This window comes from Allorhodopirellula heiligendammensis (assembly GCF_007860105.1).
GTDB classification, from domain to species: Bacteria; Planctomycetota; Planctomycetia; order Pirellulales; family Pirellulaceae; genus Rhodopirellula; species Rhodopirellula heiligendammensis.
The window spans coordinates 461372-576714 of sequence record NZ_SJPU01000003.1; the positions used below are offsets into that span (position 1 = coordinate 461372).

Annotated in this window: 83 protein-coding genes (2 of these 83 running past the window's edge); 44 read left to right on the top strand and 39 right to left on the bottom strand. The window is 56.7% G+C overall.

Annotated features, from left to right (window positions below; genetic code table 11):
• Positions 1–2650, top strand: partial view of a trypsin-like peptidase domain-containing protein gene (locus Poly21_RS21730; protein WP_146409148.1) — the 3' portion only. 473 nt of this gene lie to the left of the window's left edge; 2650 of the gene's 3123 nt are visible here — the last part of the coding sequence; its start codon lies off the left edge, out of view; it ends in the stop codon at positions 2648–2650.
• Between the two features lie 10 nt (positions 2651–2660).
• Positions 2661–4139 carry an alpha/beta hydrolase family protein gene (locus Poly21_RS21735; RefSeq protein WP_302120094.1) on the top strand — a complete coding sequence of 493 codons (1479 nt, stop codon included), beginning with the start codon at positions 2661–2663 and terminating at the stop codon, positions 4137–4139.
• Positions 4140–4551: 412 nt separating this feature from the next.
• Here Poly21_RS21735 and Poly21_RS21740 read toward each other — a convergent pair whose 3' ends face one another.
• From Poly21_RS21740 to Poly21_RS21750, 3 genes are all read right to left on the bottom strand, one after another.
• Complete coding sequence (locus tag Poly21_RS21740; protein ID WP_146409150.1) at positions 4552–5148, bottom strand: hypothetical protein; 597 nt, start codon at positions 5146–5148, stop codon at positions 4552–4554.
• Positions 5149–5150: 2 nt separating this feature from the next.
• Positions 5151–6755 carry a glycine--tRNA ligase gene (locus Poly21_RS21745; protein WP_146409487.1) on the bottom strand — a complete coding sequence of 535 codons (1605 nt, stop codon included), beginning with the start codon at positions 6753–6755 and terminating at the stop codon, positions 5151–5153.
• 239 nt (positions 6756–6994) lie between these two features.
• On the bottom strand, positions 6995–7912 hold the full coding sequence (locus Poly21_RS21750) for a tetratricopeptide repeat protein (protein WP_302120095.1): 918 nt from the start codon (positions 7910–7912) through the stop codon (positions 6995–6997).
• 125 nt (positions 7913–8037) lie between these two features.
• Here Poly21_RS21750 and Poly21_RS27825 point away from each other — a divergent pair, with 125 nt between their 5' ends.
• Complete coding sequence (locus tag Poly21_RS27825) at positions 8038–8277, top strand: hypothetical protein (RefSeq protein WP_302120096.1); 240 nt, start codon at positions 8038–8040, stop codon at positions 8275–8277.
• On the opposite strand, the gene gdhA is transcribed toward Poly21_RS27825, so the two are convergent.
• A complete protein-coding gene (gdhA, locus tag Poly21_RS21755) occupies positions 8274–9614 on the bottom strand; it encodes an NADP-specific glutamate dehydrogenase (protein ID WP_146409151.1) in 1341 nt (446 codons plus the stop codon). The genes Poly21_RS27825 and gdhA overlap by 4 nt on opposite strands.
• 406 nt (positions 9615–10020) lie before the next feature.
• Here gdhA and Poly21_RS21760 point away from each other — a divergent pair, with 406 nt between their 5' ends.
• The 5 genes from Poly21_RS21760 (at position 10021) to Poly21_RS21780 (ending at position 16989) form a co-directional block, all read left to right on the top strand.
• Positions 10021–10203, top strand: a complete 183-nt coding sequence (locus Poly21_RS21760) for a hypothetical protein (RefSeq protein ID WP_146409152.1) — start codon at positions 10021–10023, stop codon at positions 10201–10203.
• A 316-nt stretch (positions 10204–10519) separates the two neighbouring features.
• Positions 10520–11647, top strand: coding sequence for a UDP-3-O-(3-hydroxymyristoyl)glucosamine N-acyltransferase (lpxD, locus tag Poly21_RS21765; protein ID WP_146409153.1), 1128 nt, complete (start codon positions 10520–10522; stop codon positions 11645–11647).
• Positions 11648–11708: 61 nt separating this feature from the next.
• Positions 11709–12626, top strand: coding sequence for an LpxI family protein (locus Poly21_RS21770; RefSeq protein WP_302120346.1), 918 nt, complete (start codon positions 11709–11711; stop codon positions 12624–12626).
• 210 nt (positions 12627–12836) lie between these two features.
• Positions 12837–15659 (top strand): DUF1549 and DUF1553 domain-containing protein, encoded by a 2823-nt coding sequence (locus Poly21_RS21775; RefSeq protein ID WP_146409154.1) that lies wholly within the window; start codon positions 12837–12839, stop codon positions 15657–15659.
• Positions 15660–15669: 10 nt separating this feature from the next.
• Entirely contained in the window at positions 15670–16989 is a 1320-nt protein-coding gene (locus Poly21_RS21780; RefSeq protein ID WP_146409155.1) for a DUF1501 domain-containing protein, read from the top strand.
• Between the two features lie 86 nt (positions 16990–17075).
• Here Poly21_RS21780 and Poly21_RS21785 read toward each other — a convergent pair whose 3' ends face one another.
• Positions 17076–19031 carry a WD40/YVTN/BNR-like repeat-containing protein gene (locus Poly21_RS21785; protein ID WP_302120098.1) on the bottom strand — a complete coding sequence of 652 codons (1956 nt, stop codon included), beginning with the start codon at positions 19029–19031 and terminating at the stop codon, positions 17076–17078.
• Positions 19032–19564: 533 nt separating this feature from the next.
• Between Poly21_RS21785 and Poly21_RS21790 the strand changes: the two genes are divergently transcribed.
• Together Poly21_RS21790 and Poly21_RS21795 are read left to right on the top strand one after the other, a co-directional pair.
• Complete coding sequence (locus Poly21_RS21790; protein ID WP_146409157.1) at positions 19565–21754, top strand: FdhF/YdeP family oxidoreductase; 2190 nt, start codon at positions 19565–19567, stop codon at positions 21752–21754.
• A complete protein-coding gene (locus tag Poly21_RS21795) occupies positions 21754–23019 on the top strand; it encodes an adenosylmethionine--8-amino-7-oxononanoate transaminase (protein WP_146409158.1) in 1266 nt (421 codons plus the stop codon). The genes Poly21_RS21790 and Poly21_RS21795 overlap by 1 nt, the downstream gene beginning before the upstream one ends.
• Before the next feature lie 201 nt (positions 23020–23220).
• Here Poly21_RS21795 and Poly21_RS21800 read toward each other — a convergent pair whose 3' ends face one another.
• The 6 genes from Poly21_RS21800 to yidD all read right to left on the bottom strand — a co-directional run bounded on the left by Poly21_RS21800 (position 23221) and on the right by yidD (position 30531).
• Positions 23221–25380 (bottom strand): hypothetical protein, encoded by a 2160-nt coding sequence (locus Poly21_RS21800; protein WP_146409159.1) that lies wholly within the window; start codon positions 25378–25380, stop codon positions 23221–23223.
• Complete coding sequence (locus tag Poly21_RS21805) at positions 25377–26651, bottom strand: M16 family metallopeptidase (RefSeq protein WP_146409160.1); 1275 nt, start codon at positions 26649–26651, stop codon at positions 25377–25379. The genes Poly21_RS21800 and Poly21_RS21805 overlap by 4 nt, the downstream gene beginning before the upstream one ends.
• Entirely contained in the window at positions 26644–27966 is a 1323-nt protein-coding gene (locus Poly21_RS21810; protein ID WP_146409161.1) for a M16 family metallopeptidase, read from the bottom strand. Before Poly21_RS21810 ends, Poly21_RS21805 begins: the two co-directional genes overlap by 8 nt.
• 190 nt (positions 27967–28156) lie before the next feature.
• A complete protein-coding gene (miaB, locus tag Poly21_RS21815; protein ID WP_146409162.1) occupies positions 28157–29566 on the bottom strand; it encodes a tRNA (N6-isopentenyl adenosine(37)-C2)-methylthiotransferase MiaB in 1410 nt (469 codons plus the stop codon).
• 131 nt (positions 29567–29697) lie between these two features.
• The gene (locus Poly21_RS21820) at positions 29698–30201 is read right to left on the bottom strand and encodes a putative molybdenum carrier protein (protein WP_146409163.1); all 504 of its coding nucleotides are present in this window, start codon (positions 30199–30201) and stop codon (positions 29698–29700) included.
• A 51-nt stretch (positions 30202–30252) separates the two neighbouring features.
• On the bottom strand, positions 30253–30531 hold the full coding sequence (gene yidD / locus Poly21_RS21825; RefSeq protein WP_146409164.1) for a membrane protein insertion efficiency factor YidD: 279 nt from the start codon (positions 30529–30531) through the stop codon (positions 30253–30255).
• 14 nt (positions 30532–30545) lie between these two features.
• On the opposite strand from yidD, the gene Poly21_RS21830 reads away from it, so the two are divergent.
• The 3 genes from Poly21_RS21830 to Poly21_RS27830 all read left to right on the top strand — a co-directional run bounded on the left by Poly21_RS21830 (position 30546) and on the right by Poly21_RS27830 (position 33495).
• Positions 30546–31136 carry a gamma carbonic anhydrase family protein gene (locus tag Poly21_RS21830; protein WP_146409165.1) on the top strand — a complete coding sequence of 197 codons (591 nt, stop codon included), beginning with the start codon at positions 30546–30548 and terminating at the stop codon, positions 31134–31136.
• A gap of 75 nt (positions 31137–31211) precedes the next feature.
• Positions 31212–33158: a sulfatase-like hydrolase/transferase gene (locus Poly21_RS21835; protein WP_146409166.1), complete on the top strand. Its 1947-nt coding sequence runs from the start codon at positions 31212–31214 to the stop codon at positions 33156–33158.
• A 181-nt stretch (positions 33159–33339) separates the two neighbouring features.
• Positions 33340–33495, top strand: a complete 156-nt coding sequence (locus Poly21_RS27830) for a hypothetical protein (protein WP_302120106.1) — start codon at positions 33340–33342, stop codon at positions 33493–33495.
• Here Poly21_RS27830 and Poly21_RS21840 read toward each other — a convergent pair.
• Both Poly21_RS21840 and Poly21_RS21845 read right to left on the bottom strand, forming a co-directional pair.
• Entirely contained in the window at positions 33492–34058 is a 567-nt protein-coding gene (locus tag Poly21_RS21840; RefSeq protein ID WP_302120107.1) for a hypothetical protein, read from the bottom strand. The two genes, Poly21_RS27830 and Poly21_RS21840, sit on opposite strands and share 4 nt — an antisense overlap.
• Before the next feature lie 347 nt (positions 34059–34405).
• A complete protein-coding gene (locus Poly21_RS21845) occupies positions 34406–34879 on the bottom strand; it encodes a hypothetical protein (RefSeq protein WP_146409168.1) in 474 nt (157 codons plus the stop codon).
• Between the two features lie 32 nt (positions 34880–34911).
• Here Poly21_RS21845 and Poly21_RS21850 point away from each other — a divergent pair, with 32 nt between their 5' ends.
• Together Poly21_RS21850 and Poly21_RS21855 are read left to right on the top strand one after the other, a co-directional pair.
• Positions 34912–37461, top strand: coding sequence for a right-handed parallel beta-helix repeat-containing protein (locus Poly21_RS21850; RefSeq protein ID WP_146409169.1), 2550 nt, complete (start codon positions 34912–34914; stop codon positions 37459–37461).
• A gap of 186 nt (positions 37462–37647) precedes the next feature.
• Positions 37648–39054: a TlpA family protein disulfide reductase gene (locus tag Poly21_RS21855; RefSeq protein WP_146409170.1), complete on the top strand. Its 1407-nt coding sequence runs from the start codon at positions 37648–37650 to the stop codon at positions 39052–39054.
• A gap of 120 nt (positions 39055–39174) precedes the next feature.
• On the opposite strand, the gene Poly21_RS21860 is transcribed toward Poly21_RS21855, so the two are convergent.
• Positions 39175–40068 carry a hypothetical protein gene (locus tag Poly21_RS21860; RefSeq protein WP_146409171.1) on the bottom strand — a complete coding sequence of 298 codons (894 nt, stop codon included), beginning with the start codon at positions 40066–40068 and terminating at the stop codon, positions 39175–39177.
• Positions 40069–40153: 85 nt separating this feature from the next.
• On the opposite strand from Poly21_RS21860, the gene Poly21_RS21865 reads away from it, so the two are divergent.
• Genes Poly21_RS21865 through queC form a run of 3 tightly spaced genes read left to right on the top strand, consistent with a single transcriptional unit; the run spans position 40154 to position 42160 of the window.
• On the top strand, positions 40154–40390 hold the full coding sequence (locus Poly21_RS21865; RefSeq protein ID WP_146409172.1) for a hypothetical protein: 237 nt from the start codon (positions 40154–40156) through the stop codon (positions 40388–40390).
• Positions 40391–40443: 53 nt separating this feature from the next.
• Complete coding sequence (locus Poly21_RS21870; RefSeq protein WP_146409173.1) at positions 40444–41415, top strand: 3'-5' exoribonuclease YhaM family protein; 972 nt, start codon at positions 40444–40446, stop codon at positions 41413–41415.
• Positions 41405–42160 carry a 7-cyano-7-deazaguanine synthase QueC gene (queC, locus tag Poly21_RS21875; RefSeq protein ID WP_146409174.1) on the top strand — a complete coding sequence of 252 codons (756 nt, stop codon included), beginning with the start codon at positions 41405–41407 and terminating at the stop codon, positions 42158–42160. The genes Poly21_RS21870 and queC overlap by 11 nt, the downstream gene beginning before the upstream one ends.
• A 238-nt stretch (positions 42161–42398) precedes the next feature.
• On the opposite strand, the gene Poly21_RS21880 is transcribed toward queC, so the two are convergent.
• Both Poly21_RS21880 and Poly21_RS21885 read right to left on the bottom strand, forming a co-directional pair.
• Positions 42399–45425 (bottom strand): PVC-type heme-binding CxxCH protein, encoded by a 3027-nt coding sequence (locus Poly21_RS21880; protein ID WP_146409175.1) that lies wholly within the window; start codon positions 45423–45425, stop codon positions 42399–42401.
• Complete coding sequence (locus Poly21_RS21885; RefSeq protein WP_302120114.1) at positions 45422–46906, bottom strand: hypothetical protein; 1485 nt, start codon at positions 46904–46906, stop codon at positions 45422–45424. The genes Poly21_RS21880 and Poly21_RS21885 overlap by 4 nt, the downstream gene beginning before the upstream one ends.
• Before the next feature lie 310 nt (positions 46907–47216).
• Here Poly21_RS21885 and Poly21_RS21890 point away from each other — a divergent pair, with 310 nt between their 5' ends.
• The 4 genes from Poly21_RS21890 (at position 47217) to Poly21_RS21905 (ending at position 52087) form a co-directional block, all read left to right on the top strand.
• Positions 47217–48401 (top strand): esterase-like activity of phytase family protein, encoded by a 1185-nt coding sequence (locus Poly21_RS21890; protein WP_302120116.1) that lies wholly within the window; start codon positions 47217–47219, stop codon positions 48399–48401.
• Between the two features lie 159 nt (positions 48402–48560).
• Complete coding sequence (locus tag Poly21_RS21895) at positions 48561–48959, top strand: GntR family transcriptional regulator (protein ID WP_146409177.1); 399 nt, start codon at positions 48561–48563, stop codon at positions 48957–48959.
• A 4-nt stretch (positions 48960–48963) separates the two neighbouring features.
• Positions 48964–49836: an ABC transporter ATP-binding protein gene (locus Poly21_RS21900; RefSeq protein ID WP_146409178.1), complete on the top strand. Its 873-nt coding sequence runs from the start codon at positions 48964–48966 to the stop codon at positions 49834–49836.
• Positions 49826–52087 carry a leucine-rich repeat domain-containing protein gene (locus Poly21_RS21905; protein WP_146409179.1) on the top strand — a complete coding sequence of 754 codons (2262 nt, stop codon included), beginning with the start codon at positions 49826–49828 and terminating at the stop codon, positions 52085–52087. Before Poly21_RS21900 ends, Poly21_RS21905 begins: the two co-directional genes overlap by 11 nt.
• An 82-nt stretch (positions 52088–52169) precedes the next feature.
• On the opposite strand, the gene holA is transcribed toward Poly21_RS21905, so the two are convergent.
• The 4 genes from holA to pilM form a co-directional block, all read right to left on the bottom strand.
• Positions 52170–53219, bottom strand: a complete 1050-nt coding sequence (holA, locus tag Poly21_RS21910; protein ID WP_146409180.1) for a DNA polymerase III subunit delta — start codon at positions 53217–53219, stop codon at positions 52170–52172.
• Positions 53220–53224: 5 nt separating this feature from the next.
• Positions 53225–55303 (bottom strand): hypothetical protein, encoded by a 2079-nt coding sequence (locus Poly21_RS21915; protein WP_146409181.1) that lies wholly within the window; start codon positions 55301–55303, stop codon positions 53225–53227.
• 75 nt (positions 55304–55378) lie between these two features.
• A complete protein-coding gene (locus tag Poly21_RS21920) occupies positions 55379–57136 on the bottom strand; it encodes a hypothetical protein (protein ID WP_146409182.1) in 1758 nt (585 codons plus the stop codon).
• Positions 57137–57198: 62 nt separating this feature from the next.
• Positions 57199–59409 carry a type IV pilus assembly protein PilM gene (gene pilM / locus Poly21_RS21925; protein WP_146409183.1) on the bottom strand — a complete coding sequence of 737 codons (2211 nt, stop codon included), beginning with the start codon at positions 59407–59409 and terminating at the stop codon, positions 57199–57201.
• Between the two features lie 152 nt (positions 59410–59561).
• Between pilM and Poly21_RS21930 the strand changes: the two genes are divergently transcribed.
• Genes Poly21_RS21930 through Poly21_RS21940 form a run of 3 tightly spaced genes read left to right on the top strand, consistent with a single transcriptional unit; the run spans position 59562 to position 65274 of the window.
• Complete coding sequence (locus Poly21_RS21930) at positions 59562–62933, top strand: hypothetical protein (RefSeq protein ID WP_146409184.1); 3372 nt, start codon at positions 59562–59564, stop codon at positions 62931–62933.
• Positions 62930–64423 carry a serine/threonine protein kinase gene (locus tag Poly21_RS21935; RefSeq protein ID WP_146409185.1) on the top strand — a complete coding sequence of 498 codons (1494 nt, stop codon included), beginning with the start codon at positions 62930–62932 and terminating at the stop codon, positions 64421–64423. Before Poly21_RS21930 ends, Poly21_RS21935 begins: the two co-directional genes overlap by 4 nt.
• A 23-nt stretch (positions 64424–64446) precedes the next feature.
• Positions 64447–65274, top strand: a complete 828-nt coding sequence (locus Poly21_RS21940; RefSeq protein WP_302120122.1) for an SGNH/GDSL hydrolase family protein — start codon at positions 64447–64449, stop codon at positions 65272–65274.
• Between the two features lie 154 nt (positions 65275–65428).
• Here Poly21_RS21940 and Poly21_RS21945 read toward each other — a convergent pair whose 3' ends face one another.
• From Poly21_RS21945 to Poly21_RS21960, 4 genes are all read right to left on the bottom strand, one after another.
• Positions 65429–68566 carry an efflux RND transporter permease subunit gene (locus Poly21_RS21945; protein WP_146409186.1) on the bottom strand — a complete coding sequence of 1046 codons (3138 nt, stop codon included), beginning with the start codon at positions 68564–68566 and terminating at the stop codon, positions 65429–65431.
• Between the two features lie 2 nt (positions 68567–68568).
• Positions 68569–69984, bottom strand: a complete 1416-nt coding sequence (locus Poly21_RS21950; RefSeq protein ID WP_302120124.1) for an efflux RND transporter periplasmic adaptor subunit — start codon at positions 69982–69984, stop codon at positions 68569–68571.
• A 264-nt stretch (positions 69985–70248) separates the two neighbouring features.
• The gene (locus tag Poly21_RS21955; protein ID WP_146409188.1) at positions 70249–70719 is read right to left on the bottom strand and encodes a hypothetical protein; all 471 of its coding nucleotides are present in this window, start codon (positions 70717–70719) and stop codon (positions 70249–70251) included.
• Between the two features lie 106 nt (positions 70720–70825).
• Positions 70826–72976, bottom strand: coding sequence for a heavy metal translocating P-type ATPase (locus Poly21_RS21960; protein WP_302120125.1), 2151 nt, complete (start codon positions 72974–72976; stop codon positions 70826–70828).
• Between the two features lie 351 nt (positions 72977–73327).
• Here Poly21_RS21960 and Poly21_RS21965 point away from each other — a divergent pair, with 351 nt between their 5' ends.
• From Poly21_RS21965 to Poly21_RS22000, 8 genes are all read left to right on the top strand, one after another.
• Complete coding sequence (locus tag Poly21_RS21965; RefSeq protein WP_146409190.1) at positions 73328–74992, top strand: TolC family protein; 1665 nt, start codon at positions 73328–73330, stop codon at positions 74990–74992.
• 237 nt (positions 74993–75229) lie between these two features.
• Positions 75230–76402: a tyrosine-type recombinase/integrase gene (locus Poly21_RS21970; protein WP_146409191.1), complete on the top strand. Its 1173-nt coding sequence runs from the start codon at positions 75230–75232 to the stop codon at positions 76400–76402.
• The gene (locus tag Poly21_RS21975) at positions 76399–77088 is read left to right on the top strand and encodes a type IA DNA topoisomerase (protein ID WP_146409192.1); all 690 of its coding nucleotides are present in this window, start codon (positions 76399–76401) and stop codon (positions 77086–77088) included. The genes Poly21_RS21970 and Poly21_RS21975 overlap by 4 nt, the downstream gene beginning before the upstream one ends.
• A 96-nt stretch (positions 77089–77184) precedes the next feature.
• Positions 77185–77457, top strand: coding sequence for a helix-turn-helix domain-containing protein (locus Poly21_RS21980; RefSeq protein ID WP_146409193.1), 273 nt, complete (start codon positions 77185–77187; stop codon positions 77455–77457).
• Positions 77454–79136 carry a DNA primase family protein gene (locus tag Poly21_RS21985; RefSeq protein WP_146409194.1) on the top strand — a complete coding sequence of 561 codons (1683 nt, stop codon included), beginning with the start codon at positions 77454–77456 and terminating at the stop codon, positions 79134–79136. The genes Poly21_RS21980 and Poly21_RS21985 overlap by 4 nt, the downstream gene beginning before the upstream one ends.
• Positions 79133–79375 carry a hypothetical protein gene (locus tag Poly21_RS21990; RefSeq protein ID WP_146409195.1) on the top strand — a complete coding sequence of 81 codons (243 nt, stop codon included), beginning with the start codon at positions 79133–79135 and terminating at the stop codon, positions 79373–79375. The genes Poly21_RS21985 and Poly21_RS21990 overlap by 4 nt, the downstream gene beginning before the upstream one ends.
• Before the next feature lie 249 nt (positions 79376–79624).
• The gene (locus tag Poly21_RS21995; protein ID WP_146409196.1) at positions 79625–80176 is read left to right on the top strand and encodes a c-type cytochrome; all 552 of its coding nucleotides are present in this window, start codon (positions 79625–79627) and stop codon (positions 80174–80176) included.
• A gap of 252 nt (positions 80177–80428) precedes the next feature.
• Positions 80429–82597: a protein-disulfide isomerase gene (locus tag Poly21_RS22000; protein WP_146409197.1), complete on the top strand. Its 2169-nt coding sequence runs from the start codon at positions 80429–80431 to the stop codon at positions 82595–82597.
• A gap of 210 nt (positions 82598–82807) precedes the next feature.
• Here Poly21_RS22000 and lptE read toward each other — a convergent pair whose 3' ends face one another.
• From lptE to Poly21_RS22020, 4 genes are all read right to left on the bottom strand, one after another.
• The gene (lptE, locus tag Poly21_RS22005) at positions 82808–83341 is read right to left on the bottom strand and encodes an LPS assembly lipoprotein LptE (protein ID WP_146409198.1); all 534 of its coding nucleotides are present in this window, start codon (positions 83339–83341) and stop codon (positions 82808–82810) included.
• A gap of 5 nt (positions 83342–83346) precedes the next feature.
• Positions 83347–84579 (bottom strand): tetratricopeptide repeat protein, encoded by a 1233-nt coding sequence (locus tag Poly21_RS22010; RefSeq protein WP_302120130.1) that lies wholly within the window; start codon positions 84577–84579, stop codon positions 83347–83349.
• Between the two features lie 133 nt (positions 84580–84712).
• Complete coding sequence (recO, locus tag Poly21_RS22015) at positions 84713–85555, bottom strand: DNA repair protein RecO (protein WP_146409200.1); 843 nt, start codon at positions 85553–85555, stop codon at positions 84713–84715.
• Positions 85552–85908: a hypothetical protein gene (locus tag Poly21_RS22020; protein WP_146409201.1), complete on the bottom strand. Its 357-nt coding sequence runs from the start codon at positions 85906–85908 to the stop codon at positions 85552–85554. Before Poly21_RS22020 ends, recO begins: the two co-directional genes overlap by 4 nt.
• 182 nt (positions 85909–86090) lie before the next feature.
• Between Poly21_RS22020 and Poly21_RS22025 the strand changes: the two genes are divergently transcribed.
• The 7 genes from Poly21_RS22025 (at position 86091) to Poly21_RS22055 (ending at position 96518) form a co-directional block, all read left to right on the top strand.
• A complete protein-coding gene (locus Poly21_RS22025; RefSeq protein ID WP_146409202.1) occupies positions 86091–88982 on the top strand; it encodes a COG1361 family protein in 2892 nt (963 codons plus the stop codon).
• A gap of 345 nt (positions 88983–89327) precedes the next feature.
• The gene (locus tag Poly21_RS22030) at positions 89328–90761 is read left to right on the top strand and encodes a sulfatase family protein (protein WP_146409203.1); all 1434 of its coding nucleotides are present in this window, start codon (positions 89328–89330) and stop codon (positions 90759–90761) included.
• Positions 90762–90831: 70 nt separating this feature from the next.
• Positions 90832–92358, top strand: coding sequence for a DUF58 domain-containing protein (locus tag Poly21_RS22035; protein ID WP_146409204.1), 1527 nt, complete (start codon positions 90832–90834; stop codon positions 92356–92358).
• 237 nt (positions 92359–92595) lie between these two features.
• Entirely contained in the window at positions 92596–94215 is a 1620-nt protein-coding gene (gene cysS, locus Poly21_RS22040) for a cysteine--tRNA ligase (protein WP_146409492.1), read from the top strand.
• A complete protein-coding gene (ruvC, locus tag Poly21_RS22045) occupies positions 94197–94724 on the top strand; it encodes a crossover junction endodeoxyribonuclease RuvC (RefSeq protein ID WP_302120134.1) in 528 nt (175 codons plus the stop codon). The genes cysS and ruvC overlap by 19 nt, the downstream gene beginning before the upstream one ends.
• Positions 94725–94759: 35 nt before the next feature.
• Positions 94760–95605 (top strand): N-formylglutamate amidohydrolase, encoded by an 846-nt coding sequence (locus tag Poly21_RS22050; RefSeq protein WP_146409205.1) that lies wholly within the window; start codon positions 94760–94762, stop codon positions 95603–95605.
• Complete coding sequence (locus Poly21_RS22055) at positions 95595–96518, top strand: rhamnogalacturonan acetylesterase (protein ID WP_302120137.1); 924 nt, start codon at positions 95595–95597, stop codon at positions 96516–96518. The genes Poly21_RS22050 and Poly21_RS22055 overlap by 11 nt, the downstream gene beginning before the upstream one ends.
• An 86-nt stretch (positions 96519–96604) precedes the next feature.
• On the opposite strand, the gene Poly21_RS22060 is transcribed toward Poly21_RS22055, so the two are convergent.
• The 4 genes from Poly21_RS22060 to Poly21_RS22075 are packed head-to-tail and all read right to left on the bottom strand — an operon-like array spanning position 96605 to position 100176.
• Positions 96605–97684: a TIGR00266 family protein gene (locus Poly21_RS22060; protein ID WP_146409206.1), complete on the bottom strand. Its 1080-nt coding sequence runs from the start codon at positions 97682–97684 to the stop codon at positions 96605–96607.
• Between the two features lie 6 nt (positions 97685–97690).
• Entirely contained in the window at positions 97691–98374 is a 684-nt protein-coding gene (locus tag Poly21_RS22065; protein WP_146409207.1) for a TIGR00266 family protein, read from the bottom strand.
• A gap of 6 nt (positions 98375–98380) precedes the next feature.
• Complete coding sequence (locus Poly21_RS22070; RefSeq protein WP_302120138.1) at positions 98381–99040, bottom strand: TIGR00266 family protein; 660 nt, start codon at positions 99038–99040, stop codon at positions 98381–98383.
• Complete coding sequence (locus Poly21_RS22075) at positions 99037–100176, bottom strand: M48 family metallopeptidase (protein WP_146409208.1); 1140 nt, start codon at positions 100174–100176, stop codon at positions 99037–99039. Before Poly21_RS22075 ends, Poly21_RS22070 begins: the two co-directional genes overlap by 4 nt.
• A 154-nt stretch (positions 100177–100330) precedes the next feature.
• Here Poly21_RS22075 and Poly21_RS22080 point away from each other — a divergent pair, with 154 nt between their 5' ends.
• Together Poly21_RS22080 and Poly21_RS22085 are read left to right on the top strand one after the other, a co-directional pair.
• A complete protein-coding gene (locus tag Poly21_RS22080) occupies positions 100331–100696 on the top strand; it encodes an HPF/RaiA family ribosome-associated protein (RefSeq protein WP_146409209.1) in 366 nt (121 codons plus the stop codon).
• 166 nt (positions 100697–100862) lie between these two features.
• Complete coding sequence (locus Poly21_RS22085; RefSeq protein ID WP_146409210.1) at positions 100863–102119, top strand: DUF4013 domain-containing protein; 1257 nt, start codon at positions 100863–100865, stop codon at positions 102117–102119.
• An 18-nt stretch (positions 102120–102137) separates the two neighbouring features.
• Here Poly21_RS22085 and Poly21_RS22090 read toward each other — a convergent pair whose 3' ends face one another.
• Together Poly21_RS22090 and Poly21_RS22095 are read right to left on the bottom strand one after the other, a co-directional pair.
• Positions 102138–103574: an AMP-binding protein gene (locus Poly21_RS22090; RefSeq protein WP_146409211.1), complete on the bottom strand. Its 1437-nt coding sequence runs from the start codon at positions 103572–103574 to the stop codon at positions 102138–102140.
• Positions 103571–104359: a TrmH family RNA methyltransferase gene (locus tag Poly21_RS22095; RefSeq protein WP_146409212.1), complete on the bottom strand. Its 789-nt coding sequence runs from the start codon at positions 104357–104359 to the stop codon at positions 103571–103573. The genes Poly21_RS22090 and Poly21_RS22095 overlap by 4 nt, the downstream gene beginning before the upstream one ends.
• 226 nt (positions 104360–104585) lie before the next feature.
• Here Poly21_RS22095 and Poly21_RS22100 point away from each other — a divergent pair, with 226 nt between their 5' ends.
• Together Poly21_RS22100 and Poly21_RS22105 are read left to right on the top strand one after the other, a co-directional pair.
• A complete protein-coding gene (locus Poly21_RS22100) occupies positions 104586–105665 on the top strand; it encodes a hypothetical protein (protein WP_302120143.1) in 1080 nt (359 codons plus the stop codon).
• Between the two features lie 163 nt (positions 105666–105828).
• On the top strand, positions 105829–107988 hold the full coding sequence (locus Poly21_RS22105; protein ID WP_146409214.1) for a TolC family protein: 2160 nt from the start codon (positions 105829–105831) through the stop codon (positions 107986–107988).
• Between the two features lie 78 nt (positions 107989–108066).
• Here Poly21_RS22105 and glgX read toward each other — a convergent pair whose 3' ends face one another.
• The 5 genes from glgX to Poly21_RS22130 all read right to left on the bottom strand — a co-directional run.
• Positions 108067–110178, bottom strand: coding sequence for a glycogen debranching protein GlgX (gene glgX / locus Poly21_RS22110; protein WP_146409215.1), 2112 nt, complete (start codon positions 110176–110178; stop codon positions 108067–108069).
• 48 nt (positions 110179–110226) lie between these two features.
• Positions 110227–112485 (bottom strand): transporter substrate-binding protein, encoded by a 2259-nt coding sequence (locus Poly21_RS22115; RefSeq protein ID WP_302120146.1) that lies wholly within the window; start codon positions 112483–112485, stop codon positions 110227–110229.
• 356 nt (positions 112486–112841) lie between these two features.
• Positions 112842–112991 carry a phosphoketolase family protein gene (locus tag Poly21_RS27835; protein WP_302120147.1) on the bottom strand — a complete coding sequence of 50 codons (150 nt, stop codon included), beginning with the start codon at positions 112989–112991 and terminating at the stop codon, positions 112842–112844.
• Between the two features lie 50 nt (positions 112992–113041).
• The gene (locus Poly21_RS27840) at positions 113042–113683 is read right to left on the bottom strand and encodes a hypothetical protein (protein WP_302120148.1); all 642 of its coding nucleotides are present in this window, start codon (positions 113681–113683) and stop codon (positions 113042–113044) included.
• A gap of 211 nt (positions 113684–113894) precedes the next feature.
• Positions 113895–115343, bottom strand: the 3' portion of a protein-coding gene (locus Poly21_RS22130; RefSeq protein ID WP_146409217.1) for a HEAT repeat domain-containing protein. The gene runs 222 nt beyond the window's last position; the window shows 1449 of its 1671 coding nt (coding positions 223–1671); the start codon falls outside the window, past its right edge; its stop codon occupies positions 113895–113897.

A 115343-nucleotide genomic window follows, 5' to 3' on the forward strand; every position in this document is an offset into this window, starting at 1 on the left:
CGATCCAGTTCGCTTAGCGTACCAGTGGTCAGCAACGGAATCGTCTGTCTACGAGTTTTCTGGAAGCGCCGAAATTGGCTCGCGCACCGTTTCATTGAGCGGACGCAATACCTTGCAGCCGACCGGCCGAAAGCCTACTGAGTCTAGGTCGCCCACGCCTGCAAAAGAGGGAACGGGCAGCGGATTCCTCGTGACCGCGGATGGTATCGTAGTTACTTGCGCCCATGTAATTGACGGTGCCACCTCGATCAAGGTCGTCCAGGACCGCAAGTCGTATGAGGCGGAGGTCGTGGCAATTGACGACGACCTCGATTTGGCGGTGTTGAAGATCCAAGGGCCATCATTCCCCTTCCTCAAGATAGGAGATTCGGATCGAGTGCGTTTAGCCGACGAAGTCCGCGCCGTCGGATTCCCACTCTCCGATGTGCTCGGTGAGTCGGTAAAGGTCACCCGAGGTGAGGTCTCCGGCAGAGGCGGCCCTCACGGGAGTTCGGGATTGCAGATCGATGCGAGCATTAATCCCGGCAACAGCGGCGGCCCCGTGATCGACCGATCCGGTCATGTCATCGGAGTTGCCAATGCTCTCTTAGCAGGGCTCGGTATCTCGGAGGTGGGCTTTGCGATTCCGGCCAAGGAGGTGGCGAGCCTTGCCCACCGCCATCAACTGCCTGTCACATTTGACGATGTCTCCGATGTTTTGCCACCACCTGATCTAGTTGCCAAGGTGAGCCCCGCCGTTGTACTCCTGAAGGTCACGCACGGGCCTGGAGGTATTGGCAGCAAGCCCGCCCGCGAAATCAAGATTACGAACTTCTGGACGGAATCGACTCGAGAGCAGAACTCTGGCGCGTTCGGACGGATGGCGCATTTCCAACCGCCCCAGCATGCCAATTTCTCCGGTGCAGCGTTCTTTGACGCGTTGGGGCAAGTATCCCAACTGAGCGATCAATCAGCCTTGCCTTATCTCCTCGGCAACGCCGCCGCGATCGGAGTGGAGCGTTTGCCCGACCAGGCTCCAGGCCGAATCAACGAGCAACGAGTGATCACGATCGAGATCAACCCCACCGAAGATCGCTCGTCTCGCTTCGGTCCTTATGCGGGCATGCCCAATCGAGTCCGACCGCCCTGGATGCGATCCTCACCTCCAAGGGGAACGCCCGGGGACGTCTACACGGGAACAGAGTCGAGTTCGGTGAGTGTGGGAGCACAATATGGTGACATCGTCGATGTCACGAAAAACTACGAACTGCGAGTTCCAAGTAAGTCCGGTGAAGGGCCGGACATGATCAAGGTAGTTGGCCAAGGAACGGGCCACTTCAACCTGAGCACAGGCCAAATGAAGGATTTCCAATACCACGCCGAGATCGTCATTTCGGAAGGAAACATCACGCTGAGAATTCCGACCGAATTGAGGTACTCGTTGGTCAGCAAAGCGAAGCTCGCCGAGGAACGGGCCAAGGCGAAAGCAGCACGAATTCGATCTGATGCCGCTCGACTCGCCGAACGGGAAAAGCGAGCAGACCTTCCCGGTTCAGCTGAATTCCATGCCCATCAATCGATCGACGCGTCGTTGCCGCGAAACCAAAACAGTGCCCTCGAACTCAGCATCAATACGCTCGGGGTATCCTCGAATCTCGACCAGCTCGCGGTGAGCGATGGCAACACCAGTTCTCATCGTTCCGACCCAAGCATCAAACTGGTGAAGGTCGATGTCACGCCCACCAACGATGCGGGCTCGATTCGACAGTTTCGGTCCGGATCGTGGGGTTACAAGGGCCTCGCATTCACACCTGATGGTTCAGAACTGGTTACGTTCGGCAATCAAAATGTGAGCGTCTTGAACGTCCAGACGGGCCAGTCGGAGATGTTTACTCTTGAGGACAACGAAGCTCGGTTCCGCACCTGCGTGGCGGTATCACCCGACGGCAGTCGCATCGCAGGCGGCACTCAGGGAGGGTATGTGCTGATATGGAAACGGATGCCAGGAAAGCCGCTCGTTCCCGAGCACCGATTTAAAATTGACAAGCGGGAAGTGAAGGCGATCGCGATCTCGTCCGACAACACGCATGTCCTGACCGCGCATGCGGGCGGTGACGCCTATCTGTGGGAACTCGCGAGTGGCGAGATCCTGGGCTGTTACCGCGGTTTCAAGTTCAGCTCAACAGCGGCGGTTCGCTTCACCAGTGATGATGAGCAAGCGTTGATCTGCGATACACGGCATGCCGTGCTGGTGGATGTTCAAACGCTCAAACCGTTGCAGAAAATGGAATTAACGCGCGGCAGTGGACAGAGCGTTGCCATCTCCTTGGATGGCAAACGGATCAGCGCAGGGGAGATCTACAAAATGGAATCTTGGGATCCGATCACCGGACAGAAGTTGCCACTCTGCGAAGGGACACAGATTCAGTGGTCCGCCGCGTTCTCGCCTAATGGAAAACACTTGCTCACCGGCAGTTCGGGCAAGCTGACACTGTGGGATGTTGATACCGGACTTAAGCTAAAGGAGCTGACGATGAGTGATTCAGGATACGTCAAGTACGTCGCCTTCTCGCCTGACGGCAGGCATTGTGCTGCCGTAGGCGCGCCCATTGGCAGTTTAGTCGAAGTATTTCAACTACCATCCAATGACGGGCACCATGAAACCTACTAGGGAATCGCAAATGAGCGACAAGATCATGGTGCAGTGCAGTCATTGCGACAAGCGACTGCGGGCGACGCCGGCCGCGCAGGCCCGACGTGCACGATGTCCCGCATGCCAGACCGTCCTTACGATTCCAGCAACAACCGATACACCCCTATCGATCAATCGCGAGTCTGCGCCGACCCATCCTCAAGGATCTGAGTCGAATCCTCAATCGTCTGGCCAAACCAGTCGCATGCCGAGGCCTGTGGTTGCCGCAACCGAACAGGAACCAGTCCCGGCAGTGCCACCGGCTTCGGATCCACTCGATTTTGATCATTTCTCAGATAATCCGTATCTACATTCTGCTCCTATCCGAACCATTCCTCCAACTTCTAATCGCCTAGCAACAGCCTCATCGGAGACCAACAAGAATTTGGTTCCCGCTTGGCTGATGGTTGGATTGGCGGGAGGCGGTATCGCCGCCGCGGCATTGTTCGTCGGCGGTGCGGTCGCGTTGTGGAGCGTACTCTCGATCACGACGAGCGTCGCTGCTCCGTCGGAGACCCTCGCAGCGCCCTCGGGCTCCTCGGGAGTGGCGTCCCCCACGACACCTCAGCATGCCCTGCCACCCGCCCGCGCTATCGATCCTGCCAAACTTGGTTACGTCGACCTACCTCCGCTAGGAGCTGAAGAAGAAACGTTTCCTTCGGGAGTGACGAGCTATTTCGTACGTCTCTCAGGGTCGGCAGATAAACCGGCAGGGCGGATGCAAATGCGGATCTACCTACCGCCCGGCGAGCACGGGATGGGGGCTCTGCCATGCGTGCTAGTCGCACCTGCGGGAACGCCGCTGCTGCACGGGGTCGATCTCGATCAAAACACGGACTACCACGATGAAACGCTTCCGTATGCCGAGGCCGGCATGGTCGTCATTGCGTACTCGCTCGACGGTCCAGTCTCTGAGGCAGCGCAGCAGAATGAGCAGATCTTAATGGGAGAGCTTGCCACTCAATTCCCACGTTTCCGCGACGCCGGAGGCGGCGTTGCCAACGGCCGGATGGCAGTGCAATACGCACTGCAGCAATTACCAATGGTGGATTCAGAACGAATCAATTGTGCCGGCCACAGTTCCGCGGCGACAGTGGCACTCTTGCTGGCCGCAGCAGAGCCCAAAATCAATCGCGTGGCCGCCTTTGCAGCCGCCTACGACCTTGAATCCCGCATGGCTGACGTGGTCTCCAATCCCAGCATTCAGCAACTGCTGCCCGGCGTTGGAGCGTTCGTGATGAAGACGTCACCGATCAACGTCACTCACTCCATCGAATGCCCCGTTCTCGTATTTCACGCTCGCGACGACACCAATGTTCCCATCGGCGACGCCGAGAAATTCATCGCGAAACTGCGTCGCTCCAATAAGGAGGTGGACCCCATCATTGTCACCAGCGGGGGGCACTATCAATCAATGATCGATCAAGGAATTCCTGCTGCGATAAAGTTCTTCAGCTCGTCGGACTAAAATATCGAAATGAATCGATGAAAGTGTTTTGAATCACTGCCTAGTGAATGCGATGAACTATACAAATTGCGGAACGTTTTCACTGCAGCTCCGAGATCGCAAATTCGACCGCCCTCTCGGCGTCGTTGGGCTTGGATAGGATTCCTGGGGACCTGTTTCCCGATCGCTATCCTCGGAATCGCCGGCCTGTATTCAGATGCGTGCTATGCCGCCACACTACCTCCGAATAATCCACGATGCGGAAACGCAGCGATGGGCGCTATCCTTCTAATCGTTCCGATCGCCCCCGCGGTGGGCTGTGTGGGCGCTGGTTGTGGGTACGTTTCAGCGATCTTATACAGTGCCCGGACAAGTTTCACTGCGTGATGTCGTTCGCCGCAGAAATGTGATGAAGGCAGGACGGGAGCGGGCGTTACTTGACCTTGCATGCGCCGGCGACGGCACAGGTCGCACAGCCAGTCGCTGTTCCACAGCCGCCTCCGGCATCGGTGCCGCATCCGGGACCGCAGCCTTCAGTCATCAATTCGCTTAGGCGAATCGATTGGACTTGAGACTCATATTCAGCCACGATGGTGTTGGTCAACTCGCGGCCGAGCGCATCGACGGGCCCGATGAAATGCAGCACCAATGTATTGCCATCGAAGAGTTGATCGACGTCTAAGAGCATTGCCGCGGAGTCACTCGCGGCCAATACGTCTTGGCAACGGCGAACGGCATCACATTTGTACCGCTGTAACCGCTCGACGAGTAACCGGTCATCTGCGGTCAGTCCGCGGATGATCGTCAGTGACGATGAATTGTGGACGTGTGCCTCGTGGTGACAGGTGACATCTCCGATTGTGGCACGAGCGGCCGCGAACTTGGATTCGCCTAGCACCTCACCGAGTTCGACGCCGCGAGGTGTTTGCACGAGCACCTCGCTGCCGCGTCCGAGTTTCATCTCAGGCAGCAGCGGATTGGCAAGAAACACGTCACCGGCGAACCCGATTCGAACGAGGTAGGCGGTCACGGTTAGGCCAGGATACGCTGGCGAATTTCAGCGACGCAATCATCGATCTTCACCCGCGTTTGTTCGAGCGAGTCGCGATCCCGAATCGTGACGGTTCGATCGGTCAAGGAATCGCCATCGACCGTGATGCAGTACGGCGTGCCCGCTTCATCCTGACGACGATATCGCCGGCCGACAGCGCCCTTGGCGTCGTAGAATACATTGAAATGCTGCTTCAGCCCCGCGTAGATTTCTTGAGCGATCTCCGGCATCCCATCCTTTTTGACCAAGGGGAACACAGCGGCTTTGATCGGCGCTAGTCGGGGGTGCAGCTTCATCACTGTACGGCCCTGCATCTTGCCATTTTCATCGGGTGCCTGGTCTTCGGTGTAGCCTTCGCACAAGAATGCGAGGGCCGCGCGATCGGCGCCGGCGGATGGTTCGACCACGTGCGGGATAAATTTCTCGTTAGAGATGTCGTCCCGGTAGGTTAGGTCCTTGCCACTGCCGCGATACTTTGGCTTGCCATCCTCGCCGAGCTGCAGGGTCATGGGGTTGGTCGCGGGGTCGAGCTTGCCTTCCATATGGCTGCGCAGATCAAAATCGCCGCGGTGGGCGATACCTTCAAGTTCGCCGTACTCGCCCTCGGGCAGGAACGGGAAGGCGTACTCAATGTCCGCGGTCCCGACGCTGTAGTGGGCGAGTTCGGATTGCTCGTGCTCTCGCATGATCAGCGACTCGCTCGACAGCCCCATCGCGGTATACCAAGCCATGCGGCGATCGCGCCAGTACCGATACCAATCGTGAGATTGATCGGGATGACAGAAAAACTCGATCTCCATCTGTTCAAACTCACGCGATCGGAACGTGAAGTTACGAGGTGTGATTTCATTGCGGAAACTTTTGCCGACCTGGCCGATTCCAAAAGGCACACGCACACGTGAGCTGTCCAGGACATTTTTGAAATTAACGAAGATGCCCTGGGCAGTTTCTGGGCGCAGAAACGTGGTGTCATCAGCACCGCCGAGTGCCCCCAGCGTGGTCTTGAACATCAGGTTAAACTCGCGCGGCTCGGTGAGCGTGCCGAGCGACTTGGCATCCGGCCCCAGTACATCGTCGTGAGAATCGAGCTTATCGAGCGTGATTGATTCGGACTCGATAGTTAATTCGCCAGCGTTCTTGGGGCGAAGTTTGAAAAACTTGAGCGCTCGGCGCTGAATTTCCTCGTGCTCATGCTCGATTTCTGCAAGTGTGGTGATGAAGACTTTTTGTCCGTTGTACTCAACGAATCGGCCACGAACTTGGTCGTGCCGATAGCGTTTCTTGGATTCGCGGCAATCGACCATGTAGTCATGGAACAAATCATAATGTCCGCTGCATTTCCACACTTGAGGGTGCATGAGGATCGTGCAATCCAGGCCGACCATTTCAAATGACGACGGGGCGCCCGCAGGGGCAGTCAATTCGTTGTGGCCGGTGATCATGTCCTGCCACCAGGCGTTCTTTAGATTCCGCTTCAGTTCGACACCCAACGGCCCGTAGTCCCAAAGCCCCTGCACTCCGCCGTAGATTTCACTGGATTGAAACAGAAAACCGCGTCGTTTGCACAACGACACGAGCGCGTCCATGGACTTCATGTGATTTTGGGGAGCGGGAGGAGCAAAGTAGATTGGAAAGCGGGGTATTGTCGACGAATTGCCACTTTACGCAAGCATCGGTGCGTCCATCCTTGCCATTCGCGTTACGAAAGTTGCCTCGCACGGTGTTTTCGCAAAGGCCAGCCTAGCAAGTGCCCTCCGCGAGTCGAGCCCGTCATCGGGTCAGCAAGGCGGCTCGACAGACAATTCGTGGTTGCTGGGGTGGATACTTAGTAGCGAGTCGAGCCAAACGCGGGGGTGGCCATTTGAGTCCCGCCCGAATTGAGCTGGGCATCTCGGGCGGAATTGATTTGGCGACTCAGCGCGGCAATGCGCTCGGTGGCCATCGCTGAATTGGGCCCCAAGGCTCCACCACCGACCTGCAACGCTTGCTGATAGTTCTGCAACGCCTGGACGGGGTCGCCGCTCTGTTCTCGGAGGCGTGCCAACGCCAACCACGCGCGGGGGTTGTTGGCATCGGTTTGCACGGCGTCTTCCAGATACTTCAATGCCACTTGTGGTTCGCCATGTTCCTCATACAGGCGAGCCAGTTCGATCCGCGGTTCAGCAAGTGTGGGGTTTTGGGCCGCCCAGTTCTTCATTAACGCAAACGCACGATCAGGACGCCCTGAGTCAACCAACAGCACTGCCAGACCGCGATGAGCGTCGACATGATTGGGATCGTGATCGAGGGTTTGATTGTAGAGCGATTCACTTTGCCGGATCAGATTCGGGTCTTGGCGTTGGTTCCCCAACCGGTGGGTAGTCGCGGCCAGGTTGTAGTAGCCGTCGGGATCCGCTGGATTCGAAGCGATGGCTTTACGAAATTGTTCCATCGCACCGGTGTATTGGCCTTGGTTGTACATGGCCGCCCCCTGCGTGTTCTGGCTGCCCGAAGCCCAGTGGCAGCCCGTGAGTGTTGTCAGGATGATGCCGACGATCATCGAACTGATCAGGCAGGCCCACGTCATCCACGGTCGCCTCGCACCGATCGAGTGGGGGTAGTCGGACGCGGGCGAGACATGGAGGTCCGACGTGATGTCGAGGTCACCGTCGCTACCGACGAGACGCAATCGCGGTGACTCAGGTACGAGATCAGTTGTGGCGGGCGGAACGATTGCCGTTTGGCGTAAAGCGGGACTGGGCATCGGCTCTTTCGCAAATAAATAAGTAAACGCGTCTTGTTCGTTGTTAGCGTTTTGGAGCGATTGACCGCAAGACGAACCTAAACGACGTTATGTAGCGATTCTTGCCTTGACCCTGAGGCGACTGAATGACATCAGGGGGACCGCCGATGTTCGTCGAGACCGTCCATCAGGGCTGTGGATCCTCACCGTCGCCGAGCACGCCTCGTGCGCAAAAGAACGAGATCACGCAAGACATCCAGCAGGTGCCCGCGACCAGAAGTTCCCCAAGATGGCAGACGCGGATGGCAGGCGCGGATGAGGCGCTCTCGAGCGAGTCTTTGGGGGCTGCGGGGCTGGTGGCTACGGAGGCCGCATCCGCTGACTAAATCAACCCCAGTGACTGCATCGCATCGGCCACGTTCATGAAACCTTCAATATTCGCGCCCAGCGCGTAGTTACCGGGTACGCCAAACTCATCGGCCGTTGCCAGACACCGTCCATGAATGTCCTTCATGATGGTCGCCAGTCGGCGATCGGTGAACTCAAAGGACCACGCATCACGCGAGGCGTTCTGTTGCATCTCCAGCGCGCTCGTCGCGACGCCGCCCGCGTTGGCGGCTTTGCCGGGGGCATACGCCACACCTGCGGCGACGAGTTTGGCGATGCCTTCCGGTGTCGTCGGCATATTCGCTCCTTCGGCCACAACCTTGCATTGGTTGCGGATCAGTGCGTCCGCATCGCGACCGGTCAGTTCGTTCTGGGTGGCACACGGCAACGCCACATCACACTCGATTTCCCACAAATTGCCGCCGCGTTGGTACTGAGCGTGCTTCCGGGTTTGGCAGTACTTCTCGATCGAGCCTCGCTCAACCTCCTTTATTTTCTTGATCGCCTTCAGATCAATTCCCTCCGCGTCGTAAATGACGCCTTTCGAGTCCGAGCACGCCACGACTCGACCGCCCAGTTGAGCAACCTTTTCGATAGCGTAGATCGCGACGTTGCCCGCGCCGGAGACCACGCACGTCTTGCCTTCCAAGGTTTCGTTCTTGGCTGCGAGCATTTCCTGAACGAAATATCCGAGGCCGTAACCGGTCGCCTCGGTGCGGACGAGTGCTCCCCCGTAACTGAGTCCCTTGCCCGTCAGGACGCTTGACTCGTAGCGATTACGGATGCGTTTGTACTGTCCGAACAGATATCCGATCTCTCGTTTGCCAACGCCGATATCGCCAGCGGGAACATCGGTGTATTCACCAATGTGCCGTGATAATTCGGTCATGAAGCTTTGACAAAACCGCATGACTTCGTCGTCGCTGCGACCCTTCGGATCAAAATCGCTGCCGCCCTTGGCACCGCCAATGGGCATCCCGGTCAATGCGTTTTTAAAAATCTGCTCAAACCCGAGGAACTTGATAATGGACAAGTTCACCGAGGGATGGAATCGCAGCCCACCCTTGTAGGGCCCCAATGCGCTGTTGAATTGAACACGAAATCCACGATTGATATGCACTTCTCCGCGATCATCTTGCCACGGGACCCGGAAAATGATTTGGCGCTCGGGTTCACAGATACGCTCGATGATCTTCTGCTCGGCGAACTTGGGAAACTTGGCAAGGACGGGCCCCAAGGAATCGAGGACTTCCTTGACAGCCTGAATGAACTCCGATTCACCGAGGTTCCGCTGTTGGATATTCCAAAAAACGGAGGAGAGTTTTTCATCCATCATGACCTACTTTTCAGCACCGGAGATTTGAACAATGTTGCACGGGAGGTGTGTCGGGAAGTCGGCCCCACAGTGGGAGCGGACAGACGAATTCAGCAATCGGTTTCCAATCCATTTCAAATGGCTGGGCGGCGTTTTATAGCAGCGTTTAGGAAGCTAGCAATCGCGATGGCAAGCCCTCATGACGTGCCATACCGACCCCTTCGACGGCTCGCCTAATCTCAGCGACAATCTCAGTTGACGCGTTGTCGCCAATGGTTGTCGCGCGATCGTCACAGGGCAGGGGACGATTTCGTCAAAACACGGGAGTCGGAACGGAAGGTGATAAAATTGCCGACGTAGGCACGGATGTTGCGGGATACCAATCTAGCTTCCGCAAAAAAATCACCTTGTTTTCAGGAATTTCGTCGTGTCGACTGACGTCAAGTACGTAAACGTTACGATTCAAACCAATCACGGTCTCGTGTTCACCGTCTTCATCCCAGCGAACTCGCATGCGGCCGAAGAACGGACGTCGCAGCCAGTGGTCGCGCAGGCCACCGGCAATGGGTGGGGAGCGGTCTCAAATCAAAGCATCGCGTTCGCCAAGTAGTCGGCCCCAGCTTGGGAGGATCTGCTGTCAAATTTTGGGCTGGAATGGACGATCGCCGGACCCTGAATCGAAGAGCTCGTCGTCGAGTAGTTTTGGGCACTGAGATCGGCTTTTGAGCGTCTGGCGTGGGTGATCGCGAACGATCTGATCGCAGTCGCCACGTTCGGATGGCTCGGACGAATCTATTCTCGGTGTTGAGACGTCCCGTCCCCGCTTGGCAGAAATCGTGGAATCGCTGTTGCTTCAGCTTGGCCTGAATTGGTAGACGACGAGGGTGAAATTTTCCCCTGAAATCGTATGACAGGACACGCGATCCATGACCACGATGATCGATCGACACTACTCGGCAGCGTCCGATCCGTTGTCGCTAAACCAAATAGTTGAGCTGACCGGAGGGCATCTGCTGCCGCTGATCGGCACCGGACAATCGCCTGAACGGCTGTCCCTTGGTGGCGCTGCACCGCCAGCCGAAGCAGCAGCCAACGAGGTGACAATGGTTGACCGCTGCCAGCACGCGGGAGCCATCCGCGGCTGCCATGCGGCGGTGGTGATCACACCGGCGCCCCTCTCCGCAGAGGATCTTCATGGCGACGGGCCCGCTTGGCAGATCGTCGTTGCAGAACCGCACGCCGCGTTCACTCAGATCATTCGTCACTTCCGACCACCAGTCGACCAAGACGTGCCGGGAGCGGGGATCGACTCAACCGCCCTGATTCATCCGACAGCGCAGATCAGTGGCGCCGCGTCGATCGGTGCCGGTGTGGTGATTGAGGCGAATTGCAAAATTCATGCGGGGGTCAGCATCGCGGCAGGGTGCGTGATCGGCCCGGACTGCGTGTTGTATCCGAACGTCACGCTCTATTCTTATTGTCGACTCGGCGCTCGTGTGGTGATTCACGCTGGGGCGACCCTTGGCGCCCATGGTTTCGGTTACCGGAATGTCGATGGAAGACACATCCCAACGGCGCAGCTCGGCTATGTGCAAATTGACGATGATGTCGAGATTGGCGCCTCCGCTACAATCGATCGAGGAACCTACGGAGCGACCAGAATCGGTGAGGGCACGAAGATCGACAATCAAGTCATGATCGGACACAACTGTCGGATTGGAAAGCACAATTTGCTATGCAGCCAAGTTGGAATCGCCGGCAGTTGCACGACCGGCGACTACGTGGTGTTGGCTGGCCAAGTTGGCCTCAAGGATCATATTGAGTTGGGTGACGGCGTCATCGTGGGCGCCCAAGCGGGCGTGATGGATAGCTTGGAGAGCGGCGTTCATATTGGCTCGCCGGCTACACCGCAGCACGACCAAATGCGAGTCTTCGCAGTGCAGCGTAAGTTGCCCGACATGCGGCGTGATATCAAAGTTTTGCAGCGCGAGGTGAAGTCACTGTTGCAGGATCGTGATCAGGATTCGAGCGACTCGGCATCCAAAGCGGCTTGATCTCGTGTCTACGTTGCTCACTCCCGCGCACCACTCGGCAGCTATCCAAACGTCACTTCAAATCAATTGTCAGGACCGGGTCCGCCATGATATTGATGTGACGCTCGCACCCGGTGAGCCGGTTGGACTCGTCGCGGGATGGGGCCAATTTCCGATCTCCGTCGCCACGCGATTGCGTGAGGATGGACATCCCGTTGTCTGTGTCGCGATCACTGGGCATGCAGGTCCCGAGATTGAAGCGGCATGCGATCGCGTCCTGTGGTCAGGAGTCGGTCGTTTTGGCAAGCATCTGCGATACTTTAAGAAGCAACATGTCACCAAGGTGACCATGGCCGGGAAGCTGTTCAAATCCGATCTGCTGTACAGTGGATCGGTTTGGTTGCGACATTTTCCCGATTTAGTATGCATGCGGACATTCGGTCCACTGCTGCTGGGACGTGGACGCGATGCCCGCGATGATCGCTTGTTGACTGCCGTGATCGATACCTATCATCGCCACCAGCTCGAAATCTGTTCGGCTACTCGCCTTGCTCCGGAGTTACTCGTGAAGGCAGGACTACTGACGCGCAAAAAACTATCTGGTAGCTCGCAACGTGACGCCGAGCTGGGATGGTCGATCGCCAAAACCATGGGCGGACTCGATATTGGCCAGGCGGTTACTGTTAAAGACGCTACCGTGATCGCGGTCGAGGCGATTGAGGGCACCGATGCGTGTATCCGCCGCAGTGGCGAGCTGTGTCGACGGGGCGGCTGGACGCTGGTCAAGGTGAGCAAGCCCAACCAAGACATGCGGTTCGATGTGCCCACGATCGGTACTCAGACGGTGCAGAATGTCGCCGATGCCGGCGGCGTGGCGATTGCCGTTGAGGCTGACCGCACCATTCTATTGGATCGCGAGGCGACCATCGAACTTGCCGACCGATTGGGCATCGCGATCTTAGCGATGGCCCCACCAGCGTCTGACGGTCCGCAGCGCTAATTCGTGTACGGGAGGATTCGCGACAATTTCGCGAAACTCGGGAGCCGGGGTGGCGTTCAATGACCATCGCCAGTCAGCGATAACGAGCCGTTGTATTCCGTTCTTGCAGAACTTACGCTGCGAATTCACTCGTTTGTTGGCTAGACGGGGGCCTTTCGTGGTATAATTCCGCCGTCTCGTTCCTGCCCTTTGGAATTTGTGAGTCGTACGATGAAGTCTGCGCAACGATCTGTGCCGTGGATCGTCTTTCCAATTATGTTGGCAATTGGCGTTAGCTTTTGCCTGCCACTCGAGGCCGAACCCGTCTGGGTGCATTCGACGACCGCGCCGTCGGACGTGATGGAACCCTTGCCTCAACGATTTGCGGAGGCGGGCACGAGTGAGGTTCCTGACTTCCAAAAGCATGTCATGCCATTATTGGGCCGTTTGGGTTGCAACGGGCGGGCATGCCATGGCTCGTTTCAAGGGCAGGGCGGCTTCCAGCTGTCGCTTTTCGGGTATGACTTCCAAGCGGATCATGCTGCTCTCCTCGCTGAGAGTGCGGGACGCGTGGATCCCGACGACGTCGACGAAAGTTTGATTCTGGCCAAGCCGACCGACGCCGATATGCATGAGGGCGGCAAGCGGTTTGAGAAAGCGAGTTGGCAGTATCGAGTTCTCAGTCGCTGGATTGAAGCGGGTGCTGAGTCGGCGAATAGCAATTTGCAGGTACTCGACCATTTGGAAGTCTTGCCCACCGAAGTGCACTTTGACAATGCCGAACAAGACATGCAATTGACGGCGATCGCGCATTGGGCGGACGGGACTCGCGAAGACGTGACGGCCCTCTGCCGATTCTCGACGAACGATGACGCCGTAGCTGCAATTGATGAAAACGGACATGTGCGTAGCGGTCTGCAAGGCGACACTCACGTGGTTGTCGCTTATGACCGAGCTGTCGTGCCGGTTTCTGTGATTCGGCCCGTGCAAGTCGAGTCGTCGATCGCTACGCCTCCCCTTTCCGATCATGCCGTCGACCGCCTGGTTGCGGCCAAGCACTCCAAACTGGGGATCGTACCATCACCTTTGTGCACCGATGCGGAGTTCATTCGCAGGGTAAGTTTGGACATGACGGGAACGCTGCCTGCGGCGGAGGAAGTCCGTCGGTTCCTGGCAGACGACGACACTGATAAACGTCAACGGCTCATCGAGGAACTTCTAGAGGCTCCAGGTTATGCGGCGTGGTGGGCGACGCGGCTCTCAGACTGGACGGGCAATAGTGAAGAGCAACTTAATAACGTGCTGCCCGTACGCGGTGCCGCCTCCCGGTTGTGGTACGAATGGTTGCGGGTGCGGCTGGATGACAACATTCCCTATGATGAAATCGTCGCAGGCATCGTGACCGCAGAGAGTCGGCAAGATGGAGAATCCTATTTAGAGTACTGTCAATCGTTGACTGCGGCATGTCAGCCGGGCAATGAAGGACAGTATGCTGCGCGTGATGGCATGCCTTTATTCTGGGCTCGCCGCAACCTGCAACAGCCAGAGGAGCGGGCGATCGGATTCGCGTACGCCTTCATGGGCATTCGCATCGAGTGCGCACAGTGCCACAAGCACCCCTTTGATCAATGGTCGAAAGATGACTTTGATCAATTTGCGAAACTGTTTAGCAACCTCAACGCGCGGCCAAATACTGTGGCCAAAGATGCGGTGAAAACTCGCAAGGAATTGCTCGAAGAGTTGACCGGTGGCAAGGACATTAACAACGGTGATCTACGCAAACTTATTTATAAACGGGCCTCCGATGGCGATGTCGTGCCGTTTCCGGAATTGGTCTACAACCAACCACGCAACCAAACGCGGCGCGTTGCCGGTGCACAAAAACGCAAGAATAAGAATCAACGCGTCCCGGTGGCGGCGATCGAACAGGGGTTTGCACTCGGTGAATCCTCCGGCATTCGAATTGATCAAGATCCTCGTGACGCGTTGATGCAATGGTTGCGGGCACCAGAGAATCCGTATTTTGCACGCGCGATTGTGAACCGTGTCTGGGCAAATTACTTCGGCATCGGTCTGATCAACCCCACCGACGATATGAACCTGGCCAATCCCGCCAGCAATGAGCCATTGCTGGACTATCTGGCAGCGGGATTGCGTGAGCATGAATATGATTTGCATTGGTTGCATCGCGAAATCACCACCAGTGATGCTTATCAGCGCAGCACGCAGACCAACGCGAGCAACACGCAGGACCGGACAAATTTTAGCCGCCACGTTCCCCGGCGACTGCCAGCCGAAGTGATTCGGGATGCGGTGCTGCTGGCAACTCAGTCGACTGCAGAAACGACGAAGATGCGAGCTCAAATGACCGACATGGCGATCGCCGCGGACATTCCCCAACGACGCAATCAACGAGACTTCGCGCTACAGGTGTTCGGACAATCACAGCGAGAGAGCAATTGCGACTGCGACCGCAGTGATTCGCCGAGCTTGCTGCAATCGATTTACTTGCGCAATGACATTCAAATGTATCAGCAACTCGCGTCCAAAGATGGCTGGGTCGCGCAGGCCTGTGAGAGCCTCGGCGAGGCGGGGCCCCATGAACGAACGAACCCCGCTGCAGATCAGATCACTCGTAAAGCAGATCTGATCCGACGGCAGACGATCGCCAGAATCGAGCGTTTTCAGTCGCTCGATGCCAGCAAGCGGGCACGGCAGCGTGAGAAAACTCTCGCCGCCTACCGCATGGTTCGCAAACGTTTCGCAGAGTATGGATTTGCCACTCCGACATTCGCCGATCTGCTCGCCGACCCCACCGCGTGGCAGCTGACCCGGATTGGGATGGAAACGCCATCAAGCGTTCAGAAGCACGGAAACGATACGCTTGCACTCGTCGTCGATGAAGCATATTTGCGGACACTCTCCCGGCTTCCGGACACCGAGGAGGCGGAGATTGCGAAGACGTACATTGAGGAATCCGAGACAGTTGCCGAGGGTTTGTCGTCAATCGTCTGGGCATTGGTTAATACGAAAGAATTCATTATCACCCATTAAGTGGACTATCATGCGATTACACAAAACCTGTGACGGTGCTACCCGTCGTGATCTGCTTCGAATGGGCGTCCTGGGTACTGGCGCTGTTGGGATCGGTGGTCTGACGCTGCCTCATTGGCTCCAGATGGCTGGTGCCGGGGAACTCCGCGAGCAACGTGCCAGCCGGGCGATCTTTATCGAACTGGTGGGTGGCCCCTCGCACATGGATACATTCGATCTGAAACCGGATGCACCCGATGCGGTACGAGGACCTTTCGCCCCTATCCGCACGAACGTTCCGGGCGTCCAGATCTCTGAGCACTTGCCGCAACTCGCTAAAGTCGCGGACAAGTACGCAATTCTACGAGGCGTCTCGCATACTCTCGCCGCTCATCAACTCGGGCGGGAGTACGTTAACACGGGCAGTCGTCCGATTCCCTCACTGCAGTATCCGAGTTTCGGGTCGGTGGTGTCTGCCGAACGTGCGGGCGATCTCAATATCCCCAATCACGTTGCTGTTCCACAGGCCGGCCATGGCCCCGGGTTTCTTGGCCTCGAGAACGCAGCCTTGGAGACCAAAGCGACGCCGAGGTTCGATCAGCCGTTCTCGGTACGCGGTATCTCACTACCCGGCAATCTATCGGTCGACGAAATATCCCGTCGGCAAAGTCTGCTGAAACGCCTCGATCGGCGCTTCGCCGATTTGGAATCGGACGATCAATTGCTGCAGGGCATGACGCGATTTGGTGAGCAGGCGTACGCCATGATCACTTCTCCGCGCGCCCGAAAGGCGTTCGACATCGCTCAAGAACCGGATAGTTTCCGCCAGCAGTTCGGCGAGGACGGTTTTGGACAGAGTTGTTTGCTCAGCCTTCGCTTAGTCGAATCTGGAGTCAATTTTGTTTCATTGCAACTCGGCGGTTGGGACACGCATCAAGACAACTTTACGAAGCTCAAGACAGATTTATTACCCCGACTCGACATGGGCCTCAGTGGGCTGCTGTTAGGATTGGAACAACGGGGCTTGCTGGATTCTACCGCCGTGATGGTGACCGGCGAGTTTGGCCGGACTCCCAAAATCAATACCCGCAGCGCTGAAGGCGGCCGCGACCATTATCCTCGCTGCATGTTCATGTTGATGGCTGGCGGCGGTGTACGAGGTGGACAAGTCATCGGTGACAGCGACGACACCGCTGCCGCACCACGACACGAGGCGATCTCGCCGGACGATGTCGCCGCGAGTTTCTATCACAACCTGGGCATCGACCCCGCCAAAGAGTACGACTCCGGTACCGGCCGTCCCATCACGCTGGTCCGAAACGGCAAAGTCATCGACGCACTCTTTTCATAGCAAGACGAGCCGCCCCAATTCATTGAGCGATCGTCAACCCATGGGTGCTGCATGGCAGTAACAGTCGATTAAGGACGGTAGAGCGTCTAAGGACGGTAGAGCGTCTCGGTTTTCGCTTGGTTGCCGAACATATGATAGATAACGCTTCCTGGCTTCCCGCCGTAGGTAAACCCACGTGCCGTGTAGCTTGGTGCATCGACGTGAAAGTCGTGCCAAGTTTGACCCGCGTCGGTACTACGCAGGATGCCTCTGCCACCATGCAGTGTGCTCATTAGCATGATGTTCGGCTTTACGGGGTCAATGTAGAGCGGACCGCTATCGAGCGCGGCCAGTTCGTTCCAGCTTTGCCCAGCATCGGTGCTCTTAAGAAGTCGGGCGGGTCGGGTGCCTTTGTAGCTCCAGTAGTTCGTGTGCTGGCCATCAGATATGAAGAGCGTGTTTTCTTCATGAGGATGATGCACCAAACCGTCTACACCATCGGAGGCATGAGCGATCTCCCACGATTCACCTCGGTCGTGGCTTGCATAAAGACCGCTTCGTTTGAGGCACTGTACGTAGACGTGTTGCCCACTCGGGCTCGTGGTTAGATGAAGGGCATTATTGGTTTTCAGTGTATGTTTCCAGTTCACACCACCATCGGTACTTTTGAAGACACCAAGCTGATAGTTGCTCAAGTACATGGTGCTGGAGTTGACGGGATCAAAGCATAGGTCACTCATCTCGCTGTCATCGAGCCATTTGCCCCACTCACCACCAAATTCTTGCTTCAAATCGAGTACGAGTGCCCAGCTTTCGCCTCCATCCTCGCTCCGGTGCAGACGTGGGTGGCGCGTGCCTCCGTGACCGTGAATGACGGCGAACCACGTTTCAGGCTTGGATGGATGTGCTTTGACAATGCTGCCGTCATGGTTCCGCCAGTCATCGTTCCACCATTCGGATTGGATACGCATCGGCTTCCATGTTGCCCCACCATCACTGGTCTTGAAGACTCCTTGATCGAGCGCGGCCACCATCGCTTGTTGTGGATCGTGCGGACTGATCGCTGGTCCTTGAAAGTAACACAGCACCTGCAGTCCTGTTGTACAGCCGGTCCAACTCACCCCCTCATCTGTGCTCCGGCACATCAGCGAACTATCGCACTTGAGCCATGTCTTTCCATCGCATGTGACCGTCATCGCACTGCATTTTCCTGCGGGCGAAGTGTAACGATTCATGCCTGGGTACGAGCCGCGATCCCAATTTTTTTCGATCGAGTGTCGCGTCCAACTTTCACCCCAATTGGAACTCACGCTCAGCTCACCCATTGCCCACAGCATGACCTTGCCTTGGCCGGTGACCGCGAGGCCGCCCGCGAACCGCTGACCCGGCTTCCAACTGTGAGGTGATTTCTTGACAATCTCAAACGTCGCGGCATCATCGCTGCTGCGGTGCAAATTCCCGTTCGAGTCGAACGCAAACAGAACGCTGTCGCCCGAAGGTGCTGTTGACGTTGCCTCTCGCAATGATGTCCGAGCACTAAGAATGATGCTGTTCTTGAGAACCAAGTTCCATGTCATACCGCCGTCCCGGGATACAGCAAGCCCTTTCGACGGGCGGCAGGCAACACATAGCGTTCCATCATTCAGTGTGATTGGAAACGCAGGCGTGGCGGACGAATTCTTCGCAATCGGTGGCGATGTCAGCTCTTCCCAGGATGCACCATGATCACGCGATACACGCAGGACGTTCGCCGAATCCAACGCGTACACCGTGCCATCGGGAGCCACGTCGATGGCGTGTCCGATACCAGGCGTTTGATCATCTCCTACCGACGGTGGCCGCCCGAAGGCAGACGACCATTTGGCGCCGCCATCGTGACTGACCCAAATCATGCCACACGTTCCCCAGTACATATGTTGCGTGTCGTGGGGGTCAATCGCAAACTGCCTGTTGTGTGAAACGATTTGTTTCCTCGCCATCACACCCCGTTCGACATCAGCCGACATCTTTCTCCAGGTGATCCCTGCATCCTGCGAGCGGAACAAGCCTGACAAATCGGTCATCGCCCAGACTTCTTGAGGATTTGTCGGATGCGCGACGACATCTTCGATCCAGCCCCCACCTCCAGGACCAAATGGCGCCCACACTGAGTCCGCGAGAGCGCTCGTTGAGCCGCCAGCGCGGGATGAGACTGCGCTCATCATCAAGACGACAAACGCAAAGAGAGTTGTTTTAGCGATGACGAAGTCCAATTTGCGTAGGCGGTGTGAATGGATAATCAGGCTGTTGCTGTCAAAGTGTAGTGGTCTCGAAAACGAGCAGCAACGTCGCACCGATTTCCCGGTTGATGGCGCTTGCGGGGTGGCAGTCGAAGGCAAATGGATACAGCGAGAGGCATTTGCTCGAGTGCGGACGCGGCACGATTTTTCGCGTCGCAAATACTAGGCCGTCGCGATGGTCGCACCCTGACGAGGGTTTGTCCTCCAGCCGGTCTCTTGAACATGCGAAAGTCGATTGACGGGTTCTGCGATTCTGAGCCAAATCAGTTACACTCTGAGCATCACGATTCATCGAGTACATTCGGGCACGCGTAATTATGAGAGTTCGCAGCGGCGGCGGTTTCCGGGCCATTGGCTATTCGTTTAAGAAGGCCCGAGAAGCGGGTGGCTATTGGAAGTTTTTCAAGGCCATGCGATCTCGCAACACGTGCAAAACCTGCGCCTTGGGAATGGGGGGGCAACAGGGCGGTATGGTCAACGAGGCGGGCTCGTTTCCAGAAGTCTGCAAGAAGAGCATGCAAGCGATGGCGTCGGACATGCAGTCTGGCATCGAACCCACGTTTTGGAAAAACAACTCGCTCGCAGAGTTGCAGAAGCTGTCTCCTCGTCAACTCGAGTATCTCGGTCGGCTGCTCCATCCGGTGCGGTACCGCGCAGGCACGACTCACTTCGAAACGATCACGTGGGAAGAAGCCTACTCGAGCATTGTCACGAAACTAGCGTCCCTTTCGCCTGATGAAACGTTCTGGTATTTCAGTGGCCGGAGTAGCAACGAGGCTGGGTTTCTGCTGCAGCTGATCGCTCGCCTGTATGGTACCAACAACGTCAACAATTGCAGTTATTACTGTCACCAAGCTAGTGGTGTGGGACTGCAGACGAGCGTCGGTAGCGGCACGGCAACCATTGATTTGAAAGATCTCGAGCAAGCTGATCTGGTGTTCTTGATCGGTGGCAACCCCGCGAGCAATCATCCCCGATTGATGACCAGCTTGATGCACGTACGAGGCCATGGCGGTAACGTCATCGTGATCAATCCCGTCCGCGAGACGGGGTTGGTTAAATTTCGTATCCCGTCTTCGCCACTCTCGTTGCTGACGGGCTCCAAGATCGCGTCGCACTATACGATGCCGCATATCGGTGGCGATTTAGCGTTGCTGTGGGGGATCGCCAAGGCGCTTCGCAGTCGCGACCAGATCAAACTCGATTTTCTGAAGAAACACTGTCGCGGAGATGATGCGTTTCTCGCGCGGGTGGACTCCCTGAGCTGGGAGGAGATCGAAAGTAAATCCGGGGTCGAGCAAAGCGAAATCGAGACGATCGCCGAGATGTACGCGGCGAGCGAGCGAACCGTGTTCGCATGGACCATGGGGATCACACACCATGCCCACGGTGTCGATAATGTGCAGGCCATCGCCAACCTTGCGATGTGCCGCGGGATGGTCGGGCGTCCCGGGGCAGGTTTGATGCCGATTCGTGGCCATTCCAACGTGCAGGGGATCGGCAGCGTCGGCGTCACCCCTCGACTTAAACAACAGATCTTCGACGCTCTGCAATCGAAGTATCAGGTCAAGTTGCCGGTAACTCCTGGGCTCGACACACTCGGCTGCATGGAAGCAGCGGCTGAGGGGAGGGTCAAGGCAGGGTTCTGTTTAGGAGGCAATCTATTCGGTTCGAATCCCGATGCGACTTTCGCCGCTCGAGCAATGTCAACGCTCGACCTGAACGTGATGCTCAGTACGACAATGAACACCGGCCATGTCCATGGTCTTGCTAAAGAAACGATTATTTTGCCAGTGCTGCCGCGGGATGAGGAGCCGGAATCGACGACACAGGAATCCATGTTCAATTTTGTGCGTCTGAGTGACGGCGGCCCCCGTCGCTTGCCTGGCCCCCGCAGCGAAGTGGATGTCATTTCGACGCTCGGCAAGCGATTGTTAGGTGACGCCGCAGGTATCAATTGGGATCACATGCAGCACACCGAAACGATTCGTCAATGGATTGGTGACGTTATTCCGGGTTACAAAGAGATTCAAGCGATCGGAACTACCAAGAAGGAATTTCACATTGGTGGACGCATCTTTCACGAGCCGACGTTTGGTACCCACGATGGCCGAGCCGTCATGCACTGTCATCAGTTGCCTTCGCTGAAAGGCACCTGTGAAGGTCAGTTGAGGTTGATGACTGTCCGCAGTGAAGGACAGTTCAATACCGTTGTTTACGAAGAGGAGGATCTGTACCGTAATCAGGATCGCCGTGATATCATTCTGATGCATCCCGACGATCTCAAGCGTCTGGGGCTTCAACACAATGAACGGGTTCGTGTTGAGAACGAGACGGGGCAAATGGATTCAATTTTGGCGCGGGGCTACGAGGACATTCGTCCTGGCAATGCATTGATGTATTATCCCGAAAGCAATGTTTTGGTATCGCGTTACGCCGACCCTCATAGCAAGACGCCTGCATTTAAAGGCGTGGTGGTGAGCGTCAAGTCGATGCAGCCGGCGTGATGTCGAATCAGCAACAACGATCGATTTGGCGTCCATACTGCCAGATGAAAACCGCCCCGCCGCCGCTGGAAATTGTGTCGGCCCACGACTTTGAACTCACCACCGCAGACGGACGCTCGCTGATCGATGGCATGGCATCATGGTGGTCGGTATGTCATGGATATAATCACCCGCATGTCGTGGAGTCGGTTTCTCAGCAGCTCGCGAAAATGCCGCATGTGATGTTCGGAGGGATCACGCACGAACCAGCAGAGCGATTAGCCGCTCGGCTTGCCGCCCTATTGCCCGCCGACTTGAATCACGTCTTTTTTGCCGATAGCGGTTCGGTAGCGGTCGAAGTTGCGATGAAAATGGCTGTCGGCTATTGGCGACGACGTGGTCAAGCGAATCGACAGCGATTCCTTTCATTTACGCATGCTTACCACGGTGATACGACTGGTGCGATGTCACTGTGCGACCCTCAACGCAGCATGCACGCGGATTATGGAAAGGCAATTCTTTCGCAATTTCATTGCCCGTTGCCGGTAGACGAAATCACTGAGGACGCATGTCACCAATTGCTTTCAGTGCATCAAGGAGAAGTTGCCGGCATCTTCATTGAGCCACTCGTTCAAGGCGCCGGAGGGATGCGATTTCATAGTGCCTCCACCGTCAGCCGGATTCGCAGACTTTGCGATGAACATGAGGTGCTGATGATTGCTGATGAGATTGCCACGGGATTTGGACGGACCGGGACTATGTTCGCGATCGACGCATGCGATGTTGTGCCCGATATCATCTGCTTGGGCAAAGCGCTCACGGCAGGCACGATGACGATGGCTGTGAGTGTGGCGTGTGGCAGGGTATTCGACGCATTCTGGTCTGATCGAACTGGCGATGCACTCATGCACGGCCCCACATTCATGGCCAATCCATTGGCTTGTGCCGCTGCCAACGCCTCGCTTGATCTATTTGAGAGTGAGCCACGTGTGGAGCAGGCCCATTCGATGGAGCTAAAATTGAGAATGGGCTTGTCCCCAGCGAGAAGCTTGCCGGGTGTGGTCGACGTTCGCTGCCGTGGTGCGATCGGCGTGATCCAGGTCGAGTCGCTCCATGACGTCGAGGAGCTCCGTCAGAATTTGGTGGATGCGGGGGTATGGCTGCGTCCTTTCGGCGATTGTGTCTATGTCACACCACCGCTGAATCTTCCCGACCCTCTGGTCGAACAGCTCTGCAATACGATTGTGGATGTGATGGGTAAACGTCAGCCAATTCGCCTGTCATAGCTGCGCAGGTCCGAGCGTGGGACGCGTCGTGGAGATGCTCGCTCGTATGGCGATGGGGTGTGCGAGCAAATGCAACGCCGCGTCGCCGTTGTAGGTCTTTGCAGCGTTTTCCATCGGACGGTGACGATTGATCGCAATCTGAATAGTGCCGCATGAGGTGGTGTGGTTGTCCGTGTTCCGACCGCCACTGCCACGAGGATGTTAGGCCTTGCGGATGAAGTGGGAAGCATAGCTTCGCACTTCGCTGCCATTGAGCACGTGGACCATTCGTAATTGCTGAACCTCTTGGTCGCTAAATGAAGTCAACGGTACGTGCACGAGTTGTTTTTTAAAACGTCGCGCCAGGCGTCGCCATCCTGCCCCGGGCGGGAGGCCGCTCATCAGGGCGATCTGGCGGCATCGCGAGTGCATGCAAGCCGCCGCGATCAATCGCTCTTCGAGCGTCTCGGTGAAATCCAGTCTGCGATCGATCCAAATGTCGCGAATCGGCGTTGGCGGATACAGGAACATCGCGCCGCCATAGGTGCCCAAACCGATGCCTGGGCCGACCATCTCTTTCGTGAAATCGCTAGCAAAGAACGCGAGCGTCGATTCCCATTGATGCTCGGCAAACCATGTCGTGCGCCAGGGGTAGTCGCGAGGGTCTGCGGGGGAGTCAAACAGCATCAGGCAGGCATCGAGCTTTCCCCGACTGGGTGGGATCACACGCACATAGATTTGTTTCTCGTACCAATGGCGGAGAGTGTCCCGAATGTCGATGCCGTCCTTGACGCTTGTGGTGAATTTCTCTGTGCGGGCCAGGTCTTGGCCCATGATCGCCTGAGCCCGTTCGCAGACTCGATTGCGGAGCATTTCGATTCGCTCATCTTCAGGTGGAAAGCTACACTGCGAATAGGGATTCCAGTTGTATTCCCAGCGGTGCTTCTCATCTTGGGACGGGCGGCGGTGCAGTGAGAGTGTTTGCCACGTCAGTGGAGGTCCAGGCAAACGATTGACGAGGGAGACGATTTCGCCATCGGGCAATCGCCCTTGATCAATTCCTAACTTCACAGTGGGTGAAGCGACGCCCTCCCAGGGATACGCTGAATCGGAATCGCCTTGAGCAGCGTCGAAGGCGGCCTCGGGTTCGAACGCGACTCCCTGATCGGGTAGTTTGGTATCAGTGAGTTGTTCATGAAAAGGAATGTTGGAAGAATCTGGTGCACCTTCTTCGAGATCCTTTGAGTCGGTATCAGGCTGCTCGGTTCGATCACGATCGATTCGATACTGGTTGGCAATCTCAGCAACATGGAGTGCATACTGATCCCCGAGGATCTGTTGGCACGCGGTGACGATCGTGACCATGTCCGGCGTCATCCGGCGATGCACCAGCGAAAGATTACGGATGTACTGAAGGCATTTTGACAACAGCAGCGGTGTGACTCGTCGCGCTCGATTGCCAAATTCGGCGAGGTAGCTCTGCTTGGCAGCGATCAAGAGTTCCTTGACACCATCAATCTGGAGATCCTCGTCTTCCTCGAGTTGCGCCCGGGCACGTTCGTACAGTCCTGTAATGAAGGGCAATTCGCCGAACAGAAACAGCAACGTTTTGGGGTCGACGGCGAAGGTCTCTGGGGGCTGAACATAGTCGTGTTCGAACGACTCCAGTGACCGTCCCCGGCCCTCTTTGAGCAATCGATGGGCCTCGCGAATCCAAGGCCAATCCAGCACACTGGTGACGAGTAAGATTTGTTGGTTGGTGCGGGCGAGATCAACCAGACGGGCCGCCATGTATGCCATTCTCTCACGCGTCTGATCATCGCTGGGTCGCGGGATGCTCGGCAAAACGGCGGCGGCAAATTTCTCACAACGAACATGGCGAACCGCATAGGGATCGGGCATGACGGTGGAATAAGGCTGGAAGCGATTTGTTTCTAAATCAATAAACTCACGCCGAATATGTTCTCCCATGGCAGCCCGGATCGCCATGATGACACCCTGGCAGGGATCGATGGGGACATAGCTTGTCGGGATTTCATCTGGTGACTCGTCGTCAAAATCAGCATCGAAGTCATCGCCAAAATCACTGGATTGGTCTGTGCCGAAACTATCACCAAACTCGTGCTCGGCGCTGTAGGTCGACTCGTAATTCGGCGTTGGTCGCTGGATCACGATCGATGGCTTGGGAAGTTCCAAGACCGCTTGTTCGACGCACTGCCGGAACGATTCTGGCAGCGATACGGCAACACAGTCGAAGCGGTGTTCAAGCAGAAACCGACGCGTCAACCACGCGAACTGACCACTGCCATGAATGATCGGCAGGATCGTCGTGCGATCATCGAGCCGCAGCAGTGGCGGCACGTCGGTGCTACCAAGACTCATGGGGTTAAACTCGGTTCGCTGATCGGCTGGATGATTTCGGCGGACGCAATCACCTCGGTCGCTTCACTGCAGAGGTAAGTGCGCGCCGCAGCCTCAATCGCATTGATATCGACGCGTCGGTACGCATCGAGCCGATCGTCGGTCGAGAGATATTCACGGCAGCACAGCCAATGACTGCCCAAGCCAAAGAGACGCTGGGCCGGACGTTCCGACGACATGATCACGCCCGCGACGGTGCGATTGATAACCTGGTCCAGTTCGGCTTGCTCGATCCCTTCACGCACTACGAAGTCAATCGCGTCATTCATCAAGCGAATGTTTGAGTCCATTTGGTCGGGTGTGCAAACAAGATAGGAGAACAACGCGCCCGTATCGGCGTACTCCTGCGGCCACATCGTGGCGACTTCGGCGCGTCCGGTGTCAATCAAATCCCAGAATAACCGGCTGCCACCATCGTCACCGATGATTGACGCGAGCAATCTCATCGCGAACCGATCCGGTGACGCCATCGCGGGACCGCCCGATAAGGTGACGCGGTAGGCTTGGGTCGCATCAGGAATGTTCAGTCGTGGATTTAATTCCACGCCTGCTGGAACGGTATCGGGATTGTCGCTTGCCATCGGCGAGGGGCTCGGAAGGTCGTTCCACTGCGCGGTTGCCTGGCTGGCTTGATCAACCAAGTCATCAAAGTCCACGTTGCCGGAGGCGGCGAGCACCATATTGGCGGGGCGGTACCGGGTGCGGAAATAATCACGCATGGTATCGACGTGCATGGACTCAATCGATGCGGTTGTCCCTAGCACACGGCGTCCGAGGCCACGTGGTCCATAGCAACATTCCATCACGCGTTCAAACGCACCAAATGGTGGTTGATCTTCGTACTTGGCAATCTCCTCCAGGATAACGTGCCGCTCCATCTCGAAATCCTCAGCGTCTAGGCGAGGACGCATCATGTCCGAGAGCAGGTCAACCATTCGCCGTTGGTACTTGGGTAGAACCGCTGCATAGTACACCGTTTGCTCTTCGCTGGTGTAGGCATTGCTCTGGCCACCAAGTTCGTCGAGCTCGCGATTAACATCGGCGGCGCTGCGACTCGCCGTGCCCTTGAACATCATGTGTTCGAGGAAGTGACTCAGTCCGGACTGGGCGTCGGTTTCATCGCGAGCACCGGCGAGAACAAAATATCCGATTGCAGCGGAATAACCTCGGTTGTCAATGTCGGCAACTACTTGCAATCCGTTGGGCAGAGTAGCCGTGCGAAACTCACTCATGGTTGGCTCCTGATGTGCTGGTTGCCGCTGTGTCTGCTGGATTCGCCTGCTCGTTCCACACCGCACCCCCGGCGAGCGGTTCCGAGCCGATCGTAACAATGCGGAATGACTGCGGCGAATGCTGCTGAAAATATTCTTTAATCTGATCGAGTTGAATCGATTCAATCGCGGATTCAAGTTCCTCGGTTGGCATCACGCGGCCAAGTTGGAATTGATCCGACGCCATTGAACCGGCGCGCGAACCGGCTGACTCTTGCTCCATGATCAGACTGCTCTGAATTCGCACCTTCCAGCGTTCCAGTTCATCCTCAGCGAGGTCATCGCAAAGATGCTGAACTTCGTGGAGGGTCAAGTCGAGTGTCTGCTGGGCGCGCTGCGGAGTTGTTCCAGCGTAGCCGAATACCGCGCCGGTGGCGGGGACGACGTTCCCAGCGGCATCGGTGCTGGGAACCATCGAATGCGTGGTAGCCCACACGCTGTAACAGAGTCCATGTTGCTCACGCACGCGATCAAACAGTCGGCTACTCATCCCGTCGCTGAGGATGCCCACGCCCGCTCGCATGACAAAATAGTTCGGGTGGCCGTAGGGGATGTTGTCGTAGGAAAAACCGATGTGAGTTTGGCTACTGGGCAGTTCAATATACTCGTGGCCTTCGATTGGCTGCGGAGTGGGAAGGCCCGCCCATGTGCCCGTCTTCCAATCGGCGAACGCGGCATCAACCGCATCGGAGATTTCGGCTTCGTCGAAGTTACCAGCGATGGAAAGAATGCTGCTGCCGGCGTGAAAGTGTTCGGTATAGAAGTCGCGGACCTGTTCCATCGAGAGCGACTCTAAACTGGTTTCATTCGCGATAGCGCTGCGTCCCAGAGCAATCCCATATTGGCGTTGGCGAAGCCGCCGCATCAATCGCTGAGTGGGCTCGTCTTCATTGGCCAGCATCTCCTGACGCAACATCAGCTTGGCATCTTCAAACTGATCGATTGGCAAATGCGGGCGGCGGACCAGATCGGCGAGTAGTCCAATCGAAGGTGCCAAGGAATCCGCTGGCATTGCCGCCGAAAACCCCGTCATGCTCGTTGACGCGGACCCACTGGAATCGATGCCAAGATTGTCTTCGGCGGCGACAAATTGCCGGCTGTTGTAAGCACCTGCTCCCCGCTGAATCATTTCCACGGTCAGGGAAGCTAAGCCGCATCGCGAACGCGCCGCCACGCCATCCTCGCAACCCTGGATCTCAGCAGTCACGCCGCCGGGCATCCAGAAGGTATAGGCGGCGGTTCGCAACCAGGGCATCGGTTGCCAAAGGACGGTCATGCCATTGGCGAGGCGCCGCGTGCGAACAGGTGGGTTACCAGTGGTCGTGTCGAGAGCAGTCAGGGCGATGGCTCCGGGTTGGAGTGGGAGAGTGGGAGAGTGGGAGAGTGGGAGAGTGGGAGAGTGGGAGAGTGGGAGAGTGGGAGAGTGGGAGAGTGGGAGAGTGGGAGAGTGGGAGAGTGGGCTGCCCTTACAACCCGATCGACACAAGTTCGACGGTGCGAACGCGTCCGATCAGGGTATGGCTACTGGCGTCATCCACTTGGATATCAAGCATTTGGCCAGCTTGGCGGCGGTTACCATCAAAGACCACGATGCGATCGCAGTGGGTCCGTCCGGTCATTTGGACTGCTGCTGCCTCCGGATCGGCCTTTGCCGACTTCTTACTGGGGCCTTCGACGAGTACCTCGACCGTGGTGCCGATGAGCTTCTCATTATCTTCACGCGCGACCGCGTCTTGAACGGCCAATAGCTCGTTGTTGCGGGCCGCTTTGACTTCGCGGGGCACGTCATCTTCGAGCCGTTCCGCGGCTTTCGTGCCACCCCGCACGCTGTACTGGAAGATAAAGCTATTCTTGAACCGGCAACGTTCAATGAGCTTGACCGATTTCTGGAAGTCTTCATCGGTTTCGCCGCAGAAACCGACAATGAAATCGCTGCTCACCGCGGCATGGGGTAGAATTCGCTCGATACGTTCGAACATTTCCATGTAGTCACCGACCGTGTAGCCGCGTTTCATCCGCTTCAGGACCGTGTCGCTGCCACTCTGGGCGGGCACGTGCAGGTAGGGGGAGCACTTCGGCAGATCTCGCACTGTCGTCAGCAACCGCTCTGTCATGTCTTTGGGATAGTTCGTGACGAACTTGAGACGGTCGATACCGTTGATCTCATGCAGCTGTTCGAGCAAACCCGCCAAGTCCGTGTCGCCGTCCTCCGAGCGGTGGCGATAGCTGTTGACCGTTTGTCCGAGCAGCGTGATTTCGCGGCATCCTTGTTCTGCTAGAATGCGTGCCTCTGACAAGATCTGGGCTGGTGAACGGCCCTGTTCAGGCCCGCGCGTATTGGGCACGACACAATAGGTGCAGAATTTGTCACAGCCAATTTGGATGCGCAAGTACGCCTGAAATGGGGTCGGACGCATCGATGGGTCACGCAGCGGGTCAAAGGTCTCGTGCGACCTCGCCACGGTGGCTTGTTTGCCGTCTGTTCTCGCTAGCGACACCGCCATTTGTCGCCCTTGGCCGGAGTCGATATTCGTGATCAATTGTGGTAGAGCATGGAGTTGGCCAGGGCCCACGATCATATCGACGAACGGCGCTCGGCGGAAAATGACTTCCTGATCTTTCTGAGCCATGCAGCCGAGCACGCCGATTTTCTTGTCAGGGTGGCGGGCCTTCGTATCGCGGAGTTTCCCCAACGCGCTGTACGTTTTTTCCTCGGCCTGCTCACGAATGCTACACGTGTTATAGAGCAGCAGGTCCGCTTCGGCGGGCGTTTCGACAACACGGTAGCCGTGGCGTTTCAGGTCGGCCACAACCATCTCGCTGTCGAGCACGTTCATCTGGCAGCCGACGGTCTTGATATATACGGTTTTGGTCATGGGAATCGAATATTACGTCGGTGGGGCGCGAAAACAGGGGGCTCGGCGGGGCCGTGCTCAGCCCTAGGATAACCGCCGGTGCCCGATCTCCGAAAGAGTGCCATGGTCAGGGCGGCATCGTCAGTCAACAATCACTCCAACGCGGCGACCAGCAAGGTGCAGGTTGCGTCCTGAATGCCTTCGGCATTGCTTTCCCGCGGTCCGGCGACGTTGAGTATCTCGGGACGGACCTCATTGAGCCAATCAATAATTTTATTTCTTGCGCGGGACGCGTTCCCCATCGAAACGCTCAAATCCGGCTTGCCAATCTGCCGGCATAACCGCTGGGTCAGCTTGGTCCCACCCGTCATCCGTCCCCGATACAGAATCAAGGTGGCGTCCGAATCCCGTACGTTTTTTTCTGTACGGTGCGGGTAGTAACGCGAACTCAGTTCGACCAGCTGATAGCGGGTCGGAACCTGTCCATCCTCGGCCAGACGACCCGCTGGACACCAGCCACCATGTTCGATCCCCAACGCCAGGGCCGCGTCAAGAGCCCCGCGATCAACCCCTGTTTGGCCTCCCGAAACGATTTTCCTCGGAACGAACCGTTCCGGCGCGGGGTCGAACTCGGCGAACAGGCTGGAAGAATGCATGACGTTAATATAGCGAGACGGATCCTTGGCGGGGAGCGTCCACCGAACGGTTCACGGCGGATCGTAGCCGCCAGGGTGCCACGGATGGCAGCGGCAGATTCGCTTCACAGCCGCCCAACTGCCGCGAACGGGGCCGCGCTTGCGAATTGCCCCGATCGCATAGGAACTGCAGGTGGGTGTGAAACGACAACTGGGGCCCGTCAACGGACTGATGAACATCTGATAACTGCGAATGGCCGCGATCAAGACTTCCCCCATCCCCCGACGCAACCACCTCAGCGGCGGTGAACCGATCGGTTTGGTATCATCTTGGTTTTCGTTGCTGTCCATCGACCCATCATCCCATGAAACCAACCGAAATTGAAGCCAAAGTGAATGACGATTCCTCAAACCCATCCCCACGGGAGATCGTCGTGGGGCGGGAAGCGGATCTTTCGTTGATCGACGCATCCGCTTTCGTGGCGCAGAATGCTACTGTGCTGGGTGAAGTTCGGATTGGCGCCGACGCGAGTATTTGGTTTGGGGCGGTGATGCGGGGCGATGCAGAGCGGATTGAGATCGGCCCCCGCACGAACGTTCAAGACCAGTGCGTGTTGCATGGCGACCCCGGCCTTCCCTGCGTGCTCGGGGCGGACGTGACCATCGGACACTCAGCGGTCGTCCATGGTGCGACGGTGGAAGACGAAGCGCTGATCGGAATTGGTGCGATTGTCCTCAATGGCGCTCATGTCGGACGCGGCGCGATTGTCGCTGCCGGGTCGCTGGTTACTGAAGGGACGGTGATTCCCGCCGGCATGCTGGCGGTGGGCAGTCCTGCGAAAGTGATCAAACCCGTCGGAGAGTCACTCGCCAATCGCTGCCGAGAGAACACTCAACACTACGTTCGCCTGGGTGCGAAATATAAAGCCAAATTCGCCGAGCAAGAGATTGCATAGCCGACTGCCGCTCGGGTTTCCGAGCCGATCTCAAACCACTCTGTTATTCATCCAGTCATCAGCCACAGACTCACGATGCTCTCGAAACTCACCGCCTCCCTGCTGGCGTTGGCAATCTCCTCTGCCATCTCCCTCCACGCTCAAGAAAACCAGGACGGCCTCCCGAGAAAGAACTCTCCTCCGAATATCTTGCTCGTGGTCGCTGACGATCTAGGCTATTCCGATCTCGGTTGCTTCGGCGGCGAGATTGATACTCCGGCACTTGATGCGCTGGCGACCGACGGCTTGCGGTTTACAAATTTTCACGTCAACCCGATGTGTGCCTTCACGCGCACGAGTCTGATGACGGGGCACACGCACTATCAATCCGACAACTATCGTCGCTCTGTCCCGATTGCCAAGATCATGGCGAACGCGGGCTATCAAACAATGATGTCCGGAAAATGGCATCAGCCCGGGCACCCCATGGATGCTGGCTTTGAGCAGTTTTATGGGTTCCTTGAAGGACAAATTGATTCTTGGACCGGCGTCGGATACGGTCACGAAACCATTCGCGAGGGTCGCAGCGATCCGCAGCCAGTCCCCGACGGTTGGTACAGCACCGACGCGTTCACGGACACCGCCATGAGCCAAATCGATGGGGCCATCGATGCCGGGCAGCCGTTCTTTAGCTATGTCGCCTACAACGCGCCCCACACGCCGCTGCACGCGCCACGAGAGAATGTAGAAAAATATCCATCGCGATACCGCGACGGTTGGACCGAGCTGCGCAAGGCAAGATTTGCCAGAATGCAGAAACTGGGGTTGCTCGATGAGCGATATCATTTGACCGATCCGCAAGCCGAGGTTCGTCGCTGGGACGAACTGCGCGATGTCGATCGCGAGATTGAGGCCGAGCGGATGGCGGCATACGCGGGTATGGTCGACCGACTCGATCAAAATGTTGGACGGCTGATCGCGCACTTGCGAGCGAGAAAGGTGCTTGAAAATACTCTCGTTGTGTTCATTTCGGACAATGGCGGCGACTATGGCAACGGTGACCCAGACACCTACGCCAGTCAGAAACCGTGGCAACCAGGGACTCATCCGATGGTCAGCAATGGTTGGGGGATGCTGAAGAACACACCATGGAATTGGTACAAGCACTCGATGGCCGGCGGTGTGCGAGTACCCATGATCGTGCATTGCCCCAGTTTGGTGGCGCATCGTGGAGGCACTATTTTAAAGCACAGGTTACACGTGACGGATTTGTATCCCACGTTTATCGAATTGGCTGGTGAGCACTATCCAGACGACGATCATGGTCGCTCCTTGGCTCCGCTTTACGGCCGTTCGATGAAGCCGCTATTTAGCGACGCATCGCTTTCAGAAACTGCGATCCACGATGAGATTTTTTGGTTTTTCGACACGACGACGAACCAGCGTGGACTCGTCTCGGGACAATGGAAAATTATCAGTATCAATGACAGTCCTTGGTTGCTCTATCACGTGGCACTTGATCCTGCCGAAGCGACAGATTTGGCGGCAAAGCAGCCGGAGAAACTTGCTGAGCTCGTGAATCGCTGGCACGAGTTTGCCAAACATGAAATTGTGGCGCCGCCGGGCGCGCTGCAGCCTGTTGCCCAGGACCGTCAAGGCTGGGGGCTGCACCGCTGTCGGATGGTCTTTCCTAAGCTGCTGACCGTGTCGCCGGCTGAAGCAGCCATGGATGTGGAGTCGAATATTAATATTGAACTCGAGTTTGCGGGGACGGCGGATTTCTCAGGCACAGCTCACAAACAGCTGCAGCTCTATTGCGTCTCCGACCCAACGACTCCGATCTGGCATTCGGACCCCGATGAGCATTCAAGTTGGCAGGGGAAGCGGCGGCTCGTCTTTAACGATCTACCCGCTCTACAGCCCGACACCACCTACTTCCTAACCTGCGACCCTGGATGGGTGAAGATTGACGGCCAACCGAACGGCCCGCTCAATGACGGCGCCTATTGGTGGCGATTTCGCACAGAAGCCGGGCGAGACTAAGTTGGCGACAATTCCGACATCGTTCCGGTTGCCGAGGAGAGCTCGTCGGTTTTCAATCCTAGAACCTGCAGGTAATTCGCCCATAGGTTGCAGAGGGGTGGGGAGTTTTACGGATCGAATTTCAGATATTGATCATGCTGAAAGTGACCTCAACGGCAATCACTGGGAGATTGGAGTTGCTATGACTCGACGTGTTGCCCAAGTTGGATCCTATCAAGATCGCGGTTTGATCAAGCAGGATTCGCTCCGCTTTCAGCTGACTCAGCTTTGCACTTACCACACCGATCAGGGAGCGGCCGTGCGGTTCACTATTGGCGTTCGTAACGGTGACGTCTAAGCCAGCTTGAATCGCTTGCGACGAACCGTTTCCATGCCGCAGACAACGATCACTAACCAAATTGCCATAGTCGCGGGCTCTGGAACGGTGCCAGAAGTGAGAGTATCCGGTGTCGAACTCAGGTAGAGTGAGGCGTGCGACAATCCTTTGCTTGAGAGAGCCTGAGTCAAGAAGTTTAGAGACGAAATCTCTTGGCTGGAATTGAACAAGTAGAAAACAAAGCCACCTCCCTTAGCGACCTTATTGCCAGCTTTCAAACTAACAACGAACGGCCCTGTTATCGGTGATGTCAGACTCAGAGATCCGGAAGAGTTTTTTAGGTCTGTCGAGGTAATTCCGGTGCCCGACCCCGAAGTTGAGCCTAACCATTTCCAATCTGCGTCGAACCCCAACGCGACGTCGAAAGAATCGCCGCTGGCTGAATTGAGAATGCCCTCGCCAGTTGCGCCGCCACCTTGTTCATCGTTGCCATCGAACGGCCCTATCGCGGCGAGTGCATTGTCCCCTCCGGCGGTGGTGACATCGGAGATCATGACGCCCGCGTTCGCATCAGAAACTGGCAATCCAGCAACCACTAAAAACGCGCAAGCAAGAACCCACCTCACATCGTATTTGACGGATTTTGCAACGGGAGTTAAACCTGAACGAGTCAGCTGTTGAATCACAATTGGACAATGGGTGAAAGAACGGAATTTAAAAATATTTGTATTTTGCAAGCTGACTTGACGCTTCTCAACGCGGCCGCACTCTCGAAAGTCCCAACGAGCAAATTCGTAGAGAAATGTTGGATCGAGAAATGCGGTTAGCGCACTCTTCATTTGACATTGTACACACAAGCGTCAGGTCGCCAATTAGTTAGCATTGGCCCAGTCCTGAGTCGCCGGCGGTTCGAATGTCATAAGATTGCGGGTCAGTAACGTGTAAACGGGCACGCAATCGCGTCCGTACCCATTAATGTGTCCATAAACCTCACATCATCTTTACCTGGGATAAATCCTTCGTTGACGGTCGGAATGATTGCTGATGAGAATTTCTGCAGCCTGTCTTCGATAGCACTCATCGGGCGAGGATCATCCGCAGGTGGCGGGATTGTTTGGGTGGAAGCATAAGGACTGCGTTGGCGCCAGCTGCCCCTGAAGTGGCGATTGCGCGACATCTCTGTTGTCGGTCTCCCTCCCGGTGCAATCGCTTTCGCAGCGCGACATTGGTGGCTGATACTAGCCACAGGAGCTAAAGGTGGCTGATTTTCCGACAGCTTGGACGAGTTTTTCGCGCAGAACGATTTTAACAAAAAATTTGAAAAAACTTGCATGCTGCGCCAGCAAGGGGTAGGTTCTTCCCCAAACAGGCCGATAGTGGCAATTTGCCACGGCCTTTTAGTCATTCGCGTTTTTCTCTGAATCAAGGCAGTTTCAAATGACGTTTCAATTTAGCAAGCGCGTTCGGAAAGCATCTCAGCGTTCCCGTCGCCGGTTGATGGTCGCGGAGGCCCTGGAATCTCGGGCGATGCTGACCACGTTCTATGTTTCCGGATACACCGGTGCGCCTGCGCCGGGCGACGGTTCGATCGACTCACCCTTTGCCACCATTAGCGAAGGTGTTGCAGCGGCGATGCAGAACTCCGAAGCGGATGAAATCATTGTTGCCCCGCGTGTGACAGGTGCGCCGTACGATGAAACCGTGACGTTCTTAGACAAGGGCAATGACCGTTCGGCGATCACGATCCGAGGTGCCACGGGTGATCGAGAGGACGTGCGACTGACGGCGGGAAATGGGGCGGGGATACTCGCAGATGCAGCCATCGAACTGACGATCAAAGACCTCAGCGTTGACAATCCGAACAGCGCAGGCATCCGCGTCATTGACGGGGATGTCACCGTAGAAAATGTGCGGGTGACTGGTTCGGTTTGGAACAGTGGAATCGTTCATCAACAAGGCGACCTGACGGTACGCGACAGTCTGCTCGAGGACAACTACCAAGGGCTATGGTCTGCCGAACTGAGAGACTCCAGTGGAGCGGTGATTGGCTACCCGGGTAACCTCACCGTGGAGAATACCGTTTCTCGCAACAATAATGCGCAAGGCATCTATATGCGCAACTCGACGGGCAACGTGCTCCTGCGTGACATCGATGCATCCAGCAATGTCATGAATGGAATTGTCGTCACTAACAATCCGTCGGTCACGATCGAAGGTGGTACGTTTCAAGATAACGGACGATCGGGGGCCGCTGTCATTGAAAGTACTGGAGTTGCTATTTCCGGAGCTCAGTTTACAAACAATCTGGATTCAGGCCTGTGGGTAAGTAGGAGTGACTCTCTCAGCATTGAGACAAGCCAACTGATTGGAAACAGTGTTGTCGGCACTTGGTTCATCGACTCGCCCGCGCCCACCATTTCGGAGGTTTTAGTCACCGGGAACGCTGAAGGCGGGATTCGTATCGACGGGGCTGACGGCGTTGCGATTAACGAAGCGACAGTGACCGGGAATGGAAGTATCGTATCGACGACCAATGTCGGTGGTGGAGGCATTCACATCACACCGGCGACTGCGGCGGCAATCGTGATTTCGAATTCACGAGTCAGCGACAATGAGACGCGTGGCAACGGCGGGGGGATCGAGGTTTGGGCATACAACTATCCGTTTAATCGGGAGTTTCTCTCAAACGTGACGATTTCGAACACAGTGGTCACTGGAAATCAGATCGCGCCAGATGTCAATCGACATGGCGGCGGAATTGCCTTGTTCGGGCCCATCAGAACCACGATTGACGAGGTGATGATTAGTGGCAACACGGCTCGAGGTACCGCTGGACTGCATGCGTTCAGTGGATACGCATCGCTGGAAGGTCCCTTGAGCCTAGCCGTTACGGACTCAACGATCGCGGACAACGTTGCGCTTCGCGAGGGGCCTGGGATTGGTGCGGGATCTGCAGGCCTATTTCATGGTAACGGCGAATTTCATATCTCGGGGACGACGATCACTGGCAATGATGGAGGGAACGCCGGTGGAGTCTATCTGCAAGCCTCGTTTGGCGAAATTAGCAACACGACGATCTCTGGCAACAATGGCGTTTTGACCGGTGGGCTTGTCTCAACCGGCGGACCAGACGTGACGACGCTTCTACACGTCACCATCGTCGACAACTACGGCGCAAATAGTGGAGGGATCACGTCAACGACCCGACAAATGCAGATCGGTAATTCGGTGATTGCCAACAACACGTCGGGTGATCCGATCGGGAGCCCCAATACAGCTCCATCTCGGAACATGGCAGGCGTGCTTACGTCGCTCAATGGCAATTTCTTCGCCGAGGCGTGGCAGGTGAATGTGGTTGGCGGTGGCCAAGACCAGATTGGAACCTTAACGGCGCCACTGGATCCAATGCTCGGACCTCTGCAAGCGAACGGTGGCTCCACGTTGACACATGCGCCCCTACCCGGCAGCCCGTTGGTGGATGCCGGTAATGATTCGATCAGCGACTCCTTGCACATCGATCAACGCGGCGCTGCACGTCGTCAAGGCGATGCAGTAGACGTTGGAGCAGTTGAACAATCCATCTATGTCGCCGACGTTGAGGGACCGCAGAAGCGAATTAATCTTAACGCTTGGGATAAAGGCAATAAGACAGTGACGTTGGTGGTGCACTCAACCGATGAGCTCGATGCCGGTCTCGTTGATGTGACAACGATCTCATGGGCTTCAGCAGCGGTTCACAAGAGCAGCTTCCGAGATGTTGATGGCGATGGTGATCTCGATCTTGTTCTCGAGTTTAAACTGAGCGAGACCGATTTGGTCGACCGCTACCGAGACGCGATGGCAGTTGATCCATCAGAAAACGATCAGACCGTCGCTGTACCGTTGACCGGCAGGGCGAGTGATGGGTTGCGCATCACCGGAAGTGCCGATGTCGATTTGCGGATGACGGGCAAAGCGCTGCGTGACGTATTGGATTCGATCTCGTAAGGTGAGTTCTGCGGTTCCGGATGTGCATGCGGTCGGGCAGGAATGACCCGACCGCATGCGTCTTGGGGGTCGAGCACGCAAGCATCTGAGAATTTAATTCGCCGGCTGGCCGCGAGGATGACATTGTTTCGTTAGAATAAGGTCAGTGTCTCATTCCACGAAGTCTCGCATGAAGGACAACCAACCATGAGTCAGATTTGTTTCGTCAAGGGTTCCCTTGCCATAATCGTCGCATTGCTCGCCGGGACGGGCGTGGCGAATCGCTCGGTCGCCGCTGAGCAGGTCGAGGTACAGGAAAAATTCCTCGGCAGTGGTGTGACGCAAAAGGTGGGCGGGTACCGGCCGATCAGTGCCAAGCTGAGTGACGAGGCGGAAGGCATCGAGCAGCAGCCCGAGGAACTGGTCAACCCACGATATGGGAAGTTGAAATTCGGCGACAAGGAATACTCGATTCTTCTCGACGAACCCCAGCCTCCTGCGACCGACGACGCAGATGACGAAGGTGAGGCTGAGGGTGCTGAGCCCGGCGCCGAGGACGTTAAGGGCGATGCTGCTGAAACGTCAGCTGCCGGGAAGGATGCCGATCCCGACCAGCAAGCGGAGTCTGGCACGCCGGTGGAACCACGGCTATTTGTCGACGCGAATGCTGATGGCGACCTTACCAATGATCCGGCAATCGACTGGAAAGCTACTCCCAGTGGCCCCTACAAACTCTACCGCGGTTCGGCTGAGATCGACTTGGGCGACGGACGGATGGCGGCAGTGGATCTCTATCGCTTCGACCCCACCGACCCACGACGGAAGAGTTTAGCCGATATCGTTTTCTACTACGGCGACTTTGGTTATGAGTTTGAGTTTCAACTTGACGACAAACCCTTCTCGACCTTTGTTGCCGGTGCACTCAGTGACAACGCTCGGTTGCCAATCGATCGAGATGACAATGGCAAGATTAGCCGAAATTTTGAAACAGTGCAGATTGGCCAACCGTTCAATTTCACCGGCACATCGTACGAGTTTAAAGTCGAGGACGGTCAACTGCGCCTGCAAACCAGTGACGAGGAATTGGAACAGTTGCCCATGCCGCCAGACCTTCGTATCGGTCAGCCGGCGCTCGAATTCACCGCCACGACGTTGGATGGCACCGAAGTCAATTTTCCCGGCGACTACGCCGGCAAACTGGTGATGTTGGATTTTTGGGCGACATGGTGTGGCCCCTGCATCGGCGAGATCCCTAACATGAAGACCGCCTACGCCGACTGGCATGACAAGGGGTTCGAAATCTTGGGGATCAGTTTCGATCAGCCTAACAAAGAGGATGTTCTCAAGGAGTTTTTGGAAGAACGCGAGTTGCCGTGGGCCCAGGTTTACGAGGGCAAGGGCTGGGACACCTCAATCGGGAACCAGCACGATGTCAGCGGCATTCCCTTTGTATTACTCGTCGACGGTGACACCGGTAAAATTATGGCGACTGCCAGGGAGCTTCGCGGGCCCGGCCTGAGCAAGTTCATTGGTGAGGCGCTCGGCGAAGAAGTCCAGGAGGACAAGGACGACGAGGAAACCGCTGAGGACGAACCCGCAGAGGATGACGAGTAACCAGTGTCTGACGCTCCCCCCCGCTCCGGAATCGGTGCGGGGAGGGACGCGTGGGTGAGGTCGAGTCGTTGCATATTTGCTCCGCCATTGACAATGGCGTCCAGCTAGGGGCAGTGCCACTTAGCCTTCGACTTTCACGCCCATGAACGCTTTACCAAGTCCGAGTGTTTTGATCTCCGCTTCGATTTTGGTCGCTTCAGGGATCTCCAACGTTTGGGCAACTTCGTCAGCAACGTGCTGGGCAAAGCGAATTCTCGCCAGTTCCAGCTGTGATTGCACCTCCGACGGCTCGATGTTTCGACCGGCGACTGGCGTCAGTCGAGACGTCCAAGCTTTCGGGCTGTCCTTGGGATGCGCCATCGCAATTCGGAGTATATCGTGAACGTAGTCACCGCGGGGCCCTTGTGTCTCAGTAGAATCCGTCGCCCCGGCGGCTTCATAACGGCGTGTGTGCTGGTACCTCTCTAGAGAGCGCCAACTGCGTTGGAGAATGCCGTCACGCCAATAGCCAAGCCACTGGGGTGACTCTAATTTTGCGATTTCGAGCTTCGGCGGGGTGGGCACGCCAGCACTCTCGGTGCTGGCCAGTTTGTCCTTGTCAATTTTTTGGACCGCTTCGTCGTACCGAGCTTTGGCGGCCGAGCGAATCCCACGGACGAGGAAGTCACGGAGTCGGCCGCGATCGTGGCCGTTGAACCCAGCCCTGACCAAATGTGTTACCAAAATGGCGAGGGCGCGATCGGCCTCGGCGTCGTTTCCGACGACATCGATCATCAGTCGCCGCATCGGGACGAGGTACCGCAGGACATATCCGGCGGCGCTTCCCGCACCGGTCCAAGTTTGCTGCGATCGACTCAGATGGACGCTGCTAGAGATCTTGATCCACTGGCTTTTGGCGAGCGAATTTTCCGATGAACCAGCCGAGCCACGTGAGCTCAGACCGCCCGCGGTGGAGCCGCCCGTGTTGGACGCGGTATCGGAATTTTCGACAGAGGAGGCTGACGCTTCGTTCATATGCGTATTCTAACCCCCGGTAGGTGGCTTTGTGGCTGCCCCGAGTACCTACCTCGGATTTTTACACAGTTATTCTGCAAAAAATATGCCGTTAACAACGCATGGATTGATCACGCCAACTTCGCGGGACCTCGTTTCGCAGCATTGCCAGCAGGCGATGGAGTTTTGTGTTGATACCCGAATCCAGCCTCTCGTGAATGTCACGACAACGCTCGCCGATGGACAACCCACAGCAGCAGACCAAGTCGCACCCGCATGGGGATTCGCAACCGCCCGCGGAGTCGAGCTTGCTACCTTCACCGCATCGCTGGTTCCCTGGTAGGCTCTTGGCCAGCGGCGTCTCCTTCCGTCCTCCCTTCAGCCCCTCTGATTCCTTTGCGTATCCCCATCAACGAACTCGCTGACTCGATGACGCTGACCCAAGCGTTTCAGGCCGCCGACAAGCAGCTGCGAGTCAATCGCCAAGGCGGCAAATACATCCTGTTAAAACTATCCGATCGTAGCGGCACGATTGCCGGGATGATGTGGAATGCAGACGAAGCGGTGTTTGATCAGTTCGACCGCGGCGACTACATCTTCTGCCATGGTCGCACCCAGATTCATAATGGGGCACTCCAGGTAATCGTGACGCAGATCGAACGCATGGACGCACATGAGGTCGCCGTAGATGATTTCGAACGCTTTGATGCCCGGCGAGCCGACGAGCATCTCACGCGGGTGCGTGAGTTGCTCGCGACGTTGTCTCAGCCGTTCCTATCCCGGCTGGCGAATTGCTACCTCGACGATGTCGGTTTCATTGATCGATTTCGTGTTTCGGCTGCCGCGGTTTCCAATCATCACGCCTATCCCGGCGGATTGTTGCACCACACGCTCAATATGATGGAATTGGCTCGACTGATCGGACCCCGGTATCCCGAAATCGACACCGAAATGTTGATGATGGGCGCGTTCTTGCACGATCTGGGGAAGATCGACGAGTTGAAGTCCGGTGGTGAGATCAGCTATACCGACCGAGGGCAATTGCTTGGTCACATCGTGATTGGCATCCAGCAATTGGATGGAAAAATCCGGCAAGTCGAGCAGGAGAGTGGTGAGAGTTTTCCGATCGTGCTGCGGCAGCATCTGGAGCATCTCGTGGTCAGCCATCACGGCAGCCAGGAGTATGGCAGCCCAAAAATCCCGGTCACGCTTGAGGCGGTCGCTCTACATCACATCGACAACCTCGACGCGAAACTCGCGACGTTCACGTCTGTCATCGAGCAAGACGTTGCTGCCGACGGAAACTGGACCAACTATACACCCTTGATTGGACGCAAACTTTGGAAAGGCTCTCATCATGTTGGATGATACGCAAGCAAATCCTGACCCCGACTCAGCCGCCGTTGTCTTGCTCTCTGGCGGACTGGACAGCTCTACCTGCCTAGCGATTGCCCTTGAGCGCGGGTTTCAAGTACACGCGATCAGTTTTCGTTACGGTCAGCGAAACGTGAGCGAACTTGAGCGCGCCTCGACATTGGCTTCGTCCATGGGAGCGGTATCGCACCGCATCATCGACATTGATCTGGCTCAGCTCGGTGGCTCCGCCCTCGTCGATACGAGCATTGCCGTTCCTAAGTCTGACCGCGTTGAGGATATCGCCGCCGATATCCCCGTAACGTACGTACCGGCGCGCAACACGATTTTTCTGTCCTACGCGTTGGCGGTCGCCGAGACATGTCAGTCCACGGATATCTTTATCGGTGTCAATGCACTCGATTACAGCGGGTACCCGGACTGCCGACCATCGTTCATTGCCGCCTTTGAGGTGATGGCGAGGTTAGCCACGAAGGCAGGAGTAGGCGCCGAGAGCGGTGCTGCAGAATCCCACGGAGGCTCGAGAAAACTACGCATTCACACGCCACTGATCGACCTGACGAAGGCACAGATCATCGCCGAGGGATTGCGTCTGGGCGTCGACTACTCACACACACTTTCGTGCTACGATCCTGTGCAATCCAATAACAGCGATGGTCAGCCCTGCGGTCACTGTGACGCGTGTCTGCTACGCGCCAAAGGTTTTGCAGCAAACGGCATCAGCGACCCCGCGATTTAATCTCGGCTCCAACGTTGGCGGATCACTCCCATTTCCGGATGCTCCGCATATCTGGGCGGCATGTGGTGGCATCGACGCTGTCGACGCCAAGGTGATCCGTGTGACGTCAGGTACCGGGCGGTACCGCTAGGCTGGCCGCTTGAGCATCTCGACTCACGCCCTCAACACGCGAACGTCGGTAGATTGAGCGCTGCGAATACCTTTGGATCGCCCCGAGTTTATGCGCGGGCAATGGAAGCTACTCGGTCAATTCATTCGCTGTCGCTGATGCGACGTAGCGCCATCGTTTCAGGTAGCCGAGAAGATTGCCCATCTGGTCGACGCTAAGAACTCGCTGAAGCCCACTGGGCATGAGTGAAATCTCCGACGGTTGAAAGATCTCAATGTCGTCCCGATCAATCCGTCGCGTGTGCCCGCCCGCCAACTGCAGGGTGACAGCATCTCTTGACTCACCAGCGAGCAGTCCAGTGATGGTTTCACCGTCAACGGTTAGCACAAGGTAGGTCACATAGGATGCGTCAATGCCGGCGTTGGGATCCAAGATCGCCGTAAGCAATGCCGCGGGCGTTTTCGTTCGGCTATCGCTGATGTCTGGGCCAACGGTGTGTCCGACACCGTCGATCCGGTGGCAACTTGCGCAGTGCTCGGCGAATAATGCCTTGCCCGAAACAACGTCGGCAGTCGCAACCTGCTGTAATGCAGGTGCGTACTCCTGCATCGCCGCTGCCACGTCTCCCGCCGGAGCAAATATCCGCTTTCCGAGTGCAGAAATTTCGGAGTTGCCGTGATTCCGAAACCAATCCATCGCAGCTGGATCGACAAAGGTTCGAGGAAGCTCTTCTGTTTCGATCTTGGTGAGCAACCACATCGCTGTAACAATTTGCTGTTGAGCGGCAGAGACGATGGCCGTTCGATCGGCAGGCGGAATCTCGTTGGCGTGGTCGGTAATGTAATGCTCGCACCAATCCGTATCGAGCTGCATCAGGATACGGTAGGCGGCAGCTCGTAGCTGGGGAGGAGTGGCGGGCTGTACCAAATGTCGAATTTCGGTGGGCAGTGGAGTCAGGGTCCGGCACCACGCGATGGCATCAAGACGCGCTGCTAAAGAATACGATTCACCGACCGCGAGCGAAACCGCTACTGGATCGATCGCATCAAGCTGCGCCCGCGATTGTCGCAGACGATCCGCTGTCCACGGATCGGGGCCCGTCTTCCTTAACTTCTTCGAGGCGGCTCCGGTTTTCCATGCGGTCGCAAGACGCATCGCCACTTCGGCATCGGAACTCTGCTCGATGATACGATCTCGCACGTTGATCCAATTAGCCAGTAATGTCGCGCTACGCGATGGTGCCCATGTTGCGGCGCGCAGCATCCACCCCTCCCTGACCGCAACGGGTACATCGGACGTCTCGGTGAGGCTGGCGCGGAGTAGATTGAATGAATCAGGCGGCGACAGGGAGACCAGCAGCTTCTGCATGCGAGGCAGATTTCCATCTCGCGCGGCCAACTTGATCATCGCTGCGATATCGACATCACTTGCGTCGGTATCGCTACTCCGAACGGCAATGGATTGCAGCGCGGATTGTCGCACCTGTGGTGAAGAATCAGCTAACGCTGGTGTCAATTGACGGACGCTCTGTCGTGGTGGGCCAGCAGGACGATTGTGCTCTCGTGTTCCGGCGGCGAGCTCACGGACTCGCGCATGACTGTGCGCACGCAGGAGATCAAGTTGATTTGATGTGAGTCTGCCCCATCGATTGAGTATCAGGGCAATCCGTGCCACGCCGGCGGGCGGGGTTGAGTGATCAATCAATTTTACCGCGAGGGCCTCAAGTACATCCTCGGGGGGCAAGGAAAGCGGCGTGTAGTTCGCGTACCAATACGACGACGCCAGCATCCGTGTCAGCGGATCATCTGCAATGATTGCCGCGAGGGCCGCGCCGTCGCTGTCAACTGAGGTGATCGGTGGGGCCGTTTCGCCCTCATGAATCAACCAAATCCGCCCCAGGTCGTTGCCGTACCAAGTGTCAAGCCGATTCTTGAGCTCGGGAGGCGCCCAATGCGGATGCTCGATGACCGCCCGAGACATGTCAACGACTAGCGCAGCACCATTGAAATCGGGCACCACATCGACAGGCCGAAACCAGTCATCGGCGCAGGCCAACCATTCGGTGGGTTGATCTTCTCGCTCGCTACGCCAGCTCCCGTCGGCCTGGTGCAGAAGTTGTCGCTGCACTAATGATCCGGTCGGTTCGCAAACCAGTAACCATTCCCCGTCCGAATCGGCCATCCAACCTGGCGCGCAAACGCCGCAGGCGGCGCTGAATTGCCCAGCATGGAGGTTGCTGGTCGTCCACGCATCGCTGATCGGAGAAACTGACGACTCGAAGCCAGCGAGACCGACATCGGCGATCCCATCGGCCGCATTCAGGAAAGGGACTCGATCGATTAAGTCGGCCGAAATGGTTGATTCGATTGCTGGATTGCGATTGCTGCAACCGATGCGACGGTTGAAATCGTCGATGGTCAGTCCGAATTGGCTTTTACCGGATACGACGCCCCAATCGTCGCCGTGCGGATCGAAGTAAAAATCGCGATTCTGCAAACTGACCGGGGTCGACCTCGCATCGAAACGATCCGCGATCGCTGTGATCTGACCACCGCGAAGTCCACCGGCGACATAGACCAAGCCATCGGAGCCGAGGGTTGGATGGTTGGCACGAAGTTGTTCATTGTCGATTGTAAACCCTGAAAACCAAACGTTCTGCTCGTCAGATCGGCCATCACCATCGGTATCCCTGAGAAATAGGATTTCACCAGCCGTCGTGACGATTGCCCCATCACGCCAGGGAAGGACTCCAGTGGCAAAATTGAGTCCATCTGCGAAGGTCTTCATGTTTTGAAATCGACCGCTGCTATCCCGGTTGCTGAGGACTCGAATGCGACCATGCAACTCCGTTTGATCCGGCCGCGGATGGGGATAGTCCGGCATCTCTACCACCCATAGTTTTCCATCACTGCCCCACGCCGCCGAAACGGGATCGACGACATCTGGTTCGGCAGCAGCGAGGCTGATGGTCTTTCCGGTTCGCACACGAAACTGGCGTAAGGTGGCCAGGGTTGTGTGGTCGCCCGGCGACGTCGTGGATTGGCGGGGAAGCTCTTGCCCTATTCCCAGCGATGCTGTCCCCAACGATGAAAGCAGGACGGACAGCGTGCCACCGGCGACAACCAAGAGAGCGGAAAGAAATCGTTTGAACTTCATGGCGACTGGATTTGTTTGGAGAGCGACAGCAATACGTCTGAGATCTTTTCTGAGGCATCCAACTGAACGCGATTGGTTCCCATCCAGGTCTCGTAGCCGCCGAGCTTGTGCTGGGCGGGCGTGGGCAAGTACCCGTAGCTACCGTTGGCAAGTTCGATCGTAAACGAGTCGTCGAACGGGCTTCGCTTTTTGAGGTCCAGCCCTGTTTCGGCGAATACTTCAAAGGGAATCGACATCACACCGAGATCGCCAATGCGAAATGCTTGTAGTAGAATGGATACTTCGTCAGGCCCTTCCTGTAAACGCGATACACGACTGGCATAGATCTTGGCGAAACGATGGGTGCTCGCTGAGTCACCTTCGGCGCCGGCAAGACTGGCAAAGTAACGTAGCATTTCCGGATCAGGTTTCCGCATCGCCAACTTTAGCTCCGCGTTCGCGGCGGCTAGCGAAATTTGATTGTGGTATGCGACCGATCGGGATGCCGAAGCGACTTCCTCAGCGACGAGTTTCGATACCTCGTCGATCCGCTCGTAGGCTTTCTTCGGCGGCAGATTTTTCTCGCGAAAAGGAATATTGTTGATGTCGCCACTGGTTCCATTGGTCATGATGCCAACAAAATCCGAATCGGCGTCGGCGACGCCGAGTAGCCCGCCAATGCGTTCGGAAAACGCCGCAAAATAGTCCGCGGAAATGTCGCCAGTCGGCACCCCACCCACGTAATGCAGCGAGTAATTCGCAAGTAATGCCAGAGGCTGGCCGTCGCGAGTCTGCACACTGATGAAGGACACTTCAGGATCCGTTGGCCCCGCCGGTTTCACAAGCGCGTCATTGCCACGTGGCGGATTCATGCGGACCTGGTCGACGCCACCAAATGGATTGGAGAGCAACTTCTCGTCATCCACGTACCACCGCCGATTGTGCACTTCTGAGGGTACTGCCGCGCTACCCCAACCAATTTGAGCCGGCTGCAAACGCTGCTCTGCTGTGGCCACAGCGTCGGCAATCCGCCGTGCTACGAGCTGTTGGTAGGCGCTGAGGATCTGCGCGCCATCAACCATTCGAAAATCTCGCGCCGACACGCCGCTGTGCGTGTGTGTGGCAGACATGAGAACGTTTTTTGCATCGACATCAGTCTCTGCATCAATCAGCTTGCGCGCCGCATCGAATACTTCGCGTGGAATACCGACATTATCACAGATTGCGAATGCGATTCGCGTGTGGCCATCGTCCAGTAATAAACAGCGAACATACAGTTCGTCATGAATATTCGTCGCGGGCGGGGAATCCCAATTGCCGACGATTGGCATCCCCAAAGGAGTTTTTATCTCCACCTTGGCTGCCCCGGCACGAAATGCGGCTGAGTCTGCCTCAGCGGCAGGGAGCGGAAAAGACGCCCCACTGCTGACCGCCATGCAGATCGAAACGGCGGCAGCGATCATACAACGGCGTCTCGACTGGGGCTTCGGTTTAGCTCTCATCAGCGAACTCCTTGGTTGCGGTACTCGAATCAAGAATAAAATCGCAGCTCAGTCTACCAGTTCCCGTGCGGGGGATCAGCCAAGTGCGCCGCGATTGCTCCGTCGAGGAAGCGTGAAGCCGTGCACCATCAGAACGCGCCCAAAGACGTGCCACAGCGGAAAGATTCACGCAATCTTAATGACCTGGACTCGAATTCCTCATAATCGTTCCCTAAGCTCTCGCCCAATTTCTATCAACCGAGTTTACCGACAAGGTTTTCAGAAACGATATCACCTTCTCTCTCATCTCCGATTCTGTGCAAAGCCAACCATGCAACGTTTCACGCTTGTCCCCATGATCCTGTGGTGCGTTTTCGGGACGACTCACGGCACGAACGCACAATCGCCCGAGTTGATTGGCGTCGGCGAGTTTCCAGCGACGATGCCAGACCGCTCTGGTCTTACTGGGCACCTTGAAAACGGCGAACCTCACAACCGGATGGGCGGCATTTCGGCGATCGAGTACCTCGGCCACGACGATCAATACTTGGCGATGGCCGATCGCGGTCCCGACGATGGGGCGACGGCTTATCAATGTCGAGTTCACCGGATCAGCATTCACATCGACCCGCTCTCCAAAGAACCCGTCCGGCTACAGCTCCTCGGCTCAGATCGATTGGTTGACTGCAGAGGGTGCTGCTTCGTTGGCGACGCCACCGCGATCACTGAGTCTACAGAGTTCGGCCACCGCCTGGACCCCGAAGGGCTTCGCATGGTAGGGACCGACCAATTCTTGGTGTGTGAAGAGTATGGTCCCAAGATTTTACGCTTCAATCACGAGGGAAAGTCGATCGATTCCATTCCGGTGCCGTCTGCGTTTTGCATCGCAAAGCCGGCTGGTACGAAGAACGAGGAGAATCTCAACAACGAAAGTGGACGCGCCTCGAATAAGGGGCTCGAGGGACTGGCAATTTCTCCCGATGGGAGCACGATTACCTGTGTCATGCAGAACGTGATGTTGCAAGATGGGCAGCGAGACGAAACCGGTGCTCCGCATGGCCAATACTGCCGCATGCTACAAATTGATTTGGAATCTGGCCAAACCAGTCAGTTCGTCTATCGTCTCGATCATCCCGACAATGTTCTCAGCGAAATCCTAGCGATTTCTGCGACCGAGTTCCTGGTCATCGAACGCGATTATAAAGCTGGTGAAGAAGCGGTATGCAAACACATCAAACGCATCGATCTAGCGGGCGCGACCGACATCAGCGGCCTCGATCGACTACCACCATCTGACATGCCCGAAGACATTCATCCGGTCCGCAAAACGACCTATCTCGATATGTTGGACCCGCGCTACGGGATCGGCGGAGTTCGCATGCCTGAAAAGCTGGAAGGGCTCACCTTCGGTCCTGACTTGAGTGATGGTCGAAAAACGTTGCTGATCGCTTCGGACAACGATTTTAATCTCGAGAACGCCTCCTTCATCTACGTGTTTGCCTGCACATTTCAATAGGGCAGCTGAAGGCAGCACGACGATGCACAGGACGCCGTGATGTGCATCTGGTCAGAGTGACCGCTTTGCAGTCGAACATCTGGCGAGCAACCTCGCCGGCGATCCCATGCCGTGTTCGAGGTTGACTTTCAAAGTAGTGTATGCATATAGTGATGCACTATGTCACTGCAGCCTCAGTTGTTCCGCGTAGCCACTTCGTCGGGTGTGCCGATTTTTCGGCAGATCATTGACCAAGTGCACGCTCTGATCGCATGCGGCACGGTGCAGTCGGGAGACATGTTGCCGAGCACTCGTGAATTGTCGCGGGAGCTCGAAGTCAACATGATGACCGTCTCGAAAGCCTACTCGCGGCTGGAGGCTGATGGCGTGGTGGAACGGGTGCGCGGTCGAGGGATGCGCGTCGCGGCGGTGCCCGTTGCCAAATCGGCGACTGAACGCAAGACGGATTTTCTCGCATTGGTCGCTCCAACGCTGCATCGCGCTCGGCAACTCGGGCTCTCCGACGAACAGATCTTGTCCGTTGTCAACAAGGCCATTAAGGAGATGTCGCGTGAATAACGAGATGATTCGAACCACAGGTTTGCGAAAGAGTTTCGGCAGAAGTGAAGTGCTTCGGGGCGTTGATTTGGCGGTTCCTCGCGGAGCCGTCGTGGGTCTGCTTGGGACCAATGGTGCGGGCAAGAGCACACTCATCAAATGTCTGCTGGGGTTACTGAAGATTACCGCAGGGAGTGCTACCGTGCTCGGAGAGGATCCCTGGACTCTGTCTGCTGCGGCAAAAGCCCGGATTGGATATGTGCCGCAAGTTGTCCATCTTTATCCTTGGATGAAGGTCGCGCAGGTGATCCAGTATACAGCCGCGTTTTATCCAAAATGGGATCACGCGTGGTGCGACGAGCTGGTGGATCAGTGGGACCTTGATAGGTCAGCATCTATTCGGACGTTGTCGACCGGGCAGTTACAACGTCTCGGTTTGATCCTCGGCATGGGGCACCGGCCTGATCTCTATGTGCTCGACGAGCCTGCTGCCAGCCTGGACCCGGCCGGTCGCCGTAGCCTGTTGCGGTCACTGTTGGAGGTTTCCGAAGACAGCGAGCACAGTATTCTGTTCTCAACGCACATCACCTCCGATTTGGAACGGATTGCATCGCATGTGGCAATCATGGGTGACGGCGTGATTGACTATTTTGGTGAATTGGATGAACTGAAGGACAGCGTCAAACGCATTCGTGTGCATTCGCCGACTGACCTGCCAGCCGATTTCAGCTTGCCAGGATCGCTGCGGACCGAGGTCATCGGTCAATCGGCGATCGTCGCGGTGGCTGAGATTGATAACGAATTCGTCGACCAAGTCCGCAAACGCTTTCACGCCACGGTCGAGATCGAAGACCTCAATCTGGAGGATATTTTCCTGGAGCTTCACGATGCTCAATAGAACCGGCATGCATCAGTTGTTCGTGATTTCCAAGACTTATCTGATGCGTCCGTTGATGTGGATTGGAATCCTCGTGATGACGGTGGGATTTTTGCCGCTGCTGCCTTCGTCCCGCTCGATACGGCTTCGAGATGCGTATTCGACGCCCTTTGACGCAACCGATCATCATGCGTTTCACGATGCCGAAGCATTCATTGAGTGGTCGGAAGATGGCTCGATCCATCCAGAGATTACGGCGATGGATTTCACACGTATGGAGTCGGTCCTAAGCATGCGAATGATCGACCCAGCGACTGGACTGTCTGAGCTGCGTCCGTTCAGCGAACTGCAGCACGCATTGTCACAGTTTCCCAACTTGACAACGATCAAGTTTGGCATGAATCAGCTGACCCAGGTTAACCCACAGACGTTCACTGCGTTGCCGCTGTTATCAGCCGTGGAGGTGCTCGACATAACGGTGACCAACGAACATATCGCCCTGTTATCGCAGATCGAGTCACTGCAGTGGATCTCCCTTCATACGCTTGATCTACCGGCTTCGCTGCAGCCATTTCGGAACCTAGCAAATCTGAGCGCGGTGTGCGTTGCCCCCGGACCCCTTTCCATGTCCGACACTCCCGCCGCCAGCCCTTATCGCAGAGAGGTGCTCGCCGACCTGAACACATTGCCCGCACTTCGCACGCTGATACTCCATCCTCAATACCTACCCGGCATCGGTTACTTGGCAGGCAGTCAGATGCCCGACCCTGCATGCGATTCAATCTTGAAAGACAATGTCAGCGAAGTTTTTGCAAACAATCGAACATTGCGGCGGCTGTGGATTGGTGCGAATCAAAGTCAGGCTCAGCGTGAGCAGTTGGCCGTGGTGGCTCAGGCGATGTCGCAAACGCGGGTCCGCCCTGCCACCTTTGACAACGCAAAAATCGACAGGCTCAAAGTCGCAGCGGCCATGCTGATGTTCGCCACAATGATATTAACTTTTCAACTGACCAGCCAGTTTTCTGGGCCAGCCGCGCTGCTGATACCCCGATTTGCATCCCGCCATATCGGTCTTTTCTGTGGCGCAGTTACAACCGCAACGTGCGTGTTCGCGTCGACACTGACTCAGCACAATATTAATTTGCTTTCCGGGTTGGCAGCCCTGAGCAGCGGGGTTGCTGCTGTTGTCGTTGCGCATGCGCTGTGGAATGTCGTCGCATTGTCCGGGCGACGCTGGGCGTATTTTCTGCCGGTCATGCTGGTGTTAGGTATCGTCTATCTCCCGATGCTTGGCAGCTATTTTTCAATAGCGTTCGCGGCGGCAGCAGATCGTTTTTTGATTGGTACATACGGCTTGGTGGCTAGCTTAATGCTCGCATTTTCGATCATCATCATGGCTGTTTCGATGATGCTCTTCCGCCATCAACATCGCGATTGGATGGAGCACGCCATTGCTCCGGCGATGACGCTTCGCGAACTCAGCGAACGGATGACCAGTACGGCGTCAAAACGCAAGGAAAGCCGTCGCGAGACGAGGTATTTTGCGAATTGGGACCGCCGTCTCGACGCGGTGTCGATTCAGCTGCGTGACCAAGCTCAATGGGCACTGCCGCGATTATGGCAGCTTGGGCAACCGCCCGCCAAGATCGGTGCCATGATGATTGTGCTGGCATTGTTTACTTGGGCTGGTGCATTTTTTCGTGATCCACCGTCGGCTGGCGTGATGCAGATCACGCTGCACTACTCCCTGCTCATGCTCGTCTTGATGCCGATGATGCTGCTCGCGATGCAGTGCTATGGGAGGCGTGAGACGCTCGCGAGAGATCTTCTGCATCCCGTGGATCGCGAGCAGTGGATACGCGCTGTGTTCACGAGTGTCCTGACACAAATGGGCGTTTTGATGCTCCTCGCGCTCGTCATCGCAAACGTGCAGATATGCGTTCTGTCTGGCGTGCCAGGGATCTCCAGCGTGTTGCGTGGTTGCACCGCAATGGCGGCTCAGACGATACTAGCCACCGGCGTCATTCTGTGGGTGACCGTTCACCGCGGCGTCGCTCAAGTAGCGATCATTGGCTGTATTGGTCTCATTGCATCCGGCCTCGTCTGTCTGATCGTTGTTGATTCAGGCATCGGGCCGTCTGCGGCAGCGATGAATGAGGTGCGTGTAATTCTGCACCACCCCGCCGTTCTGTCGAGTCTATGGGCGGTCGCGGGAGCGACGTTGGTAATCGCCTACAAACAGTGGCAACGAACCGAGTTTGCACAGGTTTGAGATTGCCCGTTGGCCCTCGCGGCAACGGCTCCAAACGAATCGCGTTCAGTGAACGGCTAACCTGTGATTACTGGGAGTCGATTCAGGTTGTCCGGGCGAGCCGGAGGACAAGTTGTTCGAGCATGAAGCGGTCGCGGCCGTCGGCACTGTGCGTACCCTTGAGTCGCAGATCGGCATCGAGTAGCCAGCCGAGGAGTTGCAGGGCGCGGGGCCGGCCCATTGTCTTGAGCTGTTTTTTTGCAGATTGAATCTCACTGGGACGGCGGATTCCGGCACTAGCAAGGATATCCTCAAACTGCCACGGCCGGCCGCTGCGTTCACGCTGCTCGATCAGCGTCGTCGCCATGCCAAGCCGTCGTAGCGACCAGGAAATTTGCGGTAATAAGGCGATGGCTTTCTGCCCACCGCTGAACAAATGATCGAGTTGCCGGAGAGCTTCGGCGGCATCGCCACTGGCGATGGCATCGGTGATCTGCCAGACGGTTTTACCCTGCCATCCTGCCACGATGTCGCGCACCAAGGGTTCATCGATCTTGCCACCGACGTCGACGTAGAGAGCCAGTTTCGCGATTTCAGTATCGAGCATGCCGACTTCTTCGCCGAGTATCTCGACCAGTGCATCGGCAGCGCCCACCGCCAGTTTAACCTGATGGCGGGCCGCCACGTGACCCGTCAAGAACTTGCGACGCGTCGCTGCGGTCACACCTTGTTTGGTATCGGTGGCGTTTCCACAGGCAACGAGCAAATGGGTTTTATCGGCCGCCTTATACAGTCGCGTGTTGCTCGCGAGGGAATCCAGTTCGAGCACAAAGCGGGTGCTCTCACCCGGGGCAGCTACGTACTTTTCGAGTTCCGTGCGGTGCGCGGACACAAATTTGTCGGCTGATCGCACCACGATCGTACGCTTATCACCGGCATCAAAGTCGAACAGGGATGCCGTTGCCAAGTCATCGCGCAGGTCCGACCAACGCGTGGAATCACCATCGAACTGGGTCCAGTCTCCGTCGCCGACAAGCGTCTCGATTGCCCAGCGGCGGAGCGTTGCATCGTTTCCGAAGATGACAGCCAGAGAATCCCCGGCTGTTGTTGGCGTCGCGCCGGCAACGTATTCGAAGGCGTGTTGTTTCGGCATCCGGATTACAGACCGCGCTCTTCAGCAAACGAGTAGATTCGGTATTCATGTTGATCGCGGACTTCGCTTTCGACTCGCAGTCCACCGTTTTCGTCAAACATCAAGACCAAGCCTGGTTCTGTCAACTCCTCATTTTCCTCGACGACATTGAGGGGGCGGCCACCATCGATATCAATGATTGTGGTTCCTGAGAGCACCTCGGCATCCTCGACCTTCTTAATCTCCAGCTTGATGGGGTCGATCAGATCGGCAACGCCTTTGTAGCTCATCGTCGAGCCTTCGGTCAGGTCCTTCAACCATATCGGCATCGGTGAGGCGTATTGCACGTTGTGATTTTCGTTAACCATATTGGCCTTCGGCGGCGACTTGTAGTAGTCGACTGTCTTGCCGGCCAATTGAAATTCGCGTGGTTTGCTTCCTTTGACTTCGCCCGCGAAGACTTTGTTCAACCCGGGCAACGATGCTGGCGGGCTCGGTTCACTCCATTCACTCCAAAGTTGAAACTGACGCTTGTCGTTCTTCTCTGCATTCGCCATCAAGCCTTGGACCCGAGCGTAGACGTCTGTGGACAGCGTCGAACTCTTGGGTTGGTGACCGGGGTTTGCCGGGAAGTTTGGATCTTGAACAGCATAGCGGAGCCGATAGACGTATTGGCGTCCTGGCATCGGGCTGATCTTTGACCCACCGCGAGCGAAATCGAAAAACCGCATGATTTTGTATTCCACAGGGTTTTTGTCGATGGTGGTCAGTCCGTAGGCAACACCCATGCCCATCTGCATCCCCATGTCGGAATCCATGCCCATGGCGCCATAACCCATCGACTCGTACATGCCCATATCACCGCCCATTCCGCCCATGCCTCCGGCTAGGTTACCTGGGTTGGCCAGTTCCATGTCTTCAGCGCTAAGTTCGTTTGCACTGACTTGTTCCTCAGCAAATCGCTTTCGATCGATCTCATCGCGGGTCACCATTGGAATGAGCGGGTGCAGCGCCAGTTCGGAATAGTTGCTCAATAGGATCGGCGGGATGTACCCAGTGACATTTAAATCTCGATAATCCAGCGGCACGAGTTCGGGGGCATACCCAGCCCACACAAAGGCCGCCCGCTTGAGGTCGCTCTCGCGGTCTCCGACCTTGATCCAATCTTCGTCCACCAAGTCAGCAACCGCTTTGTTGGTGACATCGGCGCGTTGAATTTCGTAATTGAAATACAGCGGTTGATCACGCTGCGGTTCGTATCCCTCCGAGGCAGCCAAGGCGGCTTGATAGGATTCGGCGATTTCCTTGTGCGGGATGACGGCGGTGCCGGCGATGAACCAAGCACTCTGTGGTACTGATTTTTTGGACCCGGTACTCTGAGACATGGATGCCGATGCGGAGTACCCGAAGTTATAGGCAGGGTCGAGGGTTCGACCGGCACCAGCCATCTGGGAGCCGCCCATCATTCCGCCTTCCATACCCATCATGCCACTGTCCATGCCCATCATCCCGCTATCCATGCCCATCATCCCGCTATCCATGCCCATCATCCCACTATCCATGCCCATCATCCCACCCTCATCCATACCCATCATGTTGCGATTTCGTCGACTTCGAGGGGGAGGGCGTCGAACAGCTTTCTTCTCGATTTTCTCCAGCTTTTCGGCCGGCTCGAGTGTGCTCGCGCGATAGTTGCCGCTGGAGGACAACACCGCATAGGACTCAATATGTCCACTGGTGATCAACGCGCGAGGCGCCAGCAAGACGGGGTCTTTACGGCGGATGGAATCGCTGATGTTCTGAGGGACCCACAGATGCGGAGGAACATATTCTTCAAATGGAATCGGTTCGTTTTTCCGCTTCAGTTCGGCGGCGATGTCGAAGGTCGGTCGTCGCAGCGGCAGAATCTCTTCGGAGTGATCCTCGTCGATGCTCGCCCGTACCTGCTGGGCTTCGCTCGCCAGTGCGTCAGGATTTTTCTCGTCGCGCAGGTCAGGTAAATTTAAGCCGCTGTAGACCATCCATCCCGATGCGGCGATGACGACGCAAACGACCATTTTTTCGGCGTGATGGGCGAAAAAGTCTTTGATCTTATCGGAGTCCATGAGAATTTCCGTGGAACGAACGCGAGAGAAGAGATGAGAAAAGGGAGCGGGAAAAGCGGGACGCGAGCCTGGATATCAGGACGCAGTTGCGGCGGGGGTGGGAACACCCGCTGTATTAGGTTCTACCGGATCGGGCCCCGGATTGCCAGGATTTTCTGCCGGAGAATCCGTTTCTCCGGTCGGCGGAACCGCCGCGGGGGCCGAGTCGGCCGGAGGTGCGTCAACGGGGGGCGTTGCTACCGGGGCTGGAAGCGGTAGAGCGTCCTCGGCGGCAGCTGCCTTCTCGACTTCGACTTTCTCAGCCATCGTTTCCCCGTCGATAATAGTTTCCGCTGTGATTTGTTCCACGCCGAGTTTATCCATTTGTGGTGGATTGTAGACGTGAATCAGGCCGTATACCTCCACGTTGACGTCGAGTGGGAATTGATCCGATACCGAGGTCCCGTAACCTCCACCGCCATCCATGCCCATTCCCATACCACTGTCCATGCCCATGCCCATACCACTTTCCATGCCCATTCCCATGCCGCTGTCCATGCCCATGCCGCCATCCATGCCACCGCTGGCCGATGAGCTCGGTGCCTCTCCGTTGCCGAAGACGCGCGTTTGAACGACCTCCACCATCAGCGGGGCGCTACCGCAAGCAGCCAACAGGTCAGCGACTGCACGCTGATCGATGCGCACGGAAATCATCACGGGAACACGTTTGGCAACTTTCAGGGGGGCGTCATCGGGGACATCGCTATCAAAAGCCGAACGCAGTTCCGCTCCAGTGATTGGTTCGTGATCGGGCGTGACATAGCGATTGTCGGCGGGGTCAATCGCCTCCAAATCCATGCCCATCCCGTCCATCCCCATCATGCCACTATCCATCATGCTGCCATCCATCCCCATCCCGGAGTCCATCATTCCGGAATCCATCATGCCGTCCATGCCCATCCCACCAGTCACGGAAGGTGAAGCGAGCACGCCCTCGGTAAAACGAACCTTCCGGCCCATCGACAACTGTTTGATCTCCCGGATTTTGGCCTCGAAAGGCTGTTTGGCTTCGCCGTTGACCGTCGCAATGATCTCTAGCAGTTGGCGGAGGATCCACAAGCTTTCTTGCGAGTAATAAACCTCAAGGGTCGTGGGGCGACGGCCCTGCCAGGGAAACAGCTCCGTAATGAGGTTCTTTTGGGCGGTTGACGACCATCGCACGAGGGGGCCTTTCTTGACTCCCGTGATGCTGATGTCGCGCGGGCCCGTCATCATCCCGCTGTCCATGCCGCCCTCCATTTCATACATATCGCTCATGCCGCCACTGCCCATGCCGCCCGCTGCGGTTTGGCTGTCGAACTTCGCCGTCCACTCCGCATCAGCAATTTTGGCAATTTTGGGCAATGTCTTGTCGATGTACATGCGGTACTGCTGCAACAAAAACGGTTCCAGCTTCTGGTCGTCGAGCGTTGGGAAATCGACGTACAGTTCGATGGGGATTTTCTCTCGATATTCGTCTTTGAGCTCGTCGGTCAAATCCTCCGGCCAAACCAAAATGTCCTTTTGCTTTTCATAGACATTCGTCCAGGCATCGAGTACCTGTTCCTCCCGGGTATCGATCATCTCCTCCATCTTGGCGTGCGAGATCGGGTTCGGGTGCGTGTTGAGTTCGCCCCGCACCGAGGTGACCTTGCCGATATCGCCTTTGATTTTTGAAGCCCGGGCGTCGCTTTCAGCCACCAGATCGCTAGTGACCTTGAACCAGATGCCCACCGATCCCAACAGAATCAGGCCGACGGCAATCCAGAAGCCATTCTTTTTGAAGAATTCAATCGCGGGTTTGAGCTGATCCATGATGGTGTCTGAAGAAGAGAGAGCGAAGAGAAAGAGAGGCGGAGAGTCGAGAAGGGGTAAGGTCAGGGGGTGGCTTCGGCGTCGCCGTTCAACGCGGCTTCTTCAGCGGCCAATGCCGCCGCCTCAGCAGCCGCCTCTTCGGCAGCCTTCTTCAGTTTCATACGTTCATTGAGCGGAACTGGCTTCCAAACCACTTGGAAGACGAAGTCATAGCGTAGTTCTTCGAGCGTGGGTGGCTCATAGATAATGGTTTCACCATTGGGGCCTGTTAATTCGTCACCCGGCTCAACATCGATGGGAGGTTTGACTTGCGCTGCCATGCTGTTGGGATCGAAGTCCGGATTCTTCACACGGGTCAGCGTCGGTTGGCTCACGTTCACCTGCAGCGGATAGCTGAAACCCATTTGCTGAGGCGTGAATGTTAGTTTCTCACCGGCGGGCGAACTCAGCGTGATCTGCTTTTCAAGAAAGTTGGTCGTCAACGTCCGGCGAACATGGTTGGCTCCTTCGAAACCCATTCGCTCCGAGCTGTTGTAGTAATGGTAGCCCTTTAGCTGGATTATCCAACCTGTTTCGCTGGGCCCTTCGTCGGGGACGGCGGCCATGTCACTCGCACCAGCCTCGGCCTCTGCTCCAGTTCCATCGGCGGCGACGGCCCCAGGTGGCTGGCGTTTCATTTGGCGGACCCAGTCATCCATCTCTTCCTGATAGCGTTTGGCAACTTCCTCGGTGTACCACTCTGCAAGGTCCTCGAAATACTTGCTATCGATCGAAGTGACGTAAATGTCGCTGCGATCCTGGAGTGGCTTCTCTCGCGGCGAAGGCATCTTGCCATCAGGGTAATCTTCGCGGGGGATCATCAGATTGATCGCTTCGAAAACCTCCAACCACAGCAAACGCTCATCATTGTTGCCCGTGATTTCCTTGCCGAGTTGGTTCAGGAACATCAAGCGGCTTTCCAAGTCAGCATCGGTCGATTTCTCAGACGAACTGTAACTTGACATTTGAGCGACGGCGCTGGTCGCGTTTTTCCACACGTCATCGGTCGTGGTGGCCCACGATCGTTGGGTCATGACATATTGAATCGATGCACCGACCATCAACGCGCTCAATCCCAAGAGTGCCCAGGGCTTTTTAGCGCGAATCATGCGTTGCGTCAGGATCTCGCGTGGCACGAGTGACGTGTGAACTTGCGATAAGCCCAACCCTTGCAAGCACAAGCCATAGCAAACGGCGAAGGTGGGAGCGTTGTCTCGGAACGTTGGAATCGACAGCACGTCGTCGCCACTGAGGCGATTGAACCGATCGAGAATATGGACTTCATAGCCCAGGTTTTTGCCCAGGTACGCCGCCAGGCCAGGCATTTTGACGGTGTTGCCGGTCACCAACAGCTCGGTGATGTTGGCTTTCTTATCAATGCCTCGGAAAAAACCGATGGAACGCTGTACCTCGGTGACGAGATCGTTAAAAACGGGGCGCATCGTTTGGAAGATCAGCTTCGGATCGACTGCCTCCCGGGCGTTGCGTTTGAGATGTTCCGCCTTCGCAAACGTCAGCTTTAAGTCTTTGGTCAGTTGGCGGGTGAAGTGATTGCCTCCAATCGGCATGCTGCGCTGCCAGATCCGAAATCCATTGGTGATGATCAGATCGCTCGAATCCGTGCCGATCGACAGAATGACGGTCGACGGTGGCGGATCATCGATGTCAAATTCTTCGCTTTCGAGCCGCTCGTGCATGCGGTCATACGCGATCGCGTTATAAATCGCGATTGGAGCGAGTTGCACCAGTTTGACCTGCACGTCTGCTTCGTCCAGCGGAGCGAGTTGCCGATAGGCCTGTTCGCGTTTCATCGCGAAGAGTCCAACCTCACTCTCGAGTGCGTACCCTTCTTCCACTTGGGCTCCGGGCATCATCTGGTAATCCCAGATCACGTCCGATAACTCGAACGGAATCTGCTGCTTGGCCTCGTAGCGAACAATGTCCGCGATCTTCTTCACGTCGACCGGTGGCGGCTTGAAGAATTTTGACAATCCGCTTTGACCCGGCACGCTCATGCAGACATGGTCACGGGCGGTTTCGTTTCGTTCGAGCAACTCGGTCAGCGCATCGGCAATCAGTTCATCCGGATTCGCATCCGGCTGACTAAGGATTTTCGGATATTCGACGAAATCGAATTGGTCAGCGACGATTTCATCGCCTTTTTTGACGCAGTGCAGTGCTTTGAGAGCACTTTGACCGATTTCGATTCCCCAAACGCCGGCGGAGCCTGCCATGGTTGTCTTTCGAGAGAAGTGAGGTAGAGAAAAGGAAACGTAGGTATTACGTTTAGAAATGCGAATAGTTTCCGCTGCCAGGGAGGTGCCAGCGGGGAGGAATTCGGATTAGTATCACATTTTCCTCCTTCAACGTCAAATTTTAGTCGCTCATGCCGCCTTTTGCTGAGTGCTGCGTCATAATTCCGTGCAGCACGATCGAAGATTTCCCATCCCGACTCGATTCTGCGGGTGCGCAAAGCCTGCTTGGGGGGCTCACGGCCGCCTGGCACCCGCGCCTGCTTGCTGCGACGCGGCGGACGCCGAGCTGGCATCGCAGCGACGAAGCGCCGCCGCCGATTCGCGTGCCGACCTCCGTGGAGTCGGTCGCTGGAGATCCGTTGGCTGAACCGATGGCGGGAGCGGGGGCAACGGGAGCGGGCGACGTCAACGCTGTCCATGTGGGAAGCGATGCCGGATCCACGACGCAGCCCGCCCCGGTACCTGCGACGCTGCGGCGGTTACTGATTATTCCGGAGGTATGCGTTTCGACTCTGCCCGCAGAAGTTCGTGAAGGCATTGACCGCAATGCAGTCTCGCTACATGACTTGCCGACTCCGCAAGATCCCGCCTACGGCGCCGCCTGCGAGGTGCGAATTCGTGTTTCCAGTCGCGGCGATGCCCTGGATAAACTGGCGGCGGCGATTGAGATGTTCGCTGGGGCGGATCCGGTGGGGCCATCCTCATTGCCGGGCGACCATTTGCGGGGACGAGCTCGGACAGAGACAACCAGCGGTATCGATGAGGGTGATTTCTTCGCGTTGGGCTACATGTGGTGGCAGACACAGATTCTCACCCGGCGGCTGCGCTATACAAGCAATCTCGATCAGATGCACTTTGAATCCCGGCTAGTGGCCGCTGCGGAGCATTATGTCGCTGGCGATGAGCCAGCGGCGATTGACGCCCTGCACGACTGTTACGACGCCCTGGCAGAGGAACGCGATCATTATTTCTCGTCCGATCCGGCCATCATTGACCTCACGCTGATGACCCCGAGCACCTTGGACGGCTGGCTCGATGGTCTTTCGCGGCCATCGCCAACTCTCGCGGGTGATGCCGCTGCGACGCGGCGGACGGGGCTGGGGACGCCGGAGAATATTCTCGTCGATGAAACGCTTGCTGCTGCGATCTTGCAGGGCGATCAGGAGCGATGTGAGCGATTTCGCGCTTGTTTGAAGCCTCATGACGATGGAGCGGACGAGCATGCGCACGAGACCATCGGCTGGTGCGGTGGCGGTCCGGCGAGTGATTTCGCGTTCGATGCTAGCTCGATAGCGACATCGGAGCGACGTATTGCCGATGCCGTTCGAACGGTGCAGGAGTGCGGCGCGGCGCCCTTACCCGTGTACGCACGACTGGGTGGCGGTGTCGCCGGTGAATGGGTACCCGCAATCGCCGCGGCAGGGTTTCGCGGCATCATTCCGATCGACTTTCTCGGTGGCCGCGGTTTCGACGAAGAGTCGAAGGTCTTGTTGGGTGAGGGCGATTACGAAATCGAAGCGCTCACCGCCAAGCCGATCGACGCCAACGATGAAAAATCGTTCTTGACCCTGTCCGCTGAATTGGGCGAAGCGATCGATCGGGGCGAGATCGCCACGGCGCTGTTGGCGCACTGGCCGGGCGGTGGATGTGATAGTTTTCACGACATCCGCAGGGCGGCCTCGTGGTCATTGTGCCTCGGTAAGTTCTGGCGCATCGATGAATACTTTACCGACGGCGAACGACCCTTTCATCACGGTGCCTCGCCCAACACGGCACCCGCACCAGTGGATACTTTGGGCGAGCTGTTCGCACGACGGCAGCAATTAGCCGCAGATCTGAGAGCCCAGCATCAGCAAAACTTGCGCGGTTTCGCAGCGTTACTCGCCCCCTCAAAGTTTCTAGCTGAGATGTCTGGCATGGAGGCCTCTCCAGCTCCCATCTCCGATGCTCAATCCAATCTAAAGAAACGGATTGCCGCTGAACTGGGGTTCGGGCTTGATGCGGATCCCGCTGGCGCTACGGCCGCCTCGGAGAACCTCTTGCTGCTGCACCCTGCCCATCCAGCGGCGCGGACGGCGGTCACTGTGGCGGGAAAGGTGTCTGTCAAAACGTCTCCGGTGTTTCATGCGGAATCAATCGGTACAACGACACGGTTGATTGCCGATGTGCCGGCGTGGGGATTCGCACTCGTGGGAGCTGCCGCGACAAGACAAGCTGGCGATGACGCGACCGCACCCTCGGCGGTGCAGAACGTGATGAGGTGGTTCACCGGCGGAGCGCGTCGCTTAGTTGATGGCAATCAATTCAGTAACGAGTTCATGGAGGTGACGATTGATCGGCGCCATGGAGGTATCGATGCCGTGTATAGCGGGCCTGGCCGCGGCAACCGTTTCTCAATGCGGCTGCTGATTTCGCCGCGGTCGAAAATTGATCCAGAGAGCAAGACAGACGCGACCGCATCGAAGTGGCAGACGGTATGTACGCGGCTTGAAACGATCGAAGACACAAAGCATCGAGCGGTTATTGAGCTTGCTGGAGAGTTTCGAATCGATCCCGACGGATCGGCCGAGACCAACGCTACCTCCGCTGACGCGGCCGGTCGTCCCACCAAGTGGCAGGCACAGTACAGTCTCGAGCGGGGCAGTCGAAGGTTGCTCTATCGGGTCCGCTTTGATGCTCATAGCAACTCAGAGGCTTCGGTCGACGATGCTTGGAAGTCGAGTCCTGTCTTGAGAATGGCAATGGCCGAGGCCGCACCCATCGTCAGATCGATTTCACGCGAAAAACTCATTCGCACCAGCGCTCGGTCGTTCACATCTTCGCTCGGCTTCGTGATTGATGAAGAAACACGCAGCACGCTGATTGCCTGCGAGGGCCCCTCGGTGCATCGCCGCTGTGGTGATCGGTTCTACGATACCTTGGTGGCTGCCGAGCAGAATGCAGGTCCGCTCGAACCAGCACAGCAGTCCAGTGACCAGTCGGACTGGACTTCGTGGCAATCCTTCTCGTTGGGATTCGACGTGCGGCAATCGGTCGCGTCCGCCAAAATGTTTGCGTTGGGCGATCAGATTACCTCGGTACCGGTTAAGATAGGGGCCAGCGGTTCGGAATCGCGTGCGTTGGGGACGCCGACGCAGCGGGGCTGGCTGATGCATCCCTCGCCGATATCGCTCGATGTGCAGGTTGTCAGTGTCGGCAGCGTTACCGGAATCGATGAGGGACGCGCATGCATGGCGATGCAACTGAGAATCGTTCAGACGGCCGGTCGCTCCGTTGCGGCTAGCTTGCGATTTTGTCGCGACTTGCATTCGGCATACGAAATATCGTCACTCTCACGCCCCTTTGAGAACGATCCGACGCCAGGGGAATTATCCCTCACACGCCTCCGAGAGATTTCCAACCCCGATTCGGTCGCATGCCAGGGAGACCGAGTTTCATGGTCGCAGCGCAGCCATGGGGTTATTCATATCATCGTGCTGTTCCCGCTCAACAATCCCGCATGAGTTCACCCTTGCCCGCACCCTTGCCCGCCGATTTGGTATTCCGTGAAGCGGCTTTATTGAGCGAGTTGGTCAACGAATCGCAGTGGCGTGCTGCCGCGTCCGAGGTCAAACAGGACCGTAAAGAAGCGGGCGCCCCACCGATCACGTCCGAAGAAGATCGTAAGAACGTCTGTGACGAGATTGCAGCAATTTTGATTCGCGATCAGGTGATCACGCCATACCAGGCGACGCAACTGCGGGCCGGTCGTACGAAGTTAAAGCTCGGTCCCTACGTGGTCACTGAGTTCATTGGCAAAGGCGGGATGGGGCAGGTTTTCGGAGGTATCCATGACATCATGGGCCGTCGCTGCGCCATCAAGGTGCTGCCGTTGGACAAAGCCGATGAATTGGCGCGGGAGAGTTTCCAACGTGAAATTCGTTTGCAGGCGACCTTGGACTGTCCCTACCTTGTCCGCGCGTTCGACGCCGGACGCGAAGGTAACGTGCATTTTCTCGTAACTGAGTACGTGCCCGGTACCGATCTGCGACGCCTGGTGAAAGAAAGTGGGCGACTCTCGGTCCAGCAGGCCGCGTCCATCGTCGCCCAAGCCGCCGCTGGGTTGGCGTATGCTCATGAATCGGGATTGATTCATCGCGATGTTAAACCGGCCAATATCCTGGTCACACCGGACGGTCATGCCAAGGTCGCGGACGTCGGCTTGGCGGCACTGATCTCGACACCCGAGGACGATCCCCGGGCCGGAAAGGTTGTGGGAACTGCGGACTACCTAGCACCGGAACAAATTCGCACTCCGCATGAGGTCGGACCACAGTGCGATGTTTACTCCCTCGGTTGCACGCTGTATTACGCGATCACTGGCAAGGTGCCGTTTCCCGGTGGTGATTCGCGGAGCAAGTGCAAACGCCATCTCACGCAAGCTCCATGGGATCCCCGCCGGTTTGCACCGGAGTTGTCTGATTCCTTCGTCGAAATCATCGCCGACATGATGGAAAAAGACGTAGATAAACGCATTCAATCCGCCAGCGAAGTCGTTCGCCGATTGAGTCCGTGGGCATCGATGCAACCTGACGACGGCGAGTCGTGGTTGGCCGAACGCGGCATTGAATTGGTCGATGAACCGGAGCACCCCTTTGCGTCCGCAGCCAGTGGGCTGGATCCGAGCGGTTTGGGAGACGATGTCTCATGGAAAACCGCCACCGGTGAAATGGGAGGCGCCAGTACCAGCAACTCGGATGTGCTCCTGGAAGAGTTCCCGGCGTCGTCGGGTGCATTGTCGAGTATCACCAGCGATCCACCGCCACCGCTGCCAGATCAAAATGGCGACAGCAGCCGTCAGATTGCCAGAGGCGTCATGCCGCCTGTCCCCCCGCCCCCTGCCGTCCGCGAGCGTGCCATGGTGACGCGGACTACTTTGTGGATCACCGTTTTTTTAGCGGCGTTGCTCAGCGGTGTTGCCGGTTTCGCACTGGCGGTGTTTTTGCAGGTATGATGGGCTCCTTCAGGACGTTTGCCGTGAACTTCCCCATCGCCCCCCATGTCCCCGCTTCCCTACCGATTTGCATGAACATGTCTATTGATCGCCGAAGTCTGTTTCAATCCGCTGCTGCCACCGTCATGGCAGGCGCAGCAGTGAACCAATTCGCAGGTTCCACCTCCGTTACTGCCGCTGACGCCGTCGCGCCTTCGGAGGCGGGTAAGAGCGCGCTCGCCAAGGGCGAGACCGTGCTGTTTCAGGGCGATTCGATCACCGATGCGGGGCGCGATCGTTCACGAGGCGGTGCGAACGATACCCGGGCGCTTGGGAACGGATATCCCGCCTTGATTGCTGGCGGTTTGCTACGCGATCACGCGGCCTCCGAGTTGAAAATTTACAATCGAGGCATCAGTGGAAATAAAGTCCCTGACCTAGCCTCCCGCTGGCAAGCAGATTGTATTGACCTCAAGCCGGCTGTGCTGAGTATCTTGATTGGCGTCAATGACATCTGGCACAAACTCAATGGGAAATACGACGGCACCGTCGCGATCTACGAATCAGGATTTCGGGACCTGTTGGAGGACACCCAAGCCAAACTGCCTGACGTACGTATCGTCATTTGCGAACCGTTTGTGCTTCGCTGCGGCGCAGTCAACGACAATTGGTTTCCTGAGTTCACTCAGCGGCGGGAAGCAGCCCAAAAAGTTGCTGATGAGTTGTCACTCGAATGGGTGCCCTTCCAAGAAATGTTTGATGAAGCGGTCAGCGTCGCACCACCGAGTTACTGGGCCGCCGACGGCGTCCACCCCACGCTAGCCGGTCACGCCCTGATGGCGCAAACCTGGCGTCAGACAACGGGGCTTTAGGCACCCGCCGACGCTCGGCGCAGACGACAGCCCTGGGCCAAAGTCGAGTCAAGATGAGAGTGGTCGGGAATATAAAAACGGTTCCCGGCCTCACGAGGCTAGTCGTACACGAGACCGGGAACCTTGCCGGTCGCGGCAACACACCGCGACCGACTCAACTTTCTGGAAAACCACCGAGGTTTACTGGTGATTTCCTGTTTCCCTCCGCATCGACTTCACGCGGTTCAAACCACCGGTAGATCGTCGGGAGTACTAGCAACGTTAGTGCCGTTGATGTGATCAATCCACCGATGACGACGGTCGCCAGCGGGCGTTGCACTTCAGCACCGGAACTAGCGGAGACCGCCATGGGAATGAACCCCAGTGCACCGCAGCAGGCCGTCATCAGCACGGGGCGCAAGCGATCCATCGCACCGTCGATGACCGCGTCACGTTGCGAGCTACCGCGATGTCGCAAATGACGGACATGTTCTATCAGCACGACGCCGTTCATCACCGCGATACCAAACAATGCGATGAACCCAACGCCCGCCGAGATGGAAAACGGTAGATCCCGAGCCCACAATGCGAACACCCCGCCGGTCGCGGCGATCGGTACGTTGAGATAAATTAGCAGTGCCAACTTGACGGAGTTGAACGTCATGTACAGCAACGCAAAGATGAGGATCAACGCCACCGGCACGGCAATGGATAGTCGCTGGGTAGCCTGTTGCAGATTCTCAAATTGCCCGCCCCAGCGAAGTGTGTAACCGGTCGGCAACTCGACCTCGTCGTCGACGACCCGTTGAGCTTCGGCGACAAATCCGGCTAAGTCTCGGCCACGCACATTGCACTGCACTAACAGGCGGCGGCGAACTGCTTCACGACTGATTTCAACGGGACCATCCTCGGTGATGATGTCCGCAACTTGAGAGATCGGGATCGGACGTCCTTGGGAATCATCGATTTTGAGGTTCAGCAACTGGGCGGTGCTCTGCCGTGATTCCGGACGCAATCGAACTTGCAGCGGAAACCGCCGTTGTCCTTCAAATACTTGACCGATCGGCATCCCGCCGACCGTGCTGACGGCGTCCAGGACGTCGCGGGTGTTGATGCCATAGCGTGCCAAATCGTCGCGACGAACTTTGACGCGAAAGTAGGATAGACCGGCAATCTGCTGGGCCATGACGTCCGCGGATCCGGGCACTTGATTCAAGGCACGGACCAATTCATCGCCCTTAATTTTAAGTGTCTCTAGATCGTCCCCATACAGGCTCAGCCCGACATCCGACCGCACTCCCGCGACGAGTTCCTGAACGCGTAGCTGGATCGGCTGAGTGAAGCTATAGGAGTTTCCTGGTACGTCACGGATCAATGCCGCCTGCATTTCCTCGATGAGATCAGACTTCGAATTTTCATGAGAATAATGAGCGTTGGGATCCATCCGAATGAGGATGTCGGTTTGATAGACGCCCATCGGATCATTGGCGATTTCCGGGCGTCCGGTCTTCGACACGACCGTTTCTACTTGCGGAAATTTCAGCAGCGTCCGCTCCATCGCCTTGGTCATCTCGGTCGATGTCTCCAGCGAGACACTGGGTAAACGCACCGCTTGAATCGCGATGTCGCCCTCGTCGAGGGTGGGGACAAACTCGACTCCGAAACCGCTGGCAAGGACGATGCTGCCAACGAACAGGAGTGCGGCACCTGTGAACATGGTGAGCGGTCGCTGCATCGCAAACATCAGCATCGGCCGATAGGATTGCTTCAACGTCCTCACCACGAAGGTTTCGTTCTGTTTCACTCGGCGGGCGAGAAACAACGAAGCCAATACCGGCATGACGGTCACGGCCAGGATCAAGGCGGCAGTGAGTGCGGACATGAACGTGAACGCCATGGGGCGAAACATTTTGCCCTCCATTCCCTGCAGACTGAGAATGGGCAAGAAAACAATAATCACGATCAAACCGGCGAATAGAATGGGCTTGCCGACCTCCTTGGCGGATTCGCGAAACACACTTTCGGGAACCCGCTGGCCATCATGGGATTTTTGATACTGCATTGCCCGGCGCACACAGTTTTCGACCATCACGACGGCGCCATCGACGATCACCCCAAAATCGATCGCCCCCAGACTCATCAGGTTGGCCGAGACGCCTGCGTAGCGCATGGCAATGAGGGCGCACATGGCTGACAATGGAATCGCTGCAGCGACGATCAAGCCAGCCCGCACGTCGCCCAGCAGAACAAATAGGGTCACGATGACCAGCAATACACCCAAACCGATATTTTCACCCACGGTATGAATGGTTTTCGCGACGAGCTCGGTGCGGTCGTAGAACGTGTCGATGCTCACACCGGCGGGTAACGATTTTTGGATCTCAGCGATTTTAGCTTTCACATCACCGACGACCTGTCTCGAGTTACCACCCATGATCATCATCACCATCCCCACGACCGCCTCGCGATCCCCGTCCCGAGTCACAGCCCCCTGACGCAGCATAGGCGCGAAGGCGACGCGGGCGACGTCGGCGATCCGAATGGGTTTCCCATCCCGGTTGTCAACGACGATCGTGCGAATGTCATCGAGAGAGCCGACCAAACCTTCACCTCGAATTAGTCTTTGCTCGGCGTTGTGGGCGATGTAACCACCGCCCGCATTCCCATTATTCAACTCGAGAGCGCTGGTGAGCTGTGTCAACGAGATGTCATAATTCTGCATCTTATCGGGGTCGATCTGAACCTCGTACGTCTTCAATTCGCCGCCGAACGTGTTGACCTCAATCACTCCCGGCACACTGCGGAGCTGGAAGGCGATCTGCCAATCGAGAATCGTGCGAAGGTCCGTCAGTGAGTGCTCCGAGCCGGGATCGGCGCGGATTTCGAACTGATAAATTTCACTCATTCCAGTCGCGATCGGACCCAGTTCAGGCGTGCCCATGCCAGGTGGAATCTCCTCCCGTGCTTTCAAGAGTCGTTCATTGATGAGATTACGCGCCCAATAGATGTCTGTGCCATCTTCAAACGCCACCGTCACGGCTGACAATCCAAAGCGACTGATCGAGCGGATTTCGTCCACCTTGGGGATGCCGCTCATTGCGTTTTCAATCGGAAACGTAATGAATTGTTCGACCTCAACGGGACCGAGAGAGGGCGAATTGGTCAGTATCTGCACCTGGACGTTGGTTAAATCAGGTACCGCATCAAGCGGAATGGTCGACGCCGCGAACACACCCATCCCAAGCACAGCCAGGGATACCAGAACAACGATGAATCGATTGTTCATTGAGAAGTCAATCAGATGGTTTACCATGATTATTCCTCTCCCATCAAATCAGCGAGCAACTGCGACTTAAGAATAAATCCGCCTTGAACGACGATCGATTCACCGTCATGCAAGCCTTGCTCGACGACAACGGATGATTCGTTTGCGAGCCCGAGCTTGACATCGCGTCGATGAAAATCGTTCGTCCCGTTGAGAACGAACACAAACGTTTGCCCGGCGTGTTCCTGGACTGCCGACGATGGAATTAAGACGGATGCGGTTGGCTGCGACGTTGGTAGTTCGATATTGATGAACATACCCGGCTTCAAATGATGTCCGCTGTTGTCTGCAATGGCTCGTAGCGAAATCGTTCGGGTGGTTTCGTCCATGACGTCGCCGGTATAGAAGACTTTGGCGGTGAAACTCTGCTCAGGCAGCGCATCATTGCGAAGTTTGACGGTCTGATTTTTGAACGAATCGAGTAGCGGCAGATGCTCTTCGTAGATATTGGCCGTGACCCAAACGGTCGACAGATCGGCAATGCTGAACAGCAGCACGTCGGGGCGGACTTGTTCGCTCAAGACGACGTCTTTGGTTAGTATCGTGCCGTCGAACGGAGCCCGGATTGCGTAATGCGAGATCGTTTCTCCTTGGTTGACTGGATCGATGTGATCAATCTCATTCGCAGGGACGTTGAGAATTCGCAAACTCGTCGCGGAAACGAGTGCTTTGGCTTCGGCCATTTTCACCGCTTGAGATGACATGACCGTCGAGGTGTGCAGTTCGTGCTGGATCTGTTCGATGCGAGATTGGAAGGTGGCTTGATCAGCATTGCGATTGGCTCGCGCCGTTAATAATTGTTTTCCTGAAACCGCACCTGTCTCCGAGATGCCCTCGAGCCGCACGACATCGGCTGCGGATTTGAGATAGGCCGCGTAGGCGGCGACTACCCGTTCGCGAAAGTCGCCCATCGGTCGATCGCGAAACTGACGTTCGATCTCGTCGATTCCGGTGTTGTTACGAAGTGCGTCGAGCAATTCACTCGCATTTCCAGCAACCTTGGTTTGCATCTGGTGTTGGATGTTGGCCAGCTCTACTTGCAGACGGTCTTGATAGAGTTGCAGCTTGGCCTCACCAACTTCTCGACTGTGGATGACCGCTAGCAGATCGTCGGTTTGAACTCGCTGTCCCAAGGTGACGGGGACATCGCTGACGGTCCCCTCGACCAGGGAATAGATATGTGCGACACGATCCTCATTGAGGGAAATCTTGCCCGTCAAGCGGAGCGTGTTCTCAAACGGCGCGCGAGTGACGGGAGCGAGCGTGATCCCTGCGGCTCGCCACTGGTCCTGCGGTAGCGTTACGACCGCGGCATTCGGGGCGGCGACGCCCGCATCGTGCGACGGCGATTGAGCAAACGCAGGCGAAAACGCAGCGATCATGCCGAGAGCCATTAGCGAAGACACTCGTCTTCTAGCCTTAAACTGGCGTTCTTTCATCGTTGTGGATGAGGTGTTCATTGGACGCGATACCGAGGGGCGGATTGAGGGTATGGAGCTTGTTGGTGGTCATGAACGCTGAGCGACGAGGGTGTCCACGCGTTAGCGCGCAGACGTTCGCCGATCGCTCCGCAATTCACTTGCCGTGTTAGTACAGCGGGAGCAGACGCTCGGGACTAACGAATCACGAGAATCGTAGATCGACGCGGCGATCTACAACGATCCATCCCACTAGCAGCGGATGACGCCCAAGAGTTCGGGCAGAGACTGGCGGCTGCGCAGCAGCGCAGCACCTTGGAAGGAATGCTGGCGTTGGCAAGGTATGCTTGGCCTGACGAAGCACGCGGTGGATGGCACACAATCCAGCATCGAAATCTGCGGCGGGGCGAACGGGACGAGAGGACGTCCGACGACCATGGGGCCAGTGCTCAGACGGAGGTTGTCCACATCCGTTTGGCCGCCATGTTCGGCCGGGTACACCCAATGCCAGTGCCAATCGTTCGGCCAATTTTCCGAGTTGGAAAATCCGCCGTGGTAGAAGGCAAGATGACAAGCCATCTGGTGATCCGATACTCGCGATGAGTACTCGCTGTGTCGGTGCCCGACCGGGATCGGCGCAGGCCACATCATCAACGCGAGAAGAATGATCTCGGTTAACAGGGGTACAGGCGAGCGAGCGAACTTCGGAAACATGCGTGCCACGCAGAGAGCCACTTCGAAAATAGCGAAAGCAGTCGGCTGCTTCGTTCGTCAGTGTAGTTTCACGGCAACCACTGTCAACACAACAATCATTCACCCGCGGTTTGCCTTAGCAGTTGTTATGATCCGCACGCAGCAACCGCAGCCCATTGGCGATCACCAGCAGCGAGGCTCCCATGTCGGCGGCGATCGCTGCCCACAATGATGCATGGCCCGAGAAGGTCAAGATGACGAATAGAATCTTGATGCCCAGGGCGAAGGTTATATTTTGGCGAATGATGCGGAGCGTACGTTGGGAGTGATGGATCAGCCACGGCAGTTTCGACAGATCGTCGGACATCAACGCGATGTCCGCGGTTTCGATCGCAGCGTCACTCCCCGCAGCCCCCATGGCAATGCCGAGCGAAGCGCGAGCGAGAGCTGGCGCGTCGTTAACACCATCGCCAATCATGGCGACCTGGTCGTATCGTTGCACCAGCATCTCCATCGCCGCGACTTTGTCGGCGGGTAAAAGCTCCGCATGAACTTCATCGATGCCAGCTTGATCAGCAATGGCGTTGGCTGTGCCCGCATTATCACCCGTCAGCATGACGACATGCTCGACACCGGTTGCATGCAGCTGTTGGATCACCTGACGCGATTCTTTCCGAATTACGTCAGCCAAGGTAATGAATCCGTAAACCTGTGTTTCATCTCCCACGACGACGACGGTGCGACCGGCCTGCTGGGCTGCCTCGAGCTGGTCGTGAATTTCAGGCGTTTCTAGTTTTCGATGTACGAGATATCGATGGGAGCCCAGCCAATAGGTTTTCCCGTCAATGCTACCGGACGCTCCCATGCCTTGGGTCGTCTGGAAATGCTCGACGGCAGGGATCGCAATCTTGCCGTGATTCGCTTCTTCCACGATGGCACGGGCGAGCGGATGATTGCTGTTGATCTCCAAAGCTGCGGCTCGTGACAACAGATCGACCCTCTCATGACCAGGAAAGGGGACGACGTCCACGATAGTTGGTGTACCCTGTGTCAGCGTGCCGGTCTTGTCCATCGCAATGGCCTTCAATCGAGCTGGCGTCTCGATGTGCACCCCGCCTTTGATCAGCACCCCGTTGCGAGCTGCTGCGGCCAGCGCAGCGACGACACTGACCGGAGTCGAAATGACCAAAGCGCAGGGGCAGGCGATCACCAGCAGTACTAAAGATCGGTACAGCCAATCCGACCAAGCACCCGCAAAAGCCAGTGGCGGGATGAGGAACATGAGTATCGCTAGCAGCATCACGATCGGCGTGTAGATGGCAGCAAACTTCTCAACCCATTTCTCCGAAGGGGCCCGTTTCGAATGGGCGTCTCCGACCATCCTGATGATGCGAGCAAGCGTGGTGTTGTCGGCCGCTGTGGTACTCTCCATCTCCAACAAACCATCGCCATTGACCGTTCCCGCGAAGAGTTCGTCACCGCTTTGCTTGTTCACTGGGAGGCTCTCGCCGGTAACGGCGGACTGATCGACATCGCTAGCGCCCTTGGTCACCCGCCCATCCAATGGGATTTTCTCACCGGGGCGGATGACGAGGATGGAACCGATTGTCACCTCGTCCGGTCGCATGTCTTGAACGTCCCCAGACGCGAGACGCACATGTGCGATCGGCGGTGATAGATCCAGCAATGTGGCGATCGCACGTCGCGCACGTCCGATGCTCCAAGACTCTAATAGCAACGATAGCGAGAATAGGAAGGCGACCGTCGCTCCCTCGAACCATTCGCCAAGCGCGATTGCTCCCAAAACCGCCACGGACATCAGCAGATTCATGTCCGGCCGTCGCGTGACCGCCGACCGCCATGCTTTCGGCAGAACCGGATACAAACCCGCCAAGATACTCAACAGGTAGCAAGTAATCGCAATGGGCGAAGCAGTGTTGGCTATCGTTGGCCAGAGCGATGCGAGGATGAATCCGGCCAATCCCATCGTTCCGCTGACGGCGGTGAAAATTGCACGCTGACGCTGCTCCTTGGAAATTCTGTCACTGGTCTCGCTCGCCCCCTCGTTCCATCCTTCCGCTCTCAAGCCTGTTCGTTGGATCGCAGTCATGATATCTGCGGACCGTACCGACGTCTGGGACAGATCGACGGAAAGTTTACCGCGGAGGACGTCAAAACCGAGTCGTTCGTCACTGCCCAAGAGCGGGACCAGTTCACGTTTCAACAACGCCACCTCCTCGGCGCAATCCATTCCGTGAATCCGAAGAGAAAGCGATTTTTGATGCATGATGATTTGTACAAAAATTCAGGTCTGGAGGCGACGGTTGCCATGGGTGTTGGCAAACCATCCAAAGGCGTCGTAAGTGTCTGATAGGACGTCCTGTATCATTTGAAACCGCGTTGATTCGCGTCAACCACCCGCATCATGATGGAGACCGGTGGCATGTTTCCCTCGGTATAGAGGGACGGATGTGAGGGTCACCCGGATGTTTTGTAGGCGTCTTCGGTACAACCGTCATGATCGGACACGCGCGTGGTTGGATGCATTGGGTGGCATCGGTTTGACTTGATATCCGATCTGTGCCGTGTCGATGGGCCATGCAGGCTGGTCGATAATAATCACATGGAGGTGAAACCGATGGCTACATTCGCAAAGACCGGCGTTCTAACCCGGCGGACTAAGCGTTCGCTGTTGCTAGCTTCGCTGGGGCTGACGACCACGCTCAGTTTCACGACCGGCTGCGCGTCGCTGCGCCCGCACGGCGTATTCTCGGATCCATCCGCGGTCGAGGTGGAGCCCAGTAAAGATACTGTTGCCGGCCCGGCAATCGCGAGCTCCACGCCGGAGGACGGCGATGCAGCTCACTCTCTGGAGGTTACACCGGTTGGCTACACGGGCGATGTCCTGTCACCGCTTTCAGATACCCCCACGAGCGGAGCTGTCGAGCTGGATCCTAAATCACCGGGAACCACTCCGGAGGAGCTGCTCACATCATTCAGTGACTTGATCGCATTGGGTTCGGACGTGTCCGCCGTCGGTTCGGCAACCGCAGCCACGAATGATGTGAACGCGTCCCTCGTAAACTCAGAGGGTCTCACGCTCGAGGCGCTCGAGTCGATTGCACTTTCAAACAATCCCACGATCGCAGAGCTGGAGGCGACGACGCAAAAAGCGGCGGGATTCAAGACTCAGGTCGGTTTGCGTGCCAACCCAACGGTCGGCTACAACGGCAACCAGCTCGCCGATGTCAAAACCGATCAACATACGATATTCATCTCGCAAACCATCATCACGGCAGACAAACTGCAGCTCAATCGCAATGTGCTCAACGAGGCATTGCGGTCACAACTGATGCGACTGGAAGCTCAGAAATACCGGGTGGCGACGGATATCCGGATCACTTTTTATACCGCCCTTGCCGCTCAGCGACGGCTCAATCTGATTCGAGAATTTCAATCGGTCGCTGACAAGGGGCTAGAGCTTGCCGAGTTGCGTAAGCAGGGGCAGGAGGGTTCGCAACTCGATGTGGTGCAAGCGGAGGTGCAGAAGAACGAGATCGACCTATTACTACAGCAGGTGGAGGTGCGCTACCAGGCTGCTTGGCGCGAACTCGCCGCCCTGGCTGGACGACCTGAACTGCAGACTGTCGCATTGGTAGGTGAATTGCCTACCAGCGCCGAAGATTTGGATTGGGACGATGTTGCATCGATGATGGTCGTCTCCAGTCCCGAGTATCAGGCTGCCCAGGCCAAGGTCTCCCAGGCGCGAGCAAACATCTCGCGTCAGGATGTCCAAAAAATCCCCAACCTGGACTTGAATCTGGGGGCAGGCTCGGATCAGGCTACCGGGAATGGGCTGATCAACTTTGTGGTCGGAGCACCGATTCCTGTTTTTAATCGCAACCAGGGGAATATGTCGGCAGCCTTGGCTGAGTATGTGCGGGCTTGCCGAGAGGTCGAGCGGGTACAGAACTCGATCCGGCAGCGTTTAGCCGTCGCCTCAAGCGATTACGGATCGTCGCGTGTCGCGGTGGACCGCTATTCAAAATTAATTTTGCCGAACGCCGCCGAATCGCTAAAATTAGCTGAGATTGCGTACAAGGCTGGCGAAACCAGTTTCGTCCAGGTATTGGTGGCGCGACGGACCTACTTCGATACCAACCTGCGGTATCTCTCCGCCCAAACGCTCTTGGCCCAGTCGCGCGCTCGCGTCGATGGGTATGTGCTGACAGGCGGCTTGAACCCCGTGGTCGATGCCAGCGGCGATACCAGTTTGCGTGGCGAAGCACTTAGCCAGCAGTAAGTTGAATATGTGACAACGATTGAGCACCGCCACGGTGCTCAGTTGCGGGTGTAACTCAGTTGGCAGAGTGACAGCTTCCCAAGCTGTAACAATCGACGTGAGGCATTGGAAATAGCGATTTTTAACCGGCTGACTACACCTAAACTACACCAGTTGCTAGAATTTGCCGGTATTAACGGTCTATTTCTCATCGGGTGTAGTGACGTGGCAAAAGCAAGGCGTGATAGAGACTTCCCATTGTTCCGGCACGCAACTGGGCAGTGGGCTAAAAAGGTGCGTGGTAAGACGCACTACTTCGGCACTGATAAGGATTCCGCTGCGGAACGCTGGTACAAGGAGAAAGATGCCCTGTATGCCGGTGAGACCCCCAAGAGCCGCAACAAGGGTCCGACGATCACGGAGCTGGCGAACGTGTTCAACGCGTCGCAGCGGCAGCGGCACGAGACCACAGGCAAGCCTGGCCTGCGTCACATCGAACTGTGCGAACGGACGATCCGCCGGCTGATTGGTTTCGTCGGGGCTGATTGCAATATCTCGAGCCTGGGGCCGGATGATTACGCGAAAATCAAGCTGCGCCTGTTTGAACCGGTCAAGCGAACCAAACCGGTGCGAGGGAAGGTATTTGGCCGGCAGGTAGCACGGCGATCACCCGAGACAGTTGCCGGGGATGTTCGCAGGATCAAGACGTTTCTGAACTGGTGCCACGATTCCGAGTACATCGCCGCGCCGAGATTCGGGAATAAGTTTCCCAACGAAACCGAAGTTGCTGTAACTAAGGCATCACTCAAGCAGCAGTCAGAGAACCGCAAGGACATTGCTGCAGGGGACATCCTAGCCCTGATCAATGCCGCTCGAGTCAACTTTAAGCCGCTCATCTGGCTGGCAATCAATTCAGGGATCGGGAACGCCGATATTGCCGCGATCGAGTGGGACGACATTGCCACGATTGACGACAATGAAAGCTGGATTGATTTGCCGCGATTGAAGACTGGCGCCCCCCGTCGGTTTATCCTCTGGCCAGAGACGAAGTTTGCGATCAAGGAGTATCTCGCGATCCGGAACTACTCAGGCGAGCGATACAAGCACTTGGTGTTCCTGACATCGCAGAATCTCCCCTGGGTTCGCGGCAAAGGTGACAAGGATCATGTTGATTCCATCGGTACCGTGTTCGCCAAGCTCCGCGATGATTGTGGAGTGAAGGGGGCGACGTTCTACGGGCTGCGTCGCACGTTCGCAACTATCGGCTGCGAGTCGCTCGACTTTGCCGCCGTGAAGGTCTTGATGGGGCACGTAAAGGATAAACGAGATATGACAAGCCGATACGCTCAGGGAGTCGGTGACGAGCGGATAAAGGCTGTCACAGACCATGTTCGCCAATGGGTACTCAACGGCGCGGAGGTGGCGAAATGAGCAGCAGCCTCTCAACAACGCTGTCACGGCTAGTGAACTGCGCGCGAGCATTGGCGTCAAGTGACTATTCTGTCCGCAGCAAATCCTACAACCCGACGGATGACGACTGGACGCTGGGGCGTTCGGATGAGCCGATGCACTACAACGGATCATGGCCGACGATTATTCAGTTTTCGCGTGAGGTCCTGGCAGCGACTATCACCAACATCGACAAGGCACTGGAGCTACTGCCGCAAGCTGAAGAACTATCCCCCGATGCGTCACCACTGAATCGATGGAAGCCACGCGTAAAAAAGACATTGCTGTGCCTAAACGCGGAGATCTCGCGACACTGCGACGGCACACCTGACGTGCGGTCGTTCGTCTCGCATGGCCGACTGCCAGAGGCGTGGCTGGAATGGGTGGCTGATCTCGATGAGTACATCATCGAACTGGAAAGTATTGAGGAACGCGAATTGCCTACACTATCTGAAAATGATATTGCAATTCTCACGGAGATGTGTGCCATCGGCGCCGATAAGAACTCCCCGATCACACGAGCAGCACTAATCGAGCGACTGAACTGGGGATCCGAAAGCAAGCGAGCGATGGACAATCTAAAGAAAGTTGGCTACGTAAAGTCAGTAGGAAAGCTTGGGTTCATTATCACGGATTCCGGCGAAGAACGTGCTAAAACGCTAGGCTAGCTATCGGTGCGCACCAGCAGCGCACCGGTGCGCTGTCGATCATTTTAAACGTCGCCATACCTTTTGAGTGTTCACTAACACTCTTAAGGTTTTTTTATGAAAACGCAGCACTCGGAAAAGCAGTATCTCGGCACTGGCGAGGTAGCCGAAATCATCGGCATGTCAATCCAAAAGGTTCGCGCCCTTTGCGAGAGTGGCAGGCTCCCTGCCGTCAACACGTCCGCCGCGACCCGTCCGAGATGGACGATCCGCCGGTGTGACCTCGATGAGTTCATGACGCCCGATTGTGTTAAGAAAACGCAAGCCAAGCAGGCACGCGAATCACGTCGCCAGCGAATCGACGCCCACGTGCCGAAGGTGTTTTCATGAGCACGGCCACAAACGAAAAAAGGGCCCCCGGTGATGCAAACCGGAAGGCCCCGCTGAATGGTGACGCGACGAAACGTCAGGACCATCATAGCACGGATGCCGGCGAGGACAACGGGCAATTCGGCTGGATTCAGTTTGAGGCGTTTCGCACTGACGTGGCCAATGCCGACCGATTCGTCAACGCATACTCATCACAGGTGATGCACGTGCCGCCCTGGCGGAAGTGGCTGTCGTGGGATGGCACACGGTGGGCTGACGACTGCGGAGTCGGCACAATGCAGCGGGCCAAGCGGTACGCCAAATCACTCTGGCACGCACTGCCGGCGATGTCGGCGCAACTGGACCGATCAGACCTAGCCAAAGCGGTATCATTTATTCGCTCAACCAATCAGACAGCCAAGATATCGAGCTTCCTGTCGCTGGCTGAGGTCGATGAGCGCGTCGTCTGCCCAGTCGATGAGCTGAACAGCGATCCGACGCTGCTGAATTGCCTCAACGGTACTATCGACTTGACTACAGGCGAACTGCGGCCGCATAACCCAGCGGACCGCATCACCCAGAAAGCGAACGTCGCCTACGATCCCGCTGCCGGCTGCCCCAAGTGGATTCAGACTATCAATCTGATTTTCGACGGCGACCAAGAGCTAATTCGGTACGTTCAGCGGCTGCTGGGCTACTCGCTAAGCGGCGACACGGGTGAGCACATCCTACCGATTGCGTTCGGCGCGGGCTGTAATGGGAAGTCAACGATCTGGAATTGCGTATCCGACCTACTAGGAGATTATGCCTCGCTCGCCAACGAGGAACTGCTGATGGGTGAGAAGAATAACCATCCAACCGAAAAGGCGGCGCTCTACCAAAAGCGATTCGTGGCAATCAGTGAGCCGGAGAAAAACTCTCAACTCAAGGAGGCGCGAGTTAAGGAACTGACCGGCGATCGAACTATCACCGCTCGGCGGATGCATGAGGATTTTTGGAGCTTCCAGCGGACGCATACGTTCTGGATTTCAACCAATCACTTGCCGAAGATTACTGGCACCGATGAGGGGGTTTGGCGCCGGGTGAAGTTGATCCCGTTTTCCGTCGACCTCCGCAAAAAGGTGAAGCCGATTGCCGACTTCGACCGTTGGCTCGTCAAGCACGAGGGGCCGGGGATATTGTCGTGGTTGGTTCGCGGCTATCTCGATTATCGTGAGCATGGGCTACAGGAGCCATCCTGCGTCACCGAGGCGACCGCCGGCTACCGAACTGACTCGGATGCACTGGCAGAGTTCCTGCGGGATTACTGCGTGCAAGAGGACGGCGCAGAGGGACGGGCAAAGGAATTGTTTCGGGACTACTCCGAGCTGTATCGGGGCAAATGGACCTCCACCCTATTCGGTCGAGCAATGGCTGAGCGGTTCAAAAAAGACCGACCCAAGCACGGGCCAAATCGCGACAAAACAGTCTATCGAGGCGTGCGATTGAAGACCGAGGCCGACAAAATCGAAGAACTGACTGACCCCGTAAAACACGAGGAAAATAGCGAATGGGCACAGTTGGGCACACTTCGGCTAGTCGATCCGGAAATCCCTACGCATATGCCAGAGGACCAGCCAAACTATGCCCAACCCTGCCCAACTGAAGTTGGCAGCTTGCCAACCCCTCCCGAGCAGTACGGCAGCGAGGTGGAATTATGAACCTCACTCTCACCAAGATTCTGACTGAATTGGCTGGCCTGGGCGTTCAAGTCGTTTCACCCGAGAAGGGACGAATCCGGCTGACGTGCTCGGCTGACTGCTTGAAAGTTTCCGGCGTGAATTTTCTCCAGTACAACTCCGCGAATTTCGACGGTCTTCGCCCGCTGGAGAACCTGATCAAGGACATCGGACCGCCGAAACATCCATGGCCGATCGATCAGCATCGGATGGCACAGTGAAAGCAGATACTCGATCGGCCGACCGCTCAGGGTGGTTGTATCGACGGTCACGGAAAGCAGCCGGGCACGACACGGTTCTTCAACAACAAAACCTGGGCGACGCCATTAAGGGACGTCGGAACCGATTCACGAGAGTACAAAATCCTGGGCTGGACGGCGACTTCGTGCGGGCTGGAAGGAAAAAACATTCCGTTCCTTACTGAGAAACTGAAGCCGACTGATGCTTCGTTCAAAATTTTGGCCTGCTCGGTGCTTGGCTCAATCATCCAGCGTGAATCCGGCGGGATTCTACTGATGCAGCAGGAGCGACTCGCAAACAATGCGGACGAAGATACGAAGTTGCAAATGCGAAGCCGTGTTGAAGAAGACCGTGACAACTTCAAATTACCACCCCAGTTACGAGATTTGAGAGGCGCTTTCATCAATCCCTCCCAGAATGAGTCGGCTTTGAGGGCCACGCTGGCGCCGGCAAGCGTTGATGCAACGAGCGAATTTGTCTATGAGTCCCGGGTGTTGGAGGGAATCTGGGCGACAGCTCCCTATCTGCACAATGGTTCAGTGCCCACGCTCGCGGATCTCTTGGAGCCTGCCTCAAATGGTCCCACAAAGTTTAGGATTGGGCCCAACTACGATCTCGACAAGGTGGGCTTGGCGAAGGATCAAACCAAGTTTGGAGATCAGGTCCTCCATTCGGATCCCCACGATCGGAATACTGGCAACTCGAACTGTGGTCATGAATTCGGGACGAACCTAACGCCGCTTGAGAAAAAGGAGTTACTCGAATACCTGAAAGCACTGTGAGCACTCGGTAACGTTTTGGTCAGTCTTTGTGGATGCCGCTCAAGACCGCTACTTCGGCGCTCACGCTCATTCTCTTGGCAAAATGACCCCGGCAGAGAAGAACGCAAGCGGGTTGTCACCATCTGTCTCAGTGTGCCCAAATTGCCACTGTCGAAATTGCCACTGTCGAAATTGACCGTGGCTTGGGAGGCCGGCGACATCGTGGTAAGTTGCGGCGGCAACCGATTTCACGTTTCTTCCCAAAGTGACCTTATGTCGATCGATACCTACGCAATCTGCCCGTGCGGTAGTGGTAAAAAAATCAAATTCTGCAAGTGCAAGGATTCCGTGCATGAACTCGATCGGGTGATGACCATGATCGAGGGAGGCCAGCTCGTGCCAGCCTTGGATCGGTTGGCTTCGATTCTCGAACAACATCCTGATGCAGCTTGGGCGCTGGCAGTCCGTGGACGATTGCTGATGGATTTACGAGAATACGGTGGTTTGACAGAGAATGCTGAGCGGTTTTCCCGTTTACAACCGTCCAACCCGCTCGCGTTGACGCAGAGCGCTGCGGCGGCAATGTTCAGCCAGGATCTGGGTAAAGCGACCGAGCTGATGCTGGAGGCTCTTACCGAGAGCGGCCAAAATGTGGACTCGTTCGTACTCGACGTGGCATCGCTGCTCTCCTACGGTTTAGCGGGCAATGGGATCTTATTGACGGCGCGGATTTACGCCACGTTGGCATTTGTTTCCGAGGGTTATGAAGGTTCCAAGATTGCTGCCAATGTCCTGCAGCAAATCAATCGCGACCCAGCCGTCAATCTGTTGGCGAAGGTTATGCCCGAGCCGCTGCCGCGCCCCGACGATGTCGATTGGGCTGAGCGGTTCGATGAAGCGACTCTGCTGTTGGCCAACAACAAAATTGCGCTCGCCGAGAACAAACTCGAATCGCTTCAGCGGGTTGCTCCATTGCAGCCTGCGGTGCTATCGGGACTACTGACCTGCGCCCTCTGGCGGGGTGATTACGAAAAACAGATTGATTTGCTCGAGAAACTATCGCAGTGCGAGACACTGTCGGCCGACGAACGGGCCCGCTTCCTGGCCACGTCGTTCGTGGTGGGGCCTGACGCGGCCCCGGTCTCCGTCGAGAAACGGTCGCTCAAAGCCGATGTCGAATCGCTCGACGAAACGATCATGGCACTGTCTTCCCACGCACGATTCGCTGATCTGCCGCCCGAATTCCTGCAGCAGCTTAAGGGCGACAGCGAGATCGGGCCCCGGGCAGCATTCCAATTGCTCGATCGCGATCCGCCCGCAGCGGACGGGATCCCCAGCGACCTCGACCAAGTCCCTGAATCGATTGGACTGGTCACACTGTATGGTCGCGAGACGGATCGGGCGGCGCGGGTCGAGGTCGTCGGCGTGTCCGCGCAGTCGGAACAGCTCGCTCGCGAACAGCTTGGACTCGCCCTCCCAGGACTCCATTTCGAATCGGAACGCGAGGGTACACTGCCGCTGCATTATGAGGCCATGATCCAACCGGGAGGATTGAAGATTACCGATTCCGAAGCCTTCGACCGGTTGCAACAAGACCTATTTAAGAGCCGGGCGGTCGCGAAACTCTCCGAGACAGCCCTCCCGTTGCTGGGCGATCAGTCACTCAAGGATGCCGCCGGAGACGACTCGAAGTGGCTGCAGCGGGCGGCATTGATCCGCTACATCGAAGGTGAAGATGCACTGATTGCACGCGATGAGAACTTGGTTGATCGGCTGTGCGAGATTGGTGATCGTCCGGTGCCCGAAACAATCACACCCCAAGGTGATGATGTCGAAAACATTCCCGCGTACGACTTGAACCGAATTGACCCGGTGGGAGTGGACATTGAAAACCTGATCTACTTGATCCAGCGGGCACAGCAGGTTTCTGCTGCCAAAATCGGACGGCGGGCATCGCGTCGGTTGCTGGAAATGGACTTGTCTGAACAGGGGGAACTCGCCGGTGCCAAGTTAGTCGCCTACTCGTTCCTAATGCAGTCGGCGACGAATTCCGAGGAAGCCATCGAGAACCTTGAAGCCGCCAAGGCATATGCGAAGAAGCAGTCGATTTCGACCGCGTCATTGCTGCTAGCGGAAGTTCCGCTGCGTTTACGAGCGGGAGATGGAGAGAAGTTCCAGGAGTGCGTGCAGACGATTGCCCGCGAACATGGGCAGGACCCTGAAGTGATGGGTCGTTTGCAACAACTCTTAATGCAATTTGGGTTGATTCGTCCCGATGGCTCGCCCGTTCAAGCTCCCCGCGGTGCATCGCCCCAGGCCGACAGCGGCGGGTTGTGGACGCCTGGAGGCGGTAATGCCCCTGCTCCCGCGGCGGGGGCCAGCGGTGGCCAAGCTCCGCCTGCGGCTGCACCGAGCAAGCTGTGGGTCCCAGGCATGGACTGATGAGAATCTAAACGTCGCCATCTCGGATGGGGTGGCGACGGCGTTGGTGAGGTAGCGGTTCTAGTCGAAAATCCGTCTAGCTTGCGAGGGCTCTGCCGAGGCTGGTGAGTGATCCATCAATTAAGCCGGATCGGTTACGGACCGTCTATGGAGCCGAGACGCGTCAGGGGCTGGGCAGTCGAGGTTGCCGGATGCCTGATGACACTCGGTTCACCAGCGGGTTTCCATTTGGCTGACGATCCGGGCGGCGAGGTCTTCGATCGCCTGCTGCATCGCGGTGTCGACCGACTGACCGGCTTCGGGAACAAATCGTTCATTCTGTGTGAACAGAATCGCTAGGTCGTCGGTGGGGACGATGGAATTACTGAATAGCAACTGTCCCTGTCGATCGGTCCACGACGCGCGAACTTGCACGCCTGCATCGAGCGCCCGAGGATAATCCTCATTTGTTTCGCTGAGCACCGTTTTCGCTTCGTTGATGATCTCACACTTCAGCGTGGTATCCGCCGAGGGGTCCGCAGTGACTTTATAGGGCGTGCGCAATTCGATTTCGCGAATTACCGCCTCGGTCAACTGCACGCCCAGGTTATGACGTACCGTGGCGTCGCGAACAACCGGTACGTGAACCGTCTGAATTCCAGGCGGAAATAAGGCTGCATCACCAAACCGGTAAGGCGCGCAACCAGTGGCAGGGCCAATGGCGAGTAGCAACAGTACGATCCAGATCGTTTTAATGGCAACCATGATATTTACCGCAGCATTGTTTCATTGTCTTCGCTCTGCCGTGACGGGAATTTTGTGATCAGCGGCGGTGATTTCTCGCTATCAGGAAAAACTGCTTGGAGCCACGTCAGACGCTCCGGAGGTACCGGGGGCAATCCGTCGATGCCTTCAAGACGCTCGCGAGCTTGATCGGCCAGCGGCGTGCTTGGATAGTCGTCGAGAATACTCTGGTAGTACTTTGCAGCGGCCCGATTCTCTCCGCGTTTTTCCCGGTACCGGGCACGCTCAAACAGATGTTCTGCGCGTCGATAGGCGACCTCAGCGGAGGCTCGAGCAACCATCTCAGCGATCTCTTGGTCCTGCATCTTTTCCGGGAACCGTTGCCGGGTCTGTTCGATCAGTTTTTCAGCTTCCTCGAGCACCAATCCACTGTAGTGAGGTCCACCGTAGATCTCGAGTTTTGCGCGAATTCCCAACAGGTGTGCGACGAAGAAATGGTCGCTGTCGGGAAAGGTGTCCCGCAAGTCTTTCAGAAATTCGTCTGCCATTTCAAAGTCGCCCTGGCGGATGTATTCCGCTGCGGCGGCCATGGTGGCGTCATCGGCGAGCCGTCCGGTGGGGTCGTCATAACGAATTTGGTCGAGCACTCGAATCGCGTGACCCTCGGTATCTAAACGAGGGCGGGTAGGGTCGAACAGGTTGAGCGCCCACCAGCCACGCGGACGAGCCTTGTCCGTGTCAATCCAGTATTGAGTGATCTCAAAGAGACGTGATGCCACGCGGTCGCTATGACGGTTTCGCGGAAAGTCCTTCTGCAGCTTTTGATACACGTCCGTTGCAGCAGGCAATTGGTCGGCGAAGAATAGACTTTCGGCTTGCATGAAGAGCGCATCTTGCGCAAGTGCCGAATCTGGTTCAGCTTCGGCGGCGCGTTGGAAAAGTTTAGCGGCACTGGCGAATTCCGACTTTTCATCTCCCTCTTCTTCGCCATCACGGGCTATCGTGCTGGCCTCGATGGCTGCCGCACGAAAAGTGGCGTCGGCCTCCTGGTAGAGTTCACGCGCCCGCACCGGATCGGCTTGTTCTCGACCAGTCAAAAAGCGAGCCACACGGTCGGCCCGCTTTTTAGAGGAATCCCAAAACGTTTCGCTCGATTCTTGAGCGTGAAGTGTTGTTGGTGCGCAAGAGGCCGTAGCCACGACGATCAATACCGACATGAGCAGGGCACGCCCCACTGTCGACCTGGTGAGTGAGGGCACAGTTCGGCACCTACATGCCGAGCGTGAACGCTGAGTTTGGACTCGCGATGGTTTCGAATTGCGAATGTGCTTCTGAGCGGGCATCAATTTTCCATCATGATTATCGGATCGCTGTGCTGCCTAAACAGCTCCGTTAGCGCATCGTTGTCGGCAGGTACGGCTGCATCCGGAGTGACCGGCCGAGCAATGTCTGCATATATCGACTGATTAAACCACGCAGTTCGGGATACGAAGTTTCTGGTACTCGTGGCAACAGCGAACTGAGTGGAAAATCATATCGCTGTTCGCCCGCACCACTCGTAGGTTGGGAATCCGCGGAATTTCCCAAAGGTTGGACGAGTTCCTGGAGCGCTCCTACCGCTGGTTTGCTCAGGAGTGCCAGCGACGTTTGGCGGGGGCGGCAGTTTGCACATACCACACCGCCGCCCTCCACCGAGAAAGCGATATGTCCAGTCTGCGATGCGAGTTTGTGGCCCATTTTTTGGCCACATACACAGCAGACTTCGGTGGTGGGGGCATGGCCAAGCAAACGCAGGCACTGGCAATCGAAGGCCAACAAGGTTTCTGGGATGGGGCCATTGCCGTCAATGAGCGCGAGCGCCGACAGTGTCAGGTCAAAGACCGCTTCATGTCGCTCGGCATCATCGAGCCACCACCGCAACGTTTCCGCAATGTAGTAGCCCGCATACGTGCGGCTGAGTGAACGCTCACCTCCACGGAACCGGCGGCGGAGCTTCGATTCTGTTAATAGGTCAAGCGTATCGCCAGGTTTGGCGATGAGCGTGACCCGGCACACCGAGAGCAGATCGAGTGAACCTTCAAAGGGGCCTTTGAGCCGCCGCGCCCCTTTGGCGAGTGCGGAGATACGCCCTAAATCACGGGTCAGCAACGTGACGACCAGGCTGGTCTCACTGAAATCCACCAATCGCAACACGATCGCCGTGGTGGAGTGATGGCGGGTTGAGATGGCGTTCAAAGATCGTCGTCGTCGCCAGAGTCGGCATCATGCGACTCCCCCAGACTGCCCAAAGACGAGAGCAATTCACTCATTTCTGCCGCCGCGTGGGAGTCGCCTTGGCGGCGGGCCTCTTCGATCCCGGACCGCAATAGCATCCGGGCCTCATTGATCCGAGCCAGATCGACGAGCTGTTGAGCCGCCATGAAAAAGGCTGGGACGTAGGGCGTCTCATCCCGTGTCAGTTCACCCAGACGCTCCAAACTCTCGTCGTGATTGCCCTCACTGCGATGTTCCATCGCTAATGAATATCGCAAAAACGTGTCACTGGGGTCGTCCAGGAGCATCTCTTCAATTTTTTCGCGTCGGGACATTTTTATCGATGTTTGGGAGAAGTGGAGAGGAACCTGGACGCATTTATCGTCACTTTAAGAGGCTGTCACAACCAGGTTTTCTAGAGAAATCGTTACAAGCGGCAAAATTGATTCAGAAAGCATGCGTGGCACAGCCGATACCACGATGGAACCACCCTTTCGTGCCTCGAGGCGAGAATCCGATGACCCGCAATTTCCCTTTTCTTCCATTGAGTTCGCCGCGCCGATCGAGCTGCTTCGCCAAGTTATTGGCCGCTGCCGTCGTCACGAGTTCGTGCGGGCTGTCCAGTAGCCAACACGTATCGGCTCAGTCGCACAATCATTCCCAGGAAATTCGGCAGGTCGCAGGAAGCTCCGGTGGCATCCTCAGCGGTTTGTTTGGCCGTGGTTCCAGTGACGACGGTCAGGGCGATGAGCCATATCGTAAAGCCACGCCCGTGCCGAGCGATCGCGAAGTGAATTGGAATGGAATTCCGTTTCACAATCCCAATGATGGTCGCATCGCAGCGACCCCTCAAGCACCCATTCGAGATCCCGGTGCCGGCGGTCGTGCCGCACAGATCGCGCGTGCCCCGCGTCCGATGTCCAGCGATTCGGGGGCCTCACGCTCAGCGGTGCCAACGCCACCTTCAGCGGCTACCTCAACGCCACGTCGAATTACTTCCAAGGTGGAATCCGGCGCGACTGCACATATCAGCAGCAGTGGGCGTCCTGAGCCATTATCGGTGACGCAAAGCAGTCGCCGGCCTCCCAGCCTGCAGCCCAAGCCCACGATTGTTCACCTCGAGGGCGACTCCCCTGCGTTGGTTGCAAAACCAAACGCAGCCGCTGTCGCTGTCGATGTCAAGCCAGTGGAGCTGGTGCCGAAGGTCAGCCGCAAGGTAATCCGGAGCGCACCTGCTGCGATCGTTGCCAAACAAGCAGACACGCCCGCCAAGGAAACGGTCGCTGCCAATGATTCCACATCGTCGCGCCGCAGCGAATCGGAACCTGTACAGAGTACGCTGACGGACCAGACACCGCAGAAGGTTGAGACCCCTCGTACGACCACGCCGCATGTCGCGCGGCGAGAGATTCCACGCAGGGCGTCAACTTTGCCAGCATCGATTAGCGATGACGCCGCCGAGAATCATTCACTTGCGGCAGCACCATCCCACGCGAGCGCAGACAAGCCAGCGCCGCTGCAGTCGTTGCCGCAAGCGCTGCCCACGGCAGTCGCCTCTACCAGTCCCACAGCTACGCTCGGTACCCCGACTTTAGCTCCCACCGGTCAAGCTGATGTCGCACTACAGCCCATCAGCGATCGGTTGCCAGTCGACGACGAAAAGATCGCTGGGGGCAGTTCACCCATTCAACAGGACACGCCACGAGTTGCTCAGGGGGACGCCTTCGCACCCCGCGGGCAAACTGTTGCTAGCGAGAAGACACCCAACTATCACAGTGCCGGCTACGGCCATCATGGAATTGGTGCAGCGCCCTTTGCCAGCGAAACTGAGAGCTCCAGTGAAAACAGTCCTGCCGTGGAACCAAGCAACGGTGCCGTGGCATCAAGCAACGGTGTAGCGCAACCCAACGCGATGCGTGCGATGCCACAGGCCATCGCTCCTCACCACCCCGGCACGCCGACGGTCGCTCACAACATTGCACCTAACTCGAATACTTCTGCGACCGAACTGCCTGGGATCCGGGTGGTCACCGCAGGGCCTCGCCAAGTCATGATTCGGCAGACCCACACCTACGAGATTCGTGTGGAGAACCGAGGCTCGATCAACGCCGAAGGGTTGGTCGTCCGCGCTCACATTCCTGACTGGGCGGATGTCGTCGGTCAGCAGGCGTCGCGTGGTGATGTTGTCGCCGCGACTGAAGAGCAAGTCCGCAATCTGCAGTGGCGGATTGAACGACTTGATGCGGGGCAAAGCGAAACACTGAGTGTACGATTGAAAGCCGCACGCTCGGGAACACATGATCTCGATGTGGACTGGACTCTCGCTCCACAGAAACGAGTCGTTCAGGTCACCGTGCAGGAACCTGAGCTTGCACTCACGATCGACGGTCCCGATGAAGTCGTCTTTGGCGAATCGAAAACGTATCAGATCCGCGTGTTGAACTCCGGTGATGGGATCGCGCCCGCAGTGGTGTTTACCTTGAGCCCTGATTCCCGTTCGCCCCAGAGTCAACGGATCGGTGATATCCCTGCCGGCAAAGAGGCTCAGTTCGAAGTTGAGCTGACCGCCCAGGACCTTGGCGAACTGAAGATTCACGGGTTGGCCATTGGTGAATTGGAACTGAAAGCTGAAGCTGACAAGACCGTGCGGGTTCTTGCCGCCGACCTCGAAGCAGAGTTGACAGGGCCGGAGGTAAAGTATCAGGACACCGAGGCCGTCTACCAATTGGAGCTGACCAACCAGGGTACCGCAGCTAGCGAGAATGTCGTTGCAACTCTGCAACTGCCCGTTGGCGTGACCTATCAAGGTGGCCTGGAAGGCGCGACGATGATTGACAATCAGCTACGTTGGAAGATCGCGGCGTTGACTCCTGGTGCGGTACGGAAGTACCAATTCCAGTGCAGCATGGATTCGACCGGCCTGCACCAGTTCGCATTCGATTGCAAGGGCAGCGCAGCTGGTCAAACCAACGTCAGCTTAGATACGAGCGTTGAAGCGATTGCCGACCTCGTGTTGTCGGTCGTCGACCCGTCGGCACCCGCCCCCGTTGGCGAGGATGTGACGTATGAAATCGTGATTCGCAACCGAGGTAGCAAACCGGCTGTCGACGTCCAGGCCATCGCGCAGTTCAGCAACGGAATCGAGCCCAAAGAAATCACAGGACACGCCGGTAAGGTTGTCACTGGACAGGTTTTGGTCGAGCCCATCGCTGTGATCGAAGGTGGACAGGAGGTTCGCATGACGATCGTGGCTCGTGCGGAGACTGGTGGGCATCACCGCTTCCGAACCGAGGTTCGAAGTGGAGATACCGTGTTGGTTGCCGAAGAGGCGACCCACTATCTGGCTCCCAAGACCCAGCGGATCACCCGCCGAAGTAGCGCAGACGATGCTGCTCAGCCTACCCGCTGATCAATGTCGACCGATGGCTCCGGCCGTCCGAAGCGATGAACTCTCTCCATCGACGGTGACGCCCGTCGGTGGGGACGCCCGTCGGTGGGGATGCCCGTCGGTGGGGATGCCCGTCGGTGGGGATGCTGTCGCGTGTCGGAATAGAATCGATGCGTTTGAGCTCTGATGGGTGGCGCGATTTGGCTACGGTGGCTCCCAACATCCCGCAATATGGTTGCGAAACCGCGTGGGTTGTGATTTTTGTCTTCGGCGTTCAACGCATCAACGTGCCGGGCCGGAGCAGTGTAAGATGGGTGCTCGAGAGATCGAATTCACCACCTGAGCTTACCCATCTGGAACGAATTGATGCGTTTTTTCGCTATCTTGCTTTGCCTCGCTGCATGGACAGTGTCGAATGCCAATGCCAGCGATCGCCCACCCAACGTGGTTGTCATTTTCATTGACGACATGGGCTATGAAGATATTGGACCGTTCGGTGCACAGGGGATCGAAACCCCTAACCTAGACGCAATGGCGAAGAATGGTCGTCGCTTCACGGACTTTGTCGTTTCTTCAGCGGTCTGTTCTGCCTCGCGGGCAGCGCTGATGACGGGGTGCTACCATCGCCGCGTGGGAATTTCTGGAGCACTCGGGCCTCACGCGCGGATGGGCATCCATTCCGATGAAATGACATTGGCAGAGCTATGCAAACAACAGAACTATGCAACCGCCATTTTTGGTAAATGGCATCTAGGGCACCACAAAAAATTCCTGCCTCTGCAGCACGGATTCGATGAGTATTTTGGGCTCGCTTACAGCAACGACATGTGGCCTTACCACCCCAATGTGCTGCACCTGCCGATGGACGAGCGACTCAAACGCTGGCCGGATCTGCCGTTGTTCGAGGGCAACGACATCATCAATCCCAAGGTGACCCCTGAGGATCAGACGCAGCTCACGACCCAGTACACTGAGCATGCGGTCGATTTCATTCATCGCAACAAAGACAATCCATTCTTCCTGTATGTGCCGCACAGTATGGTGCACGTGCCCTTGTACGTGTCTGACAAGTTCAAAGGCAAGAGTGCACGCGGTCTGTTTGGTGATGTGGTGATGGAAGTGGATTGGTCGGTAGGCCAGATCAATGCGGCATTGAGCGAGGAGGGGTTGGATTCCAACACGTTGGTGATCTTCACGTCTGACAATGGTCCCTGGCTGTCCTATGGAGACCACGCTGGTACGACGAAGTTGCGGGAGGGCAAAGGAACAATGTTTGAAGGCGGTTACCGTGAGCCCACGCTGATGCAGTGGACCGGGGAAATCCCCGCCGGCACGACCTGCGATCAACTTGCGTCGACGATTGATATTCTGCCGACGGTCGCCGCATTGATCGGTGCGGAGTTGCCCACCCATCCTATAGACGGCAAAAATATCCTACCCCTGATGTTGGGTGAGCCTGGAGCCAAGTCTCCGCACGAGTCGTTCTATTGCTATTACGGTGGTGGCGAGCTACAAGCGATTCGAAACGATCGTTGGAAGTTACACTTCCCTCATTCCTACCGCACGCTGGCGGGGCAGCCCGGAGGCAGCGACGGCATTCCATCGAATTACCAGACTGCAAAAATCGGCCGAGCTCTGTTTGATTTGAAGAACGACGTCAACGAAACGACGAATGTGATTGACGAACATCCTGATGTCGTCGCGCTGCTGGAGAAGCATGCTGAAGCTGCCCGCGCTGATCTTGGCGACCGACTTACCGACCGCGATGGCTCAGGCATCCGGCCGGCCGGTAAAATGTGATGCGTGCCAGAGCTCACACCCACCGTGATTTCAAGACGACGTCTTCGCAACGTTCAACTTTCGTTTCGCAATGCATTTCCTGATAGCCCAATCGAAACTCGCTTCCGACATGGGGGAGGAAATGCAGTGGCTGAGCCAATTACCTTGGTTGTTGCTGGTGATGTTGAGCCTGCCCCTGGTGATTGTGGCGTTGGCGACCCGAGTCTTCCCCACGCGTTTGTGGGCTGGCTTGCTCGCCATTCCGATCATCTGCAGCGTGCTGGTGGTGTTCTCACCTGACTGGTTGGTCGTGGTCGCCTTGGTCGATGGCATGATTCTTATTGTCACAACGATTGATTTCGCGTTACTTTGGCGGGGCAGTGGAGGCGGTTCCTGTACAGGGATCGAGGTGACACGCGAGATCGGGCGGTCCGGTTCGTTAGGTGTTCCGATGGAGAGTACGCTGCGTCTTCGTAATCGCACGTCGATGCGACTGGTTGGGGAGTTTTGTGACGACCTCCCGGAGTACTTCACGGCTGAGCCCGCCGTGCATTCGTTAGATCTATTGCCTGGCATGGAAACCAAGGCGCTGGCGCGACTGACGGCGCATCGGCGGGGTGCGTTCGAACTGGAAAAATGCTACTTGAAGATTAGCAGTCCACTGCGTCTGTGGCAGCGACAGGTGACGCTCGCCGTTCACGACCGGGTCAACATCTATCCCGACATGAAACAGCTTGCCGACTATGCCTTGCTCGCCCGCACCAACCGGCTCAGTCTGATCGGCGTCCGTCGTACCCGCCGGATCGGCCAGGACAGTGACTTCGAGCGACTCCGTGATTACACGCGTGATGACAACTACCGACATATTGATTGGCGGAGTACTGCACGGCGAAACAAACTGACGGTGCGTCAATTTCAGAGCGACCAAAGCCAACGGTTGATTTTCATGCTCGACTGCGGACGCATGATGACAAACCACCGTGATGGGTACTCACTGTTGGATCATGCTCTTAACGCGGCGCTGATGATGGCGTATGTGGCGCTGCAGCAGGGGGATGCCGTGGGGATGATCTGTTTCAGCGATCGCGTGCACGCATACATCCCACCACGCGGGGGTGCCAGCCAGATGAATCGGCTGTTGCAGGCGGGCTTCGATCAGTTCCCCCGAATGGTCGAGTCGCGATACGACCTGGCATTCCTGCACCTGAGTTCTCGGTGCAAACGCCGTTCGCTGGTCACGCTAGTCACCAATGTGGTCGACGAAGTCAACGCGGAAGTAGTCGTCGACTATCTTTCCAATCTTACGGGGACACATTTGCCGCTGGGGGTATTGTTGCGCGACCGCGAAATGTTTGTCGCGGCTGATGCACCTCAACATGCCGCGTTGGCTGCGATCGCAGCGACGCCTGCGGGGGAGCTTCCGCCACCGGCGAGTGAATCAATCGATGACTTCACGATGTATCGCGCCGCCGCAGCTGCGGATATTCTGGTCTGGCGTGAAGAGATTTTGACTGGTTTGCGACACCGCGGCGTCCTCGTCGTTGACGCCTTCCCAGACGAGCTGACGGCCCCGTTAGTCAATCAATATCTCGACGTCAAAGCGAAGCACCTGCTCTAGGGGCGGTCTAAGGTCTCCGAAGGCTAGAGTCTGAAGGGAACGGGGGGTGACCGATGCAACCGGCTCGCCGTTGCTGCCGGAGGGCGTCTTCAAGATGGACTCGCCCCGGGATGCCGATCTCCCCTATACTCCCAGGTGGATGCACCGCTGGTGTTTTCGCCGACGTTTTTGACGCTCTATTGACATCCGTTTACCGACGGATAACGACCCGTCCCTTCCATTTTCGTTCGTGAAATGATGAGTTCGACCGCCACTTCGCCCGCCTCTGCCGACACTGCTTGCGATTCTCGCCCTTCGATTCGGGTTTACAATACGCTCAGCAAGACCAAAGAGCCGTTTTCGCCACTTCGTCCGCCACGTGTGGGCATGTATCTTTGCGGTCCGACGGTTTACGCCGAATCTCACATCGGACACATGGTCGGCCCAGTCATCTTTGACACGATCAAGCGGTTTCTCACGTACTGTGGTTACGAAGTTACCTTTGTGGTCAACATCACTGACGTCGACGATAAGCTGATTAAGAAGAGCCAAGAACGCGGCATTCCGATGAGCCAGATCGCTGTCGAAATGACGGCGGACTATCTCGCCAACCTGAAAGAGCTCGGCGTCAACCAGATCAACCATTTGCCTCGGGCAACCGATCATATGGATCAGATTATTGCGTTCATCGGATCACTTGAGGAGAAAGGCTTCGCGTATGCGGTGGATGGCGACGTGTTCTTTGACGTCACCAAAGACGCCGGTTATGGGCAATTGTCTAACCGGAGCGTCGATGCTCAGCAGGGCGAAGGCGGCGGGGCTGCGGCGAAAAAGCGCAATCCTGGTGACTTCGCATTGTGGAAATCGGCTCGCCCGGGCGAGCCGAGTTGGGAGAGCCCGTGGGGTGACGGCCGTCCCGGCTGGCACATTGAGTGTTCAGCGATGAGCCACGAAATTCTGGGCGAGACCTTTGATATTCATGGCGGTGGTCTGGATCTCATGTTCCCGCACCACGAAAATGAGCGAGCCCAGAGCACCTGCCGTCACGACGCGCCCATGGTCAAGTACTGGATGCACAACGGTTTGATGCGGGCGGGTGAAAAGGGAAAAATTGGTGGCAAGGGAGATCGTGAGACGGCGGCTGCTGATGGAACGGAATCGGTTGAGGAAGCTGCTGCGGGGAAAATCAGCCGTAGTAAGGGCGCCGGTGGCTTGGCGGAACTGATTCGCACACAGACTGGCGAGCGCATTCGATTTTTTCTCCTGCGGACCCACTATCGTAGCACGATCATCTACAACGAAGAAACTCTGGCGGAGGCCGGCACATCGCTCGAAGCGTTCTACCGGTTCTTCGATCGTTTTGCCGAGATCTCCGGGCAGTCTTTTTATGATCTCGACGCGCCACGACTACGAGCTGAGGGGGAATTCGATCCCGGCCAGGACGAGTTGTTGTGCGAGATCCACGCCATCCGCAACAAGTTTCTTGCCGCGATGGATGATGACTTCAATTCAGGTTTGGCGATCAGCGTTCTGTTTGATTCCCTGCGAACGCTCAACCGCTACATCGACTCCGAGAAGCTCGGTGGGGGCAGCGACACGGACTCGGCCGCCGTCGGTCGCCTCGTACGCGCCACTGCGGTGATCGCGGAATTGTCTCGCGTGCTCGGTTTGTTCATGCGGCCACCGATCGCAGCGGGCGGTGATGAGTCGGCGACCGAATTACTCGATGGGGTTGTGCAGTTGTTGATTGAACTTCGCAAAGAAGCTCGCGAGCGAAAGGACTACGCTACCGGCGACGCCATTCGCGACCGTTTGGCCGCACTCGGGGTCGCACTCCTAGACAAGAAAGAGGGAACGTCGTGGGAACGCAGTTCGTAGCCGATCGACCTGACGCCTATCGTTGTATTTTGGGGATTGACCCGGGGCTCAATACGACTGGGTACGCGGTGATTATCCGTGACAGTGGTAACCTACGGTTGGTCGAGGCGGGGATTGTTCGTAGCCGCGCCCGTGACACACTGCCGATGCGTTTGAAGGAACTCAGTGATGGAATCCGTGAGGTCATCGCGTCGCATCCCATTGATGCAATGGCCTTGGAACAGTTGTTTTCCCACTACGAACGTCCCCGCACTGCGATCTTGATGGGGCACGCCCGCGGTGTCATCTGTCTCGCCGCAGGCGAAGCGGGGCTGGATATCTGTCACTACGAGCCGACCCGAGTGAAGAAAGTCATGACGGGCAATGGGCGGGCATCCAAGACGCAGATGCAGCTCGCCGTGAAGTTGCAGTTGGGGCTTGAATCGGTGCCGGAGCCAAATGACGTCGCGGACGCCATGGCGATCGCTTTGACAGGGCATTATCTGGCAGGAAATCCACTCGCTGCCTGAGAACGCGCTGCGATGAATAACGGAATGGATTGTCAATGGATCCCCCCAACGACTTAGTGCAGGATATTGTTCGAGTGCACTTCAGCGATGGCCCCATCGTCGCGGTTGCGATTCATGATGGGCACGCGGTACGGCCCGAGATCGCCGAGCGATTGCTGATCAGTGAAGCGGATCGATTGCGAGAAGAGGATTCGTTCACCAGCCGATGGACGCGCATCGCTTCGACGCAGGTGGTCGGCCTGCGGAGCCGATTTGAAGTCGATCTCAACCGACTTCGCAAGGATGCTGTCTATCGAACGCCCGAGGACGCCTGGGGGCTTCATGTTTGGAAGCAGCCACTTGAGCCGGATATCGTCGATCGTTCGCTGGCAATCTATGATGCGTTCTACAGCTTCATGTTTGAGCTGCTAAGTGAGATTAAACGTCGCCATGGTGCATTCTTTGTCTACGATCTACACAGTTACAACCATCATCGCGAAGGCCCCGCGTCGGCGTTTGCGGAGATCCTTGAAAACCCACAGATCAACATTTGCACCGGCGGCATGGATCTAGATCGTTGCGAAGGGGTCGTGAGCTGCTTCGAACGAGCAATGAAAGAATTTGATTTTCCTGGTGGACCGCTCGATGTCCGCCGCAATGTTCGATTTCGTGCGACCCGGTTCTCACGCTGGGTCCATGAAAATTTTCCTGGCTCGGGCGTATCACTCGGTATCGAAGTCAAGAAGTTCTACATGAATGAGTGGACCGGCGAGGTTGACGACGAGATCGTCACCGCGATCGGTCGAGCCCTGGAGTCGACCGTCGCTCCAATCAAGCATGCGCTAAAACAGGCTCGGTCGGTGCCCTCCCAGCAACGACCGCCTGAACAGGATGTGTTGTAGTCCTGCCACCGGTCACAACGCCTGGGCTGGCGCCAGTCACATTCCCCATGAGAGTGCTTCTCATGGCAGCGCTTCCCATGGCAAAGTCGAGACCAAGTATGATGCTTCGGGTAGGCCACCAACTGGTACCGGTCACGCCACGATTGGCATCTATCTTGAACCCTCCTCGATATCACGACGCATCATGCAAACGCACTTCCTCACGCTACTGTTGCTCATCCATTCGGCACTCGCCTCTGCTAGCACAGAACCGAAAGAACTCACCATTGGGCTGATTGGCGACTCGACCGTCGCGACAACGTACGGTTGGGGGCCAGCATTTTCGGAACGGTTTAGTGAGCACACCCGGGTGATCAACGTGGCCAAGAATGGAGCCACACTCGAATCGTTATCCAGTACGCTCGATCAATTGTTGAATCAGCACCCGGACTACGTGTTGATTCAGTTCGGACACAATGATCAAAAGAAGTATGGGCCGGATCTCTATCGCGATAAGTTGACGTCGTATGTCGAACGAGTGAAAAAGGCGGGTGCCAAAGCCATTATTCTGAGTTCGGTGACCCGGCGTAATTTTGGTGAGAATGGGAGAATTGAACCACGAACGAGCGGTCTCAAAGCGAGCTTGGCGGCTTATGCAACGGCGGCGCGGGACCTGGCACAGCAGCAACAGGTTCTATTCATCGATCTCAACGTGATCAGCGTGGAACACCACAATCGAATTGGCCCAGAGGCCAGTGCCGCCTACAACTTCGAGGTGACCGACACCACCCATTTCAGTCCAGAGGGCGCGGCGGCTACTGCCGAGCTAGTGATTGAGGCACTCGAAACAATTGCACCTGAGATTACTGCCAATGTCAGATCGGGTGAGCAAATGAGTCTCTCTCTGGAAGGGCGGCAACCCGACGAAGAGTAGGTGAATCATATTGTTCGAATACGTTTTCTGGAACACCCACGGTTGTCTGGACGAAACGCGAACTTCTGCAGGAGGAGCTCCGGCACTCAGTTGCTCTTGGTAGGTCGAAAGCCGTGGACCCAGGATAGAAATGATTTGACCTGGCGTGTTTGTACCCAGACGCGGCCGGTGCCAGCGAACTGACATACGAGTCCTTCGCCGCCGAAGAAAAACGACTTGATTTTCCCTGCGGTGCGTAGTCCCGGCAGAACGGTGACGCGGTACTGCAGCGACTCTTCGAAGGCGACGATGTATCCGGTGTCGACGATGAAGCCCTCCGTCACGTCGATCGGAATAATCGCGCCGTAGGAATTGAAAAAGATATCGCCGGTGCCAGTGGCTTTGAGCAAAACGAGCCCCTCGCCACTGAAGAATCCTTTGGCACCCTGCCATTTTCCGGAGACTTCGACGCCTTCGCTATTGAGCATGTACGCGCCCCGTTGAAGGTATAGCGAATTGCCTTCGAGGCGATGATAGGCGATGTCACCTGCTGCACCGCCAGCGAACATCACCTCACCGGGGCCACTTTGAGCAGTGAAGGTGTTGATTATTAAACTCTCGCCGCCCAGCATCCGACCTAGCGTTTTTCCGAGACCGCCTTTGAAGCCAGCTTCCAAGTGCATCGATGGTGTCATCGAAACCATCGCAGAAGGCTCAGCATATAGCTTGCGTCCTTGCGGTATTTGGATGTTGACGATTGAGAAATCCGGACGTTGACTGATCTCGTACTGCAGTTGACTGGTGGTCCCACGCAGTGTTTTCGATTCCTCCCCGCGAGCGCGCCCCGCAGTAGCGGCGGGACCCGTTGCGGAAGTCGTCGCTGGCCGGACCGGTGACGCTCCGCCGGTGGCGAGCGGGGCGGCAGCGATCGGGGCTGGTTTGGCGACCGGGAGTGAGGGCGGTGTTGGGGGTTGCGGAGTTGGTCGTTTCGCGGGAGTGACTGCTAGATCTGCCGCCACAGGCGCAGGAGGTGGGTCCTGCGCGGGTGGCAGGTAGGCATCATCACTCGCCGCAGGGGCGGGGATGGCCATGATTTGGCCGCACTCTTTGCACTTGGCTCTCTTGCCAGCAAATTTGTCGTCCAATCGGTAGCGTTTTTGGCAATTGTTACAGGCGATGCTGATCATGGTGCTTTATCGTGCCTTGAGTTTGGGGCCGAGCAATTTACCAAAGCTAGGTGGATTATGACTTTGGCAATAGAGTTTGCCCTGGCCGCTGAATTTGCAAACCAGGCCTTCGCCGCCGAGAATACTCCCGACAAGGCTCGAGCCGGCTTTTCCGATGCGGAACTGCAAGGTGTCATCAAACGCCACGATGTGACCGGTATCCACCACGTATTCGCCGTTGACGTTAACCTGGTAGATCGAGCCAAAACTATTCAGGAAGAGATCACCGCTACCGCTACACTTAACCCAGAACATTCCCTCGCCGCTGAACAAGGCTTTCCCGAAGCCCTGCCAAGTTGCGTCGATCTCAATTCCAACGGCCGATGCCAACCAACTTGATCCCTGCACGATCAGCGTGCTGCCGGCGAGCGGGTAGTGCATAATATCGCCTAGCAATCCAGGACCGATCATCAGCGTCTGGTCGGAAGCTGTGGCGGTAAAGTGATTGAGAAAAAAGTTCTCACCGGCAAACATGCGTTTGAGACCTTTGGCGATACCACCGCCGCCGCCCTTATTTCGGGACGTTGTCTCGACGCTAAAACCGCTGGTCATGGCGATCATCGCACCGACTTCGCAGGTGATCGATTCGCCAGCCTGCATGGACAATTTAGCGATCGACATCGCCGGTTGGGCGAGCAGTTGATGTTGCATGATGAATCAGTAGAGGTGCGAATTGGTCCATGCCGCAAGACCGTCGAACGATCGCGACTGCATATAAATACGGCCAGGCCCAGACACCCGTGTGACTAAACCTTCACCGCTGAAAAAGCTTGAGAACAGACCGCCTGCCATGGCGATTTGAATACCGATCGTCGGTTCGTAGGCTACCAAATGCCCAGTATCGACAATGTAGTCGCTATCGATTTCACGTTGGAAAATTCCGCCATAGGCACCGAACCAGATACGTCCCTTGCCGCTGACTTTGAGTCGGAACAATCCTTCGCGAGCGATGAACATCCGAAAGCCCGCCCAGCCCAAGCCAAGTTTCACGCCAGGTTCACAGGCGATGAATGCGCCTGGTTGCAGGAACATGGTGTTCCCGTTGAGTTCGAGGCACTGGATGTCGCCGGGGAAGGGTTGAGTGAGCACAATGTCGCCACCACTTTGTGTAGAGAACGTGTTGACGAACATGGACTCGCTGCCGAAGATTCGTTTCAGGACACCATTGACGAATCCGCCACTCCACTGCGTCTTCATCTCGATCGACGCGCTCATACTGGCCATGGCGTCCGCTTCGGCAATGATCTCTTCACCGGGCTCTAAGTGAACTCGGATGTTGGCGAAGGAGGGTCGGTCATGAATTTCGGCTTGCATCATTCGCCCTGCGGTTGATTAGCGGGAAGGTTATGAAGATGTGTCTGCACTTCGGCCCAGTCGATGTCGAGAGGGCGATACTCTTGCGGCGGCAAATTCGCAATCTGAGCTTTGACGTCGGCTATTCTAGACGCCTCGTCCGGGTGCGTGCTGACCCACGTGAAAATTCCTGGTAGTTCAGCATGATCCTTCGCCATGATCGAGAAAAACTGGGGCATGCCAGCCGGGTCGATCCTAGCTGCTTGGAGCATTTGCACGCCCTCACGGTCCGCCTCGTTCTCGTGTTCGCGGGAGTAGTGATTGATCGATGCGGTGTGAAAAAGATCGACCCCGGCGCCCATCAGGCCGCTGACATCGCCGATCAACAGTGTCAACCCAGCCCACACGCCGAGCGATTGGCCGACACGCTGCAGACCATGTCGCAATGTCACGTGGGACATCTCGTGCGCCAGGACGGCGGCAACCTGCTCGGGCGTCTTTGCACTTTCGATCAACCCCGTGTAAATGACAATGTGTCCTCCTGGCAGCGCAAAAGCATTGACTGTCGGCGACTCGACGACCTGCACGTTGAATTTCAGTCCTGGAATGGCCGCTGCGGGGGCCAATCGGTCAACGATCGTCTGCATCGCGTCAACGACGACTCTGTCCTTCACCGGTGGCCCCTCCAAAGTCATCGACTTCATTGCCGCATTTCCAATCTGCTCGTCGACGCTGGTGGGCAATGCCAGCACCGCAGCTTTGGCAGCGCGTCGGATGCCGAAATATCCTCCAACAACCAACACGGCCAGCGCGAGCAGGAACGCCGACGCATAAAACAGACTGCGCCTCGACTCACTGCGACGTTGCCGGTGGGAAATGGCCAGTTGGTTATCAAGGGTTCCCGCCGCCGCCAGAGAAAGGTCTCGGCGAAACTTGGAATCATCTGAGTAGATGGTGAGCGAACGATCGGGATTGCGACAAAAGATCATCCGGCCGTGATAGCCTCCCATCTCGACTTGGCAGTCGCGGTAGGGAATGACGAAGGATTCCCCGTCGGGGCAGCGCACGGAAACTCCCGCTGGGGCGAGTTCAACCTCCCCGCCAGCTCGCCCATCAGGGAGTGAGTCGCTGAAAACACCTCCAGAATAGATGGTTTGCATGGTCTGCGTTCCGAATAGGGACTGGGGGGCGACAAGTTGCCGCGATGGGGTGATATATTAACGCAAAGAGATGATGTGGTGTGGCGTTTGCACTATAATTTAGCTGGGTGCCGCATGTCGCTCACCCCATCTTCACCAGTGAAAGGATGACCAAATGCAGATTCAAACTCACACCGACAACCACATCCGAGGCGGCGAAGCACTTTATGCTCACGTGCAGGAATCCGTTGAGAACGCGTTGGAGCGATACGAGCAACGGATCACACGTATCGAGGTGTTTTTAGCGGAGGAGCATGCTCATGACAAACATGTCGGGCATAATGAGGACCTCGACAAGCGGTGTGTGATGGAAGCTCGTTTACGCGGTCTGAAACCCATTTCGGTGCGTCATCACAGCACCACAGTCCGCGATGCATTCGAGGGCGCGGCCGATAAACTGTTACACTTGGTGGAGAAAACGATCGGTCGACTCGACCAACGTCGCGAACAGGTGACGTATGACGTTGAGTCACTCACCTAACCGAAGCTAGTTGGTTAGGACACGTGTCTAAGACAGTTGGCTAGGTGCGCCAGACTGCGAATCCGCAGTCTGGCGACGGCGGCTACATTTCGTGCGGCACGTGTTATTTTCTTACGGTCACTCAAATTTTGGGGAACATGAAAGTGATTTCGAGACGAGGTTCCCGATGAGCTGGGCGGGCACGGTCGATCCAATTTCTTCCGAGCGGCAGTTGTCGCAGGAAACCGTCATTGACGCGCCGCCCGGGGTAGCGAACGGCCTTGAGTTGACGTGGGCGAGGCACCTCTGGGCACTGCTCGCAGCAACTGTGTGGAATCTATGGTGCCTGGGCTGGCTCGTGTTACTGCTGGCTGTGGTGACAGCCATTCCGGTGCTGCAGATCACAGTGCTGGGTTATTTGTTATTTGTGGCAGGACGACTGGCTGGTGGCGAAACGCTGCGTCACAGTCTGCCTGGACTGACCAAAGCGGGACAGATTGGGGTAATCGCTGCCTCGCTGGGCCTGGCTTCATTGCCGATTCGCATGTTAGTGCACTGGGAGTCTGTCGTCGCGATCATTGAGCCGAGCTCGCGAGCAGCGGTGGCACTTCGCATGCTGGCGATTATCGTGTCCGCATTGACAACCGTCTACCTGTGGTGGGCCTGGGTTCGTGGTGGTCGGTTATGGCATTTTGTGTGGCCCGAACCCATGCGATTCTTGCGCGAAGTATGGCGCCCGGAGACGTGGTCCAACACAGCTGATCGGATTTGGGAATTTGCGGTCTCATTGCGACTTCCAATGCTGTTTTGGTTGGGACTTCGCGGCGCAGCGGGAACGCTAATCTGGTTGCTCCCGGCGATGCTGATCATGGTTGTCACGCGCGATGGTCAACGAGCGGTGGCAGGAGTTATCGGTGTGATCGCATTGATCTTGCTTGGTTATGTGCTGCTGACACTGCCCATGTTGCAGGCCCACTTCGCTGCTGAGAAACGATTTCGAGCGATGTTCCAGTGGCGGCAGGTACGGCGCGACCTGCGGTATGCTCCATGGAGCTACGCGGGAGCGATGTTTCTGACGCTTGTCGTCTTGCCGCTCCCACTGTATCTGCTCAAGATCGAAGCGACGCCGCAAGAAATTGCCTGGTTGCCCTGCCTGATCTTCGTCTCGTTCATGTTGCCAGCGAGGATCGCTACGGGGTTGGCGCTGCGGCGATGTCGACGGCTTCGAACCGCTGCGGATGCAGGAGAGGAAACTCACCGTGGGCAGACTCAACGAATTTGCACCATCGTCTCGCGGTGGACTGTTCGCTTGCTAGTCGCACCTGCGATCGTAGTCGTTTATCTCATCGTCCTCGGGGGGAGTCAGTATACGAGCTGGGACGGTGTTGATACCTGGGTTCGCCAGCACGCGTTGCTCGTACCAGTGCCGTTTGTCGGATTGTAGGTGGCGATCCAACTTCCGTTACGGTTCCACAAAACGTGTGGCAATGACGCGGCGGCGCGGCGTTTTCTTCGGCGTTAACTCCCCCCGCGCGAGTGACAGGGGCGGCACAAGCCGCTCACATCGATATGACGTGTTGGGCGGCAGGAGCGGTTCGATCGTGGACGCTATCTCATCTTGATCGAGCGTCTCAATCTGCAACGCAATGATAAGCTGTTGATTGACTGACAGGACAACAGCGTACTCGCAGGGATGATTCCGAACAATTTCCTGTTCGATTGGCAGCGGATGCAGTTTGAAACCGTTTTCCAGTACGATCACGTCATCAGCTCGTCCGAGAATTCGTAACTGCCCGTCCGGCTGACATTCGACCAGATCTCCGGTATCCAGCCATCCATTCCCATCGATCTTTGCTGCGGTTGCTTCTGGATCATCGAGATATCCCAACATCACATTGGGGCCGCGCACGTATAATCGGCGATCACGGATGCGGATCTCACAGTCGTCCACCGGCGGGCCGACCAATCCCTCCGCTGTCTTGCCAATGGCCGAGCTGCAAATGACCGGCGACGTTTCGGTGCATCCGTATCCCTGAATCACCTCAATGCCGTGTTGCCGAAGACTAACGAATAAATCTCGATCCATGGCCGCCCCGCCGCACCCAAGCACAGCAAGTTGATTTAGACGTTGATCATTTGATGCCAGCCGTGCAGCGATCTCCCGTGCCACAACCGGCACGCAATTGATCATTGTCGGTGGGTAGGCGGGATCGATTCGCTCGAGCCCGCGGGTGCCGTAGTCGAGCGTCCAGACGCAACCCGAGAGTAGCCACGTTCCCATGTCGCAAGTTCTCGCGTAGGCATGGGCAATCGATAGTAGGGTTAGTCGAATGTCCTCCGGGCATTGCGGGACCGCACGCAATTTTGCTTTCGCATTGGTCGTCAAGTTGTGCTGCGACAACATCACGCCACGCGGTTGAGCGGTCGTGCCACTGGTCCACAGGACAAGACTCGGTTGATGAGGATCAACGCGGGCCGCACAATGTTCCAACTGGTGCAGTGCCGACGCAAAGTCATCTCTCGCCGGTAGAGCGTTCTTATTGACAGTTTCCCACGCGATACCTTTACTGCGACTGGAAATCTGTCGCCGGATCGCCGTCGGCAGTCGTGCATCGATCGGAATCTCGATGACACCTGATGCCATGCAAGCGATTGCAATTACGATGTCGGCGGGCAAATTGCGGCTTTCGTAGACGATACGAATACCCTCCGCTCCGCGATGACGTGTACCTCGCGGAACGGACTCATCAGCCAAGCATTCAATTTGCTGACGCGTCCGATTAACTTCAACAGTGAGTTCTGCCCACGTCTGTGCAGGCTGGTTGGGAGCACGCAGCGCAATCGCATCCGGCCGGAGCCGTGCATTCTGCATGAATGCATCGAGTAAGTGCTGGCTCATCGAAGTTGCTTGCTCAACTCGTACAAAAAGATCGCACCAGCGACACCCACGTTGAGACTGTCGGTCGATTCGTGCATCGGCAGCGTGGTGCGAAGGGAGCAAGCATCCTGGACGGCGCGGTCGAGCCCGCTGGCCTCATTTCCGACAACCAGTACAGTTCCGTGGCGAGCAAGTTCGCTGCCTAAAGTGTCAATTGCGATGGCGTCCTTAGCGGGCGTGGTGGCGGCGAACTGGATGCCCTCGGTCTGCAGCTGCGTGATTTGTTTAACAGGTTCATCGAATTGATAAAAGCGATGATGAAAAACCGAGGCCATGCTGACCCGGATGACTCGGCGAGCGAACGGAGTGATGGTTTGGGGACCGATCAATATATCGTGAACACCAAGAGCAGCCGCCGAACGCAGCAGGCTACCCACATTTTCGGGATCGCTGATCCCGATGAGTGCGAGTGCGGTGGGCGGTCGGCGGCGGGCAAGTTCCTCGCACCCCAGCATGGTGGGGCACTCGCCGTGAGCCAACACGCCGCGATGAAAATCGTAGCCGGCAATCTGCTCCCCAATCTGAGGATCGACCACAAACGCTGGCGTTGAGTCAGGGATCAGTGCGGCATACTTCGATTCTTGCCCACGGTGAAGCAGTAACGATCGCAACGATAATTCGCTTTGGAGAAGTCGTCGCACCACCAATGAGCCTTCAGCGATGAAACCATTGCGGGGATCTCGGATCCGCACATCGCGGAAGGCGTTTAAACGCGGGTCTTGGGGGTCGGTGACTTCGATGAACACGACGACGGGGTGTGGTTAGAGGGGAGAGTGACGAGTACTGGTGTGGGGATGCCGATTGGAAGTTGTAACGCTTGTACGGGTCGCACCCAACGGGTACCACCGGGAAGACCGGTTTTGCCAGTTGCTCCTAGATTCAGGCGTTGAGTCCCGCCGATTAAAACGGCTGTCGGGAAAACTCGGCATGTGCTTTTCGATTCACATGACACGGCAAGAAAGACGCATCGTAATGTCAAATTCAATCTGGGACTGGTGGTTCGGCGACGTACCACAGGGCTACATGGCGGTCCACCGCTCGCCAAGCCGATACACTGTCCGCCGCCGGTTTCTCGTTTTTCTAGCTGCGATTGGTGCGACGCACGGCGTTGGGGCGGCATGGCTGTGGGCCGATGGCGGAGCGATTCCCGTCAAAGCTCAGCAGGCCTCCGTTAGTTGGTCGTCGACTGCTTCGTTTGCGATGATGCTCGCGAACCAAGGGCCCGCCGGCGACGCAGTTCCGGGGAGTCTGCCGGATGCTGCGGCTTCTAATGGCGTCTCGCCTGCTGATGCGGGGCTTGGCCTGGGTGCCGACCTGAATTCGGATGCGGACAGTACGCTCTCCGCGGACGAACAACGCACCGAGCGTTTGCGGCAGTTGCTCGACGACGACGATAGAACCGAAGATGACGGTCTGTTATCGATCCCTGACACATCTGAGGAACCCGACAAAGTAGCTGATCCTGACGATGCGACTACTCCCGCAGCGAATGAGCTGGATCCTGCGGTCAAGGACAATGAAGGCGTGTTGGCTAAGCCTTTTATCCAGCCAAGATATCCTGAAGTCGAACAGGGACGCTTCGTACTGCCGCCTCTTCGAGCTGTTTCTACCGACCAAAAGCCGATTGGCAACGGGCGGATTCCGGAAACAGTGAGCGCCGGGGACGAACTCAATATGATTGCGTTGCCTGAAGACGGTGATGAGCGAGCGTTGTTGGCCGGGGAAGCAGCATGGCCCGAATTGATCCGTCCTTGGGCGGCGCCAAACACATTTTCGCATCCCCTGTATTTTGAAGACCGGATGCTCGAACGGCATGGTCACGAGCGTTGGGGCTGTTTCCAACCTCTCGCTTCGGGCACGCGTTTCTTCGTCACGATGCCCATGCTGCCTTACCTCGCGACCGTGCAGCCGCCATGCGAGAACATTTACAGCAAAGGCTACTACCGAGTTGGGTCTCCCACACCGAAATTCTTTCAGCGTCCACCTCTGGAGCGTCGCGCGATTATCGTCGAAGCCGCAGTGGTGTCCGGAACGTTCATCGCGTTGCCTTAGCCGACCCACAGGTCGGATCAGAGTTGGAACTTTCAACGGCGGGTCAAATTGCCCGTCGTAATCTGTCACCCGCTCATTCGAGTTAACGCCCGACAGGGATGTTGAGCGTCTCGAGTTGCAGTGGCCTCACCGAAGTCAATGTTTTTGAAAGATTGAGCTAGCCATGGATCGGCACCCCCACAAAGACTGCCTCGAAACACCGAGCCACGTCCCAACAACGAAGCCATCAAAGACTCGTACCGGTAACGTGCAGACGCAACGTACTCGTGCACGTCGACGGCGGTTGGCTGCGATTCTCTGTGGATGTGTCGCATCGATTGCCACGGTAGGCTGCAATCTAGCCCAGAAGATTCCCGATGGTCCGCACGATACGGTGATGTCCTATCACGATCACTCGGCGTTGAAGATTGAATATCCTGAGGTTCAGGATTGTGCGACGCCCCAGACAGCGGCGGCCGCAGCAGCAACGACGCCAAATGCCTTGCAGGATCCCTCGCAACTACCGGCTGTCGAGATCACGCTGCAAGACGCTATCCGCACGGCGCTGGCCAACAGCCCTGTGCTGCGATCGATCGGCGGTACCATCATCACCAGTCCAGCGGCGATGCGGACCGTTTACGATCCCAGTCTGGCGCACGCCAGTCCCCAGCTCGGTGTGGAAGCGGCATTGTCAGCCTTTGACGCTCAGTACTCCCAGTCCTTGTTTTGGAACAAGGTTGACGCACCTCGCAACCTCAATCCAGCAGCCATTGGAGGCGGCGGTGGTGGTGTGACCAACCTGTTCCCGACGTATACCAACCAAACGCTGGGAACCTACAACAACGAGATTCGCAAGAAGACGGCGACCGGGGCCACATTCGCGTTACGCAACAATGTGACGTACACACGTACTGACGACCCCAGCCGTCGTAGCCAATTGTTCCCCAGTGCCTTCACGGGCTTCATGGAAGCCGAGTACCGGCAGCCGCTGATGAGAGGAGCCGGTACTACGTACAATCGGATTGTCGGCACCAGCACAATCCCCGGCACCTACAACGGTGTGTTAATTGCGCGTGTGAACGAGGATGTGGCACTCGCAGATTTCGAAGCCGCTGTGATATCCATGGTTTCGGATGTCGAGCAAGCCTACTGGGAACTGGCGGCATCCTACCGGGTTCTTGAAGCGACCGTGAAGGGACGCGAATCTGCTCTCCAAACCTATCAATACCAGCAGGTGCGGTTGGACGTGGGTGCCGGCCGTAGCGACGAAGAAGCTCAGGCTCGATCGCAGTATTACGAATTCGAAGCACAAGTCCAATCGGCACTCGCTGGTGATGCGGGCCTGTACCAAGTTGAGCAGCGGCTACGTTACCTAATCGGCATGCCCGCCAGCGACGGGACTTTGCTCAAGCCCACGACCGCGCCACTGGACGCCAAGGTTGTGTTCGACTGGCAGAGCGCCCTCGGCCAAGCACTTGTACGCCGCGTCGAAGTCCGTCGCCAAAAATACAATGTGAAACGTCGCGAACTCGAATTGGTTGCGGCGAGATTGAATCGACGGCCGCAAGCAGACTTTGTAGGTACCTACCGCTGGGTCGGTTTGGGAGATCACCTGATCGGCAATAGTTCCGGCGCGCCCTACAATCAAAACCTATTCAGTTCTGTGACCAGTGGTCAGTATCAGCAGTGGGGCGCGGGGGTCGAGTTCTCAGCACCGATCGGCCTGCGTGCTGCCAGCAACGCGGTTGCCCACGCAAACTTAAATCTTCAGCGTGAACGCTCCCTGCTCAATGAAACCGAACTGCGGATCAGCCACGATCTGTCAGCGTCCGCGCGATCCATCGATCTGACTTATCAGCTCGTCGAAACCAATTACAATCGCTATCTCGCCGACCTTCGCCAGGTCGACGTGCTGCGACGACGGTATATCGACGGCACCGATAACATTAACTTTCTCTTGCAGGCCCAGCGACGCGTGGTGGTCTCGGAAGCGGAGTTTTATCGTTCGATCTCGAACTACAACCTCGCGATCCGTGACTTCCACATGCAAAAAGGTTCTCTACTCGCCTACGCGGAAATTGGTTTGGCTGAAGGTCCTTGGTGCCCCGGTGCGGAGCGAGACGCGTACGAACTGGGACGGTTCTTGGAACCCAGTCACCATCCAGAAGATATCTGCGTACCTCGTCCGATCAGCTCGGGACCTTTCGATCCCTCAGAAACCCAACCGGGCGTAGGGGGCGGGTACACCACCGATCAGATGATCGATGTGGGCATCAGTTCTCCCGGCGACGCGGAATTTGTCAGCCCGCTGCCGCTGAGCGATGGCAATGGACTTGCCGAATAGCAGATGGCCGTTGCATGGGAGACCACGGGCTGGTTTAGGAAAATGCTTTCTGAAGCCACGATTCGTGGTGCTACCGGTTCAGAGAGATTGCCTCGTCGGCCGTTCGCACACATAGAGCAGGACAACGGACCTCGCTGCGGCGAGGTAGTGATTGCTCGTCACCTCCACGGCTTGCTCCCACGGAACGATGTCCGCTGGGCTATCCAGGGCCGTATCAATCCACCGACGCCAGTGCCCACTTTCAAGTGCTGGCAACTCGAAGGTAAGCGGCTCCCAGTAGGCATTCAGGATCCAATGGAAAATGAGTTCGCCGTTATGCAGTTCGCCACCTAAGGCGATACAGTGTGACGCATCGCTCCAGTCCGGCTGATGCAAACGAACTCCATGCCACGCTTTCTTGGCTTCGCGCAACATCGTGTTCACGCTGATTCGCTGCTGTTCATGTTCGGGATCACGCAGTCTCCGGCGGGCACTCAATAGGTCGACGAATCGATGAACGTCGGCGTGCTTCTCCAAGTCTGTCCAGTCGAACCAACTCACTGGATTGTCCTGACAATAGGCGTTGTTGTTACCTCGCTGCGTGCGGCGGACCTCATCGCCCATTGTGATCATTGGGATGCCCAGTGACAGCATCGTTGTGGTGAGAAAGTTTTTCACCTGACGGTTTCGTAGTCGCTCGATCTGAGGATCATCGGTCGGGCCTTCAATGCCGCAATTCCAACTGCCATTGTTATCTGTCCCATCGCGGTTGGCTTCCCCATTTGCCTGGTTGCGTTTCGCGTTATAAGAGACGAGGTCGTTCAGCGTGAATCCGTCGTGGCAGGTCACAAAGTTGACGCTCTGTTCAGCTTCTCGCTCCTTATGACCGTAAAACTCTGGGCTGCCCACAATGCGATCGGCAATCCGGCGAACGGAGCCGCCTTCACCGCGAAAGAAATCGCGGATGTCGTCTCGGAACCTGCCATTCCACTCACGCCACGAATCACCAACGAAATCCCCTACCTGATACAGTCCGGCGGCATCCCAAGCTTCTGCGAACAGCTTGATGCCCGCCAATTCAGGTGCCGATTCGATATCCCACAGAACAGGCGGGTTGGGGTGTGGTTGTCCCGAGCTATCCCGGGCCAGGATGGATGCCAAGTCAAATCGAAAGCCATCGACATGCATCTCCTGAACCCAATAGCGTAGGCAGTCAATGATCATGCGGCGGACAACTGGATTGTCTGCGTTCAGCGTATTTCCACAGCCACTGTAGTTGGCATAATGCTTGCCTCCATTCTCCAGGTGGTAGTACGTCTGGTTGTCGATGCCACGAAAGCACAGTGTCGGACCCGATTCATCACCTTCAGCAGTATGGTTAAAGACAACGTCAAGGATCACTTCGATGCCCGCTCGATGAAGTGCTTTGACCATGTCGCGAAACTCATCGACCATTCCGAGTGGCCCCGGACGCGAGCTATATGCCTGATGTGGGGCAAAAAAGGAAATGGGTGCGTATCCCCAATAATTCACTTTGCCAACCGGTGCATCAAGTGCATCGAATTGAAAGACAGGTAATAACTCGACGGCAGTGATGCCAAGTTGCTGCAAATAAGGGATCTTTTCGATCAAACCCGCGTAAGTTCCGCGTCTGTTGTCATCCAGCCCGGAGTTCGGGTGCTGCGTGAAGCCCTTCACGTGCATTTCGTAAATGATCGTCTGAGCGGCAGAACGGCGGATAGGTTCGTCGCCCTCCCAATCGTAAAGGCTCACGTCGACAACGACACTTTTCATGGCCAAAGCAGAGTTTTCGCTAAATCCTTTCGCGGCACCGCGGCAATAGCCTTGGGGTACCACGACTCCGCGACCGTACGGATCAAGCAGGACTTTCGTGGGATCGAAACGCAACCCGCGTTCAGGCTCATTGGGACCGTTGACGCGATAACCATAGAGTTGGCCGGGCTCCAAATCAGGCACGAATACGTGCCAATAGTGATAGGTGCGATTCGCAGTTGGGTGCAGAGCTATGGTCCGTACGGGATACGGGTCCGCTTCATGCTCGAACAATAAGAGCTCGACACTGGTGGCCCGACGCGAGAACAGGCTGAAGTTCACGCCGCCTGCTTGAACCGTTGCACCCAGCGGATAACTGTGCCCAACCTCGCTTGAACGAGCTTGAACTGCCAGACCTTGTGATTGAGAATCGAGCATACGAGTGGCCGAATGAAGTATGAGTGGCCGAATTAATCAGCGGGCGAATTAATCAGTAGCTGGCGCTGCCCACTGATCTCCCCAACTCGTGTAAAGATCGTGAAGAAAAGCCTTCCAATCGGCAGCAGTTCGAGTGGCGGGATAGGGAGCAGGTTGCATCGGCTCGGGGGCAGACCAGACGACTTCGAACTGACCATCGTGTCGGATTTTGCCAATCCGTGGCGTCTTAAAGCAGTGCTGGGTATCCGGTTCGATTCGAATGTGACCCTCCGGAGCGGCCAGCCGCTCATTCAACATCGCCCGAATGACTTTTTTCGGGGCGATGGTTTGAGCTTCCCGAACGGCCTGTGCCCACAGTTGAACTCCCACATAGGCGGCTTCCATCGGATCCGAAACGACGCGCTGCGGATAACGCTGCGTCACTCTTTCGACGAACGCATTGTTTTCAGGTAGGTCGAGCGACTGGAAATAGGTTAATGCGGCATAATCACCCTCCACGTTTTCAATCGAAAGACTGCGCAGTTCTTGCTCACCCATGCTGAATGACAAGCACGGAATATCAGCTGATCGGATATCTGCTTGACGCAGCGCACGGAAGAAATCCGTGTTTGAATCACCCGCAATGGCGCAGAGAATCATATCTGGTTTTGTTTTGATGATCTCACGAACCACAGGATCAAACTCGGGACTCGATAGCGGCACATACATTTCTCCCACCACGTTTGCGCCCACCGTCGCAACGTGATCTTGGATGATCTCACTAGCGGCGCGAGGAAAAACGTAATCCGATCCGACGATGAAAAAGCGTTTCTTCCCGAGCTCTTCGATGGACCAATTGAGGGCTGGAATAATCTGCTGATTCGGGGTGGCACCCATGTAAATGATGTTGGGTGACGTTTCCATGCCTTCGTACTGCACGGGATAAACCAACAGGTTGTCATGTTTTTCAAAAATAGGACGGACGGTTTTGCGACTGGCCGACGTCCAGCAACCGAATACCGCACAGACCTTTTCTTCGACGATAAGCCGTTCCGCTTCCATCGCGTAGGTTTCGGTGTCGGACCGACCGTCTGCTACGATTGGCTTGATGGGACGGCCCAACAGGCCACCCGTGTTATTGATTTCCTCGATCGCCATGAGCGTGGCGTCAACAACGCTGGTTCCGCTTGTCGACATCGTTCCGCTGAGCGATTGCAGAACTCCCACCTTGATTGGCTCACCTTGCGGGACGACCGCACCGGCTGAGGTGTCACCCGCAAAATGATGTATGGTCATCGCGATCATAGCTATCACCAACAGCAACGCGGCCCCACCAGCAACGATGGCCCGGAAATTTACCCGCGGCGGTGACGGAGTGGGTTTCACGGCGGCGTGCGATGAGCCCGATTGACTGGGAAGATCAATTCTGATTTCCCCCGACAATGCTGCCACGACGGATTGGAGATCGGCCAGCATCTCCTCAACCGACTGGTAGCGATCGGCGGGTGCCTTCGCCAAGGCGCGAGCAATGATATCAGCACAAGCCGAAGGGATGGATGGATCGTTAACACGGGGGTCTGGGATGGTCTTCGTGCAGTGAGCGAGCATCACCTGAACAGGACCGCCCGAGTCCTGAAAGGGGCTTTTACCAGTGAGCAGACAGTAATAGGTTGCTCCCAGTGAATAAATGTCGCTGCGGGCGTCCACATTCAAACCCTGACACTGTTCGGGACTCATGAAATAGGGCGTGCCGATGACCGTTCCCGACTGCGTCAGATGCGCCGCTGTGAGCGGGTCGGATTCGGACAATTTTACCAGTCCAAAGTCCGTCACCTTCACTCTGTCGTCGGCCGCACGAAGTAAGTTCGCAGGTTTCACATCTCGGTGCACCAGACCAACTCGGTGAGCCGCTGAAATGCCGCGACATGAATCGATCAGGATGCGAGTTGCCTCGAGTGGCGTTTGCGCACCGGATTTTTTTAGCTCGTCAGCAATGCTGCCGCCCGACAGTAGTTCCATGACTAAGTAGGGGGTCGCTCCCTCCAGCCCCACCTCGTAGATCGTCGCCACGTTGGGATGACTCAGTCGACCCGCTGCCCGCGCTTCGGCTCGAAACCGATTGACAAGAACTGAATTTGCAGCAAATCGCTCTGGCAATACCTTGATGGCGACGTTGCGCTCGATATGTGGATCGATCGCCTCGACGACAATTCCCATTCCTCCTTGGCCGATCGTCTTGATGACTTGGTACTTGCCAAGAATCTTGCCGACCCACTGCTGGGGAATACTACCGAACTGTTCGAACGTATCGTCGTCATTCCAGGCCATGCTCCTGGTTGGACCCATTGACAAGTTCGCGTCTGATTCGGGCACCATGGGCGGCGGGTCCCCTGACGGTTGATTCGTTGTCATGGCGGCCTTAATCAGATCCAAGTAACATTGGGGTGCACTGTCTAGGTTGTCTGCGAATGCATAGCAGACTGTCAGGGTTGACTTTCAATCTCGGGAGTCTGCCTTCTGTCTCGATCACAAGATTATACATGATCTCCTCCGGTCGAAGTCCCCGTTTCACCGCTAAGCTCGTGACCTCCCCAGGTCCAGCCAGCGATTTCAGGCATGTCGTCGCCGTATTTGTTGATGTAGTGCCGGTGGTCGATCAGTTTGTTATGAATCGCTTGCCCAAATTAAGCCGCTTTGGCACCTAGCTGCGGCAGCCGATCGATGACGTCTTCACAGAGATGAAAACGATCCATTTCATTCATGACGACCATGTCAAACGGGGGCGTCGTGGTTCCTTCCTCCACCGTCTCCAGCGGTTTGCCTTGAAACCGCACGGTGGCATCTGTCGATAGGCACTTACCACCAGCAAATACCTAAAGGCTGGTCAACTGGTGATCCAGTCCGATGACGCGTGCGAGCGACACCTCACCATCAGTATTGATGACCTCTGCCTTATCACCCAAGGCAACACCGCTAGCCCGCAATCGAATAACGTCGCCGACGATTTTTTCGCCAGATGATCGGGGCTTCCCATGGGCACTTCAATCCCATCGATCACCTGCGAGACAGGGATCGAATGCGTCGATAGCTTGGGCGCAATTTGCAGTTCATCCAGTGACGTTGCTGCACGTAGCCGCTGTGATTCAACACTCCGGGCGACAATCGGAATGAGATCATCACCTTCCCGGTACTGGCCGACGACGACGCCATCGGAATTTCGCTTCATCACACGCGCAAGATCATCTCGCGAAACGCCGGCGGCGCGGGCGCGTTCCTGCTTGTCCTGCGGCGTTAAGGCTTGCACCCGTTCACGCCAATTGACTCGCACTTCTTTCGTAAGTGGCGTGTTGCGGAGAATGTCGGCACCTTCCTCAGCGAGTCGCCGCAGCGTGTCAGGGTCTGCATTTGCTGGGCCGCTGAAACGGGCTTCAATCTTCCAATCGTCGAAAGCCCCGACGGAATATTTGCGGACCCGCACCAGGGCGTCCGGGACGTTTTCCTGCACCCATGAATCCGTGGCCGTCACGAGGTCATCGACACCATCAAACGACTTAGCGTTAACAATGATTTGAGCGTACGAGGTGTACGGATCTTTGGCGCTGACGGGCAGATAAAATCGCGGTGGCCCGCGCCAATGAATGCGCTCATCGACGAGGTCGCGTCATGCTGCTGAACAAACTCCTCGATCCGTCTCAGGTCCGCGTCGGTTTGCTTCTTAACATTGTCCTGCGGTCGGACTATTCGTCATCGCGATAATATGTTCGCTGCGATTTCGGCAGCGGATCGAACGCAAGTTGGTCGACGAGGATCCCTTGCGACTTGGCGATACGAAGTGTCGCGACAGCATCGCCATAGAAACCGCCGACTTCGGTGATGCCTCTCAGCAGACCAGCGACCGTTGCGTCCACTTCAGCGAATGCATCCGGCTTACCGGGGCGAAAACGACTGATCCTGAGCTTTGCGATACCTTCGTCGCCCTGGCGTTTTTCCAGTGATTCGAGCGGCCGAATAACAATTCCGCCTGATCCGATCATCGACGCCGGGCTCGACAGCGGCGAGAGGTCACCGATCAGAACGATCTCTGATTTGCGATTGAGTGAGACGACTACGGCGGGTGGCCCGGTGGACTCAATCTCATACATCCGGAATTGGCCGTGGAGGTTTTCTCCGTTCAGCAAGGCACGACCGTCTTTGCGATCCCGCAGCACGGTCATCACGCCATAACGAGTCTCAAGACTCGCTTCGTCGAGTAGCTCTTTCAGTGCGGCGACCGTTGAGGTTTGTTCGATACCTCGCAATGCATCCAGGGCTGGGGCGCGGAATGCGGGTTCGGTGCGAATCGCGTCGATCAATGGCTCGATCGCTTCGACCCGGTCCAGATATGCCAGAGCTTCGGCGGCGTAGAAACGTAGTTCGGGGTTTTCGAGCGACGTCGCTTCGATCAGCGTCGGTACGGCGCTCTCGCCAATCGCTTCGAGTTGGAGGGCGGCATCCGCTGCCGTCGATGGGGACCGCAGCTCGCTTGCCAGTTCCACCAGTCGACTCTGGGTGCTGCTGGATTCCGCGGCCACGGTGATCGAGCGGACGACCGCCATCAGGCGGGTTTCGTGGTCTCGGTATCGAGGATGCACATCGAGTTCGATGTAGTCGTCTTCGGTCGGTTTGGCGATGCCGCGGCGGGTCGAGCCATCGAAGAAGTAGAAGCGGCGGTTGATTGCCTTGGCGAGCGCTTTGGAGACCTCGACATGTTGATACTGCGGACGCACAACCAGTCCGAGTTTTCGATCGTTTTGAACCACGCCTCCTGAGAGGATGCGACCGGTGACCTGTAGCGTCGGATCAATTGTTCCGTCGTAATCGGCGCGGGTCAACATGCGGCCGGTCGCGACGGCGAGCACATCGCTGCTGCGAACAGCATTTTGCAGCACTTGTTGGTGCCGCATGCGAGTATCGAGCAACCACCCACCGTGGAGGTCGGTAGCTTCGGTTTTCGGGGGCGTTAAGATCTGTAAGTCGAGCGGATCGCCGCGACGGGCGCCCGGTCGAATCAAGCCACGAACTTGCACAAGGGCGTTGTCGTCACGTTCTAGGTACTCATTCGGATCGGAGATCGCATTGATCTTCATCTCTTCGAGCAATCGATCGCGGAAGCCCGATGGCATTGCTGGGCCACCCGTGCCCGGCAA

Bases quoted from the DNA above. Each gene is read 5' to 3' on its own strand.
- Poly21_RS22050 (WP_146409205.1), top strand. From the start codon at position 94,760: ATGGATCCCCCCAACGACTTAGTGCAGGATATTGTTCGAGTGCACTTC.
- queC (WP_146409174.1), top strand. From the start codon at position 41,405: ATGTTGGATGATACGCAAGCAAATCCTGACCCCGACTCAGCCGCCGTT.
- Poly21_RS27830 (WP_302120106.1), top strand. From the start codon at position 33,340: ATGACTCGACGTGTTGCCCAAGTTGGATCCTATCAAGATCGCGGTTTG.
- Poly21_RS21780 (WP_146409155.1), top strand. From the start codon at position 15,670: ATGCGATTACACAAAACCTGTGACGGTGCTACCCGTCGTGATCTGCTT.
- Poly21_RS21895 (WP_146409177.1), top strand. From the start codon at position 48,561: ATGTCACTGCAGCCTCAGTTGTTCCGCGTAGCCACTTCGTCGGGTGTG.
- Poly21_RS21785 (WP_302120098.1), bottom strand. From the start codon at position 19,031: ATGACCGATTTGTCAGGCTTGTTCCGCTCGCAGGATGCAGGGATCACC.
- Poly21_RS21805 (WP_146409160.1), bottom strand. From the start codon at position 26,651: ATGAGTGAGTTTCGCACGGCTACTCTGCCCAACGGATTGCAAGTAGTT.
- Poly21_RS21920 (WP_146409182.1), bottom strand. From the start codon at position 57,136: ATGGATCAGCTCAAACCCGCGATTGAATTCTTCAAAAAGAATGGCTTC.
- Poly21_RS22070 (WP_302120138.1), bottom strand. From the start codon at position 99,040: ATGATGCAAGCCGAAATTCATGACCGACCCTCCTTCGCCAACATCCGA.
- Poly21_RS22115 (WP_302120146.1), bottom strand. From the start codon at position 112,485: ATGGCCTGGAATGACGACGATACGTTCGAACAGTTCGGTAGTATTCCC.
- Poly21_RS21985 (WP_146409194.1), top strand. From the start codon at position 77,454: ATGAGCACGGCCACAAACGAAAAAAGGGCCCCCGGTGATGCAAACCGG.
- Poly21_RS21945 (WP_146409186.1), bottom strand. From the start codon at position 68,566: ATGGTAAACCATCTGATTGACTTCTCAATGAACAATCGATTCATCGTT.
- Poly21_RS21830 (WP_146409165.1), top strand. From the start codon at position 30,546: ATGAAACCAACCGAAATTGAAGCCAAAGTGAATGACGATTCCTCAAAC.
- miaB (WP_146409162.1), bottom strand. From the start codon at position 29,566: ATGACCAAAACCGTATATATCAAGACCGTCGGCTGCCAGATGAACGTG.
- Poly21_RS21835 (WP_146409166.1), top strand. From the start codon at position 31,212: ATGCTCTCGAAACTCACCGCCTCCCTGCTGGCGTTGGCAATCTCCTCT.
- Poly21_RS22090 (WP_146409211.1), bottom strand. From the start codon at position 103,574: ATGAGCCAGCACTTACTCGATGCATTCATGCAGAATGCACGGCTCCGG.
- Poly21_RS21885 (WP_302120114.1), bottom strand. From the start codon at position 46,906: ATGAGAGCTAAACCGAAGCCCCAGTCGAGACGCCGTTGTATGATCGCT.
- Poly21_RS22035 (WP_146409204.1), top strand. From the start codon at position 90,832: ATGCATTTCCTGATAGCCCAATCGAAACTCGCTTCCGACATGGGGGAG.
- Poly21_RS21850 (WP_146409169.1), top strand. From the start codon at position 34,912: ATGACGTTTCAATTTAGCAAGCGCGTTCGGAAAGCATCTCAGCGTTCC.
- Poly21_RS22030 (WP_146409203.1), top strand. From the start codon at position 89,328: ATGCGTTTTTTCGCTATCTTGCTTTGCCTCGCTGCATGGACAGTGTCG.
- Poly21_RS21880 (WP_146409175.1), bottom strand. From the start codon at position 45,425: ATGAAGTTCAAACGATTTCTTTCCGCTCTCTTGGTTGTCGCCGGTGGC.
- lptE (WP_146409198.1), bottom strand. From the start codon at position 83,341: ATGGTTGCCATTAAAACGATCTGGATCGTACTGTTGCTACTCGCCATT.
- Poly21_RS22055 (WP_302120137.1), top strand. From the start codon at position 95,595: ATGTGTTGTAGTCCTGCCACCGGTCACAACGCCTGGGCTGGCGCCAGT.
- Poly21_RS22060 (WP_146409206.1), bottom strand. From the start codon at position 97,684: ATGATCAGCATCGCCTGTAACAATTGCCAAAAACGCTACCGATTGGAC.
- Poly21_RS22085 (WP_146409210.1), top strand. From the start codon at position 100,863: ATGAGCTGGGCGGGCACGGTCGATCCAATTTCTTCCGAGCGGCAGTTG.
- Poly21_RS21990 (WP_146409195.1), top strand. From the start codon at position 79,133: ATGAACCTCACTCTCACCAAGATTCTGACTGAATTGGCTGGCCTGGGC.
- cysS (WP_146409492.1), top strand. From the start codon at position 92,596: ATGAGTTCGACCGCCACTTCGCCCGCCTCTGCCGACACTGCTTGCGAT.
- Poly21_RS27825 (WP_302120096.1), top strand. From the start codon at position 8,038: ATGACATCAGGGGGACCGCCGATGTTCGTCGAGACCGTCCATCAGGGC.
- Poly21_RS22000 (WP_146409197.1), top strand. From the start codon at position 80,429: ATGTCGATCGATACCTACGCAATCTGCCCGTGCGGTAGTGGTAAAAAA.
- Poly21_RS21860 (WP_146409171.1), bottom strand. From the start codon at position 40,068: ATGAACGAAGCGTCAGCCTCCTCTGTCGAAAATTCCGATACCGCGTCC.
- Poly21_RS21900 (WP_146409178.1), top strand. From the start codon at position 48,964: ATGATTCGAACCACAGGTTTGCGAAAGAGTTTCGGCAGAAGTGAAGTG.
- Poly21_RS22100 (WP_302120143.1), top strand. From the start codon at position 104,586: ATGTCAAATTCAATCTGGGACTGGTGGTTCGGCGACGTACCACAGGGC.
- Poly21_RS21820 (WP_146409163.1), bottom strand. From the start codon at position 30,201: ATGCATTCTTCCAGCCTGTTCGCCGAGTTCGACCCCGCGCCGGAACGG.
- Poly21_RS21980 (WP_146409193.1), top strand. From the start codon at position 77,185: ATGAAAACGCAGCACTCGGAAAAGCAGTATCTCGGCACTGGCGAGGTA.
- Poly21_RS21855 (WP_146409170.1), top strand. From the start codon at position 37,648: ATGAGTCAGATTTGTTTCGTCAAGGGTTCCCTTGCCATAATCGTCGCA.
- Poly21_RS22075 (WP_146409208.1), bottom strand. From the start codon at position 100,176: ATGCAAACCATCTATTCTGGAGGTGTTTTCAGCGACTCACTCCCTGAT.
- Poly21_RS21845 (WP_146409168.1), bottom strand. From the start codon at position 34,879: ATGACTAAAAGGCCGTGGCAAATTGCCACTATCGGCCTGTTTGGGGAA.
- yidD (WP_146409164.1), bottom strand. From the start codon at position 30,531: ATGGACAGCAACGAAAACCAAGATGATACCAAACCGATCGGTTCACCG.
- Poly21_RS21735 (WP_302120094.1), top strand. From the start codon at position 2,661: ATGAGCGACAAGATCATGGTGCAGTGCAGTCATTGCGACAAGCGACTG.
- Poly21_RS22065 (WP_146409207.1), bottom strand. From the start codon at position 98,374: ATGCAACATCAACTGCTCGCCCAACCGGCGATGTCGATCGCTAAATTG.
- Poly21_RS22020 (WP_146409201.1), bottom strand. From the start codon at position 85,908: ATGTCCCGACGCGAAAAAATTGAAGAGATGCTCCTGGACGACCCCAGT.
- Poly21_RS21800 (WP_146409159.1), bottom strand. From the start codon at position 25,380: ATGAGTCTTGGTAGCACCGACGTGCCGCCACTGCTGCGGCTCGATGAT.
- Poly21_RS22080 (WP_146409209.1), top strand. From the start codon at position 100,331: ATGCAGATTCAAACTCACACCGACAACCACATCCGAGGCGGCGAAGCA.
- Poly21_RS21960 (WP_302120125.1), bottom strand. From the start codon at position 72,976: ATGCATCAAAAATCGCTTTCTCTTCGGATTCACGGAATGGATTGCGCC.
- Poly21_RS22105 (WP_146409214.1), top strand. From the start codon at position 105,829: ATGGATCGGCACCCCCACAAAGACTGCCTCGAAACACCGAGCCACGTC.
- glgX (WP_146409215.1), bottom strand. From the start codon at position 110,178: ATGCTCGATTCTCAATCACAAGGTCTGGCAGTTCAAGCTCGTTCAAGC.
- Poly21_RS21935 (WP_146409185.1), top strand. From the start codon at position 62,930: ATGAGTTCACCCTTGCCCGCACCCTTGCCCGCCGATTTGGTATTCCGT.
- holA (WP_146409180.1), bottom strand. From the start codon at position 53,219: ATGCCGAAACAACACGCCTTCGAATACGTTGCCGGCGCGACGCCAACA.
- Poly21_RS22025 (WP_146409202.1), top strand. From the start codon at position 86,091: ATGACCCGCAATTTCCCTTTTCTTCCATTGAGTTCGCCGCGCCGATCG.
- Poly21_RS21810 (WP_146409161.1), bottom strand. From the start codon at position 27,966: ATGACCGTCCTTTGGCAACCGATGCCCTGGTTGCGAACCGCCGCCTAT.
- Poly21_RS21865 (WP_146409172.1), top strand. From the start codon at position 40,154: ATGCCGTTAACAACGCATGGATTGATCACGCCAACTTCGCGGGACCTC.
- Poly21_RS21965 (WP_146409190.1), top strand. From the start codon at position 73,328: ATGGCTACATTCGCAAAGACCGGCGTTCTAACCCGGCGGACTAAGCGT.
- Poly21_RS21915 (WP_146409181.1), bottom strand. From the start codon at position 55,303: ATGGACTCCGATAAGATCAAAGACTTTTTCGCCCATCACGCCGAAAAA.
- Poly21_RS21750 (WP_302120095.1), bottom strand. From the start codon at position 7,912: ATGCCCAGTCCCGCTTTACGCCAAACGGCAATCGTTCCGCCCGCCACA.
- Poly21_RS21775 (WP_146409154.1), top strand. From the start codon at position 12,837: ATGAAGTCTGCGCAACGATCTGTGCCGTGGATCGTCTTTCCAATTATG.
- Poly21_RS21975 (WP_146409192.1), top strand. From the start codon at position 76,399: ATGAGCAGCAGCCTCTCAACAACGCTGTCACGGCTAGTGAACTGCGCG.
- Poly21_RS21905 (WP_146409179.1), top strand. From the start codon at position 49,826: ATGCTCAATAGAACCGGCATGCATCAGTTGTTCGTGATTTCCAAGACT.
- Poly21_RS21745 (WP_146409487.1), bottom strand. From the start codon at position 6,755: ATGGACGCGCTCGTGTCGTTGTGCAAACGACGCGGTTTTCTGTTTCAA.
- Poly21_RS21795 (WP_146409158.1), top strand. From the start codon at position 21,754: ATGTCGAATCAGCAACAACGATCGATTTGGCGTCCATACTGCCAGATG.
- gdhA (WP_146409151.1), bottom strand. From the start codon at position 9,614: ATGATGGATGAAAAACTCTCCTCCGTTTTTTGGAATATCCAACAGCGG.
- Poly21_RS21790 (WP_146409157.1), top strand. From the start codon at position 19,565: ATGAGAGTTCGCAGCGGCGGCGGTTTCCGGGCCATTGGCTATTCGTTT.
- Poly21_RS21890 (WP_302120116.1), top strand. From the start codon at position 47,217: ATGCAACGTTTCACGCTTGTCCCCATGATCCTGTGGTGCGTTTTCGGG.
- lpxD (WP_146409153.1), top strand. From the start codon at position 10,520: ATGACCACGATGATCGATCGACACTACTCGGCAGCGTCCGATCCGTTG.
- pilM (WP_146409183.1), bottom strand. From the start codon at position 59,409: ATGGCAGGCTCCGCCGGCGTTTGGGGAATCGAAATCGGTCAAAGTGCT.
- Poly21_RS21930 (WP_146409184.1), top strand. From the start codon at position 59,562: ATGCCGCCTTTTGCTGAGTGCTGCGTCATAATTCCGTGCAGCACGATC.